The 112494-nt window shown below is 61.1% G+C and carries 112 protein-coding genes, 1 tRNA gene and 1 other RNA gene (2 of these 114 cut by a window edge); 43 read left to right on the forward strand and 71 right to left on the reverse strand.

Annotated features, from left to right (window positions below; genetic code table 11):
* The 6 genes from soxA to FP2506_RS11400 form a co-directional block, all read right to left on the reverse strand.
* Window positions 1-107, reverse strand: partial view of a sulfur oxidation c-type cytochrome SoxA gene (soxA, locus tag FP2506_RS11375; RefSeq protein WP_007067634.1) — the 5' end (the start) only. Its footprint begins 760 nt before the window's first position; the window shows 107 of its 867 coding nt (coding positions 1-107); the start codon lies at window positions 105-107; its stop codon lies beyond the left edge, outside the window.
* Window positions 108-183: 76 nt separating this feature from the next.
* Window positions 184-510, reverse strand: coding sequence for a thiosulfate oxidation carrier complex protein SoxZ (gene soxZ / locus FP2506_RS11380; protein ID WP_007067635.1), 327 nt, complete (start codon window positions 508-510; stop codon window positions 184-186).
* Window positions 511-600: 90 nt separating this feature from the next.
* Entirely contained in the window at window positions 601-1059 is a 459-nt protein-coding gene (gene soxY / locus FP2506_RS11385) for a thiosulfate oxidation carrier protein SoxY (RefSeq protein ID WP_007067636.1), read from the reverse strand.
* Window positions 1056-1520, reverse strand: coding sequence for a sulfur oxidation c-type cytochrome SoxX (gene soxX / locus FP2506_RS11390; RefSeq protein WP_007067637.1), 465 nt, complete (start codon window positions 1518-1520; stop codon window positions 1056-1058). Before soxX ends, soxY begins: the two co-directional genes overlap by 4 nt.
* A 163-nt stretch (window positions 1521-1683) precedes the next feature.
* Window positions 1684-2271 (reverse strand): thioredoxin family protein, encoded by a 588-nt coding sequence (locus FP2506_RS11395; RefSeq protein ID WP_007067638.1) that lies wholly within the window; start codon window positions 2269-2271, stop codon window positions 1684-1686.
* 34 nt (window positions 2272-2305) lie between these two features.
* On the reverse strand, window positions 2306-3040 hold the full coding sequence (locus FP2506_RS11400; protein ID WP_007067639.1) for a cytochrome c biogenesis CcdA family protein: 735 nt from the start codon (window positions 3038-3040) through the stop codon (window positions 2306-2308).
* 99 nt (window positions 3041-3139) lie between these two features.
* Here FP2506_RS11400 and FP2506_RS11405 point away from each other — a divergent pair, with 99 nt between their 5' ends.
* Together FP2506_RS11405 and FP2506_RS11410 are read left to right on the forward strand one after the other, a co-directional pair.
* A complete protein-coding gene (locus tag FP2506_RS11405; protein WP_007067640.1) occupies window positions 3140-3559 on the forward strand; it encodes a thioredoxin domain-containing protein in 420 nt (139 codons plus the stop codon).
* Window positions 3560-3573: 14 nt separating this feature from the next.
* Entirely contained in the window at window positions 3574-3927 is a 354-nt protein-coding gene (locus tag FP2506_RS11410) for an ArsR/SmtB family transcription factor (protein WP_040489795.1), read from the forward strand.
* 94 nt (window positions 3928-4021) lie between these two features.
* Here FP2506_RS11410 and FP2506_RS11415 read toward each other — a convergent pair whose 3' ends face one another.
* On the reverse strand, window positions 4022-4753 hold the full coding sequence (locus FP2506_RS11415; protein ID WP_007067642.1) for an outer membrane protein: 732 nt from the start codon (window positions 4751-4753) through the stop codon (window positions 4022-4024).
* A gap of 239 nt (window positions 4754-4992) precedes the next feature.
* Here FP2506_RS11415 and FP2506_RS11420 point away from each other — a divergent pair, with 239 nt between their 5' ends.
* Complete coding sequence (locus tag FP2506_RS11420; RefSeq protein ID WP_007067643.1) at window positions 4993-6078, forward strand: YeeE/YedE family protein; 1086 nt, start codon at window positions 4993-4995, stop codon at window positions 6076-6078.
* A 7-nt stretch (window positions 6079-6085) separates the two neighbouring features.
* Here the strand turns inward: FP2506_RS11420 and FP2506_RS11425 are convergent, their stop codons facing one another.
* Both FP2506_RS11425 and pcaD read right to left on the reverse strand, forming a co-directional pair.
* The gene (locus tag FP2506_RS11425; protein ID WP_148227550.1) at window positions 6086-6985 is read right to left on the reverse strand and encodes an MBL fold metallo-hydrolase; all 900 of its coding nucleotides are present in this window, start codon (window positions 6983-6985) and stop codon (window positions 6086-6088) included.
* 89 nt (window positions 6986-7074) lie between these two features.
* Complete coding sequence (pcaD, locus tag FP2506_RS11430) at window positions 7075-7869, reverse strand: 3-oxoadipate enol-lactonase (RefSeq protein WP_007067645.1); 795 nt, start codon at window positions 7867-7869, stop codon at window positions 7075-7077.
* 209 nt (window positions 7870-8078) lie between these two features.
* Here pcaD and tal point away from each other — a divergent pair, with 209 nt between their 5' ends.
* A complete protein-coding gene (gene tal / locus FP2506_RS11435) occupies window positions 8079-9023 on the forward strand; it encodes a transaldolase (protein WP_040489109.1) in 945 nt (314 codons plus the stop codon).
* Between the two features lie 6 nt (window positions 9024-9029).
* On the opposite strand, the gene FP2506_RS11440 is transcribed toward tal, so the two are convergent.
* From FP2506_RS11440 to FP2506_RS11450, 3 genes are all read right to left on the reverse strand, one after another.
* Complete coding sequence (locus tag FP2506_RS11440; RefSeq protein WP_244404169.1) at window positions 9030-9716, reverse strand: Crp/Fnr family transcriptional regulator; 687 nt, start codon at window positions 9714-9716, stop codon at window positions 9030-9032.
* A 437-nt stretch (window positions 9717-10153) separates the two neighbouring features.
* Window positions 10154-10975: a TIGR00282 family metallophosphoesterase gene (locus FP2506_RS11445; protein WP_007067648.1), complete on the reverse strand. Its 822-nt coding sequence runs from the start codon at window positions 10973-10975 to the stop codon at window positions 10154-10156.
* 90 nt (window positions 10976-11065) lie between these two features.
* Window positions 11066-11707: a glutathione S-transferase N-terminal domain-containing protein gene (locus FP2506_RS11450; RefSeq protein WP_007067649.1), complete on the reverse strand. Its 642-nt coding sequence runs from the start codon at window positions 11705-11707 to the stop codon at window positions 11066-11068.
* A gap of 109 nt (window positions 11708-11816) precedes the next feature.
* Here FP2506_RS11450 and FP2506_RS11455 point away from each other — a divergent pair, with 109 nt between their 5' ends.
* On the forward strand, window positions 11817-12335 hold the full coding sequence (locus FP2506_RS11455) for a CAP domain-containing protein (RefSeq protein ID WP_007067650.1): 519 nt from the start codon (window positions 11817-11819) through the stop codon (window positions 12333-12335).
* A 66-nt stretch (window positions 12336-12401) separates the two neighbouring features.
* Here FP2506_RS11455 and FP2506_RS11460 read toward each other — a convergent pair whose 3' ends face one another.
* Both FP2506_RS11460 and ssrS read right to left on the reverse strand, forming a co-directional pair.
* Window positions 12402-12989 carry a 5-formyltetrahydrofolate cyclo-ligase gene (locus tag FP2506_RS11460; protein ID WP_007067651.1) on the reverse strand — a complete coding sequence of 196 codons (588 nt, stop codon included), beginning with the start codon at window positions 12987-12989 and terminating at the stop codon, window positions 12402-12404.
* Window positions 12990-13063: 74 nt separating this feature from the next.
* Window positions 13064-13221, reverse strand: a non-coding RNA gene (gene ssrS / locus FP2506_RS18405) — 6S RNA.
* A 221-nt stretch (window positions 13222-13442) separates the two neighbouring features.
* Between ssrS and hslV the strand changes: the two genes are divergently transcribed.
* The gene (gene hslV, locus FP2506_RS11465; protein ID WP_040489797.1) at window positions 13443-13997 is read left to right on the forward strand and encodes an ATP-dependent protease subunit HslV; all 555 of its coding nucleotides are present in this window, start codon (window positions 13443-13445) and stop codon (window positions 13995-13997) included.
* A gap of 56 nt (window positions 13998-14053) precedes the next feature.
* Here the strand turns inward: hslV and FP2506_RS11470 are convergent, their stop codons facing one another.
* Together FP2506_RS11470 and FP2506_RS11475 are read right to left on the reverse strand one after the other, a co-directional pair.
* On the reverse strand, window positions 14054-14842 hold the full coding sequence (locus tag FP2506_RS11470; RefSeq protein ID WP_081448320.1) for a fatty acid desaturase: 789 nt from the start codon (window positions 14840-14842) through the stop codon (window positions 14054-14056).
* Window positions 14839-15870 (reverse strand): glycosyltransferase, encoded by a 1032-nt coding sequence (locus tag FP2506_RS11475; RefSeq protein WP_341871890.1) that lies wholly within the window; start codon window positions 15868-15870, stop codon window positions 14839-14841. Before FP2506_RS11475 ends, FP2506_RS11470 begins: the two co-directional genes overlap by 4 nt.
* Window positions 15871-16480: 610 nt before the next feature.
* On the opposite strand from FP2506_RS11475, the gene FP2506_RS11480 reads away from it, so the two are divergent.
* Both FP2506_RS11480 and FP2506_RS11485 read left to right on the forward strand, forming a co-directional pair.
* Entirely contained in the window at window positions 16481-16981 is a 501-nt protein-coding gene (locus FP2506_RS11480) for a DUF2585 family protein (protein WP_187289046.1), read from the forward strand.
* A gap of 113 nt (window positions 16982-17094) precedes the next feature.
* Window positions 17095-17634 carry a sterol desaturase family protein gene (locus tag FP2506_RS11485; RefSeq protein ID WP_007067657.1) on the forward strand — a complete coding sequence of 180 codons (540 nt, stop codon included), beginning with the start codon at window positions 17095-17097 and terminating at the stop codon, window positions 17632-17634.
* A gap of 191 nt (window positions 17635-17825) precedes the next feature.
* Here FP2506_RS11485 and rpmE read toward each other — a convergent pair whose 3' ends face one another.
* Complete coding sequence (rpmE, locus tag FP2506_RS11490; protein WP_007067658.1) at window positions 17826-18047, reverse strand: 50S ribosomal protein L31; 222 nt, start codon at window positions 18045-18047, stop codon at window positions 17826-17828.
* A 217-nt stretch (window positions 18048-18264) separates the two neighbouring features.
* On the opposite strand from rpmE, the gene FP2506_RS11495 reads away from it, so the two are divergent.
* A complete protein-coding gene (locus tag FP2506_RS11495; protein ID WP_007067659.1) occupies window positions 18265-20088 on the forward strand; it encodes an ABC transporter transmembrane domain-containing protein in 1824 nt (607 codons plus the stop codon).
* A gap of 131 nt (window positions 20089-20219) precedes the next feature.
* Window positions 20220-20636 carry a DUF7282 domain-containing protein gene (locus FP2506_RS11500; RefSeq protein WP_007067660.1) on the forward strand — a complete coding sequence of 139 codons (417 nt, stop codon included), beginning with the start codon at window positions 20220-20222 and terminating at the stop codon, window positions 20634-20636.
* 163 nt (window positions 20637-20799) lie between these two features.
* On the opposite strand, the gene FP2506_RS19075 is transcribed toward FP2506_RS11500, so the two are convergent.
* The 5 genes from FP2506_RS19075 to FP2506_RS11520 form a co-directional block, all read right to left on the reverse strand.
* Complete coding sequence (locus tag FP2506_RS19075) at window positions 20800-20967, reverse strand: hypothetical protein (protein WP_007067661.1); 168 nt, start codon at window positions 20965-20967, stop codon at window positions 20800-20802.
* Window positions 20964-21872 carry an MBL fold metallo-hydrolase gene (locus FP2506_RS11505; RefSeq protein ID WP_007067662.1) on the reverse strand — a complete coding sequence of 303 codons (909 nt, stop codon included), beginning with the start codon at window positions 21870-21872 and terminating at the stop codon, window positions 20964-20966. The genes FP2506_RS19075 and FP2506_RS11505 overlap by 4 nt, the downstream gene beginning before the upstream one ends.
* Before the next feature lie 92 nt (window positions 21873-21964).
* The gene (locus FP2506_RS11510) at window positions 21965-22300 is read right to left on the reverse strand and encodes a c-type cytochrome (RefSeq protein WP_007067663.1); all 336 of its coding nucleotides are present in this window, start codon (window positions 22298-22300) and stop codon (window positions 21965-21967) included.
* A gap of 155 nt (window positions 22301-22455) precedes the next feature.
* Complete coding sequence (locus FP2506_RS11515) at window positions 22456-23715, reverse strand: PQQ-dependent sugar dehydrogenase (RefSeq protein WP_007067664.1); 1260 nt, start codon at window positions 23713-23715, stop codon at window positions 22456-22458.
* 138 nt (window positions 23716-23853) lie between these two features.
* Complete coding sequence (locus FP2506_RS11520) at window positions 23854-24528, reverse strand: dimethylsulfonioproprionate lyase family protein (protein ID WP_007067665.1); 675 nt, start codon at window positions 24526-24528, stop codon at window positions 23854-23856.
* Window positions 24529-24737: 209 nt separating this feature from the next.
* Between FP2506_RS11520 and FP2506_RS11525 the strand changes: the two genes are divergently transcribed.
* The gene (locus FP2506_RS11525; protein WP_007067666.1) at window positions 24738-25850 is read left to right on the forward strand and encodes an acyltransferase family protein; all 1113 of its coding nucleotides are present in this window, start codon (window positions 24738-24740) and stop codon (window positions 25848-25850) included.
* 65 nt (window positions 25851-25915) lie between these two features.
* Here the strand turns inward: FP2506_RS11525 and FP2506_RS11530 are convergent, their stop codons facing one another.
* The 7 genes from FP2506_RS11530 to FP2506_RS11560 form a co-directional block, all read right to left on the reverse strand.
* Window positions 25916-26950: a peptidoglycan -binding protein gene (locus FP2506_RS11530; protein WP_007067667.1), complete on the reverse strand. Its 1035-nt coding sequence runs from the start codon at window positions 26948-26950 to the stop codon at window positions 25916-25918.
* Between the two features lie 3 nt (window positions 26951-26953).
* Window positions 26954-28000, reverse strand: a complete 1047-nt coding sequence (locus tag FP2506_RS11535; protein WP_007067668.1) for a DUF485 domain-containing protein — start codon at window positions 27998-28000, stop codon at window positions 26954-26956.
* A 170-nt stretch (window positions 28001-28170) separates the two neighbouring features.
* A complete protein-coding gene (locus FP2506_RS11540; RefSeq protein ID WP_007067669.1) occupies window positions 28171-29034 on the reverse strand; it encodes an inositol monophosphatase family protein in 864 nt (287 codons plus the stop codon).
* A 116-nt stretch (window positions 29035-29150) separates the two neighbouring features.
* Complete coding sequence (efp, locus tag FP2506_RS11545; RefSeq protein WP_007067670.1) at window positions 29151-29714, reverse strand: elongation factor P; 564 nt, start codon at window positions 29712-29714, stop codon at window positions 29151-29153.
* Between the two features lie 183 nt (window positions 29715-29897).
* Window positions 29898-30923, reverse strand: coding sequence for a tetratricopeptide repeat protein (locus FP2506_RS11550; protein WP_007067671.1), 1026 nt, complete (start codon window positions 30921-30923; stop codon window positions 29898-29900).
* Window positions 30920-31600, reverse strand: coding sequence for a thiamine phosphate synthase (locus FP2506_RS11555; protein WP_007067672.1), 681 nt, complete (start codon window positions 31598-31600; stop codon window positions 30920-30922). Before FP2506_RS11555 ends, FP2506_RS11550 begins: the two co-directional genes overlap by 4 nt.
* Before the next feature lie 104 nt (window positions 31601-31704).
* The gene (locus tag FP2506_RS11560; protein WP_007067673.1) at window positions 31705-32877 is read right to left on the reverse strand and encodes a hypothetical protein; all 1173 of its coding nucleotides are present in this window, start codon (window positions 32875-32877) and stop codon (window positions 31705-31707) included.
* A gap of 240 nt (window positions 32878-33117) precedes the next feature.
* On the opposite strand from FP2506_RS11560, the gene FP2506_RS11565 reads away from it, so the two are divergent.
* The 3 genes from FP2506_RS11565 (at window position 33118) to FP2506_RS11575 (ending at window position 35588) form a co-directional block, all read left to right on the forward strand.
* On the forward strand, window positions 33118-33693 hold the full coding sequence (locus FP2506_RS11565) for a nitroreductase family protein (protein ID WP_007067674.1): 576 nt from the start codon (window positions 33118-33120) through the stop codon (window positions 33691-33693).
* 2 nt (window positions 33694-33695) lie between these two features.
* The gene (locus FP2506_RS11570; RefSeq protein ID WP_007067675.1) at window positions 33696-34313 is read left to right on the forward strand and encodes a flavin reductase family protein; all 618 of its coding nucleotides are present in this window, start codon (window positions 33696-33698) and stop codon (window positions 34311-34313) included.
* A gap of 129 nt (window positions 34314-34442) precedes the next feature.
* Window positions 34443-35588: a DUF2336 domain-containing protein gene (locus FP2506_RS11575; RefSeq protein WP_187289047.1), complete on the forward strand. Its 1146-nt coding sequence runs from the start codon at window positions 34443-34445 to the stop codon at window positions 35586-35588.
* A 6-nt stretch (window positions 35589-35594) separates the two neighbouring features.
* Here FP2506_RS11575 and FP2506_RS11580 read toward each other — a convergent pair whose 3' ends face one another.
* Window positions 35595-36368 carry an NAD kinase gene (locus FP2506_RS11580; RefSeq protein ID WP_040489111.1) on the reverse strand — a complete coding sequence of 258 codons (774 nt, stop codon included), beginning with the start codon at window positions 36366-36368 and terminating at the stop codon, window positions 35595-35597.
* Between the two features lie 265 nt (window positions 36369-36633).
* Here FP2506_RS11580 and FP2506_RS11585 point away from each other — a divergent pair.
* Window positions 36634-36709, forward strand: a tRNA-Thr gene (locus tag FP2506_RS11585).
* 332 nt (window positions 36710-37041) lie between these two features.
* On the opposite strand, the gene fliP is transcribed toward FP2506_RS11585, so the two are convergent.
* From fliP to FP2506_RS11635, 9 genes are all read right to left on the reverse strand, one after another.
* The gene (fliP, locus tag FP2506_RS11590; protein ID WP_007067678.1) at window positions 37042-37836 is read right to left on the reverse strand and encodes a flagellar type III secretion system pore protein FliP; all 795 of its coding nucleotides are present in this window, start codon (window positions 37834-37836) and stop codon (window positions 37042-37044) included.
* Entirely contained in the window at window positions 37833-38414 is a 582-nt protein-coding gene (locus FP2506_RS11595) for a flagellar basal body-associated FliL family protein (RefSeq protein WP_007067679.1), read from the reverse strand. The genes fliP and FP2506_RS11595 overlap by 4 nt, the downstream gene beginning before the upstream one ends.
* A gap of 147 nt (window positions 38415-38561) precedes the next feature.
* Window positions 38562-38840: a flagellar biosynthesis protein FliQ gene (gene fliQ, locus FP2506_RS11605; RefSeq protein WP_007067680.1), complete on the reverse strand. Its 279-nt coding sequence runs from the start codon at window positions 38838-38840 to the stop codon at window positions 38562-38564.
* Window positions 38841-38948: 108 nt separating this feature from the next.
* A complete protein-coding gene (flgD, locus tag FP2506_RS11610) occupies window positions 38949-39359 on the reverse strand; it encodes a flagellar hook assembly protein FlgD (RefSeq protein WP_007067681.1) in 411 nt (136 codons plus the stop codon).
* A complete protein-coding gene (gene flbT / locus FP2506_RS11615; RefSeq protein ID WP_425277084.1) occupies window positions 39356-39835 on the reverse strand; it encodes a flagellar biosynthesis repressor FlbT in 480 nt (159 codons plus the stop codon). The genes flgD and flbT overlap by 4 nt, the downstream gene beginning before the upstream one ends.
* On the reverse strand, window positions 39832-40179 hold the full coding sequence (flaF, locus tag FP2506_RS11620; protein ID WP_007067683.1) for a flagellar biosynthesis regulator FlaF: 348 nt from the start codon (window positions 40177-40179) through the stop codon (window positions 39832-39834). Before flaF ends, flbT begins: the two co-directional genes overlap by 4 nt.
* 131 nt (window positions 40180-40310) lie before the next feature.
* Window positions 40311-41363 (reverse strand): flagellar hook-associated family protein, encoded by a 1053-nt coding sequence (locus tag FP2506_RS11625; RefSeq protein ID WP_007067684.1) that lies wholly within the window; start codon window positions 41361-41363, stop codon window positions 40311-40313.
* 18 nt (window positions 41364-41381) lie between these two features.
* Window positions 41382-42791: a flagellar hook-associated protein FlgK gene (gene flgK, locus FP2506_RS11630; protein ID WP_007067685.1), complete on the reverse strand. Its 1410-nt coding sequence runs from the start codon at window positions 42789-42791 to the stop codon at window positions 41382-41384.
* A 371-nt stretch (window positions 42792-43162) separates the two neighbouring features.
* On the reverse strand, window positions 43163-43834 hold the full coding sequence (locus FP2506_RS11635; RefSeq protein ID WP_007067687.1) for a response regulator transcription factor: 672 nt from the start codon (window positions 43832-43834) through the stop codon (window positions 43163-43165).
* Between the two features lie 374 nt (window positions 43835-44208).
* On the opposite strand from FP2506_RS11635, the gene FP2506_RS11640 reads away from it, so the two are divergent.
* Entirely contained in the window at window positions 44209-44604 is a 396-nt protein-coding gene (locus FP2506_RS11640) for an acyl-CoA thioesterase (RefSeq protein ID WP_007067688.1), read from the forward strand.
* Window positions 44605-44664: 60 nt separating this feature from the next.
* The gene (locus tag FP2506_RS11645) at window positions 44665-45912 is read left to right on the forward strand and encodes an MFS transporter (protein ID WP_007067689.1); all 1248 of its coding nucleotides are present in this window, start codon (window positions 44665-44667) and stop codon (window positions 45910-45912) included.
* Between the two features lie 29 nt (window positions 45913-45941).
* On the opposite strand, the gene FP2506_RS11650 is transcribed toward FP2506_RS11645, so the two are convergent.
* From FP2506_RS11650 to mnmA, 4 genes are all read right to left on the reverse strand, one after another.
* Window positions 45942-47081, reverse strand: coding sequence for an extensin-like domain-containing protein (locus tag FP2506_RS11650; protein WP_148227552.1), 1140 nt, complete (start codon window positions 47079-47081; stop codon window positions 45942-45944).
* Window positions 47082-47191: 110 nt separating this feature from the next.
* On the reverse strand, window positions 47192-47674 hold the full coding sequence (locus FP2506_RS11655) for a cupin domain-containing protein (protein ID WP_007067691.1): 483 nt from the start codon (window positions 47672-47674) through the stop codon (window positions 47192-47194).
* Between the two features lie 68 nt (window positions 47675-47742).
* Window positions 47743-48726 (reverse strand): DUF547 domain-containing protein, encoded by a 984-nt coding sequence (locus tag FP2506_RS11660; RefSeq protein ID WP_007067692.1) that lies wholly within the window; start codon window positions 48724-48726, stop codon window positions 47743-47745.
* A gap of 148 nt (window positions 48727-48874) precedes the next feature.
* Entirely contained in the window at window positions 48875-50059 is a 1185-nt protein-coding gene (gene mnmA, locus FP2506_RS11665) for a tRNA 2-thiouridine(34) synthase MnmA (RefSeq protein ID WP_007067693.1), read from the reverse strand.
* A gap of 285 nt (window positions 50060-50344) precedes the next feature.
* Between mnmA and sciP the strand changes: the two genes are divergently transcribed.
* Window positions 50345-50635 (forward strand): CtrA inhibitor SciP, encoded by a 291-nt coding sequence (gene sciP, locus FP2506_RS11670; protein WP_007067694.1) that lies wholly within the window; start codon window positions 50345-50347, stop codon window positions 50633-50635.
* 251 nt (window positions 50636-50886) lie between these two features.
* Here the strand turns inward: sciP and FP2506_RS11675 are convergent, their stop codons facing one another.
* The 9 genes from FP2506_RS11675 to FP2506_RS11715 all read right to left on the reverse strand — a co-directional run bounded on the left by FP2506_RS11675 (window position 50887) and on the right by FP2506_RS11715 (window position 62068).
* Window positions 50887-52578: a glycine/sarcosine N-methyltransferase gene (locus tag FP2506_RS11675; RefSeq protein WP_007067695.1), complete on the reverse strand. Its 1692-nt coding sequence runs from the start codon at window positions 52576-52578 to the stop codon at window positions 50887-50889.
* 565 nt (window positions 52579-53143) lie between these two features.
* Window positions 53144-54595: an aspartate aminotransferase family protein gene (locus tag FP2506_RS11680; protein ID WP_007067696.1), complete on the reverse strand. Its 1452-nt coding sequence runs from the start codon at window positions 54593-54595 to the stop codon at window positions 53144-53146.
* An 11-nt stretch (window positions 54596-54606) separates the two neighbouring features.
* On the reverse strand, window positions 54607-55620 hold the full coding sequence (locus tag FP2506_RS11685) for an NAD-dependent epimerase/dehydratase family protein (protein ID WP_007067697.1): 1014 nt from the start codon (window positions 55618-55620) through the stop codon (window positions 54607-54609).
* Window positions 55617-56057: an EamA family transporter gene (locus FP2506_RS11690; protein WP_007067698.1), complete on the reverse strand. Its 441-nt coding sequence runs from the start codon at window positions 56055-56057 to the stop codon at window positions 55617-55619. Before FP2506_RS11690 ends, FP2506_RS11685 begins: the two co-directional genes overlap by 4 nt.
* Before the next feature lie 70 nt (window positions 56058-56127).
* A complete protein-coding gene (locus FP2506_RS11695; RefSeq protein ID WP_007067699.1) occupies window positions 56128-57519 on the reverse strand; it encodes an FAD-binding oxidoreductase in 1392 nt (463 codons plus the stop codon).
* On the reverse strand, window positions 57512-58948 hold the full coding sequence (locus FP2506_RS11700; RefSeq protein ID WP_148227553.1) for a UbiA family prenyltransferase: 1437 nt from the start codon (window positions 58946-58948) through the stop codon (window positions 57512-57514). The genes FP2506_RS11695 and FP2506_RS11700 overlap by 8 nt, the downstream gene beginning before the upstream one ends.
* A 230-nt stretch (window positions 58949-59178) precedes the next feature.
* The gene (locus FP2506_RS11705) at window positions 59179-60345 is read right to left on the reverse strand and encodes an MFS transporter (protein ID WP_050765075.1); all 1167 of its coding nucleotides are present in this window, start codon (window positions 60343-60345) and stop codon (window positions 59179-59181) included.
* A gap of 139 nt (window positions 60346-60484) precedes the next feature.
* A complete protein-coding gene (locus tag FP2506_RS11710; protein WP_007067702.1) occupies window positions 60485-61306 on the reverse strand; it encodes a ferredoxin--NADP reductase in 822 nt (273 codons plus the stop codon).
* 255 nt (window positions 61307-61561) lie between these two features.
* Window positions 61562-62068: a DUF3429 domain-containing protein gene (locus tag FP2506_RS11715; RefSeq protein WP_007067703.1), complete on the reverse strand. Its 507-nt coding sequence runs from the start codon at window positions 62066-62068 to the stop codon at window positions 61562-61564.
* Between the two features lie 132 nt (window positions 62069-62200).
* Here FP2506_RS11715 and FP2506_RS11720 point away from each other — a divergent pair, with 132 nt between their 5' ends.
* Together FP2506_RS11720 and FP2506_RS11725 are read left to right on the forward strand one after the other, a co-directional pair.
* Complete coding sequence (locus FP2506_RS11720) at window positions 62201-63277, forward strand: branched-chain amino acid ABC transporter substrate-binding protein (RefSeq protein ID WP_040489114.1); 1077 nt, start codon at window positions 62201-62203, stop codon at window positions 63275-63277.
* Window positions 63274-64266 (forward strand): P1 family peptidase, encoded by a 993-nt coding sequence (locus FP2506_RS11725; protein ID WP_007067705.1) that lies wholly within the window; start codon window positions 63274-63276, stop codon window positions 64264-64266. The genes FP2506_RS11720 and FP2506_RS11725 overlap by 4 nt, the downstream gene beginning before the upstream one ends.
* Window positions 64267-64275: 9 nt before the next feature.
* Here the strand turns inward: FP2506_RS11725 and FP2506_RS11730 are convergent, their stop codons facing one another.
* Together FP2506_RS11730 and FP2506_RS11735 are read right to left on the reverse strand one after the other, a co-directional pair.
* A complete protein-coding gene (locus FP2506_RS11730) occupies window positions 64276-65091 on the reverse strand; it encodes an SDR family oxidoreductase (RefSeq protein WP_007067706.1) in 816 nt (271 codons plus the stop codon).
* The gene (locus FP2506_RS11735; RefSeq protein WP_244404174.1) at window positions 65078-66943 is read right to left on the reverse strand and encodes a glycoside hydrolase family 15 protein; all 1866 of its coding nucleotides are present in this window, start codon (window positions 66941-66943) and stop codon (window positions 65078-65080) included. Before FP2506_RS11735 ends, FP2506_RS11730 begins: the two co-directional genes overlap by 14 nt.
* A gap of 342 nt (window positions 66944-67285) precedes the next feature.
* On the opposite strand from FP2506_RS11735, the gene FP2506_RS11740 reads away from it, so the two are divergent.
* From FP2506_RS11740 to ilvA, 4 genes are all read left to right on the forward strand, one after another.
* A complete protein-coding gene (locus FP2506_RS11740) occupies window positions 67286-68716 on the forward strand; it encodes a hypothetical protein (RefSeq protein ID WP_007067708.1) in 1431 nt (476 codons plus the stop codon).
* A 229-nt stretch (window positions 68717-68945) separates the two neighbouring features.
* Window positions 68946-70874: a molecular chaperone DnaK gene (dnaK, locus tag FP2506_RS11745; protein ID WP_007067709.1), complete on the forward strand. Its 1929-nt coding sequence runs from the start codon at window positions 68946-68948 to the stop codon at window positions 70872-70874.
* Window positions 70875-71499: 625 nt separating this feature from the next.
* The gene (locus tag FP2506_RS11750; protein WP_040489115.1) at window positions 71500-71679 is read left to right on the forward strand and encodes a hypothetical protein; all 180 of its coding nucleotides are present in this window, start codon (window positions 71500-71502) and stop codon (window positions 71677-71679) included.
* A 215-nt stretch (window positions 71680-71894) separates the two neighbouring features.
* On the forward strand, window positions 71895-73154 hold the full coding sequence (ilvA, locus tag FP2506_RS11755; RefSeq protein ID WP_007067712.1) for a threonine ammonia-lyase IlvA: 1260 nt from the start codon (window positions 71895-71897) through the stop codon (window positions 73152-73154).
* A gap of 173 nt (window positions 73155-73327) precedes the next feature.
* Here the strand turns inward: ilvA and FP2506_RS11760 are convergent, their stop codons facing one another.
* The 3 genes from FP2506_RS11760 to rpsT all read right to left on the reverse strand — a co-directional run bounded on the left by FP2506_RS11760 (window position 73328) and on the right by rpsT (window position 75183).
* Window positions 73328-73885, reverse strand: a complete 558-nt coding sequence (locus tag FP2506_RS11760) for a GNAT family N-acetyltransferase (protein WP_007067713.1) — start codon at window positions 73883-73885, stop codon at window positions 73328-73330.
* Window positions 73885-74754 carry a 3-mercaptopyruvate sulfurtransferase gene (gene sseA / locus FP2506_RS11765; RefSeq protein ID WP_244404176.1) on the reverse strand — a complete coding sequence of 290 codons (870 nt, stop codon included), beginning with the start codon at window positions 74752-74754 and terminating at the stop codon, window positions 73885-73887. The genes FP2506_RS11760 and sseA overlap by 1 nt, the downstream gene beginning before the upstream one ends.
* A gap of 159 nt (window positions 74755-74913) precedes the next feature.
* Entirely contained in the window at window positions 74914-75183 is a 270-nt protein-coding gene (rpsT, locus tag FP2506_RS11770; protein WP_007067715.1) for a 30S ribosomal protein S20, read from the reverse strand.
* Window positions 75184-75491: 308 nt separating this feature from the next.
* On the opposite strand from rpsT, the gene FP2506_RS11775 reads away from it, so the two are divergent.
* Complete coding sequence (locus FP2506_RS11775; protein WP_007067717.1) at window positions 75492-75794, forward strand: YggT family protein; 303 nt, start codon at window positions 75492-75494, stop codon at window positions 75792-75794.
* A gap of 246 nt (window positions 75795-76040) precedes the next feature.
* On the opposite strand, the gene cls is transcribed toward FP2506_RS11775, so the two are convergent.
* On the reverse strand, window positions 76041-77492 hold the full coding sequence (cls, locus tag FP2506_RS11780; RefSeq protein WP_148227554.1) for a cardiolipin synthase: 1452 nt from the start codon (window positions 77490-77492) through the stop codon (window positions 76041-76043).
* Between the two features lie 189 nt (window positions 77493-77681).
* Between cls and FP2506_RS11785 the strand changes: the two genes are divergently transcribed.
* A complete protein-coding gene (locus tag FP2506_RS11785) occupies window positions 77682-78449 on the forward strand; it encodes an endonuclease/exonuclease/phosphatase family protein (protein ID WP_007067720.1) in 768 nt (255 codons plus the stop codon).
* Here the strand turns inward: FP2506_RS11785 and FP2506_RS11790 are convergent, their stop codons facing one another.
* The 4 genes from FP2506_RS11790 to FP2506_RS11805 form a co-directional block, all read right to left on the reverse strand.
* Complete coding sequence (locus FP2506_RS11790; RefSeq protein WP_148227555.1) at window positions 78450-79196, reverse strand: SDR family NAD(P)-dependent oxidoreductase; 747 nt, start codon at window positions 79194-79196, stop codon at window positions 78450-78452.
* A complete protein-coding gene (locus FP2506_RS11795; protein WP_148227556.1) occupies window positions 79193-79393 on the reverse strand; it encodes a hypothetical protein in 201 nt (66 codons plus the stop codon). The genes FP2506_RS11790 and FP2506_RS11795 overlap by 4 nt, the downstream gene beginning before the upstream one ends.
* Before the next feature lie 79 nt (window positions 79394-79472).
* On the reverse strand, window positions 79473-80795 hold the full coding sequence (gene purB / locus FP2506_RS11800) for an adenylosuccinate lyase (protein ID WP_007067723.1): 1323 nt from the start codon (window positions 80793-80795) through the stop codon (window positions 79473-79475).
* A 97-nt stretch (window positions 80796-80892) separates the two neighbouring features.
* Window positions 80893-81609, reverse strand: coding sequence for a DUF2259 domain-containing protein (locus FP2506_RS11805; RefSeq protein WP_007067724.1), 717 nt, complete (start codon window positions 81607-81609; stop codon window positions 80893-80895).
* Window positions 81610-81815: 206 nt separating this feature from the next.
* Here FP2506_RS11805 and FP2506_RS11810 point away from each other — a divergent pair, with 206 nt between their 5' ends.
* From FP2506_RS11810 to FP2506_RS11825, 4 genes are read left to right on the forward strand one after another with little or no spacing between them, the layout of a single operon-like run.
* Window positions 81816-82610 carry an SDR family NAD(P)-dependent oxidoreductase gene (locus tag FP2506_RS11810; protein WP_007067725.1) on the forward strand — a complete coding sequence of 265 codons (795 nt, stop codon included), beginning with the start codon at window positions 81816-81818 and terminating at the stop codon, window positions 82608-82610.
* Between the two features lie 45 nt (window positions 82611-82655).
* Window positions 82656-83840, forward strand: coding sequence for a pyridoxal phosphate-dependent aminotransferase (locus FP2506_RS11815; protein ID WP_007067726.1), 1185 nt, complete (start codon window positions 82656-82658; stop codon window positions 83838-83840).
* 15 nt (window positions 83841-83855) lie between these two features.
* The gene (locus FP2506_RS11820) at window positions 83856-85082 is read left to right on the forward strand and encodes a CaiB/BaiF CoA transferase family protein (protein ID WP_007067727.1); all 1227 of its coding nucleotides are present in this window, start codon (window positions 83856-83858) and stop codon (window positions 85080-85082) included.
* Complete coding sequence (locus tag FP2506_RS11825; protein WP_007067728.1) at window positions 85079-85810, forward strand: glutathione S-transferase family protein; 732 nt, start codon at window positions 85079-85081, stop codon at window positions 85808-85810. The genes FP2506_RS11820 and FP2506_RS11825 overlap by 4 nt, the downstream gene beginning before the upstream one ends.
* 34 nt (window positions 85811-85844) lie before the next feature.
* Here FP2506_RS11825 and FP2506_RS11830 read toward each other — a convergent pair whose 3' ends face one another.
* A complete protein-coding gene (locus tag FP2506_RS11830) occupies window positions 85845-86531 on the reverse strand; it encodes a D-lyxose/D-mannose family sugar isomerase (RefSeq protein ID WP_040489118.1) in 687 nt (228 codons plus the stop codon).
* A 179-nt stretch (window positions 86532-86710) separates the two neighbouring features.
* Here FP2506_RS11830 and FP2506_RS11835 point away from each other — a divergent pair, with 179 nt between their 5' ends.
* The 6 genes from FP2506_RS11835 to FP2506_RS11860 all read left to right on the forward strand — a co-directional run bounded on the left by FP2506_RS11835 (window position 86711) and on the right by FP2506_RS11860 (window position 95081).
* Window positions 86711-87535, forward strand: a complete 825-nt coding sequence (locus FP2506_RS11835) for a glycosyltransferase family 2 protein (protein ID WP_007067730.1) — start codon at window positions 86711-86713, stop codon at window positions 87533-87535.
* 37 nt (window positions 87536-87572) lie between these two features.
* Complete coding sequence (locus FP2506_RS11840) at window positions 87573-88490, forward strand: glycosyltransferase family 2 protein (protein WP_007067731.1); 918 nt, start codon at window positions 87573-87575, stop codon at window positions 88488-88490.
* Between the two features lie 300 nt (window positions 88491-88790).
* Window positions 88791-89960, forward strand: a complete 1170-nt coding sequence (locus FP2506_RS11845) for a nucleotide sugar dehydrogenase (RefSeq protein ID WP_007067732.1) — start codon at window positions 88791-88793, stop codon at window positions 89958-89960.
* Window positions 89961-90319: 359 nt separating this feature from the next.
* Window positions 90320-92146 carry a hypothetical protein gene (locus tag FP2506_RS11850; RefSeq protein ID WP_007067733.1) on the forward strand — a complete coding sequence of 609 codons (1827 nt, stop codon included), beginning with the start codon at window positions 90320-90322 and terminating at the stop codon, window positions 92144-92146.
* Window positions 92143-94422: an alginate lyase family protein gene (locus tag FP2506_RS11855; RefSeq protein WP_007067734.1), complete on the forward strand. Its 2280-nt coding sequence runs from the start codon at window positions 92143-92145 to the stop codon at window positions 94420-94422. The genes FP2506_RS11850 and FP2506_RS11855 overlap by 4 nt, the downstream gene beginning before the upstream one ends.
* Before the next feature lie 188 nt (window positions 94423-94610).
* Window positions 94611-95081, forward strand: coding sequence for a GreA/GreB family elongation factor (locus FP2506_RS11860; RefSeq protein WP_007067735.1), 471 nt, complete (start codon window positions 94611-94613; stop codon window positions 95079-95081).
* Window positions 95082-95102: 21 nt separating this feature from the next.
* On the opposite strand, the gene FP2506_RS11865 is transcribed toward FP2506_RS11860, so the two are convergent.
* Together FP2506_RS11865 and dapE are read right to left on the reverse strand one after the other, a co-directional pair.
* On the reverse strand, window positions 95103-95618 hold the full coding sequence (locus tag FP2506_RS11865) for a hypothetical protein (protein ID WP_244404179.1): 516 nt from the start codon (window positions 95616-95618) through the stop codon (window positions 95103-95105).
* A gap of 64 nt (window positions 95619-95682) precedes the next feature.
* Window positions 95683-96894 (reverse strand): succinyl-diaminopimelate desuccinylase, encoded by a 1212-nt coding sequence (gene dapE / locus FP2506_RS11870; protein WP_007067737.1) that lies wholly within the window; start codon window positions 96892-96894, stop codon window positions 95683-95685.
* 151 nt (window positions 96895-97045) lie between these two features.
* Between dapE and FP2506_RS18050 the strand changes: the two genes are divergently transcribed.
* Complete coding sequence (locus FP2506_RS18050) at window positions 97046-97768, forward strand: lytic transglycosylase domain-containing protein (protein ID WP_007067739.1); 723 nt, start codon at window positions 97046-97048, stop codon at window positions 97766-97768.
* Window positions 97769-97775: 7 nt separating this feature from the next.
* On the opposite strand, the gene FP2506_RS11880 is transcribed toward FP2506_RS18050, so the two are convergent.
* From FP2506_RS11880 to FP2506_RS11895, 4 genes are all read right to left on the reverse strand, one after another.
* The gene (locus FP2506_RS11880) at window positions 97776-98582 is read right to left on the reverse strand and encodes a phosphodiester glycosidase family protein (RefSeq protein ID WP_007067740.1); all 807 of its coding nucleotides are present in this window, start codon (window positions 98580-98582) and stop codon (window positions 97776-97778) included.
* A gap of 209 nt (window positions 98583-98791) precedes the next feature.
* On the reverse strand, window positions 98792-99646 hold the full coding sequence (gene dapD / locus FP2506_RS11885; RefSeq protein ID WP_007067741.1) for a 2,3,4,5-tetrahydropyridine-2,6-dicarboxylate N-succinyltransferase: 855 nt from the start codon (window positions 99644-99646) through the stop codon (window positions 98792-98794).
* 168 nt (window positions 99647-99814) lie between these two features.
* Window positions 99815-101203 (reverse strand): ChaN family lipoprotein, encoded by a 1389-nt coding sequence (locus FP2506_RS18055; RefSeq protein ID WP_007067742.1) that lies wholly within the window; start codon window positions 101201-101203, stop codon window positions 99815-99817.
* 134 nt (window positions 101204-101337) lie between these two features.
* Window positions 101338-102564: a lytic murein transglycosylase gene (locus FP2506_RS11895; RefSeq protein WP_007067743.1), complete on the reverse strand. Its 1227-nt coding sequence runs from the start codon at window positions 102562-102564 to the stop codon at window positions 101338-101340.
* Window positions 102565-102826: 262 nt separating this feature from the next.
* Here FP2506_RS11895 and FP2506_RS11900 point away from each other — a divergent pair, with 262 nt between their 5' ends.
* On the forward strand, window positions 102827-103780 hold the full coding sequence (locus FP2506_RS11900; RefSeq protein ID WP_007067744.1) for a formate/nitrite transporter family protein: 954 nt from the start codon (window positions 102827-102829) through the stop codon (window positions 103778-103780).
* A gap of 57 nt (window positions 103781-103837) precedes the next feature.
* Here FP2506_RS11900 and FP2506_RS11905 read toward each other — a convergent pair whose 3' ends face one another.
* The gene (locus tag FP2506_RS11905) at window positions 103838-104416 is read right to left on the reverse strand and encodes a hypothetical protein (protein WP_040489119.1); all 579 of its coding nucleotides are present in this window, start codon (window positions 104414-104416) and stop codon (window positions 103838-103840) included.
* Window positions 104417-104584: 168 nt separating this feature from the next.
* On the opposite strand from FP2506_RS11905, the gene thrC reads away from it, so the two are divergent.
* The 4 genes from thrC to FP2506_RS11925 are packed head-to-tail and all read left to right on the forward strand — an operon-like array spanning window position 104585 to window position 110910.
* Window positions 104585-105994, forward strand: a complete 1410-nt coding sequence (gene thrC, locus FP2506_RS11910) for a threonine synthase (protein ID WP_007067746.1) — start codon at window positions 104585-104587, stop codon at window positions 105992-105994.
* Window positions 105991-107301 (forward strand): M16 family metallopeptidase, encoded by a 1311-nt coding sequence (locus tag FP2506_RS11915; protein ID WP_007067747.1) that lies wholly within the window; start codon window positions 105991-105993, stop codon window positions 107299-107301. Before thrC ends, FP2506_RS11915 begins: the two co-directional genes overlap by 4 nt.
* Window positions 107302-107311: 10 nt before the next feature.
* Complete coding sequence (locus tag FP2506_RS11920; RefSeq protein WP_007067748.1) at window positions 107312-107974, forward strand: GNAT family N-acetyltransferase; 663 nt, start codon at window positions 107312-107314, stop codon at window positions 107972-107974.
* On the forward strand, window positions 107971-110910 hold the full coding sequence (locus FP2506_RS11925) for an EAL domain-containing protein (RefSeq protein ID WP_007067749.1): 2940 nt from the start codon (window positions 107971-107973) through the stop codon (window positions 110908-110910). The genes FP2506_RS11920 and FP2506_RS11925 overlap by 4 nt, the downstream gene beginning before the upstream one ends.
* A gap of 21 nt (window positions 110911-110931) precedes the next feature.
* On the opposite strand, the gene FP2506_RS11930 is transcribed toward FP2506_RS11925, so the two are convergent.
* On the reverse strand, window positions 110932-111534 hold the full coding sequence (locus FP2506_RS11930; RefSeq protein WP_007067750.1) for a YqgE/AlgH family protein: 603 nt from the start codon (window positions 111532-111534) through the stop codon (window positions 110932-110934).
* Window positions 111535-111729: 195 nt separating this feature from the next.
* Here FP2506_RS11930 and FP2506_RS18060 point away from each other — a divergent pair, with 195 nt between their 5' ends.
* Window positions 111730-112494 carry the 5' portion of a protein-disulfide reductase DsbD domain-containing protein gene (locus FP2506_RS18060; protein WP_007067751.1) on the forward strand. Its footprint extends 36 nt past the window's final position, so the window shows 765 of its 801 coding nt (coding positions 1-765); its start codon is at window positions 111730-111732; its stop codon lies beyond the right edge, outside the window.

Genomic DNA, 112494 nt, shown 5'->3' on the forward strand with positions numbered 1-112494 from the left:
CCGTCGATCGTCAGCGCTTCGTCCACCGGATCGGCCAGAACGCGCGGGGCCAATGCGAGGGTCGTCAGCGTCACCACACCGGTGAGCAGGATTGCAGTCTTCTTCATGGCGTCCTCCCGATAGGTATCATGCGCGGCGTTCAGTTCCTCCTGCCAAACGCCGCTGCATTGGTGCGAAGCTGGCTTAGCTGACCTCGATGTCCTTCTCTTCCGTGTAGGTCTCGCCGTTGTCATCCTGCCACGTGAACTTGAAGGTGCCACTTTCGGGAACCTTGGCATAGAACTCGAAATACGGATTGGACGAGATCGCCGGATCGAGTTGGCATTCGAAGACCTTCGTCCCGTTGAACTCGCAGGTGAAGTTGTTGATGATCTCGCGCGGGATGGTATTGCCATCCTTGTCTTTGCGCTGGCCGGATTCCATTTCGTGGCTGATCAGCGTCTTGATTGTGATGACCTCGCCGGCGGAGGCGGAACTCGGAACTTTGACGCGGATTCTTGGCGCTGCCATGTCGTTATCTCCTGGTGTGGTCGCTGCGAGCCGGCCATAAATTCGGCGAGCGATACGTCTGGTCTACTGAGGGTCGTCCGGATCGGGGCATCAGCCGCCGCAGCCACCGATGGTGACCTTGACTTCCTTGCGATCGGAGTAGACCGAACCGTCGCTCATCTTCGCGACCGCAACGACGTTCTGCGTTTTCGCTAGACGGATGCGCGTTGTCGCCTCGGCCCGACCGCTCAAGGGCGTGAAGAGGAAGGTCGCGACTTCTGGGTTCGGATTGCCCTCGGCCATTAGCGTGACGGACTCGACGAAGTCGTCGCCAGTCATCTCGCTTTCCACGGAAATCGATATCGGCACGGTGTTGCCGTTCTCGGCGATTTCAGGCGCAGTCAGGGTAATCTTGCCGGACTGTGGCTCCTTGCCGCCAGTGAATTCGCTGATCGCCTTCTGCGCCTCTTCCGGTGTCGCATTCGCCGTCCGCGGGAGGTTCGCCGCGACCGCGAGCGTTCCGGCGCCAGCGGCGAGCGTGAAGAGCTTGCGTCTAGTCAGATGCGTCACTGTGCTGACTCCTGTTCGAGCGTTGCGAGATAGGCGACGACGTCCTCGACCTGCTGAGCCGAGAGGATGGTCTCGCCCTTGCGGTCCTCGGCGACGTCGACGCCCACATCCAAAGTGTAGAAGCCCGGCATGATGGTGTCGGGTCCGAATATTTCTTTGGCGTTGACGATGATCGCGCGGAGCTGTCCTGGCTCCCAGCGGCTTGCGACACCATCCATCGAGGGGCCGACATTGCCCGGGAACTGCGCGTTCTCGATTTCCGAATTCTGGTGACAGGCGAGGCAGTTTCCAAGCCCCCTGTCGACGAAGACCTCGCGGCCCGCCTCGGGATCACCGGCCGATTTGGCGACGGGTTCACTGACGGCCATCCCGTCAAAGCTGACCTCGCCCGGCGCGACTTCGGCCGCCAAGGCCGCAGTTGGAAGCGCCAGAATGAATGCGAGCGCGCTCAAGCGTTTCATGAGTTCCCTTTCCTCCCTATGCCGACCTTGAGAAGCCGGTCTTTCTTGTCTTGGAACGAGTCTAGCTCACACCGCCGCGGATATGCAAGTATGCTATTTTTCGCATATATCATCCACGTCGACCAAATCCTGCATGGCGGCTGGCTTGACATGGCTATCGCGGTCACTGCGTCGGCGTGTCGATCGCACCGCTCTCTTCCAGTTTTCGCGCGTGATATTTCTGGAAGTGCTCGTCCGTTTCATAGCCCTTTTCGTTCACCCACTGAAACATGTGCAGAAAGGTTTGCTTGCCGAAGGCGCCGGGCATGGAGGCGACCGCAGCGTCGGCGACCGACCCGTCACCCTCTGGTGCTTCGTCCGGCATGAAGAGGATCGTCGGCGTGAAGACGACGCGCCATTTCCGGGCGGCTGTCTTCTCGGTCAGGGTTTCGCCGTCGAGATCGGTGACTTCCTCGTCGCCGAACATGTTGTACTGAACGACGGAAAAGTTCTCCTTCATGTAGCCCGCGATGTCCGGATCGGCGAGCAAGTCCTCGTGCATCTTCTTGCAGTAGATGCAGCCGCGCTGCTCGAAGACGATGGCAAGACGCTTGCCGTTCTCGGCCGCGGTCTCGATGTCCTCGGCGACGTCCTTGAAGGTCAAAGAGAACCAGTCCTGCTTGTGCAGGCCGTCGTCGCCAATTTTCGCGCCCAGCGCGTCGCCCGCGAGCGTCACCGCGACAAGCGCCGCGGACATGATGGTCTTGAGCATTCTACAATCCTCGCTTTTCCATAAGGGCCTCAACCTACCCGATCGTCGCGAAAACCGGGAATGTCTCCAGAAGCCAGTAGGAGATCGTGGACATCTGGCCGGTCGCGAAAAGCGCTCCCGTGAAGACGAGCGCGCCGCCCATCACCTTTTCAACGGTCGCCATATGGTTGCGGAACCGCGAGGCCCAGTCGAGAAAGCGGGTCGCGAAGACCGCCGCGAGCATGAAGGGTATGCCGATTCCGAGGGAATAGGTGGCGAGCAGACCGGCGCCCCGCATCGCTGTCTCCTGGCTTCCGGCAATGAAAAGGATCGCCGCCAGCACCGGCCCGACGCAGGGCGTCCAACCAAAGGCGAACGCAAGACCCATGATGTAGGCTCCTAGGGGCCCTGCCGGCTTCGCGCCAATATTGAACCGGGCTTCACGGTAAAGCAGCGAAAGCCGGAAGACGCCGAGGAAATGCAAGCCCATCACGATGATGAGGATGCCTGCGAGAACCGAAAGCGTATCGAACCATTCGGCAATGGCCTGTCCGATGACGCTTGCCGTCGCGCCAAGCGCGATGAAGACCGTCGTGAAACCGACGACGAAAGCAAAGGAGGACAAGACGATCCGCCGTGCGACCGCCGGATCAGCGCCCTGTTCGCGCACCTGGTCGAAGCTGATCCCGGCGAGATAGGCGAGATAGGGCGGCACGAGCGGCAGGACGCAGGGCGACACGAAGGACAACAGTCCGGCGAAAAACGCCGCGCCACATCCCACATCGAGCATACCTACCTGATCTCCCCCGGCGGGCCGTCCCCTTGTGCTATCAAAGGGGAAGCGCGATATCCCCTATCGGGCCCACCCGATATTGATATAAGAATGCATATGTTTCGATGCATTGTAAACGCGACCACGCGAGCAGGTGTCGTACGGCTCGCTCTGCTTCTCTGTCTCGCCTCTTTTCTGACGGCGCAACCCCGCGCGGCCGAACTCCTGATGCTCGAACAGCCCGGCTGTGTCTGGTGCCAGCGGTTCGACGAGGAGATCGCGCCTGGCTATGCCAAAACACCTGAAAGGAAGGCGGCAACGCTACGCCGCGTCGACATTACCGAAGATTGGCCTGAGGACCTTGCCGACATTCGCAAGGGGCGTTTGACGCCCACCTTCGTCCTCGTCGATAATGGCGAGGAAATCGACCGGCTCCGAGGCTATCCGGGAGACAATTTCTTCTACAGCCTGCTTGGTGAGATGCTGGCGAAGCTGCCGGACGACAAGAGGGCAAGCGACCGAGAGGCGGAACGTTGAGTCAGACTGCGAATCTGTCGCTTCCGAAATTCGACGAGACCGCATCGGAAGCCGAGGTGAAGGCCTTCTTCGATCAGGCGCGCAAGGCGAGCGACCTGTTGAAGGCGATGTCGCACGAGACCCGCCTCGTGATTCTGTGCCTGTTGTCCGAGAAGGAGCGGTCGGTCGGCGAGATCGAGACGATCCTCTCGATGCCCCAGGCGGCGATCTCACAGCAGCTCGCCCGCCTCCGCTTCGACCGGCTCGTCACGACACGCCGCGAAGGCCGCACGATCTACTATTCCCTCGCCAACGAAGAAGTCACGAGCCTGATCGGCACGCTCTATGATCTCTTCTGCGAACCTGTTCGGGGCGACAGCCGAACGTAAACTGGCCGCTACGCCTTTGCGTGCGAAACAGTCGAGAGAGCCGCAACTCTCGATGAAGCGCGGCTCTCTGCATCGGTTCTATCGTTCTGGATGTTCAGAACCGGAAGTTCACGCCCGCCTTGACCGCGTGGAACTGAAGGTCCTGATCGACACGACCATTGCTGTCGCTGTATAGGCGGTCCTTACCAAGATCGTGATAACCGTATTCCGTCTGAAGCGATACGTTGTCGGTCGCCTTATATTCGAGGCCGGCGCCGACCGCATAACCGTACTTGGTATCGCTCTTTCGCGATTCGGTCTGGGTGTTCGTGACCCCACCTCTGCGCTCGGATTCGCTGATCGTCGTATCCGTCCGGCCGTAGGCAAGACCGCCGTGACCATAGGCCAGCACACGATCGGACGCGGCATAGCCAGCGCGGGCTCGCACGGTGCCGAGATAGTCGAGTTCGGTGTTCGCCGAATTCGTCGTCTCGACGCCGCCGGCGCGCTCGCGTGTTGAAACGTCGGCGTCGATTCCGGTCAGTGAGATGTCGGCGACACCACCAAGGACAGCACGCCCCAGCTGGACGTCGTAGCCAGCCTGAACGCCGCCGAGACCCCCGCCAGCAGTGGTTTCGAAGCCAGTGCCGTCGGAAACAGAGTACTCGCTCTCGCCGGCTGCGAGACCACCGGTCACACCGACGTAGCCGCCCGTCCAGTCCGACGGCGTCTGGTCGTAGGCACCCGTATCAGAATAAGATGCCGAGGGATCGTCATAGAGATCTGCTGCCGAAGCGGCCGACAGGGATGACATCGTAAGCAGGAAGCCGAGCAGTAGTTCACGCATGGCGCAACACCAAATCCATCAAGTTCGATGGATCTTGTTTAGCGAACCTTCAGGACTCTCTCCATCGCGTTTTCAAGATAAGGAAAACAATGCGTTAAAGCGTATCGGGTGCCGTCATGATCTGGCGTTCCTTGGACCGCTCTCCGCAGCTTCTTGCGAGGTACTTGCCGTGCTCGCCAGCTGGGCGTAGCCTCTTTCCGGACAGCGCCGGAACCATGCGAAGCGCTGCGGGAGGCAGTATGATCATCGAGAGCGGTTACGCGCCGTTGCTCGCGGGCGGTCTGGCGGGTCTCATCATAGGCTACGCCGCGCGTCGGCATCATTTCTGTACCCTGTCGGCACTCGAACGGCGCTGGTACGCCGCCGATGACAGCGGCGTGCGCAGCTGGGGCCTTGCAATTCTGGTCGCGCTCGTCTTGACGCAACTTCTCGTCTGGACCGATCTCTTCGATCCCGCCACCAGCTTCTATTTCAACGCTTCTTTCGGCTGGAGCGGCGCGATCCTCGGCGGCGTCGCCTTCGGATTCGGCATGGCGCTTGTCGGGACTTGCGGGTTCGGAGCCCTCGTTCGGCTCGGCGGCGGCTCGCTCCGCGGTCTGGTCGTCGTCATCGTGCTCGGCATCTCAGCCCTCGCCACCCAACGAGGGTTTTTCGCGGCGACCCGTCAGTCGATCGTCGAGGGCAACGCGATCGAGTTCGGCCGGCTCGGTGCGCCCGATCAGTCGGTGGGCGCGCTGGCGTCTGCGATCGTGGGTTTCGACGTTTCCGTGTTCGTCACGGTCCTTGTCGCAGCGGCGCTAGCCGCTTGGATCTTCAAGGATCGCGCCCTCCTCGCGGATCGTGGTCGGATGATCGCCGGCACAGTGATCGGCGCGGTTGTCGCGTTCGGCTGGTTCGCGACCAGCTACATCAGCACTCATTCTTTCTGGCCGACCCAGATCGAGAGCGCGTCCTTCGTCATGCCGCCTGGCGACCTGATCCTCGGCATCGTCGCTGCGACCGGCGCCTATCCGGACTACGGCGTCGGCCTTGTGCTCGGCGTCGTCGGCGGCGCTGCGCTAGCCGCATGGCGACACGAGGACATCCGCTGGGAAGCCTGCGACGATGCCCGCGAACTCTCGCGCCACCTCGCCGGCGCCGTTCTGATGGGCGTCGGCGGCGTCTTTTCCCTTGGCTGCACCATCGGCCAGGGCATCTCGGCCGCCTCGCTCCTGACGATCTCGGCGCCCATCGTCCTTGCATCGATCGCGATCGGCGCGCGGCTCGGTCTCGCCTATATTCTCGAAGGCTCGATGCGCTACGCCTTCATGGCACGAGCACGCTGAAGCGCGATCAACTTCCGGCGACGAAACGGTAGGCCCCGCCCTTCCTCTCGACGTGGCCCATGCCGCCATCCGGCAGGTGGAAGCCGACGAACCGCATCCGCTCGCTCGCCAGCCGATCGAGGAGCCTCTTGCGGGTCTCCGCACCGGCATCCGGATCCATGTCGGCGCCCCAGGCGAGATCCGGCCTCAGGAAGGAGATCGGATTGTTGGAGATCGCATCGCCGACCACCATAGTCGGCTCATCGCCATGGACGACGAAAGCCGTGTGACCGGGCGTATGCCCTTTCGCGTCGACCGCCTCAATACCGGTGAGCACCTCGTCGCCCGGCTCAAAGAAGGCGATGCGATCGCCGATCGCATCGAACCGGTTCTGCGCGCCGACGACGAAGCTCTGCCGCTCCTCGCCCACCGTGCCAAGAGCCCCGTCCGAGTTCCAGAAATCCCACTCCGTCTGGGCGATGTGATAGTTCGCCTCCGGGAAAAGCAGTTCGTCGAAATCGTCGACGACACCCCAGAGATGATCCGGATGGGCGTGAGTGAAGATGACGTCCGTCACCTCCTCCGGATCAATGCCGGCCGCCGCAAAGTTCTGGTCAAGATCGCCCGCACTCGGCATGAAGTTCGGCCCCGCGCCGCAGTCGAAGACCACCACTCCGTTCGGGCGGCGGACGGCGGTCACGTTGCAGGAAACCTTGAACGTGCCTTCGGCGGCCACCTCTTCGAGGCTCATGCCGGGAATATTGTCTGGCAGACCGTTCGGCAGCAGGAAATTGGTGGGAAGCTCCAGAAAGCCGTCGCTGATGGTCTCGACCTTACCGCTTTCGGCTGCGAAGGCGCGCTTCTGGAAGACCATTGGTCCGATCAGTCCGAAGGCCGCTGTGCGCGTCACGAATTCACGCCGGTTCATGGCATTCCCTTCCATGGTCCTCTCTCGTCGAGGCCGAAACATACGGATCTCTCTAACTTTCCGCCAGCCATGAGGAGTTCAGCGGCCGCTTATCGAAGGCCGGCGATGAAGCCTTCGAGCCGGTCGGCATAGGCTTCCGGCTGCTCGACGCACGGAATATGGGCGGCATTCTCGATAACCTCGAACTGCGAGCCCGCGATCTTGTCGGACAGGGATTTCACCAGTTCGGCAGGCGTGGATCCGTCCTGATCGCCGGCTATGCAAAGAGCCGGCACGCTCAGATCGCCCACCGTGTCGCTATAGTCCGCCTTAGACAACGCGTGGCAGGTCGCGATATAGCCTTCGAGAGGAGCACGCAGGAACATGTTGCGATTGACCTGATACGCAGAATTGTCCGCGCGCCTGAAGCCCGGCGTGAACCACTTTTCCATCGTCGCTTCGGCGATGGCATCGAGCCCATCCGCCCTGATGGTGTCGATCCGCTGGTTCCAGGCCGCCGCGTCGCCGATCTTGTGCGCAGTGTTGGAGAGGACGAGTCCGCGCAAGAGGTCCGGCCGCGACAAAGCAAGATCCTGGGCGATCATGCCGCCGACCGAAAGTCCGACCACGACGGCGTCCGAAATGCCGAACGCGTCCATCAAAGCCGCGAGATCGGTCGAAAGGCCCGACATCGAATAGGGCGTCTCGCCGATATCGGTCAGGCCATGACCGCGGCTATCGTAGCGCAGAATCGTGTAGCGGCCGGCTAGCGCCGCGACGACATCGTCCCAGATCCTGAAATCCGTGCCGAGAGAATTGGAAAACACGATGGCCGGCGCCCCGGACCCGGCACCGACGGTGAGATCCACATGGACCGACAGGCCGTCGATCGTCGCGCTCTGCATGGCGCCCTCCGCAATTGGAAATCTGCTTACGGCCCCGCCGATCTCAGGCGACGCCTTCGCACGACGCCATCTGGAACGCTGCCGCCGAAATCCCAGCGGTCCTTTTCGCAACGCTGCCGCGACGCATGAAAGGAAGACAAGCGGAATTGCGGTTGTTATAGCGGGTCCAAGACCGCACCAACCGGTGACGAAGACGAGGAGGATGCTCGATGGCTAGCGCGCTCGACCAACTGAGAGACATGACGACGGTCGTCGCCGATACCGGCGACTACGAGGCGATCAAGGCGCTGAAGCCGATCGACTGCACGACCAATCCGAGTATTCTTCTGAAGGTCATCCAGTCTCCGACATCCGAGGAGATGGTCGCCCGTGAGATTGAAAGCGGAAGGGCCAACGGCAAGACGCCGCTTCAGATCGCCGATGCCCTCACCATCGCCGTCGGCACGGAACTGGCGAAGATCGTGCCGGGCCGCGTCTCCACCGAAGTCGACGCGGAGCTTTCCTTCGACAAGGAGCGCTCCCTCGAGAAGGCGCGCAATATCGTCGCCGCTTACGACCGCCAGGGTGTCTCGCGCGACCGCATTCTCATCAAGCTCGCCTCCACATGGGAGGGCATTCGCGCGGCCGAGGTGCTGGAGGGCGAAGGCATCCAGTGCAACCTCACCCTCCTCTTCTGCCTCGAACAGGCGGTCGCCTGCGCCGATGCCGGCGTATTTCTGATCTCGCCCTTCGTCGGCCGCATCACCGACTGGTATTCCAAACGCGAGGGCAAAAGCTTCGAAGCGGCCGAAGATCCGGGCGTGAAATCTGTGAAGCGCATCTACGACTACTACAAGAGCAATGGCGTCGAAACCGTCGTCATGGGCGCCTCCTTCCGCAATACCGGACAGATCAAGGCGCTCGCCGGCTGCGACCGGCTGACCATCTCGCCAAACCTCCTTCAGGAACTCAGCGAGGACGAGTCGAACCTGCCGCGACAGCTGTCGGAAGACCAGGCCAAGCCGATGGACAAGCTGCCGATGGGCGAGAGCGAATTCCGCTGGGGCGTCAACGGCGATCCGATGGCAACGGAGAAACTTGCAGAAGGCATCCGCAACTTCGATGCCGATCACAAGAAGCTTCTGAAGCTGATCGCCGACAAGCTCGCGGCATGAACGCCGTCAGGTCCTGAGCGGTCCCAGGATACGCTCGTATTCCTCTTCCGGCATGCCGTAGGAGCCGGCCGCCAACGCGGCCAATTCCTTGCGCTTCACTACGGTGATCCGGCCACGCTGGGCACGGATCAGACCGGCCCCCTCGAGATTGTGCGTCGCGAGCGTCACTGTCGAACGCCTGACCGAGAGCATCGTGCTCAGAAAGTCGTGCGTCAGCTCGATTTCGTTGCTACCGAGCCGATCCTGGCACATCAGAAGCCAGCGTGCGAGACGTTCCTCGACTGTGTAATGTGCGTTCGCGAGCGCCGTCTGGATTGCCTGCATCGCTAGAACGTGGCGGAAGCGAGCAATCATCAGGGCGATCGCTGGCCGCTTTTGCACGATTTCACAAAGTGTCTCGGCAGGAAGCTTCAGCGCTCGTCCAGCAACCTGCATGAAGCTCGAATGGGGAACGCTGTAAACGCCGATAATTGGCGATGCCCCGACCACGCCTTCGGGTCCCACTATGCCGATCTCCGCGACCCGATCATCGGGCGAGGTCAGCACCAGAGAACAAACACCACTCTCGATGAAGTAGGTCGTGTCGATCGTCTCCTCCGCAGGATTCAAGGTTCCACCGCGCCCGATGGATGTCTCGCTGAGGTGCGGGGCGAGTGCATTGAAATCCGCTTCGTCCAGTCTGCGAAGCAACAAGTTGAAGCAAGTCTTTTGAGTAATATCGGGCATTACCGCCGCCTTTTCTTATGCGAGGCGGAGTCCCCACCGTCCCGGCACCGGACGCCCGATATGTTCCCCGTTCTCAGTCGCGCCGTGTGTAGGCAGAGACACTGCGGAATCAAAGCAAAGGTTCGCTAGCCGACATTGCCAAAACCCCGCGCAAGCGCGGCCGCGGCAGACGGTTCTATTTTAAGCATCTTGTGTATCTGGTAAGAGAGATATCCTGTTTAAGAGTGCAAAGGCCGGTTTCAAACATTCATATTGGCGACAGATCATGTCTTTCTGCAAGAAATAGATCGGAAAAATGTTATCTGCCGCCCGCTAATCTACGTTCCACAGGGTTTCATTGTCGCTACGCAGCAGATTTTCGGTGCAAAAAGTGATTCTTGGCACCGAATGCTTGATGCTGTCGTTCACCAGAAATCTGGGAACGTTTCGCTTAGTCGCCCACCGATGCGAAGCGGCGCGACTTTTTCCGCAAGTCCTGTGCGATCGGAGATCTCGACCGCGAGCCCGCAGACTGTCGACGGCCCTTGTGCGGCTTCGAAACGTCCCTTTGCAATCTTCGTGACGAATCGGTTGAGAGGCTCTTCTTTGTCCATTCCAAGCGAAGAATCGTAGTCGCCGCACATGCCCGCATCAGATTGATAGGCGGTCCCGTTGGCTAGGATCTGATGATCGGCAGTCGGCACATGCGTATGCGTTCCGACGACGACACTCACCTGTCCATCGAGAAAATGAGCCATCGACTGCTTTTCGCTGGTGGCCTCGGCATGGAAGTCGAGGATGATCGCGTCGGCGCCTTCGCCGAGCGGGCATGAGGCAACAAGATCGGCGGCACAGGCGAATGGATCGTCGAGCTCAGGCGACATGAAGACCCGTCCCATGATGTTCGCCGCAAGCACCCGTGCACCGTTGCGCGCCTCGAAGATACCCGATCCCCGCCCGGGTGCTCCGCGAGGATAATTCAGCGGTCTGAGGAACTGTGGTTCGTCCGGCGCGAATTGCAGCGCTTCGCGCTGGTCCCAAACATGATTGCCCGTAGTGACGACGTTCGCGCCAGCATCGATCGTCTCGATAAAGATCTGCCGCGTGATCCCAAAGCCGCCAGCTGCGTTCTCACCGTTCACGACGACGAAATCGAGTGCAAGGTCCGATACGAGGCCCGGCAGCTTTTCGAACACGGCATTGCGACCGGACCGACCGACCATGTCGCCGAGGAAGAGAAACCGCATGCGATGTCCAGATTAGAGGTAAAGGCCGCCGGCCGCCGGCGGTCCGTCAAGTAGGAACCATCGGCGTAGCGCAGGCGTGATTGGTCGTGTCTAGCCCTTGCTGGACTTTGCGTCTTGCAGCTTGTCGAGGGCCCGCCGAACCGCCGGGCGCTCGCCGATCCGCTTCACCCAGTCGGCAAGTGCGTCGTATTTGCTCGCTCCATGGCTGGAGAGTTCGTCCATCCCCGCCCTCGCCCAGCTCCAGTTGATCATGTCCGCGATTGAATAGTCGCCCGCAAGCCAATGGTTTGTCCGAAGATGCTGGTCGAGAACGCCGAGCAAACGCACCGACTCATCTCGATAGCGCGTGACGGCGTAGTCGATCCTCTCGTCCGCGGCGTCGTTGAAGTGATGATACTGGCCGATCATCGGCCCGGTATTGCCAACTTGGAAGAAGGTCCAGGACAGGCACTTTGCGCGTTGGGGCGAGCTGCGCGGCAGGAATTGGCCCTTCAGCTCAGCGAGATAGACCATGATCGCGCCGGACTCGAAGACCGGTTCGGCATATCCGCCTCGCGAGCGCTCGACGAGCGCCGGTATTTTTGCGTTGGGATTGATCGCCGTGAACGTGTCGGAGAACTGCTCGTTCGCCCCGATATCGACCATGTGCAACTCGTAGTCCATGCCGCATTCTTCAAGCATGATGACCGGCTTTTCGCCGTTCGGCGTCGTCCACGTATACAGTTCGATCATAGATTTGCCCTTAAATTGCCGCGTGCAGATGTCTTCCAACCCAAAATACTAGGGCAGAGACGTCACAAGAGAAAAGGTCGAGGTTAGTCGACCCGATAGGAAAGAGACAATGGCGGCAATCTCGAAACTTATCCGATCCACCATCTTCGGCTGTGTCTGCGTGGCAGGGCTGGCACTCGCCGGCTGCGGCGGCACGCCCGGCTCCATCGACGTCTCTGGCACGCGCTCAATGCAGGTGGACCGCGGCTATGCCCTTTCGAGCGTAAATGCCCTGAGAGCGCGGAACGGTCTCGGGCCGCTGAGCTACTCTTCTACGCTCGACCGGGCGTCAGAGCGCCAGGCGAAGGCGATGGCCGCACGCAACCGGATGAGCCACTCGCTTGAGGGCAAGCTATCCTCTCGCGTGTCGCAATACGGCTACCGCTGGGGCTCGATTGCCGAAAATATCGGCTACGGCTACCGCGACACCCGGTCCGCAATGCAAGGCTGGATCGATTCATCCGGACACAAGAAGAACATCCTCAATCCTCGTGTCACCGAAATGGGTTTCGGCATGGCGATGGGCCCGAACAACATTCCGTACTGGGCGATGATCTTCGGCACAGAGAACAAGATTCGGATACGCTGATCAGGCCCACAGCCTGATCAGCGCCGGGTAGTCGATAAACCGGTTCCCGCTTCTTAGCCCGACCCGCTATGTACCGCGGGAAGGCTCGATGACGCCCTCCTCCGTGACGATTGCATCGAGATAGCGATCGTGTTCGGCCATCGGTGCTTCGTCGACCTCCTGGATCGAGAAACCCGTGCCCACGAGATGCGGCGTGACCCCGGTGTCGATGAGCCGCTGGATCGCCCTGTCATAGAAACCGCCGCCATAGCCGATCCGCCCCCCGCGCCGGTCGAAGGCCGACAGCGGCACGAGCATCACGAGCGGATTCAGAACCGCTGCATCCTCGCCCGGGGAAACAGTGCCGAAACCCTGTTCCACAAGTTCAGCACCGCGCTTCAACTCGCGGAACTGCAGATTGTTCTCGACTATCGCAGGAACGCAGAGCGTTGCGCCGCGATCGGCGAGATGGGTCATCAGAGGACGGAGGTCGACTTCGGATCGGATGGGCAAGAAACCCGAAACAATTGTCCCTGGCTCGACGTCGGCAAGGAAGCGGTCGCCATGTTCAGCGACCATCAGCGAAGCCTCGATCCGATCGCTCTCGTCCATGGCGTCACGGCGTGCGAGCGCCGCCTTGCGCAGTTCGCGTTTGCGTTCCCTTAGTTCGGACATCGTCTCTCCCACTCGGCCGACACCATTCGAGCCGTGCCCTAACACGAATTGCGATCCGATGTGGTGGGAGGTTTTGGCGAGCCAGCCGGCCGATGGTCGAAGTCGATCCCGGGAACCTACAAAGTAGGTGGGCGCCGTGTGCCCGAGCCCACGGGCAAGGGCAGGGACAGCTCCCTGTGGAATGACTAAGGCCCCGGGGAATAGTTACGCCTGTCGAACCGGCCAGCCCGCCGTCCCCAGATATAAGCCGAAGACGCATCCGGCGAAAGAGCAACAACGGGCGAATTCGAACGCACCGCTTTTGCCGCTCACCCGTCGTCGATGCACAAAGCTCACCGTTCATCGGACGCCGCGACTTCATAAACACCACCCTCCTCCCCACATGGGCCGAGACATCAGGGCGCGCGGCAGATGGGTCCCGCTCGGACGGACAGAACGGAACGACGGAACATGATGGACAGTCACAAGCCGGATCAGATGTACGGAACGACGATCGTCACGGTTCGCAAGAACGGATCGGTGGTGGTCGCCGGTGACGGGCAGGTTTCACTCGGCAACACGATGATCAAGGGCAATGCCCGGAAGGTGCGCCGGATCGGCAAACAGGGTCAGGTCATTGCCGGCTTTGCGGGTGCGACTGCCGACGCATTTACCCTGCTCGAACGACTTGAAGGCAAACTCGAACAGTATCCCGATCAACTGATGCGTGCTTGCGTCGAACTCGCCAAAGATTGGCGCACTGATCGCTATTTGCGTCGGCTTGAAGCCATGATGATCGTCGCCGATAAAACCGTTACTCTGACGCTGACCGGCAATGGAGACGTCTTGGAGCCGGAAGAAGGCGTCATGGCAATCGGCTCGGGCGGCAATTATGCGCTTGCCGCTGCCAAGGCTCTCGCGGAAACTGAGTATTCAGCAGAAGAGATTGCCCGTCGAGCCATGAAGATTGCGTCGGAAATCTGCATTTATACAAACGATAGCATCATCGTCGAGAAGATCGAGCGCTGACGAGCGGTCCCTCAGGAGAGTTCTGGCGGGTTATGCCAAAAGCGATCTCGAGGCCTTTAGGACTGGCGAGTATGCGGCAGAGCCCACCAAGGCGTCCATGGCGCCAAATGGTGCTCATGGTGGTAGCCAAAATGGAAGCAGGAGAATAGCGAGGCCACGTAACCGAATTCGCTCGAACGTGTGTTATGCGCGTCGGCAAAGGTGCCCGATTCTTCGTGTCGATGCGGGCGGTAGGTTCCGAAGTAGAAGAGCTGCAATGACGAAAGCAGTGACGGCAAGCCGTAAAATAGAACCACGTTCGTCACAGATGCATCCAGTATGACGAGATAAAACGTCACGACGGTCGAGACGAATGCGACCGATCTCCATCCGAAATAACGTGAGAAGAAGGTGCCGAACCAAGGCCAGAAATTCTCCGGATCATCTGCGTAGAAATCCGGGTCGGCCGGTGTACCGGGTGCGTCGTGGTGTGCGAAGTGAGCATCTCTGATCTTTTTCCACGCAAATCCCGCGTAGACGAACAGGATGAACCCGCCGATTACGGCATTCAAACGCGTTCGACCCGGCGCCAGCGAACCATGCATGGCGTCGTGAGCCAGGATGAAAAGCCCCACCGTCAACCAGCACTGGAACACCGTGATCAATGGTGCGAGAGGCAACGTGCTGAAATTGATGTCGAGGAAGAATATCGCTGAGACGTGTATTGCGAACCACGATGCCAGCAGCACGGCACAGAGCGTCAGGCCAATCGTCGTTTGGTAGGGTCTGATTTTGGGTGAGTCGGCGGGTGTGGATCGCGGTAACGCACTTGCCGGGATCAGGCGTGAGGTTGGGCTGAGGGTCATGACCTCGCAAATAAGCCGAACCGTCCGGGTGCAAAATCGTTTGCCGCCTCGTTTGGCGCGGCATAACGTCGTCCATCCTCGCTCTGTGCGCTCGCGAGAACACGATCGACGGCTTCTGCAGCAGCACGCGCACCGCCTGCGTTGGCGATTTCCGCCTGGATCGGAGCGATCCGGTTCACGAAGGCTGCTCGGTTTGCAATCAAATCGGAAAGTGCATTCGCAATGGTTCGCGGCTTGGCCCGCTTGGCGGCGATAGCCTTACCCACGCCGTGATGGAGTATACGGGCACCGACACCCGGCTGATCGTAGCCAATTGGCAGCGCCAACATAGGCGTACCGACCGCCAGACAGTCGAGAACGGTGTTGAGCCCCCCGTGAGTCACGCAGACATCTGCGCGTGCGAGCATCGCGCGTTGATCGACGAAACTGACTACCCACTTGGCCGGAAGCCTCGAAGCTTGTCGTGGCGAGAGCCCCCCGCAATGCGCGATCATCAATTGCACATCGAGCGTCTCGCAGGCGGATGCGATCTTTTTGAATAAACTGTAACGATGACCTTGCACCGTGCCGAGAGACGCGAACACGAAGGGGCGCGTCGGGTCGATCGTGAGACATGTTTCCTTCGTCAGTCTTGCGACTGAGGCACTGCGGATGGGTCCAACCGGCTTCAGTTTCGTCCCCCTCGGTCTCGGAAAGTCGAAAACGCTGACGGTCTGCGACAAACGCAACACTGGCGAGAGACAGGCAACGTCGTCCTCCCGCGGCCCCAGTCCGAAGCGCGTCGCCCAGGCTTGGATCACCTTCCGTTGCTTGCGCATGAAGAATTTGCCGACACGCTCCCCGCCGCGATTGCGAGCAAGTCCCTCTTCGGTGGGATCGTAGGGCCAATCGAGAAACGGCAGAGGCATCGCCACATCCCGTTCGATTGGTAGGGCCGACGCCAAGGAGATGTGTGGCAGGCCGAGATAAGCTGCGACCAGACCGGCGCCTGGCTCGAATTCATCTGCGATGATTGCATCGATTTGCATCGAACGCATGATGTCCGGAGCGATGCGACAAAACTGATCTGTTTCTCTTGCTCGATCGGCAACTGCCCGCAAGATACCGAGAATCCCGGCGCCGCCGCCGTCACGCCGACGATGCCGAACACCAGACATGATTGAAGCAGAAGCCGCTAGCGTAACAATCTCGATGTCAGACTGGCAGACCATCGTCTCCGCCTCTTTCGGCAGTATGAAGACGACGTCGTGGCCGCGAACCTTGAGCGCTTGCCCCAGAACTTCGAACGCCTTGATATGGCTGTAGAACGCCGGACAGACCAAAGCTATGCGTGCCAATTACATCAATCCCTCAGCCGAAACGAATCGACGCAGACAAGCACCGCCCTATCGATAGCAACCGACCTTAACATAGTTCCGGGTGACGATAGTCGAGGTAGGGTATGATCAGGACATTCCTGAACGGCGATGGAAGCGTTCGGGTCGATCGAGAAACGGCTTTTAACGTGACGAAAGAGGATTGATGTCGGCCGCGCGCGGTTCATGCTCCCTAAGCGAGATCGCTAGCCGCTCGGCTCGGTTGCGCCGACCTCGCTCGATCGCGAAAGTCTGGCCCGTCGCTTCGACACTTGCATGCCTGTTGCTGACAAACGGCCTCGTCGTACTCTACCTCTGGGCGATCGGTAGACCGTTCATCGCGCCGACCGAACCTCTCAAGCTGTTTAGCGACAACCTCGCCGCTGCGAATTCGCTTTATCTCTCCGATCCCTACTCGCTTCTGCACGTCATCTTCGGAATCGGTCTCTTCCTGTATCTCGACTGGATGAAACCTTTCTGGCCGACGAGGGAAAAACTGATTGTCGCGGTCTTGGGGAGCGCAATCTGGGAAGTCGTCGAGAACACGCCATATGTTGTGGGTCTGTTCAACGACACGAGTGACACGGCAGCTTACAACGGGGACAGTGTCGCGAATTCGATTGGCGATACGATCTCTGCGGTAATTGGTTTTTTGTTCGCGAATCGGACAGGGCGCCGAGTTTCCCTGTTCGTTGCATTCGCGCTTGAATCAATCGTTACAGTATGGATTGGCGATGGAATCGTTATTGGCACGCTCAGACTTCTGGGTCTGTACCCGATCTGATCGACGCGACTCTTGCGCCCATCGTCACGGCCATGTGTGTGTGCCAAGATCGAGTTATATATGTACCTCGGCCTGAACGACTGAACCAAAACTAGAAACGTCGATAAGAAACGATGACGATCTGGACTCTCTACTACGTCTGTCTCACCCTCGTCACGATCGGTTTGATGGAGGTTTATGCATGGTGGGCGCACAAGTTCATCATGCATGGCAAATTCGGTTGGGGCTGGCATAAGTCCCACCACGAGGAAACCGAAGGGTGGTTCGAGAAGAACGATCTCTACGCTGTCGTTTTCGCCGGCTTCGCGATAGCGCTGTTCATGGTCGGACATTTCCTTTCTCCGACCCTGCTCGCCATCGCCTGGGGCATCACGCTTTACGGATTACTCTACTTCGTTGCCCATGATGGACTTGTCCATCAGCGCTGGCCGTTCAACTACGTGCCGCATCGAGGTTATGCAAAACGCCTGGTTCAAGCTCATCGTCTGCACCATGCGGTGGAAGGCCGCGAGCACTGCGTCTCGTTCGGCTTTCTCTATGCGCCGCCGATTGAAAAGCTGAAGCGCGATTTGCGTGAGTCCGGAATTCTCGAACGGGAGCGCATCGAGCGGTCTCTGGACCAGCAAGGCTCCGCCCACGCGCCGGTTCGGTGACTGCCATTTCGAGGCACGAGCGATAGCAGGCGAAGAGCATAGGCCGCCGCGGGCCGTTTAATCAGGCCGCTGTTGTCGAGAAAGCGTAGCTTCGTTCGAGGAGCGGAAATGCTAAAAGCCCGACAGGCGCTTAACCTGCCGGGCGAAAAGCAATCCGATGAATGGCGCGGGGTGAAGCGCCGATAAGGCTCTCAGATGCCGAGACCTTCGTAGCGCTTCTTGAAGCGCGAGACACGCCCGCCGCGGTCCATCAGCTGCTGATTGCCGCCGGTCCACGCTGGATGCGTCGTCGGGTCGATGTCGAGGTTCATCTTGTCGCCTTCCGACCCCCAGGTCGAACGCGTCTGATATTCGGTGCCGTTCGTCATGACCACGGTGATCATGTGGTAGTCGGGATGCAGATCTTGTTTCATCACTCTCGTCCTTGGCTTCGACAGTCACCAACGACACTGCCACTCCAGCCTGAAGCTGGCCACAGGCTAATAATGTCTCAGGGACTAGAAGCCGATCAAAGCTTTCAAATTCAGGGGAGAGGCATTACACAAGCCGCGCACTGACCGCAAGGCCATACGTCGCGCGATGTTGCACCGAACTTGATTTGCCCAAGAGAAGGGTGAAAATGAAACCCCGATGGGGAAGGCGTACCGCTTGAGTTTCACAAGCAGCAAGAAGCTTGAAGGTTCGAAGAAGCAGCGCAATCTGCGCCCGCTCGGCCGGCTGGTTCCCTATGTGAGGCGCCACATGGGACTTGCCATTGGTGCCACGATTTTCCTGACAATTGCTGCTCTTGTAACACTTTCTCTGCCGCTCGCAGTGCGTCGACTGATCGACGAAGGTTTTACGTCTTCCAGCGCGTATATGATCAACGGCTTTTTCGGCCTGCTCTTCGTGCTGGCCGGACTTCTCGCGGTGTCCAGCGCCTGCCGGTACTTTTTCGTCGTCACGTTGGGAGAAAGGGTCGTTGCGGAACTGCGCAAGGATGTCTTTGCGCATGTGACGAAACTTTCGCCCGCTTTTTTCGATCGCGCGCTTTCGGGCGAAATCGTTTCGCGGCTTTCCGCCGACACCACCCAGATCAAGTCCGCCGTCGGCTCGACTGCCTCTGTCTTCCTGCGCAATGCGATCCTTTTCATCGGTGCGCTCGGCATGATGATCGTGACGAGCCCCAGCCTTTCGCTGATCGTGATCGCAGCGATCCCGCTGATCGTTCTGCCGCTCGTCGCTTTCGGACGGGGCGTGCGACGGCGCTCCCGCGAAGCGCAGGATACGCTCGCCGACGCAACGGCCTATGCCTCCGAAGCGATCGGCGCCATGCGCACGGTCCAGGCCTTCACCAGCGAGGGCACGGTCTCGAAACGCTACAGTGACGCTGTCGACAAGGCCTTCGGCGCGGCCCGCGCCTCGATCAAGGCCCGCGCTATGCTGACGGCCGTCGCGATCTTCCTGATCTTCTCTTCGATCGTCGCGGTGTTGTGGATCGGCGCGAGCCGTGTGGCACTCGACATGTTGTCGCCTGGCACGCTTGGCCAGTTTGTCCTCTATGCCGTCTTTGCCGCTGGAGCGCTCGGCCAGCTCTCGGAGGTTTGGGGAGAATTGGCGCTTGCCGCCGGCGCCGCAGAGCGCCTCAGCGAACTGCTCACCGAGGAACCGCAGGTTAGGGCGCCTGCCGAGCCGCTTGCCCTCCCCTCGCCTGCGGCAGGCCGGATCGTTTTCGATCACGTCACCTTCGCCTACCCAAGCCGGCCTGACCTGCCGACGATCGAGGACCTCAGCTTCACCATCGCGCCCGGCGAGACGGTCGCCATCGTAGGCGCGTCAGGTGCGGGCAAATCGACGATCTTCGGCCTGATCGAACGGTTCTACGACCCGGTCGCCGGCACGATCACCATCGATGGCATTAACATTGCCAAGACCGATCCTGCCGATCTTCGCACCCGCATCGCTTTCGTGCCACAGGATACGACGATCTTCGCCGTTTCGGCATTCGAGAACATTGCCTTCGGTCAGCCCGGCGCGAGCCGAGCCGAGGTGCGCTCGGCGGCAGGTTCCGCCCTCGCTTCGAACTTTATCGATGCCCTCGACCGGGATTACGACACTCTCCTCGGCGAGCGCGGAGTTACGCTGTCCGGTGGCCAACGTCAGCGCATCGCAATCGCCCGCGCGCTTTTGCGTAACGCGCCCATTCTCCTTCTCGACGAAGCGACCTCTGCACTCGACGCCGAAAGTGAGATTCTCGTCCAGAAGGCGCTCGACGAACTGATGGTGGGCCGCACAACGCTCGTCATTGCGCACCGCCTTGCAACGGTGCTCAAGGCGGACCGCATTCTCGTTCTCGAAGGCGGCCAGATCGTCGAGGAAGGCACTCATCAGACCCTTATAGAAAAAGACGGCGTGTACGCGCGCCTCGCCCGGTTGCAGTTCGAAGCCGGTCAACTGAGGCAGGCCGCAGAATAAGCGCCACTGACGTTAGCGTGATGATCGCTGCTCGTTCGATAACGAAAGAAGGAAATCGAAACCATTCTCTCGCTGATCCGTATCTTCCTCAACCACCCACCACAGGGTGTGTAATCGAATGGAGGATATTCATGACCCGCACGATGATCGCACTTCTCGCGTCCGCCGGCTTCGCTACAGCAGCTTTCGCCCAGTCCGACGACATGACGCCCGGCGTCGTGGCCTCCGATCAGGACGTGTCCGGCGGCAGCGTGATGGCTGAGTCCGTGACCGCACCCGAGGCGGGCTGGCTTGTCGTACACCGCACCGATGCCGACATGAAGCCCGGCCCGGTCGTCGGCCATGCAGCACTCGAGGAAGGCATGAACGAAGGTGTCACCGCTGAGCTCGACGAGGAAGTCGCAAGCGGCGACATGCTGATGCTGATGGTCCACTCTGAGGCCGGCGGCGCTGAGGAAGGCGTATTCGAATACACGCTCGGCGCCACCGAAGACGGCCCGATCAAGGTCGATGGCGAACTGGTCCAGACCACGGTCACCGCACAGTAACACCGAACATTCGCCGGAAGTTTCCCGGCTTGACGAGAAAGGGGCCCGCGCGGCCCCTTTCTTTTTGCCACCGCTTCCCGCTTTGATGCAGCTGCGCATCCGATCCTATCCTACGAAAAATTCCTTGTCGGGTAAGCTTCGAGGGCGCGCTCATTCAGGCCGCTCATTCGCAACCATCCGTGCAGGCGCCTTCGCTGTCGAAGATCATCGTCCGGCCGCTGAGGGGAAGATAGGCGTTGGCCTCGACCGCATCCATGAAGGCCTCGGTCTTTGAGCCCGCGACGATCTCGCCGTTTTCGGTCGCCTTCTCATTGGCATGGGACGGGATCACACTCGCCGGCTGGATGAGGTCGTCGATGACAAAGGCGGCTTCCGGGGGCCGGTCGTATACGTATCGCCGATATTGATGACTGCGAGCTGCACGCCGTATTGCTGCCCGACGACGGTCTCTTGCTCGGCGGTGACGCCGGTATCGCCCGATAGATAGACCGATAGTCCATTGGAGAATGTAAGCACATAGCCGGTCGGCTGGCCGACATAGGCGTTGAGGCCGGCCGTCTTCAGGTGCTCGCCGAGCGGACCGTCGATGAAGTCGCCGGACAGCCCGTTGGAGTGGACGGCAGGAACCGTCGTGATCGCGACGCCGCCGACATCCACCGAGGCGCCGAAGCGCACAAGCTGAGAAGCCTTCGGGTCGCCCCCGGCCGCTTCCATCTTCTTGCCGAGGAAGGAAGCCATCTCCGAGCCGGTCACCATCTGCGCATCTTTGCCGACGGCGATCTCGACGCTGTTCGAGTTCGGCGTCGTAGAGACGTTCGTTTCCGGCGCGTCGCAGGTGCCGGCGTTGACGCTCTCGATCCGCTGGTCGCCGAGATGGTCGCCGTGGACATGGCTGACCAGCACAACGTCGATCTCGCCAAGCCGCTCGTCGTTCGCGCCCGCGACGGTTCGGCCCGCGTCGTAGAGGATGCGCGTGCCGTTTGGATCTTCGAAGACCATCGCGCGGTCGCGCGCGCAGAACTCACCGTCATGGCTCCCGAGTGCGGTCACTTTCACGCCGACACTCGACGAAGTCCCGGATGCGGTGGTCCCAGCCTCCGCAGCATCCTCGGATGCGCCATCTGGAGACGCGCTTTCGCTCCTCGGCTGTTCTGCGGCCGGTGCTTCAGTGTCGCTCTGCGCAGCGGCAGGTGCTGCGAACACGGTGACCGCAAGGGCCGCAAGCAGGCGTTTCATGGCTGTTTCCTCTAGAAGTCCGGCGCCTTCGTCTGCCTGAAGACGCTACCTCCGGAAGCACATAGGCCGGACACCGCTCGAACAAAGCGCAACTATTCGGCCGGCAGCGTCGCGGTCACTTCGATCGCGGCATACCAGGCGGCGAGATCGGCAATATCCTCTTCGCTGAGGGATTGAGCGATGATCGACATCTGCTGATGCTGACGCTCGCCTGCCTTGAACGCTTTCAATTGGGCTTCTGTGTAAATCGAGCTCATACCGGCGAGGTTGGGCGCATCCGGCGTCGTCGCGATCCCGTCCTTACCGTGGCAGGTCGCGCACTGGCCAGCCTTCTCTCGGCCCGCGGCCGGATCCGCCGCCTTCGCCGGCATCGAGAGGAAGGCACAGACCGCGAGCGTCGAGAAGGCGCAGCGAAGAGAAGCGCTCATGTCATGATCCTCGTTGTTAGGAAAATCCCCGGTCGCGACCGGAGAGAGAGAGAGAGAGAGAGAGAGAGAGAGAGACGGCGCGCGGGTGGTCCGCGCGCCGCTAGGACAATCCCGCTCTGCCAGGTCTGCCGGCGAAGCGTGGAACTACGAGACGGTCAGTTCTCGTAGGAAATGCGGTACAGGGCACCCGCCAGATCATCGGAGACGAGCAAAGAGCCATCCTTCATGACCGCGACGTCGACGGGCCGACCGATATATTCGCCGCTATCGGTCAACCACCCTTCCGCGAAGGGTTCAGGCTCACCTGCTGTCCCGTCCTCGTTGAGCGGAGTAAACATGATGCGGGCGCCGACAGGATCCGTGCGGTTCCATGACCCGTGCTGAGCCGAGAAGATACCGCCGCGATATTTCTGCGGGAAGCTGGTACCGTTGTAGAAATCAAGGCCAAGATCGGCGGCGTGGGCGGTCATCTCCGCCTGCGGGATCACGACGTCTGCCGGAATTTCCTCGCCCTTGTATTCCTCGGTGCGGACGCTGCCGCCGCCATACCAGGGGAACCCGAAATTCTGGCCCTTCTGGCTCGCCATGTTGATCTCACCCGGCGGGATATCGTCACCCATGCCGTCGACCTGGTTGTCGGTGAACCACAGATTACCGCTGTTCGGATCGAAATCGATGCCGACCGAATTGCGCACGCCGGTCGCATAGACTTCACGGCCTGAGCCGTCGCGGTTCATGGAGATTATGCCGCCGATGCCTACTTCGGCATAGAGGTCTTCCTTCTCCTTCGGCGGCACGTTGTAGGGCTGGCCGAGGGAGATGTAGAGGCGGTCATCGGGTCCGATCCTGCAGACGCGAGCTGTGTGGTTGAAGCTTTCCTCGGATTCCGGAACGAGTTCGCCTTGCGGCGTCACGACGCCGACCGCGACATCGGGGCTCTCGTAGAAGAATTCCGCTGCTGGCAGCACAAGGACGCGGTTCTGCTCTGCGATGTACAGAAAACCGTCGTCGGAAAAGCAGACGCCGTTCGGAATCGTGAAATTGATCGAGGGCGCGAATTCCTTGACCTCGTCGGCAACACGGTTCTTGTCGCGGTCGGTCACCACCCAGACGTTCTGTTTGCGCGTGCCGACGAAGGTCGCGACGCCCTGAGGCCCGTTTGCGATGTGCCGCGCGTCCGGCACGACGGCGTAGAGTTCGATCTTGAAGCCGTTCGGCAGCTCGACCTGTTCAAGGTTCCGCTTCAGCTGATCGGCATATTCGCCACTCTGCTCGATGGTCTGGAAATCCATCGACGTACCCGTGGACTGCATGCCCTGCAGCTTTTCCATATTGTCGGGGATGTCCTGCGTCTGCGCGCTGGACGCCATCGTCAGAGCAAGCGTCGCCGCCGAGGCCAAAAGCCAAGTCTTCATTATTCCTCCCTTGCCGCTTCTCGCGGCGCTGAAAAGCGGTCCTCCACCGCTCGGCGGCGATGCTGTATCGTGTCCTGCAAAAGGTCAATCGGCAGACGGGCCGCGGCTCCGACTGTCCAGCTCAAACCACTGATTTGATTAGACGGGATGCGACGTGTTTTTTCGTCGCGGAGCGGAAAACTTCATGCCGGGCGCTGTGAGTCGCGCCGGCGGCCCGATCCAGGCGTAGATGAGAAGACATGGATCGACCGCACCGGTGGTGATGCGATGCTGTTCGCCTGATTTGTTGAGGATGAGCGAACCGGGCGCATAGACCGCAGCATCGTTTTCCGACCAAGCACCAGAGATCGAGACATAGCTTTCCTCAATGTCCGGATGGCTGTGTTGAGGATACGTCGTGCTCGGCGCGAAGAGCACTGCGCCAAGAATAAGCCGATCGGTCGGGATCGGGCCACGCGGGCCGAGAAATTCTGTGTAAGCGAAGCGTTTTGCCAGCCCCTTAGGGACGCTCTCGTAGCCGTATTCCCAGGTTAATAAAGGCGCGATGCGCGTGAGGATACGAGCAAAACCGTGCATTGGGCCGTAGGCGCCGAGATCGATTGCGCGTGCGAGATGATCGACGACCGGCTTCTCCTCCGGGTCCCGAACGAGCATTTCGGGATCCTCATCGACTATAGATGACAGGAGATCGCGCACCCGCCGCCTATGGCCACGTATCACCTTGCTGCCACCGGCGGAGCCGTAACGGTAGACAGTATCGAACTCCTGGCAGAGATAGGTCCAGTCGGCGGAGTCGCTCAGGCGAGGCGTCATGTCAGGCGAATTAGGCGGCCAGCGAAGGCCGACCAGATTCAACCTGTTGAAATCAACCTCGCACTTCGCATGCACACTGACTAACAAGCTGCGACGACACTAAAAGGCACGTTTTTATTCAAGATCTAGGAGTTAATCAAAAATTCACAAAGAAATTTAAGGCCTTTCTCAAGATATGAGGATGCTTCATCCTGATCTCGATCGCGCCGATGCTCGGCGTACTCTGGATCGGATCGGAGATGCTCAATAACGTCCAATATTTACGTGGGATCGCCGCAGTCATGGTGGTGGCGTTTCACGTATTGGCTCCGACCGCACGTCTCGATGGGCAAACTGCGATACCGCAATTCTACGCCGGTCAAGGCGGAGTCGACCTGTTTTTCGTCATATCGGGGTTCATCATCTGGTTCACGACTCGCAAAGGAGAGCAAGATCCTTGGCGCTTCCTCGTTCGGCGGCTGAAACGCATCATCCCACTTTATTGGGTGCTGACTATTCTTATGGCCGCGATCGCGTTTGTTCTGCCCGGCGTGATGCTGACGACCGTCTTCGACCTGCAGCATCTCGTCGCATCTTTGCTCTTCGTCCCTTGGCCGCATCCACATGTCAGCGACCTGATCCCCGTCCTCTTTGTCGGGTGGTCGCTCAACTACGAGATGGCCTTCTATCTCGTCTTCGCGCTGACAATTCCCTTTGTACCTTTAGCGCGCGGCGGCATCGCCGTTGTCGTCGGGCTCGCCTTCGTCGGTCTTGGCCTCGCGATCGACGACACCGGGTTATGGGATTTCTACACTGAGCCGATCATCATCGAATTCCTGTTCGGAATCATGATCGCCATCGCCTTCGCCTCCTCGCTCCGGCTGCCGCTTCCACTGAGCATGGGCCTCGTCCTTGGCGGATTCATTGCGATGGTTTTCCTAGCCGGGCCCGAGCTCGATCGTCTGTATTGGGCAGGCCTGCCATCGCTCATGATCGTGACCGGTGTCGTCTTCTGGGAGAAGCAGCGGCGGACCCGCCCAGCGGTCTTTCCGATGCTCCTGGGCGCAGCCTCATACGCGATCTACCTTAGCCACGTCTTTGTGTTGCCTGCCAGCCAGACACTCTGGACTTATGCCCTGCCGCAGATTGCCGGCGGATGGGTTCTAATCTACGGCGTGAGCGTCGGGGCGGCATGCCTTTTCGTCGGGGTCGCGACTTATCTCATGCTTGAGATCCCGCTCTCCACGCGGTGGACGCTCTCGAGAGAGCTTGCCCTCGATCCCGGCCGCAGACGACCGCCAAAGCTCTTGGCGACGCGCTATCTGCAGGTGCTCAGACCGTAATTCCAAGAAATGCCGGCACAACGGCATCGGAAATCGACCGACCATTACGGTTCCCAGCCGACCCCCTAGCGCTCGGTCAGCTTGAATTCGATGCGGCGATTGCGTCGTCGGACTTCGGGTGTGCTCCCCTCCTCGATCGGCTGGAATTCGCCGAAGCCAGTCGCTGCCAAATGTTCGGCCTGTACGCCCTGACTGATCAGATATTTCACCACCGAGCTCGCACGGGCCACGGAAAGTTCCCAGTTGTCATCGAACTGCCCAGTGCCCGATAGAGGCACATTGTCGGTGTGGCCATCCACACGGACGATCCAGTTGATATCGGATGGAATCTCGCGGGCAAGATCGCGGATGGCGCTTGCCATCTGATCGAGCTCATCCGTTCCGGCGGTCTGTAGATCGGCGCTACCGGACGGAAACAGCACTTCTGATTGGAAGACGAAGCGGTCGCCGACTATTCGAATGTTCTCACGGTCGGCGAGAATTTCCCGCAAGCGGCCGAAGAAGTCGGAACGATAGCGGTTCAGCTCCTGAACTCGTTGGGCCAAGGCGACGTTGAGCCGCCGTCCTAGATCGGCGATCTTTGTCTGACTCTCCTGATCGCGCTCTTCGGACGCCTCGAGCGCCGATTCGAGCGCCCCGATCTGCTGGCGGAGAGCCGAAAGCTGCTGGTTGAGAAGCTCGACCTGCGAGCGCGCACGCTGAGAGATCGACTCTTCCTCTTCGAGATTGTCCTGCAGGGCACTGATCGTCGCGTTCGCAGCGGCGGCCGAACCACTTCCGGAATCCAACGCCGACTGAAGCCGCGAGCGCTCGTCCTCCAGTTGACCGAGAGAAGCGCGCAGCGAGGCGATCTCGTCCTCGCTGTCTTGGGCGTTCGAGCGTTCGAGCGCCAAGAGCTGGGTAAGTTCGGCGATCTGACCGTTCAGACGGTCTAGCGCCTCGTCTTGACCGGAGATCTCGCGGCTGAGGATGAACTGCGCCAGCACGAAGACCGATAGCAGGAACATGATGGCAAGGAGGAGCGTCGACAGGGCGTCCACAAAACCAGGCCAGTACTCAGCACTTCCGCCTGCGCTCCGTCTGTTGCGGGCGAGCGCCATCGATCAATCTCCCCTGCCATTGGGGCTGTTGGAACGTGACAACCGGTCGAGAACATGTCGCAATTCGCGCTGTTCGTCAGCCTGCTTCTCCACAAAATCACGCATGATCTGCTGCTCTGACCGCATGTGCTGGACGAGGCCCTGAATGCTCTCGGCGAGGTTGGCCATAGCCGCGCTGGTCTTCGGATAGGCGGACTGGTCCTGCACGAGCCGATCTAACCTTTCCGTGAGCCGTTTGAACTCTTCGTTCCCGTCCGCTGCGACAGAGCCGGGCTGATGCGGCGGCAGAACCATGTCGGAGCCGACATCGGTGACCGAGGAGAGCCAGTTCTCGAGTTCGGTGTAGAAACGGTTCTGCGCCCGGCCGATCTGGAGATCGAGAAAGCCGAGAACCAGCGAGCCGGACAAACCGAAGAGTGATGACGAGAATGCCGTGCCCATGCCCGCGAGCGGTGCGGCGAGACCGGCCTTCAGTGCGTCGAGCACACTTGCGGTATCGCCGCCAGTCGGATCGAGCCCCTGGATGGTCGTGCCGATCGAACCGATGGTGCGCAAGAGGCCCCAGAAGGTTCCAAGCAGGCCGAGAAAGACGAGAAGTCCGATCAGATAGCGGGCGATGTCGCGTGTCTCGTCCAGGCGGGTAGCGATCGAATCGAGGATCGATCGCATCGAAGTGGTCGACAGCGAGATCGCGCGGCGGCTGCCGATGAGTGCGCGCATCGGCGCGAGCAGCACAGGATCCTTCATCTTGCCGAAGTTCTTGTCGCCGTCGCGATAGGCATTGACCCAGCGGACCTCACGGGACAGGCGCCAGACCTGCAAGAGCGCCAGCACGATGCCGACGGAAAGCACACCGACAATCAGGCCGTTGAGACCAGGATTGGTCGCGAACGCCTGGCTTACCTGACGACCGAGTATCAGAACGACAAATCCGACGAGCGCCAGGAAGATCAGCATCAACCAAAGGAACCACATCGGGCTCGATAGCCGCGTCGGATCGTATTCCCGCGGCCTCGCGTCCGCCTCGGTCTTCGAACTGAAGAGCTTCATTCTGCCCCGCTGTCTTGCCGGCTGTGCCGCATTATCGAGCGACAGTCGAACGAATGGCCCGGGCGCGCGACGCCGCGGCCCAGACAATAGGGAATTGCAGCGACATTTGAAACACGGGGGGCCTTTCCGGGGCCTTGCACCGCAAAATAATGGTCAGGTTCGAAACGGCTTCAAGCGGGAGCGTTGGGATCGACTTCCCCGGTTTCGCGGGACTCACCTGCCCGGCGTGCCGCCCGGCGTTTGGTCGAAGCCTGTTTCAACTGTCCGATCAACGCCTTGTGGATGAATTCGTTGCCGCAGGCGATATCGCCTCGGATATGGTCGAAGCTCTCCCCCTCGAGACCAGTGACGATGCCACCGGCTTCCTTGATCAAGAGGACGCCGGCTGCGATGTCCCAAGGGTTGAGCGCGCGTTCCCAGAAGCCGTCGAGCCTTCCGGCTGCGACGAAGGCGAGATCGAGCGAAGCCGCTCCGTAGCGTCGCACGCCCGCAGTTTCTCCCATGATCTGTCGCAGTTCGTAGAGGAAGCCGGCATGGTCACCCATGCCAAGGAACGGAATGCCCGTGCCGAACAGTGCCTCGGGGAGGGTTTTGCGGGAGGCGACACGGATGCGCCGGTCGTTGAGGTAGGCGCCACCCCCCTTTTCGGCGGTGTACATCTCGTCCATCGCGGGATTGAAGACCACTGCCGCGACGATCTCGCCATCACGCTCCAGCGCGATCGAAACCGAGAACATCGGCAGGCCATGGAGGAAGTTGGTGGTGCCATCGAGCGGATCGACGATCCATCGGTGCTGCGGATCCCTGCCTTCGATCGCGCCGCGCTCTTCCATCAGGAAGCCCCAGTCAGGACGCACTCGCGAGAGTTCCTTAAAGACGACCTCTTCGGCCTTCCGGTCGGCCGAAGATACGAAGTCCGCCGGTCCCTTCATGGAAACCTGCAGGTGCTGCACCTCGCCGAAGTCGCGCGCCAGCACGCGCCCTGCCTTGGTCGCGGCCTGAGTCATGACTTGGAGGAGCGCGGAACGTGCCATAAAGGTCCTGTCTGGGTGAAATGCTTCGAAGCGCCGCGCGCATCACGCTGGTGTTTCGGAAATGCGAGCCTTCTGGCGAAACTGCAGTGCGCGACGGCGAGAGAGTGGCGCGAACCTTATTCAGCCCGCTTCAGGTAGGTGATTTCGTTGGTGTCGACCAAGATCTTTTCGCCGGCCGAGATGAAGGGTGGAACCATCACCCGAATCCCGTTCTCCATCAACGCAGGCTTGTAGGACGATGACACGGTCTGGCCTTTGACCACGGGATCGGCTTCGGTGATCTGTAGGACGACCTGATCGGGCAACTGCACGCCGATCGCCTTTTCTTCGTAGAGCTCGACGGTGACGGTCATACCGTCCTGGAGGAATGCCGCGCGGTCACCGACGAAGTCCTTCATCAGTTCCAGTTGCTCAAAGGTTTCCGCATCCATGAAAACCAGCATCTCGCCCTCGGCGTAAAGATACTGGTATTCCTTCTGCTCGAGTCGTACGCGTTCGACGGTCTCGGCAGCGCGGAATCGCTCGTTAAGCTTTGTGCCGTCGATCAGGTTCTTCAGCTCTACCTGGGCGAAGGCGCCGCCTTTGCCTGGCTTTACGTGCTGGGTCTTTACAGCGGCCCATAACCCGCCCTTGTGCTCGATGACGTTGCCGGCGCGAATTTCGTTTCCGTTGATCTTCATGTGTGTCTCGAAACCATTTCGTTTGATCGTCTAGTGGCGCGCGATCGGACCATCGCAGCTCGAACCGGCTGGGCGTCGCGGCAGTTGCAGTTGCAATGCGCGCCGCGAGCGCTGCTCAACACCACAAATCGGGTTCTCCTTCAAGCGCCGTCACAGGAAGTCGCAGGTTTTGGCCTGATGATTTCAGCCTGTGGTGAAGCGGTTGGCCTCTTCGAGCGCCGCCTTGCGTGCCTCGTCGCTGAGCCCGTTGAAGAAATCGTCGAGGACAGGATCGCTGTTGTCGAGCCGCTTCGCGATGACCGCCCATTTAGCGGCCTCTTCGGTATCGGGCTCGGTTCCTAGACCGTCCTTGTAGAGATGCGCGACACGATTGACGGCAATCGGATTACCACGCAGGGCCGCCGAACGCAGAAACTCAAAACCGTCCTTCGGCCGCGCATCACCGCCACGGCCGTTGATCAGCCAGATGCCATATTCGATCTGAGCGATGCTGAAGCCGTTGATCGCCGCGCGGCGAAGCCATTTGCGGGCCGCCACCTCGTCTTTCTCGATGCCCTGTCCGGCAGCAAGAAGCTGGGACATGACATATTGCGCGTCGGCGATTCCGGCGTCGGCTGCGGAGCGGAAGTAGGGAAGCGCGTCGGCAAAACCACTCGTCGGCGAGGTGCGCAGGAGGAGCTGGGCGTAGTTGAACTCAGCAAGCGGAAGTTTTGCGTCCGCGGCTTCCTTCAATAGGTTCAGCGCCCGGGTCTCGTCGCGCGCGATCCCAGTTCCAGCCAGAAGCAGCATGGCAAATTCGAACTGCGCGGCACGATCGCCGCCCTTCGCGGCCGCTTCGAACCAGCGAGCCGCTTCGTCGACATCGACCGGAACGCCGAGGCCCTGGCTGTAGATTTCGCCGAGCAATGCCTGCGCCTTGACGTCGCCGAGTTTGGCGAGGGGTTCGGCGATCGCCTTGGCCGTCAGGTAATTCCCGATCTGGAATTCCGCGTACGCGCGCACGCTCGAAGGTGCACCCCGTGAGCCCCGGCCGGTTCCTGCCGCAACGGGTGCGATCGATGGACGAAGGTTAGGTGATGGCAGGAGTTCGCTCTCGTCGGCCTGCCCGGGCGTTGCAGGCAAATCCTGCGCGGCCGCGCCATGGGCAAAGCCGACGGCAATGCCGAATGCAATAAAAAGCGCCGCGGACTGGCAAGAGAAGCGCGTCAAGCGTCTGCCCTTTCCTCGGCTAGCGCCTTTTCTCGCGCGTACCTCTCGTTAAGCAGCCGATTGGCTTCGGCAACCCGCTCCGCTTCCTCACCAGACCTGTCGAAAACGAAAGATGCCAAACCAATGAACTCCGCGCCGGTCTCGGCTACGGTGTCGATGCTCTCTGGCGTTCGCGCACCGAGCGCGATGCAGGGCAGTTCGACCATCGCCGCCCACCATTCGGCCATTGTCAGCGTCTTTGGATGGGGCGTATCCGAGACATCCTGGCCGAGTCTACCGAACAGGAGATAGTCGGGCATCGCCTCGCCGGCTTCCAGCGCCGCATGGCGGGTCTCGAAACCCGAGCCGCCTACAATCATCTTGGGCGCGTGCGCTTCAATTGCATCTCGAAGCGCCTCGACGTCGCCGGCTGTCAGATGGAGGCCGTCGGCGCGCGCGCGCCCGGCTACGCGGGTATCGTCGATCACGATTGCCGCGGCGCCGGCATTCTGCACGAGCGGCACCAGCCGTTCGGCGAAGGCCTGGAATTCTCCATGCTCGCGGCCGGCCGGATCAATCAGAACGGATGCGACATCACCCCCGGAAAGGGCGCGACCTAAGGCCGCCTCGGCATCTCCATCCGAGAGCGGCGTCGTCAGTAGTACGATCCGCTGGCGATAGGGATCATCGGAAGTCATCGAAACTTTTAGGTCCTGGCATGAGTCAGCTTGCGGCTGCTTTCACCATCACACTGTGGCGAAAATCACTTGGGCTTCAAGCCGGAATGCGTTCCCTGCCCTCGTCAGTCCTCGGAACTTGTCTCGATGAGATCGCTCAACAGGATCTCGACATCGGCGTCCTCGCCGGCTTTGACACTGAAGCTGCGCTGGTAGGTGGTTTCTCGGTTGCGGGCGACAGCCATATAGTCGCCCTCGGCGAGAACCATGGAAGCGAACGCGCCAGCGCTCTTGCGCAGGATGTCGCCCGACATGCTCGTCACGGTCCAAGCGGTGCCCGCAATAGCCTCACCGCCATGTTCGCGTACTAACTTCAGCGTCTGCTGCGCGGCGCGATGCTGAAGCGTGGCCTCAGTCAGCTTGCCGGCCTCGACCCGAATATCAGCCTGGGTCCGCGCGTTGATCGAGCCATATGTCGAGACGACGTGATAGAGCCCGGCATTGAGCCGCACCACCTCACCAGGCGCGACCCCGCTGGCGATCAGTTCGCGCTCGCTGTCCCGCTCGGCATCGGCGAAGATGTCGAATTTGAGCCGCGATTCCGTCGCAGCTTGACCCTCGCTAGAAACTGTCGCGTCGAGCTTAAGGCCACCCGCCCCAAGAACGACGACTTCCTTCACATTTACACCGTTGAAGTCGATCCGCTTGACGATGCCCGCCCGCCCGAAAGTCGCGTGGACGATGTAAGCGCCCGGCGGCACGTTGAAGCTCGGCTTGGCCTCCTTCGAGGTCGCGATCAGGGTCGAACGTCCCTGCAATTGCGGAACAGCCGAGAACAGCCGCCAGACGATGCCGCCCGGTACGATCTCCCCCTCCTCCGATAGCCGAGCCTCGAGCACCAGTTCCGCATTCGGTCGGAACGCTTTCTTGTCCATGTTGAGCTGTGGTGCGTAGGCGGGAAGATTGGGCATATCGAGCGCCGACATGCCCGGCGCGACGGTGGAGTCCGGCAGCGCGATCGGATCGAAGGTCCGCAACGACTTCATTTGCGGTACGCCGACATCGGCCGAATTAGGCAGGAGTTCATTCGCAGAGGGCGAGGCGTAGACATTCGGCCCTTTGTCCGAGCCGCCGCTCAGAAACCCCTCGATGCCCCGATCGATAAAATCGGGAAGCGGGCTCGATTGGGAAAAGGACGGGCCCGCCCCTGCAAGAACGAGCGCGAACGCAACAGCAATGACTCGGACGGTCTCGGCGATGGAAATGCAGGCACGCATTACGAAACTCAAGATCTCCATTCGTCCTCATGGGCGACCGACACGACTCTTGTTAGACGCGTCGTATCGAGGGCTATTCCTTCGAAGGACGCCCCTCAGTCCCTATCCTTGAAGCCCGATCATGGCGAAGTCGCGCCGGAACAAGAGGCGTGTCGCCTTGAATCCGTGATGGGACACCTTATAGCCAGAACCGTGTCTACCGGAACACACGGTGCGCCTCAAACGCGGCACACGCCCCAATTTCTCGCGAAAGCCTCCCTCTTGCCAGATCTCCTCGACCACCTCTCCTCGCGCCGTTCGCTGCCTCTGCCGGCGCTGTCCGAGCCGGGTCCATCGCCCGACGAGCTCGCCGCGATCCTCACCATGGCCGTGCGCGTACCCGATCACGGCAAGCTCGCGCCTTGGCGCTTCGTCGTCTTTCGCGGCATGGGCGCGGAAGCTGCCGGTGCGGCGCTTGCGGGACTGATCGAGAAGCGCGAAGGCGCACTCAGCGAGGTTCGCGACAGGGCGGAGAGGACGCGGTTCACGCGCGCTCCCCTTGTCGTCGCGGTCATCTCGACGGCGGCCCAGCATGTGAAGATTCCGATCTGGGAACAGCAGATGTCGGCAGGCGCCGTCTGCATGAACCTGATTCACGCAGCAAACGGCAAGGGCTTCGCGGCGACATGGCTCACCGAATGGCCGGCATATGACAACGAGGCGAAGCGGTTCCTCGGCATCGCCCCCGAGGAAAACGTCGCGGGCTTCATCCATATCGGCACGCCCGGCGAGGCGCCGTCCGAACGGCCGCGCCCGGTACTGTCAGACATCGTCACGACATTCGAGGGCCCGGCATAGCCATGTTCTACGCGACCGACACCAATGATCACGGCCTGCCGCACGATCCGTTCAAGGCGATCGTATCGCCGCGGCCGATCGGCTGGATCTCGACGCTCGATGCGAACGGCATCGCCAATCTCTCGCCCTACAGCTTCTTCAACGCGATCAGCGACTCCCCGAAGCTCGTCATGGTCTCCTCGGCGGGTGTCAAGGACATGGTCCGCACAGCCATCGAGACCGGCGAGTTCGTTTGCAATCTCGCGACCGGTGACCTTGCTCGGCAGGTCGTCAAGACCTCGGCCGCCGCGCCGCCGGAAATCGACGAATTCGAGATCGCTGGGCTTACGAAGGCGCCGTCAAGGCTCGTCAAGCCTCCTCGGGTCGCCGAGAGTCCGGCCGCGCTGGAATGCGTCGTGACCGAAAGCTTCCGACCCAAGGGGCGAAATGGCGCGTCTGGGAATACCGTCGTCATTGGCGAGGTGGTAGGCATCCATATCGATGAGCGCATCCTTAGCGAGGGGCGGATCGACATGGCACTTGCCGCGCCACTCGCTCGGCTCGGCTATCTGGACTATGCGGTTGCAAGCGAGGTCTTTGCCATGAAGCGCCCGCTAAAGCCGGACGGCAGCGACGTTTGAGGGTCGGCGGCAACGGCCCTGCGTCGGCTGATGGAGCCCATGAACATTTTATCGGTATGGTGAACCGAAGCTTAAGTCTTTTCGCCGAGACTGCGAAACCATGTTGGTTATTCGCGTCCGGAAATGAAGATGATGGCTCCCGATACGTCCGCCACCTGGTGCGAGCCCGCAGCGCCGAGCCAGCGCGCTGAATGGGCTGAACTTCTCGCCCGGGCCCATCTCGACGGCTTCACGCCCGAAGCCGAGCGTGCCGAGATCGACGATATCCTGTTCGGTATAGCCGCCGACCCAGCCGTTTCCGTTCGTCGCGCGCTCGCTGAAGCAGTCGCCGGCGCACAGAATATTTCCCCGGCGCTGATCAGGCAATTGGCACGCGATGCAGACAGCGTCGCCGCATCCGTAATCCAATCCTCACCACACATGTCGGAAGACGAACTCGTCGAGATCTACGTGGCCGGGCGGCCGAAGCTCCGGGAGGCGGTGCTTGGCCGTGCCCAGCTGTCCGAATCTTTGACGGCCACGATCGCGCGTTTCGCAGACGCCGAGGACGCGCTGCGCCTGCTTAATCACCCGGACGCCTCGCTCGCAACGGAGACGCTGCGCTTCATCGCCGAAACTTTTGGCGAGGAGGCAAGCATTCGCGGAGCACTGGTCGATCGGCCGGATCTTTCCGCCGACATCCGACAGTTCCTGATGCGCAAGACCAGCGAAGCGGTCGCCGCATCGCCTCTCGTCAGCCTCGCACTCGGCGAAAGCACCGGCAGGAGCATCGGAGAAGGAGCCTGCCAAGCCGGTACAGCTACGATTCTCGGCGGTGCGCGAAAGAGCGAGCTCGTAAAGCTGGTCGAGCGCCTTGCTGCGAGCGAACAGCTCTCGCCCGCGGTGCTCTTGCGGCTTGCGTGCTCGGGGTCGCTGGAAGGCTTGAGCGAAGCGCTCGCGCAGCTTGCCGGCGTACAGGCTGTTCGGGTGCGCTCCATCCTGGTCGAGGGCCGCAACAAGCCGTTCGCCGCGCTATGCCAGCGAGCCGGATTGCCGCAGGCGTCCATCGCGATCCTCTTTCATGCGGTCGACGTCTGGCGCCACGCCGACGAAGATGGAGAAATGCTCACCGACGGCGAGGTCGCCGCCCGCATCATGCAGAACCTGGCAGCCGACCTCGCCAGCACGAAGGCCGGTACGATGGCACCCGCCCTCGCCTTCCTGCGCGGGATCGCACGCGAGGCCGACAGCCGACGCGCGACCCAGGTCTCATCCGCTGCAATCGCCGCCGCCTGAAGCTGCTCAATACCGGAACTGCTCGGCAAGGATACGCTCGTCCCACGAATGGGTCTCGTCGAAGAGGATAAGGCACCTGTCCTTGCCGCTCTCGCGGATCGTCACCTTGCGTACCGATTTCACCTCCTGCGCATCGGCGACGGCGTTGACCGGCCGCTTGCCTGACTCGAGGACTGTGATCTCGACAGTCTGGTGATTGGCGAGCAGCGCGCCACGCCAGCGTCTCGGCCGGAAGGGGCTCACCGGCGTCAACGCCAGAAGTGGCGCCTCGATCGGAATGATCGGCCCCTGGGCCGACAGATTGTAGGCGGTCGAGCCTGTCGGCGTCGCCACCATCACGCCGTCGCAGACCAGTTCGTCGAGACGCACCGTGCCGCCGACAGCGATCCGCAACCGCGCGGCCTGATAGGACTGTCGAAAGATCGACACCTCGTTGATGGCGAGTTCCTCACGCACTTCGCCGGCCTCGTCCTCGGCGGTCATCGACAGCGGATGGATCCAGTTCTCGACCGCAGCTTCGAGCCGTTCACGCAGGTTTTCCTCGCGGTATTCGTTCATGAGAAAGCCGATCGTGCCGCGATTCATGCCGTAGATCGGACGCCCGGTGTTCATGAAACGGTGGAGCGTCTGCAGCATGAAGCCGTCGCCGCCGAGGGTGACGATCACGTCGGCATGGGCCGGATCGTCATTCCCGTAGATCGCTTTCAACCGATTGGCTGCCTCCAACGCCCCCGGCGCTTCGCTCGCCATGAAACTGATCGACATGCTTTTGGTGGACATTCAGGATCGGCTCGCGGACTGCTGGGCGTTCGGAACTCGTGCGGTCCAGACTTCGCCGGTTTCTGTCCGAGACACAAGGCACGCGTTGTGCCGAAAGCAACAACACCGCATTCGAGGTTGCTTCACAGGAGCATGTCGCCGACATTGAGGGGAGGCGAAACATACCATTAGCAGGCCGAGCGGCGATCATCGTGATCCGCAGCGTTGCAGTGGGCACCGAAGGCGTTGCGAGGTCGCAAGCCGTGATGTAGAGACAGGCGCGGAAGCCGGCTTAGCTCAGTTGGTAGAGCAATGGTTTTGTAAACCGGAGGTCGGGGGTTCGAGTCCCTCAGCCGGCACCATATATCCTACAAGGTCCACACCTTCGAGCCTTCGCGAGAACTCGCATTCATTTCGGGACATGTACAGGTAGTCGCGACGACTTTCGCTCCGCAGGAAGCATGATGGTTTGAAGCGATCTGGACACTGAAACCGCAAATACGGCGAGAGCGCCTAAGCGTGACCGACGATCGTATCGCAGGCATTTTATTGGGCCATGCAAGAACGACCGCTTCAGTCAAATTCTTGAGTGACGTGTACGTGCCGCTGTCGCAGAGATTGCGGTGCCGGTTTCGAACCGTTTTGTTGCCGACGCAGAACGGCAAAAGGCCGGCTCGGAGCCGAGGACAACGCGTCAGAAAAAGCTTCGCACCAGCGAGCCTACGAGCAGGTTCCAGCCGTCGATCAGCACGAAGAACAGGATCTTGAACGGCAGGGAGATGATGGTCGGCGGCAGCATCATCATGCCCATGGACATCGTCAGCGTCGCGACGATCATGTCAATGACGAGGAAGGGCAGCACGATCAGGAAGCCGATCTCGAAGCCACGGCGGAGTTCGGAGATCATGAAGGCGGGGATCAGAACGCGAAGCTCGATGTCGCGCTCGTCTGCGGCGCCCTGCTCTTCCGGCTGCACCCGGTCGCGGTCCGTCACCGAGGCGATGTCGCCGAAAAGCTGAAGGTCCGACGGCCGCACCTGGGTCAGCATGAACTCCTTGAACGGATCGGCGATCCGGTAGAACGCCTCCTCCTCGTCGATCTCGTTTTCCAGAAGCGGCTGAAGGCCGTCGTTCCAGGCCCGGTCGAAGGTGGGCGACATGACGAAGAAGGTCATGAAGAGCGCGAGCGAGATGATGATGAGGTTCGCCGGCGTCGTCTGAAGCCCGAGACCCGTGCGCATGATCGAGAGCGCGATGACGATGCGCGTGAAGGCCGTCACCATCACGAGCAGGCCCGGCGCGATCGAGAGCACCGTGACGATGCCGAAAAGCTGGATGATGCGGCCGGAGATCGTGCCGTCGCCCTGGGGAATGAGGTCCGCCAGGCTGGACGGATCGGCGATCTGGGCTTGCGCCACCGTGCCGAGGCCGAAAAGCGCCAGAAGAACGAGCGTGAGCCTGAGGAGCGCGCGAGAAAGGGTGGGCGTCATTCGACGACCATCGCTTGGATGAGATAGTCGACCACGGCGGGCGAGCGCAGCTTGGCCCGTTCGCGCAGATCGTCGCGCAGATGCAGAAGTCCCCGCGTGCCCTCGATCTGAGCGATCTGCAGCGAGCGGGCGAAGGCAAGGGTATCGGCCTCGATTTCCGCCGCCAGGATGTCGGGATCGGTCTCGGCGTCATCCTTCACGATCACCGAGGCCTCGATCCGAATCCAGGATGTCGAGGGATTGGAGAGATTGGTGAGTACCGGTTTCAGCGCAACGACGCGCAGCGGTTTCTCTTCCTCCTCGGCGATCTCGGCGATGCTGTCCTCGCCGCCTTCGCCGAGGCCGGCTTCGGCAGTGTCGTGTTCGCCGCCCGTTTCGGCCTTCGTGTCGTCGGACGCGGTCTCGGCCTTGTCGGTGGCTTCTTCGCCGCTCAATCCGCCGCCAAGCATGACGCCCATCGCGGCGCCGCCTCCACCACCAATCAGGGTGACAAGCACAAGGGCGGCGATCAGCGGCATCATGCCACCGCCCTTCTTCTTCGTCCCGTCCTCGATCTGCAATTCGTTGGTCTCGGCCATTCGAGAGCCCTTCCGAAACGATGCTCGAACATCCGTGTGCCGCCGTCATGGCCGCTTCGGAGAATCGTTAACGACGTCTTAAGGGGGGAGACTGATGTCAGCCTGACTGGAGGCCGATGGCTGATGGCCGACGGGCGAACACGGCCCTTAGGGGGTCACGTCGAAGCCGGTCTCGATCCGGCCATACGCTTCCTGTGTGAAGGCGTAGACCTGCGCGCCGGTGAACGAGGCGGTGATCGCGATCACCACGAAGATCGCGAGGATCTTCGGCACGAAGGTCAACGTCATCTCCTGAATCTGGGTGAGGGCCTGAAAGAGCGCGATGACGATGCCGACGATCATCGCGGCCGCGACAGCCGGAGCGCAGGCCGTGATGATGGTCCAGATGGCTTCCTGGACAATGTCGATCGCGTCGGCCTGATTCATGGGGTTCAGCCTTCATAGCCTTGAGGCGGATGCCGGTCTCCGCCAAATTCAATGTCAATTGCGACCGGTCAACGAGCCTGAGACTGCCCTAGCGAATTTTAGGATCGGTCAGGCAACCGAGACGCCGTCTCCCAGCATGATCGTCTCGCCACCCTCGATCGTCGCCTGTATACCGCCGTCGACGGCTCTTATGCTCGTCACGGTCCCGCGGGTCGCGCCGTCGAGCGAAGTCAGTGTCCGCCCGATCAACGCATCTGCCTGGGTCAGGGCCGAGACCGTCATCATGCTCTCGAGTCGAGTGTTCGTCTGGATCGACTGCTCGACATTGGCGAACGTTGCGAACTGGGCGATATATTCCGTAGACTCCGCCGGGTTGAGCGGGTCCTGATTCTTCATCTGAGCGACCAGGAGCTGCAGGAAAGCGTCATAGTCCATCTCCGGCGCGCCACCTTTAGTGATCCCATTCTGGGCGGCCGCACCCTGAGCCTGTGTCACGGCGCCAACGGATGAAACGGTCATGACATGCCTCCTGCTGCAAGACGGAGTTTTGGCTGCTCGGTCGGCATGGCTCGCTGGGAGACCGGACGGACGACGCCGGTTTCCGGTTGGCCGAGAATCTCGTCCTCGAGCGGGATCAGGGTTCGCAAGCGCTTCAGAGCCTCGAAAGCACGTCCGCGCTCGACCATCTCCTCGATCTCCAGAAGGCCATTGAGGATGTCGCCATTCGAGTAGGTCTTGAGCATTCTGGCGAGGCTTTCTCCGAACAGCGTCTTCGGCTCGTCCAGATTGGCCGGATCCATCAGCATCATCTGCACCACGAAGTAGATCTGGCGCAACGGAGTCTTGGCATCCTCGGCCTGCATGACATGGCTCTCCAAGAGAAAGGTCACGTCGTTCAGGAATTCGAGCGTCGTCTTGCGATCGACCTTCATCACTGCGCCGTTCACGAAGATGCGCTCGCCGGCACGCAAGGAGATCCGAAGCGTCGACATCAATTCAGCCCATCGCGGATAAGGCGGGTGATCTCGACGATCCCCTTGAAATTCGTCGACTTGCCGACCCGGATCGCCTCGGCTTCCGACATGATCCACAAGCCGATGGAGATGAGCTCGGCGCGAAGTTCTTCTGGAAGTCCGTTATCCGCACTGCCGAGGTCCTCCACGAGGATCGACCAGAGGCTACGCGTTATATAAATCGCCTCGATCGCATCTCGCGAGCGCGGCCCGCTTTTCTCGGCCTTTTCGAGAAGCGCGATCGAATGGTCAAAGGCTTGGCGTTCGCGCTCACGCGCATCGACCGCCGTATCCTGAGCCACTTCCGCGTAAGAAAACTGATACATCGAAACCCCTTGGTATGCGGTTCCGCACCTCGTAGAAGGTCGCGGACAGTCGTGTTTGTGTTCTCTGGCGACCGGTCGACATCGAAGATGGGTCAGCCACCGTCATCGGCAGGATCATTCCCGCCGACGGATTAAAGGAAATTGAGGAGGCTGAGCCGCGAGACCCGCGCAGTCAGCGCATAAGACATCTCGAGCGTGTTCATGAGGCTGTCGATCCGTGTCTTGGCCTCGTAGATGTCAATCTCCTCCTCCTCCCCAATTCCAATCTTGAGGATCGCGGTCTGGACCTTCAGACCCTCGTTCGCACGTTCGATCCGTTCTTCGCCCAACCCGATGTCCGAGCGCAGATCGGTCAACTGCGAGAGCCCCTTGGAGAGAGTTTCGATGGAGCTGCTTGCGAGAACCTGACGGGTCTCGTCTGCTAATGATTCGCCGCTGAAATTCGAAAGCATGACGTAAGATTTCATGATGTTGCGAAAGCTCTGATCGTTCGCCGATGCGGAGCTCCTCATCATGTCGTTCTCGCCGATCCGGCTCACTGTCTGGTTGTCGGAGGCATCGGACCAGTTCGCTGCCCAATTGGCGTCGTCGAATACTGCCTCGAACTCGTTTGCGAGGAAGCTCTCCATCTGTGCCGCGGTTATCTGAGCAGGATCACCGCCGGCATTGGCCGTCACGTAGGCTTGCCAGGCTGCATCGACCGACGCGAAGGCTGCCGACGTTCCGTAGTCTGCGGCGAGGTCGGCCTTGATCGGCGGCGTGTCAGTCTTCGCGCCAGAGAAGATGTAGCGAGAGCCGAAGGAGCCACTCAGTGCGCCGACGAGTTGGCCGATGTTCGCGGTGGCACTGCGCTGGTTTATGTCGAAGCCGACGCTGGTTCCGGAACCGGATATCAGCGACGAAAGGAGGCTTTCGCCTGTTTCGGCCACCGAACCAAGAGCGGCCTGCATGGTCTCGAACCGTTGACCGATCGCCGTATTCGCGGTTGTCAGCTTTTCCAGATTGGAGAGTTCCGCTCGCATCGAGATCGTGCGCGCTACCGATGTGCCCAAGCTTTTGCCTACATCGGCGTAGCGGCCAGTCGACACCTCTTTCTGGGCGATCACAAGTTCCTGCTGGACCCGAGAAACCGAAGCTCTCGGCGCGCCCGTCAGAGACATGCTTGAGACGAGAAAATTCGTCATGGGATCAGCCTTTCGGGATCATCGGATGGCCAGGAGGCGGTCGAGAAGTTCCCCCACCGTCTGAACGAGCTTGGTCGAGGCCTGATATGTCCGCTCAAGTTCGAGGAGATGGCTCATCTCATCGTCGAGATTGATGCCAGTCTTGTTGGAGAGCGTGTCGCGGGCTCGCGTCACCATGATCGACTGATAGGAGGCGTCCTTGCTCGCCGTGGCGCGGCGCCCTTCGAACCAGGCCATGGAGCTCGCTGTGAAATCCCCAAGTGTCCCGAGTTCACCGTTCGCAAACGTGTGCTGGTCGCTGAAACGGGCGACGAGCGCGTTCAGCCGATCGGCGAAGCCGGACTCGCCCGCGGTGTTAAAGGTCGGGCTGCCATTGATCCCGCCGTCGCGTATAAGCGCAGGATTGCCGCCGATGCGGTAATCGACGCTCGCCGCGATCGCGATCGTCGCGGGACCGGTCCGCTCATAGAGGCCCGGGGCGCCGTTTTCGGCGAAGGTCTCATTGACGAGCGTATCGCCGGTCTGGTCGAGACGGTTTTGAAATTCGACGCCGACCTCGTCGCGCAGCTTCAGAGCCGCGACGAGCGACCCGTCCCGCACGGCCATGGAACTGGTCCCGCCTATGCTCACCCCATCGATCTTGAATTCGCCCGGGCGATTGGCGGCCACGGCACTGTCAAGACGGATAGACGGATCGAAACTCTGGGTCCGAGTGAATTCGACGCTTCTCGCACGGGTCTCGAACATCACGATGCCGGAGTCGGTCGAGAGAACCAAGTCATTGTTCGCGCGCAGGCGAACCGAGACGCCGACATAGCTGGAAATTTCCGACACGATCCGGTCGCGCTGGTCCACCTCGTCGGTCACGTCCGCCCCAGTTGCCGTACCGGCGACGACCTTCGAATTGAGCGTTTCCAGCTGGCTGAGAAGCTCGTTGAGCCGTTTCGCGCCCTCGTCCAGTTCGCGGTCGGCGTCCGCCCGCATGGTCTGAACAGACATCGTCGCATTGTTGAGATTCGTCGCGAGACTGCGCGCCGCATCGACCGCCGTCCGCTGAAGCTGCGAATTTTCCGGCGAAGCGGCGAGGTCGGTCAGCGCGTCCTTCAAGGCGGCGATCGAGGCCGAGGGCGAGGTCGAGGCGTCGACGTCTCCAATCACATCGCGGACCCGATCGAGCGCCTCGGCTAGCGTCTCGTTCGTTCCAAGGCTTGCCTGTGCGCTGATAAGGCTACGATAGAGCGCCGGATCGCTCGACTGGGAGATCGCACGAATGTCGACCGCACCGAGCCGTTCGGAGACCTGACTGGCATATTTGCGTGTCGCCGTCGGGTCGTCCGCATTAGCGACGTTGCGGGCAACGAGCGCCGACTGCTGGCTCGTGACCGACAGCGAGGACCGCGCATTGTTGAAGACGGAGAGAAGCGACATCGCGCGGGTTCTTCTATGTTTCGGAGGCGGCGCGCCGCGCCATGTAGCGAACCGCTCGGCAGGATGCGCGATCGCCGATGATCGCCGATTTCGGGCGACGCCGGATGCGGGCCTGGACGGCAATACTTATTGAGAACAGGATAAACCGATCGAGGTCACTTCCATCACTCGCTTCGTCCCGCTTCATGGCCCGCCCCTGGCATTTCCCGTTCGACCGAGTCCTAGTGGGCGAAGCTTGTGCTGGCCTGAGAGTCCTCCGTCGGCTGAGCTCAGAGCTCAGCCGACGGAGGACGGCAAATTCCACGCGAAAAGGCCGCCGCGGGGCGCCGCGACGGCCTCTTAGAGGGTCAAGCCGACTGTAAGCGTAGGCGTTACTCGACGCCGATACCGTAGCCGAGATAGCGCTTGGAAGAGACCGGGTCGTAGCCGAGACGCATCTTCAGCTTCTTGCGCAGCTTGGAGATGTGGCTTTCGATGACGTTCTCCTCGACGTTCTCGTCGAAGATGCCGTAGATCGCGGAGAACAACTGCTGCTTGGAGACGCGGCGGCCCTTGTTGGCGACCAGATATTCGAGAATGCGGCGCTCGCGGCGCGGCAGAGCGAGCGGCTTGCCAGCGACTTCGGCGTCGCGGCCGTCCTGATAGATCGCGATCTCGCCAGTGACCGTTTTGGCGGCTTCGCTCGACTCGCGGCGGCGAATGGCGCCAACCCGGGCAAGGATTTCCTTCACATGCACCGGCTTGGCGACGACGTCGTCGATACCGGCGGCGAAGAGATCAAGAGTGTTGTCGAGATTCCGGCTCTCGGAGAGCGCAATCATCGGGGCCTTGGAGCGCGAGCGGATCGTGCGGGTCGACGAAGCGCGCTCGTCGAAATCGCCCAACAGGAACCCTTCGACCGCTGAGAGGTCCGCCTCGGGTGCGGTCGAGATCCAGTCCTGGAACTCTTCTGCGCTGAATCCAGCTGCAGACACGCCCTCACGTGCAAAGAGAGACTGATAGCCGTCAGTGACGAGTTCACGGTTGTCTACGATCACGATCATGGTCTTGTTCCCCTTCCGGCCCCCGCCGCGTTAACCAGTGAGTAAGGAGTAACCTGACCTCGAACTTGCTCCTATCCTCAAATTTAGTGGTGGATAACTTTTTCACACCAGTTTCGAGATAAATTATTGAAATGAATGCGTAATTTTTTTGCCATTTTTTACTTTTCGTTCATTTCCCACTGATTCGGCATTGGCAGACGCGCCCTAGCACTAAGCGGATGGGCTCCCCGCCTCTCCAAGCTCGAGAGCCCTTTCCATCACTGTGGAATATGGAAGGAGATCTGCTCGCTTGCATCGCAACCGAGCGCTTGCGCTCGTGCACCAAACGCCCGTACAGCCTTCGTTAAACCGCGACCGAAGAAAGGGGCGCCGAGATGGACCAGAGCGACGAGATTCCGAGCGGCGAACTGACAGTGCGGATTCCTGCAATGCCCGGCGATGCGAACGCGAACGGCGACATCTTCGGCGGATGGGTCGTCGCGCATATGGACATGGCGGCAGGCATTCGCGCCGCCGAACGTGCCCGCGGACGGGTCGCGACTGTCGCCATCAATACTCTCACCTTCAAGAAGCCGGTCAAGATCGGCGACACGCTCTGCGTCTATACCTCGATCGAGAGGGTCGGCCGGACCTCGATTACCCTTTCGATCGAGGCCTGGACACGCCGGCGTACCGGGCCAGAGAAGACGAAGGTGACCGAAGGCATCTTCGTCATGGTCTCCATCGACGAGAACGGCCACGCGACGCCGCTGCCGCCGGAAACCCCTTGATGCGCGGAAGGCGATGCGCCTGACCGCACTTCGATCCCCGAACTAGATCTACGAACCCGCATGACCGCTTCCATACCCGCCGAAACGAGGACCGGCTTCGTATGGACGGTGGCGCTCCTTTCGGTCTCGGTCACCCTGTTCTGGGCCGCGATCTACTACGCTTTCGCCACCATGCTGCCGCTCTGGGAGGCCGAAGAGGGCTGGGATCGTACAACGCTGACCGCACTCTTTGCAGCCAGCGTCCTGGTTTCCGGGGTCGCCGCGCCGCGGATCGGCCGACTGATCGATGCCGGCCACGGCCCTGTCCTCATCGCGTCCGGATCAGCCTGGGGCGTTCTCGTCCTCACCCTCGCACCCTTCGCGCCGAGTTTAACGATCTTCGCGGTCCTCTGGATCTCGCTCGGCCTTTCCATGGCGACGACGCTCTACGAGCCGGTCTTCGCCATGGTCACGCGCGCATACGACGAACGGGCGCGGCGGGTCATTACGATCGTCACCCTGGTCGGAGCGCTGGCGGGGACCCTCGCCTTTCCGCTGGTGCACGTCCTCGGTGAGATCGGCGGATGGCGACTCGCCTCCTGGGTGCTAGCGGGCATGCTCGCAGGCCTTGCCGCGCCGCTGCACTTCTTCGTCGCGCGGCGCCTGGAACGCCTGGCCGTTCGCCGGAACAACGGGCGGAGGGCGTCGCAGATGGATGCGAGCCCGAAGCCCGGCTCCGCGTCCACCTCCAAGTCCATCGATGGGCGCCGCAACCTAATCCTGCTGACGACCGCCTTCGCGCTTGCCGGTGGATCGCACGGCCTCATCGTCAACCACATCCTGCCGATCATGGCGAGCTTGCGCTTCTCCGAGGAAACGGCGGTGCTCGCCGCATCTGTGATCGGCCCGATGCAGCTCTTGGCGCGACTGACGGTTCTCGGCACGGAGGAACGACTGCCAGCCCGGTTCATCGCGGTTACGAGCTTTGCGGCGCTTGCGGTCTCGGCGCTCTGCCTGATCGGATCGGCCGCCCTGCCGCTGCTCTTGCTCGGTTTCGGTCTGCTGCAGGGATACGGCTACGGCTCGATCTCAATCATGCGGCCCGTTCTTCTGCGTGAGAGCACAGGCATGGCCGCCTTCGGGGAGCGCAGCGGGCAGATGGCGCGCGCCTATATAGCCGCCGTTGCGCTCGCACCCTTCACCGGTTCGCTGCTCTGGCAAATCGGTGGATACGAGCTTGCCCTTTCAGTCTGCGTCATGGCCTGCGCGCTGGCTTCCGTTCTGACATCGCGCCTAGACCGCCATCCAACTCGCCGAGAACCTTCATAAGACGGATGAGAAGCGGTGCAGGCGACAGTCTATTTGCAGTAGGTCTTCTTCCGCTCCCGGGCGTCGAGATGGAAGTGGTTGCGATGGAGATAGTCGTAGCCAGGTCCCAGCACCGTTCCGAACCAGCGGCAGGCGGAACCGCGCACATCGTTCTGGAACGCCTTTTCCCGCGGCGAGAAGAAGCCCTTCTTTTCCACGTCGATCTCGTTGCCGTCCGCCATCACGAAGGCCGCGACGTCGAGGGCGTTGCCGCTCGCATGCTGGGAAATGCCGCCGCTGCCGGCGACGCGCGAGCATCGATATGAGGAGGAGTTCTTGATCGCGGCGACGCGGGTGCCGAGGGTTGAGTGGGCCGCGCGCTTGACCTCCTTGTCGACCCAACGGGAAATCCGGAAGGCGGCATCGCAATTGAGCGTCGCGGCCGGTGACATCGCCACCCCTTTCGCAATTCGCGTCACCTTCACCGGGTAGGGCACGCTGCAGGACTTGCTCGCCCGGATCGGCGAGGGTTCGGTGAACTCGACGCCGAGCTGAACGAGGGCGGCCCGGCAGAGTGCTTCCTTGTGGGGCAGGTTGCGCCAGCCGGACGGGGTCTTGTGAACCAGCGGTGCACGGCGCTTCACCGGCTCCTCGATCTTCGGTTCGGGGCGTTTCTCGAGGGCCGCGTATGTGTTTGCACGGGATGGTGTATTTTCCTGAATGCGGCGGCGGTCCGCATCGGTCAGAGCACCGGGGGTCACAGATTTCATCGCGGCCCAGGGGTCCTGGCGCGGCTGCTCCGGCAGCATGCTGCCGCCGAACACGCTATCGGCGTCTCGCATTGGCGTCGGAGCTGGCGACGCAGCGAAGGCCGCGGAGGGTTGGGCGGTCGGCAGAAGCGCGTTCGGCGTTGGCGCTGGCACGTTACGTGGCATGAGATCGTTCGCGAGGCTGTCGACCGTGGAACGCTGAGGCGAAAGCTCGGGGTTCGGTGCTGGGGCAACGGCAGCTGTGCCGAACATGTCAACCGCCGAAGGGCTTGGCCGGTAGGCCTGATCCGGCGTCGGAACGGTTCCGCCCCAAACGAGATTGCCGTTGGCCTGTGCCATGGAGGGCGCACTCAGGCCCGCGAGAACGGCCAGAGCCGCCACGCGCCACGATACGCCCCCAACGCGAATACGCAAAACCATGCGTCGGGTCCTCTAAACACCCGATACCGGGCTCCGAGCGACCGTGTTTAAAGGAACGCGGTTAGCGAAGACTGAATGGGGCCGACCCGTCGCGAAAATCACGCACAAAATCAGTAGGGCGTCCCGTCCTTGCGCGCAAAAGCCCATACGCCGCCTTTCGACACCGCGGCGAGATCGTCCTCTGGATAGTCGACGACGTCCCCAGCACTGCGATCACCGACTTCCAGATAGACAGCGGGGCTATCGGAGCGGTTCACGAGGTGATGCGCGCGGCACCCCGCGGGGAATCCGGCACACATGCCCGATCGCAATTCGATCTCTCCGTCGTCGGTCATAAGCGTCGCCGAGCCGTCGACCATGTAGACGAACTCGTCCTGCTTCGAATGGCGGTGCAGCAGTGCCGAGACGGAGCCTGGCTCCAGGGTTGTCAGGTTCACGCCGAAATTCGCAATCCCGAAAAGATCAGCGAGGGGGCGTTTCGTGCGCCCCGCCATGCGGCTTCTGAAAGGCTCCGGATAGTTGCTGGGTCTCACCCACGGCGGGGCATTGGAGGCCATGATCGCGAGCGGCGGTTCGGCGTTTCCTCGATCCATTCACCTGATCTCCCGGCCGATTGTCCTGAGGCTCGAAGCTATCCGAGACAGGTTCGGCGGGGAAGCAGTCAGTTCGACGGCGCGCTCGTCGCGGGGGCGGCGTCGTTCAGGTCCCAGTCGTATCGGTAGCCGACGATCTTCGCATCAGATGCGGCAAGCCAGTCGGCACGCTCGCCGTCCGCGTAGGGCTGCAGGTAGGCGATGACGGCATCCGCGCCGCCAAAGTCGCCCGCGTACCAGTCGAAGATCTTTGAAGCGAGGAGCTTGCCAGTGGTCGACTGGCGAAGACCTCGATCGGAATTCACGTAGGCTCGCGCAGCGGCATCGAGATCAGCTTCCAGGGTCTCCGCAGTCCAAGGCGTTGGCTTCAGGTCGGGACACCCGATCGAGGCACAATTGACGGAATAATGCACTCGCTCGTCGCCCATCGGGCGCAGGATCGAATGCTCGATCTCGTCAAGCGAGAGCGCGGTGCCGTCGATGGTGACGAGATCGGCCGACCAGGGGCCAATGTCGAAAGCGCCGGCCAGCGAGGCAAAGAGCCCTTGGTCTTCCTTCTCGATCTTGATATCGCGGATCGACTCGACAGGATAATGATCGAGCACCACGTCGAGCGTCAGCGCGTTATAAAGATTGGTGTAGAACGCGAATTTCTGAGACGCCGTCAGGGCCTCTACATCGAGCATCGTCCAGCCGGTGATCATGTCCTTCAACGCCTGATGGTCAGCATCTGAGACCGCGCCATACTGGAACCGGTTGAGCCCGTCCGGATCGTCTTCGACATAGTCAGACAGGAACTCTGCGTAGGGCTGCCAATCGATGTCGATCGTCTGTTCATCGGCATGGCCTGCAAACGCCTCCGCCACCGCCTTGTCGGCGCGATCGTTAAGCGCTGCAGCATCGAACGGCTTGGCTTCAAAAGCTTGAGCGACTGTAGCAGATGAGAAGACCATGCCGGCGAGAGCAACGGTCAGGACGCTTTTCAGGGTGCGGCAAGACTTGGCACTTACCGTTCTAAAAGAAGGTTCGCTCGATACACTCTTGAACCTCATTGCGCATCTCCCAAGATCGGTCCGAATTCTGTTCGGCTCTAGTGGCAAGCCGCTCCATCCGATTTTCGGAAACTCAACAAGGAATGTTACTGCTGCCCGCGTTGAAGGCTTTTAGGCGCCATAAGGCAGTCCCTTCGATCGAGCCGCCTTACTCCGCAGCCGTCAATTCTATTCCAGGCGCGTTCTCACGGCCCTGAATCGACCCGTCGATGATACCGCCGCCCAACACTTCCGCGCCCGCACCCTCGGCACCGTAGAAGACGCAAGCTTGGCCCTTCGCGACACCATATTCGGCGGCGAGAAGTTCGACCATCCAGCCGCCCTCCCCGTCCGCAGCCAGACGAGCCGGGCTCGGCGGGCGCGTCGAGCGCAGCTTCACGAAGATTTCGCGAGTCTCAGTGGCGTAAACTTCGGCGCTTTCCTCGGCAAGCCAGTTTACCTCGCGAAGCCTTACTGCGCGGGTAGCGAGAGCCTCACGCGGCCCGACGACCACGCGGCGCGTCGCCGGATCGAGCTTCACGACATAAAGCGGCTCGCCCGCGGCAACGCCGAGGCCGCGCCGCTGGCCAACGGTGTAATTGATGATCCCTTCGTGCTCGCCGAGCACCCGTCCGTCGATATGGACAATCTCCCCCGGGTCGCCGGCCTCGGGCCGCAGCCTGCGGACGAGGTCGGAGTACCTGCCTGTCGGGACGAAGCAGATGTCCTGGCTGTCCGGCTTCGAAGCGATCGCGAGACCGTGCTTCGCGGCGATTTCGCGCGTTTCGTCCTTGGTCAGCGACGCGAGCGGAAAGCGCAGAAAATCCACCTGCTTCTGGGTGGTCCCGTAGAGGAAATAGCTCTGGTCCCGGTCGAGATCGAAGGGCCGGTGAAGGCTGCGATGATTGCCCCGCTTGCGGCTCTCGATGTAATGCCCTGTCGCCAGCGCATCGCCGCCGAGGTCCATTGCGGTCTTCAGAAGGTCGCGGAACTTGACGGTCTGGTTGCACGACACACAAGGGATCGGGGTCTCACCGGCCACATAGGCGTCCGCGAATGGGTCGATGACCGCTTCGCGGAAATTTTCCTCATAGTCCAGCACATAATGTGGAATTCCCAGAAGATCGCAGACCCGGCGGGCGTCGCGAATGTCCTGCCCCGCGCAGCAGGCACCCGCTTTCGCCGGTGTATCGCCCGCATCGTAAAGCTGAAGCGTGATACCGACGACGTCGTAGCCCTCGTCCTTGAGGATAGCCGCGGTAACCGAGGAGTCGACACCGCCGGACATAGCAACGATCACGCGCGTATCTTCCGGCGCCTTCGGAATATCGAGGCTGTTGAGGTGGGTCGTCATTTTCGCTGGCGCTCCAACGGGCATTCGCATTGGTATCAGGATGAGCCCTACTTAGGACCTTTGGTTCTTCCGCGCAAAAGCCGGCCGAATTCGTCTGGCCATAGGTCCGCAGCAAAGGTAATGCGCGCGTTCAACGCTGACCTCACGGGTAGCAGGAAGGCGGAAGAAGGACTTCGTTTACCAAGGCCACCTCTGAACGAAAGCTTACATGTGGCTTGACGGATTCTTAGGATGGACTGACTAACTTCGAACCCGATTAGGTCGCTGTGTAGAGTAGAGAGTCCAATGGCCGATCAGGTGAGATCAAGAATAAAATACGTCATCGGGCCCGACGGGTCTCCGCTGACGCTGGCTGACCTGCCGCCGTGCAATACAAGGCGCTGGGTCATCCGCCGTAAGGCGGAAGTCGTCGCAGCCGTGCGGGGTGGTCTGCTCAGTCTCGAAGAGGCCTGCAGCAAATACACGCTCACGGTTGAGGAATTCCTGTCCTGGCAGCTGTCCATTGATCAGCACGGCCTAGCGGGATTGCGCACGACGCAGATCCAAGAATATCGCGGCAAAGGCGAATTCCACTAACGCACTCAGGAGACTTGTCTTCTGTATGAAAAAGGCCGGCCCGCGCCGGCCTTTTTTCGTTGCATCATCTGACCGTGCGAACGGCGCGACAATGAATGGGTCCGACCGGGTATCGCTGCCGGTTTCAGACGAGGAACCACTCTAAAGTTGGTCGTCAGTAAGGCGAGTGGATCGTGTCATTTCCCGATTGAAGACGCCGGGACCGAGGATCGGCCCCAGCGTTGTCATTGGGGATGCGCAGACCTGCCGGATCAGGCAGGCTTCTTCAGAACATGGATTGCCCAGGCGAGATTGCCCTTGTCGGCCGCGTCGACCCAGTGCTGGAGGCCAGTCGCCATGTTCTCGATGTATTCGACCGAGACCCCGCTGTCGCGGAGCTTGGTCGAGTTCGCCAAAAGCTCCTCGCGAATGCGGGCATAGTGGCTACGCAACTGGTGTAGCATCTCCTCCTGCTCGACCACTTCGAACCCGACAGCCTGCGCGGCCTCGCGGTAGAAGCGGTGCGAACCGAGATCCTGCAGTCCGATTCGGTTGTAGACCGGTTGCAGTTCGGTGGAGTCCGCGTCATCCGCTTGAGCCGGATCGGTGAAGACCATCGTCCCGCCCGGCTTGAGGACACGGTAAGCTTCCGAGAGCACCTTCTGACGGTCGTTCGAGTGAAGGATCGAGTCCTGGCTCCAGACAACGTCGAAACTTTCATTCTCTGCTGGAACGTCCTCGAAAACGCCGTGCTCAACCGTGATCTTGTCGCGCAGGCCCGCCTGACGGACGAGATAGCGGTTACGGTCGTTCTGCGCTGCGGAAATATTGAGACAGACCGCCTCGCAGCCGTACTTCTTGACGAGACGACGCATCGAACCGCCATAACCGGCGCCGAAGTCGATGACACGCGCATCCGAACCGAGTTCCGGCAACTTGTCGATCATCCGGTCGACGGTCTTGTCGGAGGCTTCGCGCACATCCTTCGTTTCGTCGTAGAGACCGATGTGAAGATCCTCGCCGCCCCAGATCGTCGAGTAGAAGGTGTCGGCGTCGTCGGAGTCGTAATAGTCTTCGGTCGCCGCGCGGGAATCGGTCTCGCCGTCCTTCAGCGAACCGCCCCATTTCGACATGCGCAACGCCGACTTCTCGGCGACGTGGATGAAGAAGTCAGGATCGTCGTCGTGATAGGTTTCCTGAAAATCTCCATAGGTGCGGACCCGTTGGAAACCCGCCTCATGGAGCAGCCGTCTTACGTAATTCTTGCGGATGGGACAGAGATTTAGCGTATAATCAGAGCCGTCCGGGAACGAGTATTTCATTCGCACGAGGCCGTCGTCGATATGCTCCGGTTCCGCGGACACCTTGTCTCCGGCATAATAGTATTTGTGCTTCGACGAGAAGCCGTGATCGAGCATAGCGTCGTAATTGCGCTGGTCGAGTATCAGGACCCCGTCATGCTTGAGCGCGGCGTAAAATTCGGCGAGCGCCCGCCGGCGGTCGGCTTCTTCGTAAAGGTGGGTGAAGGAGTTGCCGAGACATATGATGGCGTCGAACTTGCCCTGGATATCCCGGTTGAGCCAACGCCAATCGGCCTGGACCGTCTTAAGGATATGACCGCGGCTGGTTGCATTGGAGAAAGCCTTGGCCAGCATCGCAGCGGAACCGTCCGCGGATGTCACCTGAAAGCCGGACTCGGTGAGGCTGACCGAGTGGAATCCGGTACCGGTCGCAACGTCGAGTACGTTCTCCTTACCGCGCGCTCTCAGGATATCGACGAAGAACTGGCCTTCGCTCGCAGAGCGAGCATCCCAGTCGATGAGTTCGTCCCATTTATCGACAAACGCCATGATGTATTCACGGCGGTAATGATCTGATTCACGTGTTTCCAGCGGATCGTCACTATAAACCTGGTCTTCGAGTACGAGGTCTGGGTTGACGGATGCATCAAGCGATTGCGCCATGAAAGAGCTTTCCTTTATCTTGCCCGAAGGAGCGCCATACACCCAAGCCGGCGTACGGGACTTCCTCTCAGATGTTTCCGCGCGCCATCACACAGCATTCCCAATGGTTTGCGGGCGCCTGGATGGCCGGATGCGATTACCCGGCAACGCGGCATTTTCGATGCGGCTAGCACCGCCGGGTCGCGTTACTAGGCACGCTCTGGCGTGCGAACGCAGTTACGCGGCCGACCCGATCCAAACGTGATAAGAGGTCGGCGCGGGCGGTGAGCGGCGCTCGGTCGAAGAGCGCCGGCGCGTTCGAATTTTTCGGTGCCTGGTCGCGGCTTATAAAGGTATCGGATGAGCGTTCAACAAAGCGCTCCCACGAAACCGGTTTTCGTCAAAGGGCCGCATTTTTTCCAGGCTGCAAAGCTGCAATCGAAACATGTCCTTAGCGAAACTGGCCGGCGAGTTGGGGTGCCCAAACTTTATTTTTTCCCGACATCCCTTGACATAGAGAGGGCCGGACGTTTCCGCCCGGCCCCTCTTCCACCTTCCCTGTCGAAGGATGGCAGTTCGTCCCCTTTCAGCTTACCTGAGACTGAACGAAATTCTTGACGATTGAAACGATGCCCTTGCCTAGGAGATCGTCTAGCGCGTCGCAGAACGTATCGACATGGCTCTCGTCGCAGATCAGTGGCGGCTCCAGGCGGATGACGTTGCGATTGTATTCGGTGAACGCGACGAGAATACCGTAGTCGCGCAGCAGCGCGGCGCCGATGAAGCCTGAGAGCGAGCCCTTCAGCTTGTCGTCGAGCAGCGCCACCATCGGGCGGAGCGCGAAGGGCAGCGTCTGGGAAAAGTCCTGGAATTCGAGGCCGATCATCAGGCCCTGACCGCGGACCTCCTTGATGATCTTCGGGTATTTCGCCTGAATGTCCTCGAGACGCTTCTTCAGGTAAGCGCCCGTTTCCGCCGAATTGCCGATCAGATCCTCGTCATAGAGGACGTTGAGGCCTTCGATCGCCGTCACACAGGCTTCGCCGATGCCGCCGAAGGTCGCCTGGGCATGGATCATCGCCGTCTTCGGCGTGCCATAGGCCTTCATATAGACCTCGCGCTTGGCAATCATCGCGCCGACCGGGGCCTTGCCGGCACCAAGTGACTTGGCGAGCGCCGTCACGTCCGGCACCACGCCATGATGCTCGAAGGCGTAGAACTTGCCGGTCCGGCCATAGCCGCACTGCACCTCGTCGGCGACCCAGAGCACGTTGTGCTTGTCGCAAAGCGCGCGCACGCCCTGCCAATAGGTCGTCGGCGCAGTGACGATGCCGCCGCCGCCCTGCACGGTTTCGAGGACGACGACACCGATGTCGCTGTCGTTCTCGATGACGCGCTTCAGGGCTCCGAGGTCGGCGAACGGCACCTTGTAGGTATTCCCCGTCAGCTTGAACTCACCCTGATAGAGCGGTGAATCCGTGATCGACAGAACGCCCTTCGACTTGCCGTGGAAGGAGTTCTCGGCATGGACGATCTTGCAGTTCTTGCGGCCCGAGGCGCGCTCGGCGACCTTCACGGCCGCTTCCATCGCTTCCGAGCCGGTCGAGCCGAGGAAGACCATATCGAGGTCGCCCGGCGAGCAGGCGGCGAGGTTCTTCGCCAGCGCCGAGGCGTATTGCGACATGAAGGCGATCGCGATCTCGTGCCGGTTCTCGTCCTGGAACCGCTGGCGCGCCGCGATAACGCGCGGATGGTTATGCCCCTGCGCCAGCGAGCCGAAGCCGCCGAAGAAGTCGAGGATCTTCCGGCCGTTCTGGTCGGTGTAGTACATCCCCTCGGCGGTTTCGACCTTCACCTTGTGAAAGCCGAGCAGCTTCATGAAATGGTACTGGCCGGGATTGATGTGATCCTTGAAGAGATCGGCCATGGTCTTCACGTCGAGCGCCTTGGCGTCCTCGACGGTGAGAAGGTCCGGCTTTTTCGGTCCGGTCCGGTTTATGTCGAGGCTCGGGGCCTCGACCGTTGCACGATCGAGCATAGAAAGCCTCCTTATTCGGCCGGTTGCATGGTGGCGACGGGCTTGCCCGCCTTGCCGGTGAGCTTGGCGCGGTATTCGCTATAGGCCGCGATCAGCATGTCCTCGTCGCGGTACTGCGGCACCCATCCGAGCTGTTCCTTGCCTTTGGTCACGTCGAGCACGCAGTTCTCGTCGGCGATGAGATACTGCTCGGGGTCCATCAGCGGCTTGTTCATCCAGTCGAGCGCATCGAGCGTCTTCTTGACCGCCCAGCCCGGTGTCGGGATCAGGATCGAACGCGACTCGGCATGGCGGATGAGATCGCCGAGAAGCTTTCTTACCGGCGGCGGGTTGAGCGAGCCCAGATTGTAGGCCTCGTTCGGAACGCCGGCCTTCCAGGCGAGACGAGCGGCCTCGGCGCAGTCGAACACCGAAATGAACTGATAGGGGTTTTTGCCGGAGCCGATCATCGGAACCGGAAGATTGTTGTCGATCAGCTTGAATAGCTTTTCGAGGATGCCGAGACGGCCCGGGCCGATGATGAGGCGCGGGCGGAAGAGCGAAATGTCCATTCCCTTCTCGCGCCACTCATGCGCCAGAAACTCGGTGTCGAGCTTCGACTGGCCGTATTCGCCGAGGGGTGCGACCGGGTGCTCCTCGGTCATCGGATGGGTGACCGTGTGGCCGTAGATCATGTCAGTCGTGAAGTGGACGAGCTTCGAAGCGCCGGCTTTATCCATCGCCTCGATGATGTTCTTCGTGCCGTCGTAGTTCACCGGATAGAAGAACTCGCGGCGCTTGGCGCGCACCTGCAGCGGCGACAGCATCTTGGCCGACAGGTTGTAGACAATGTCGTCGGCTTCGAGACCGACCTTGGCGATCGAGGCCGGATCGGTGACGTCGCAGTGGATGTGGCGGACACTGGCATAGTGGGCAAACTCGCCCTTTGCGATATCGGCGACGATCGCCTCCTCGCCGTCCTGGTTGAGCTTCTTGGCAAGATGCCGGCCAACGAAGCCGTCACCTCCGAACAGGATGTGTCTCATTGGGAAACCTCGTGGGCAGCGGTCTGGGTGAGTTCGACGGCGGTTTCTGCTTCCTCGCTGACGGCAGAGCCGCCCTGGGCGATGAAGTACGTTCCGACGCAGATGAGGGCGATGCCGCCGATCCGGTACGCGTTGAGGTCTTCGGAGAAGACGAAGTACGCAAAGACCGCAACCGCGACATAGGCAAGCGAGAGGAAGGGGTACGCGTAGGAGAGTTCCACCTTCGACAGGACGTAGAGGTGTGAAGCCATCGAAATGACGAAAGTACAGAGCCCGAGGAAGACAAAGGGACTGAAGACGATCGACAGGAGCTTTAGAATCGGATTGACGCCGGCGAAGCTGAGCGTGCCGAGCTGCATCATGCCGTATTTCAGCATGACCTGCGCGGCCGCGTTGGTGAACACCGTGAAGAGAATGAAGGGAAGATATTTCGACATTGGGCTCTTGAGCTCCGTTCCGGCCAACCTCTCGTAGCGTCGGTTCTAAGGGCGAGGATCGTCGGATCCGTTAAAATCTGCCGCTTTGAGCGAAAGCGGGCGAAGGAACCTTGGGGACGGTAAATGCATGGTGTTCGGCAGTGCGTTTCTCCGCTGTCGTGGTCGAGTTGGACGCGCCGCCAACGGTGCGCAACCAAAAATCCGACATCATCGCGGGATCACGGAGCGCGTCGAGTTCGGCAAAGCGCGGATAGCTCGTGGCGAATGTCTCAGGGCTCATGCGGTGCTGCTTGTAGGGGTTCACTGCGCCGCCTGCCTCGATCGTGATCCGGTCGAGTTCGGCGAGCAGTTTCAGTGTCTTCTCGCCCCGATCCGGGAAATCGAGGGTGAGCGTGTAGCCCGGCCGGGGGAACGAGGTGAGACCGGGACTCTCGACCGCACCGAAACGCTTCAGCACCGTCAGGAACGAGCCCTGTCCGTGGGCATGGGCGCATTCGATCAACGCGCGAACGCCATCTCGGCCTGCATTATCCGGCAGGACGCCCTGATGCTGGCAGAGCCCCCGCGGGCCGTAGAGCCGATTCCATCTCCCAACCCTGTCGAGCGGGAAGAAGAAGCCGTCGAAGGGAACCGTGCGCGTCGTCGTACCGGGCTTTGCCTTGCGATAATAGGTTTCGTTGAATGCTTTAAGCGCCGGTCCCATCAGCGGGCTAATCGGCGGTGTGAACGGCACGCTCGTGATCGGCGGACGACTTTTGCCGGACTTCGAGCCGACATTGGCGTGATCACCGCAAATCAGGTGCCCCCGGCCGAAATGCCGGCCCGTCGCCAGCGAGTCGATCCACGCAACGGCGTATTCGTGCTGCGCGTCCGCCTCTTCGGCGCAGTCGAAATAATCCTCCAGCCGGTGAAAGCGGGTGGTGGTCTCGACGATGTCCGAAAAAACGGCCGGCATCAGCCGAAGCGTCACCTTCTCGATGAGGCCCGTGAGCCCCATGCCGGAGATCGTCGCGGCGAAGAGGTCCACGTTTTCGCTGCGCGAGCAGACGAGCCGTCCGCGGTCGGAACGCTTCAGGACGATCTCCTCCACATGGCACCCGAAGGTGCCGCGTCGGTGATGGTTCTTGCCGTGTATATCGTTGGCGATGGCGCCCCCGACGGTCACGAACTGGGTGCCCGGCAGGACCGGCGGAAACCAACCCGTGGGCGCCGCATGCGCGATCACGTCGGACAGCAGCGCCCCCGCTTCGCAGCGCAGAATGCCTGTCTCTCGGTCGAAAGAGAGGATGCGATCGGCGCGGCGGCTCTCGATCATCGCACCGTTGGAATGCAGACAGCTATCGCCGTATGAGCAGCCATTGCCGAACGGCAGCGCAGTTCCACCGGTCGGAAACTCGTCCGGCCCGATCGCCACCGTGTTCCGCGCCGTCGCGCCGCCCCAGCTGCGGAACCGCTCAGACATAGACGGCGCCGAGGAACATCAAACCGCCGAGGCCCATCACCATCTGCGAGCGCCAGTCCTGAAGGATGAAGACAACAGGGTCCTCGTGCATCTGGTCACGACGAGCGAGCACCCAGATGCGCGAAATGATGTAAAGCACCATCGGACAGAGCGGCCACACGAGATACGGGATCGCGTAGTGCACCGCGACCTCCGGGCTGTTGATGTAGAGCGCGAGAACGAGGACTGCCGCGAAGCCTGAGGACATCCCCATCTGGCCGATCGTCTCGAGATCCGCGTCCACGTAGCCTCGACCCGTCGTCGAGCGGTCGGCGCCGGTGCCATGGTCCTGCAACTCGGTGTAGCGTTTGACCAGCGCGAGGGAGAGAAAGAAGAATATCGAGAAGGAGAGGAGCCAGAACGACGTCCCTACCCCGGTCGCTTCGGCACCGGCGATAATGCGCGTGGTGTAGAGGAAGGCGAGCGTCATCACGTCGATCAGAAGCATTCGCTTCAAAGCGAAGGAATACGCTGTCGTGGCGATCATGTACCCGGCGAGGACGATCGCGTAGCCAACTGGAAGTAGGACGGCCGTGGCGCAAGCGAGCGCCATCAGCCCGAACGCCATCTTCAGCCCGGTCGGAATGCTGAGCCTGCCGCTTGCGAAGGGTCGATACCGCTTGGTCTTGTGGCGGCGGTCAGCTTCAAGGTCGAGCAGGTCGTTGACGATATAGACCGAGGAGGCCGCCGCCGAGAAGCTGACGAAGGCGAGCAACGCACTGAGGACCATCTCGAGGTTGAGGAATTCATGAGTCAGAATCATCGGCACGAAGACGAGAACGTTCTTCGTCCACTGATGCGGTCTGAATGACTTGATAGCGGCTTTCAGACGACCTTTCTCATGACCGATGAGATGAGAGCCGGTCCGTCGCTGCCACCGTCCGGCAGAGCGATCGGGCGCAACGACGGTCGCCTCGGCGGCGTTCTCGAGCAGGCAGATGTCTTCGTGGGAATTGCCGTAGTAGTCGTATCCATCGACACCCGCCTCTGCCTCGATACGCGCAAGCTTTCGCGTGGAGGTAAGATTGACCTCGTCGTTTGAGGCCAGGACCGCGTCGAAGAGACCGAGATGAACCGCGACGGCGTGGGCGAGCCGCTCGTTGGAGCCAGTCGCAAGCACGATGCGCCGACCCTGAGCCTTCAGCGCCCGCAACTCGTCGATAACCTCTTGGCGATACGGCAAGGCGCTCGCGTCGAAGCTGACGTTTCGGGCGAGTTCCGCCTTGAGCCGCGCTTTTCCCTGGCTGAGCCAAAATGGAAGTTTGACGAGGAGCCTCGGGCATTGCCGGGCTGCGAGAAAAAGGGTCTCCCACAGAAGGTCGCTATGAATCAGGGTTCCGTCTAGATCGACGTAAACCGTGCGCTCTTTCAAAGATACTCTTGCGTCCACGTCCAAAGCCTCCGCCTCGGCATGCCTGCCGGTTCGATGGCCTGTTTTAGGAAAGTGCTGTTTTCAAAGCTTTACGTTACGACGCGATAGAGTGGGTTTTCCGGGCTGACGGTTAATGGGATGCGACCGAGACCTGCCGCAATAGAGCCTAAGTAAGAGGGCGCGTATATCCGTTTGGCCGACAAGTTTTCCGCTTTACGAGGTAATGCGTACAGGTGCCCTATTCGGCCTCAAACATTTTTGACACCACGTATCAACGGTAAGGAGAGGAACGACAAAGCGCCAAAAACGGCAAGTGTCGGGCCGAGGCCAAGCATATTGCTTGCAAGCCCAGCCAATGGAGGTGCGATCATATTGCCGATCGCGTAGATCATTACCACGGCCGTGAAGCTTGCCGACGGTATTTTCGGAAACAGGCGTTCGCTCCAAAACGAATAGACCGAACTCAACGCCATCAGGCAGATGCCCTGTAAAGCAGCGGAGACCACCGTCGCCGTCCAGTTGCCCGGTAGCAGCGCAAGGAGCAGAAGCGAAACGCCGGACGCGCTGAATAAGGTCACGAGCAGGGTGCGAAGGCCAATCTTGTCTTCGATGTCACCTGTCAGAAGTCCGAGACATCCTGCAAGGCCGAACACGCAGAGCAGAACGGGGCCGATCAGTTCAGGTGCAAGGCCGGTCAACCCCCCGGCACTGGCGATGTGTTCGATCCAGTAGGACAGATAGATTCCGTTCGTCGCACCGAACGACAGGGCGAAGCCGTAGAGTGGAACAGCATTCTTCGCCTTCAGCTGGCTCTTGAGAAAGCGCCAGTCGAGCCTCATTCGTTGGCCGGAAATGGCCTTTTGCGGCAATAGGACGAGCGGTACGAAGACGACGAGAAAAGCACACGCCGCAAAGCTCCACCACGCGATCCGCCAGGTCTGCTCGGCGAATACGAGCCCCGCAGCGAACAGCCCGGCTCCCATGATCCCAAACGTCGTTCCGGTGCTGACGATCGAAAGCGTGCGTTTCTGAAAACGGTCTTCGACGGCGTGTTCGACCATGCTGTTGAAGGGTGCCCAGGCAAACCCGGCACTCGCCGACGCAAACGCCACCCCGAGGCTCATGAGAAAGATACCTGGTGCCGAGGCCGTCAATGCAAATCCCGCTATCGCGAAGACGCCGCCGATGAGCACGGGAAGTCTCGGACCAAAACGAGCAGTGGCCCAGCCAGTGAAGAAAAGCGCGAGAAAGAAGGCTGCAAAAGCAAGGCCGGCTATGGTGCCGGCGGTGCCGGTTCCGAAACCGAACGCTTCCCGAAGCTGAGGAAGAAACATGCCATAGGCCATTCGACCTGGGCCGAAGGTGATCGCCGTCGCCACAAAGCCAACGGTCGCGATACGCCTACGAACAATCACGGCCTACCTTTCGGTCTGTCGGCTCGTGCGGAAGTGACCGGTGTCGCAACGGCTTTCGCATCAGCACTGAACTTCGGTCAGTCGCCCGACTTGCGCATCCCTAGGTGTTGACCGTCCGGTGTTTCGTTCGGATACAGTGTCAGTCCACGAACGCCCGTTCGACGACATAGGTCCCGGGCGCATTGTTCGCGCCTTCCTCGAACCCACGTTCCTGAAGAAGCTTCTCAGTATCCTTCAGCATCGCCATCGAGCCGCATATCATGGCGCGATCGTTCGCCGGATCGAGCGGCGCGATAGCGAGATCAATGAAGAGCTTGCCGTTCTCGATCAACTTCGTAACGCGGTCGCCGGTCACCTCGCCCTTTTGGGTGGCGGTGGCGTGGAAGAGCAGTTCTTTCTCGCCGACGACCTCTTGCATCAATTCGTCGGTCTTCATGTGATCGACGAGTTGACGCCCATATTCGAGTTCGGAGTCCTCACGGCACGTCTGCGTCAGGATCACCTGATCGAACTTCTCGTAAGTCTCGGGATCGCGAATGACCGAGGCGAAGGGCGCAATGCCGGTGCCGGTCGAGAACAGAAAGAGCCGCTTGCCGGGGATCAGCGCATCGTGGACGAGCGTGCCCGTCGGCTTCTTACGCATGAGGACGGTGTCGCCCTCCTGGATCTTCTGGAGATGCTCGGTCAGCGGACCGCCGGGCACTTTGATCGAAAAGAACTCGATTTCCTCGTCCCAGGCCGGCGACGCGATCGAATAGGCCCGATAGACTGGCTTCTCCGCGTTCGGCAGGCCGATCATCACGAATTCTCCCGAGCGAAAGCGAAAGCTCTGTGGTCGGGTCATGCGGAAGGCGAATAGCCGGTCCGTATAATGCGTGACGGAAGTGACGGTTTCGGCGAAGACGTTCGCGGGGATCGGGAAGCTTTCGGTCTCGGCGGTCTTTTCGGCGACGGAACTCATTCGCGGTCCTTCTCGGCAGTCTGCGGACAAAAGCGGGAACCGGCTGCATCGGACGGCAGCGCTCCTCGCTCAATTCTCCGCGGGTATCACGGGTTGCGCTCGATCTCGATTCCGATCGAGGTCGGCGTATTAGGTTTTGGTGGAACATAGGGACAAATCTCGCTTTTCGCAGCCGCAAGACGTCCTATTGTTTCGCCGAAGCCCAAACGAATTTTTCCCAAATCGTACAAATCGGAGGTCCGGGCGGTCCCGCGCTCAAAAGAATGGGCTCGTCGAGACCCAGTAGCCGACCACCGCCAGCGAGAGGATCGGCAGCAGCATCTGCACCGGGCGGAGCTTGGCGAAATAAAGCGGGGCTCGCCCCTTCTTGGCGCTGATTGGATCGAGGACGGCAAGTGCCACGTAGCCGATCAGTTCTAGGCCGACCGCATAGAGCGGGAACGCCCAGACCACCGAGAGAATCGCAGCAAAGCCGGTAACGAAGAGAAGCAACATCATCGCGATCTGGGTAGCCTTTGGTCCGCCCGGCTGGCGGAAACTGACCCCGCGGCGCACGCCGGAGAGAAAGGTCAGAATGGCCGCTCCCCAAAGCAGCGTGAAGTTCAGCGTCAGGAAGGCCCAGTTGTCCGGCAGGACGAACAGCCCGACGGCGCCCGCGACGATCGGCAGCATCGCCAAATAGGCGAAGAAAAGTCCATCGGCGGGAATATCAGCCGGTTCCTCGGTCACTATCCTGCGGTTGTCGGAGTCAGACTGCGTCATTTGCCTTTGCCTTCGATGTCCTGAACGGTACTACCGGTACCTTGAACGCGCCCGACCCGCCGATGTTCGCTGGGCGGACTCATTCCGAAGACGACCGTTTCCCGACGCTCTTCCAAAGTCTATGGTCCCGCCATGCCTATGCCCGTGCTTCGCATCGCCGCTCTTTTTGGTTACGCGCTTCTCTTGTCAGCGCCGGCGTTTGCTCAGGAACAACCGGTCATCGGCGTCTCCGCGCCTCTCTCCGGATCGAGTGCTCTTCTCGGTCAGCAAATCGTCAACGGAGCCCAGGAGGCCGGAAGCGGCGTGGCTACGATCGCGCCGGCCGACACCGAATGCACACCGGAAGGCGGAGAGGTGGCCGCACGGAGCTATGTCGAGGAAGAGGCACGGATTGTTGTCGGTTTTCTCTGCACGGAGTCTCTGCTCGCCGCCCTCCCTATCCTGACCGAAGCCGGCATACCGGTGATCGACGTCGGCGTGCGCGCAAACCGCGTAACCGACGACCGTGAGGATACGGGTCATCTCGTCTGGCGCCTCGCACCGCGTTCGGACGCCGAGGCTCGCGCCATCGCAGAAACCATCTCGAAGCGCTGGCGCAATGAGCCCTTTGGCCTGATCGAGGACGGTTCGATTGCCAATCGCGGGCTGGTCGACACGGTTCGCCGCCTCGTCGCAGAAGAGGGACTGGAGCCCGCCGCGACCGACAACTACAGGCCCGCCGAGGAAAAGCAGTTCGGCCTCGTCCGCCGCCTCGCCCGCACCGGGGTCACCCGCTTTTTCATCGCCGGCGACCGGCCGGACATCGCGGTGATCGCGAGGGATGCGGCCGAACTCGATCTCGATCTCCAAATCATCGGCGGCGAAAGCCTGCTCGACGAGACGAGTGTGGATCAGCCGCTGCCAGAAGGGATCGTCGCCCTCGCACCGCCTTACAGCTACGCCCCGCCCGAAGCGGACGGAGTAGAGGATATCGCGCTCTCCGGCTATGGCGGCGTCGCCCATGCGGCGGTCGAGATCGCCGTGAGGGCTCTCGAATTGGCCGAGGGGTCAACTCGGTCACTGGCGGAGATCTTGAACGAGGAAAGTTTCGAGACGCTCCTAGGCACCGTCGCTTTCGACGAAAAGGGCGACGCGCGGGCCGTTGCCTACCGCCCACTGCGATGGTCCGGCAGCGAATTTATCTTCGATGCCGAAGCAGCTGGTCAATGACCGTCTGGAAAGCCGGTGCCCGGAACGACATCACCGATGTCTCAGGGCTGGGTGTCGGCCAGTCCGAGGACGCACGTCTCGCCAGCGGCACCTCCGTGGTGGTTTTCGACGAACCAGCAATTGCGTCCGTCTCGATCCTCGGCGGCGCACCGGGGACGAGGGAGACAAACCTGCTCGACCCGGAAAATCTTGTTGGCGGCGTCGATGCGCTGGTGCTCTCCGGCGGATCTGCCTTCGGGCTCGACGCGGCGAGCGGCGTACAGGCCTGCCTTCGTGAACAGGGGCGTGGTTTCGCGGTGGGCCCGGCGCGCGTTCCCATCGTGCCGGCCGCAATCCTGTTCGATCTTCTGAACGAGGGCGACAAGGACTGGGGTCGTTTTCCGCCATACCGCGACCTCGGATACGAGGCTGCGACAAATGCCGGCCGCGATCGGGTCACGCTTGGTCGCCACGGCGCGGGCTTCGGCGCGAGAACGGCCCGGATGCGCGGCGGCACCGGCAGCGCCTCCTGCGTCCTACCCTCCGGTATCACCATCGGTGCAATCGTCGCCGTCAACGCGGTCGGCTCGCCGACCATCGGAACGGGCCGGCATTTCTGGGCTTCGCCCTTTGAGATCGATCGTGAATTCGGCGGTTATGGACTTCCGTCACCAATGCCGAATGATGCGGTCGACCCGTTCTCGAAATTGCATGCGGCCGAAGGCGCGAACACGACGATCGGCATCGTCGTCACTGATGCAAGGCTCGACAAGGCGAGCTGCAAGCGGCTTGCAATCGCCGGGCAGGACGGTTTCGCGCGGGCCATCTGGCCCTCTCACACGGATTTCGATGGCGATCTTGTCTTTTCGGCTTCGACGGGCCGGCACGATGGCCCGCAGACGAGTGCCGAGCGCATTGAACTGATGGCTGCCGCGACCGCCGTCATGGCGCGCGCAGTCGCACGTGGCGTCTACCAGGCCAATCGCGAGACGCTTGCCGACGAATCCTGAAGCGCACAGTCAGCCGTTGCCCTTGAAGCCTGGGTAAAGCGCCATGCCGCCGTCGACGAAGATAGTCTGTCCAGTGATGTAGTCAGCCGCATCCGAGGCGAGCCACGCCACCACGCGCCCGATATCCTCCGGATCGCCTATCCTGCCATAAGGTATCAGATCGAGGATCGCCTTGCGGTCTTCCTCAGTCTTCCGGGCGTCGGCGTTGATAGCTGTTGCGATGGCGCCGGGGGCGACGGCGTTGACGCGGATCTTCTCCGAAGCGGTCTCCTGCGCCAGCGATTCCATCAGAAGCTTCAACCCGCCCTTGGCAGAAGCGTAATTGGCGTGAAAGGCCCAAGGTATCCGCTGGTGCACCGACGAATCGAAGACAAGCTTCCCTAGAGCATGCGAGACGTCCTCTCGCATGCCCTTCTTTCGAAAACGCTTGATGGCTTCGCGTCCGACGAGGAAACCACCGTCTAGAATGACAGAGCTGGTCTTTCGCCAATCCTCGAAAGTCATGTCGCCAATCGCGGCATCGGCCTGAAGGCCAGCGTTGGAAAACACGATGTCGATGGGCCCGAGCGCCTCCTCCGCGCTATCGAACATTGCGACGACTTCGTCTTCTTTCGAGACGTCGGCTTGGACGTCCATGGCCTCGCCGCCGGCTGCGCGGACTTGGTCGCGCAGCTTCCTCGCCGCGTCCTCGCTGCCGCGATAGTTGATGACGACGTTCGCGCCGGCCTCGCTCAGAACCCTGACGGTCGCGGCGCCGATGCCGGACGAGCCGCCGGTCACGAGCGCCGTCTGGCCTTTGAGGGAGAAGAGATCAAAATAGCCCATCGGGATCTTCCAGCATGCTGAATTCAAAATGGTGCGGGTCCTGGCGGTCGCCGTTCAGCGCCCGGTCGAGCCAGATCGCCGCCGAGATCAGGGACAAATGCGTAAGCGCCTGTGGGAAGTTCCCGAGGTGGTCGCCAGCGGAGGACAATTCCTCCGAATACAGTCCAAGATGGTTGGCATAGGTATGCAACTTCTCGAACAGTAGGCGCGCTTCAGCAACGTATCCGGTTCTCGCGAGCGCCTCGACATACCAGAACGAGCATATCGTGAATGCGCCTTCCTCCCCGTCCAGCCCATCGTCGTTTTCGTCGGAATTCTTGTAGCGATAAACCAAACAGTCGTGGACGAGTTCACGCCGCACGGCCTTCAAAGTGGACGTCCACATCGGGTCACGCGGATTGATGAACTTGACCAGCGGCATGAGAAGAACGACCGCGTCGAGGGTGTTAGACCCCTTGAACTGGGTGAAGGCGCCAATCTCCGGATCCCAGAACTCCTCGAGGATACTCTTCTGAATGGTGTCTCGTTCGCGGCGCCACTCTTCGATATTGGCTGGCAGGGACTCATCGAATGCCATCCTGAGGGCCCGGTCGAGCGCCACCCAGCACATCAGCCGCGAGGAGAGATACTCCTTCGGTTCGCCCCGGCTCTCCCAGATGCCCTTGTCTTTCCGGCGCCAGTTGTCGCAAACCCAGTCCATCATCCGCGCGAGCTTGATCCAGACCGAATAGGCCGGTTTTCCCCGCGCCTTAGTCGAAATATAGACCGCGTCCATGAACTCGCCGTAGATGTCGAGCTGTAGCTGGGAATAGGCCTCATTTCCGATGCGAACCGGGGATGCACCTGTGTAACCGGAAAGGTGTTCGAGCTCGGTTTCCGTCAGTTCGGTCCGCCCATCCATGCCGTACATGATCTGGAGCCCCTGAGCCCCGTCCTCGACAGCACGCTCCATCAGGAAGTGGATGAAGTTCTCGGCCTCGTCGTAATAGCCGAGGCGCGACAGGCTATAGAGGGTGAAGGCGGCGTCCCGCACCCAGCAATAGCGATAGTCCCAGTTCCGCTCTCCGCCGGGAACCTCGGGGAGGCCGAAGGTAGCGGCAGCGGCGATCGAGCCGTGATCGTAAGAGGTGAGGAGCTTGAGAGTCAGCGCGGAGCGCACCACCAGTTCGCGCCAGGACGAGGGATAGTTCCCGCGATTGACCCATTTATGCCAGTAGTCGCGCGTGTCTCTGAATTCACGGGCGACATAGCCGCTGTCCACCGGCGGACTGTCCTCGCGGTTTGGACAAAGTACGATATAAGCGCCCTCCCCCTCGTTCAGAGTGATGCGGGCTTCTAGCCGCCCATTGCTGATCTCTATCGGAAAAGACGCATAGACGGAGATCGGATCGACCTCGTCGTTCCAGCGAATGGAGACACCGCCTTCGATCGGCTCGATGATTGGATCGACCCGGCCATAGTCCGGCCGTGGAGTCATATCGAGTTCGAAATCGACATGATCCGTAATCGCCTTGGCGCGGCGAACGATGCGGCCCGTGCCGTCCACCGGCATGAAATCGCAGACCTCGCCGATGCCGCTCTCGTCCAGGAAGCGGGTAATCAGAATATTCGTGTCAGGCAGATACATCTGCCTTGTGTTCGGTTCGCCTTCGTCTGCGACAGCCGCGAAGCGAAAGGAACCCCCGCTCGCCTCGTCTAGGATCGAGGCGAAGAGCGTCGGCGAGTCGATCTCGGGATGACAAAAGAAGGTGATCGTCCCGTCATCGGCTACCAGCGCGGCCGTGCGCATATCCCCGATGACGCCGTGATGCGAGATGGGATGCCGGATATGCATGTTTGAGGCTCTGACCATGATGTCCCTTGGCTTCGGTAGGTGCGAGAACAGCGCAAGATGCGTTCATCTAGGGTTCAACCCGCTTACTCAATCTGCGACCGATCGCACCGCGAACAAGCAAAGCCGAGCGGTCTTGGCGTTCTCATGGATGGGAGTGACTGAGGATCATCGAACCGCGTGGCGCTTCGCAAGCTGTCTAGCCACTTTGGAATTTGACAGCTTTTGGGAGAGAACGGGCAGAATTGCACCTTCCCGCGAGCTTCCTTAGAGTTGCACCCCGCTAGGCGATCGACCGAACCGGAGCCCCGATGAAAGCCAGATTGTTCGTCTGGACGACGCTTTGAAGGGAACTTTTGACACGTGACGAGGTCGATCGAAACGAGCATCAGGCGGGCACTGGAAGCCGGAGCCGCAGCAAGTCCTACGTTTCGGCAAGGCGTCTACTGGGCTGCGGAACGAGCCATCGAACGCGTTCTGGCGACCGATACCGACGACAAGCGTGCCAGAGCCAAGCGCAAGGAACTGAGCGAGGCGATCCAAGCGGTTGAGGCCGACTATGCGATAAGCGGCGAAGACTCTGCCTTCGTGCAAACCCCCGATGCATCTCGGCAACCACGCGAGACGACCGAAAACTCTACTCTTTCCTCGGTTCCAGCGTCGGAAGCAAATGGGCATTCGGATACGAGATACCGAAAGAGCGACGCGTTTAAGAATGGCGCGCCCAAACTGGACCCCGAGTTCGTCCCCCATTCCGAAACCCGCGCAGCACAAGCAGCAGACGCGGCACCTATCGTCGAGCCGGATCGCGGTCTCGATGCAGTAGCCAAAGGAGTTCCTTCGCCAAAGGTCGAAGCGGCACGAGCTTCGAGAAGTGGACCGCCTGTTCCGAGTGTCCCCGAAATCGAGGAACGCGAGCCTGCACCGCGACCACCCAGAGCCTTCGCGCCACCTCCCCCGAAAGGCGAGGAACCCTTCGAAGACGCTTTCGAGCTCGGCGCCGTCACCCCGAGCCGTGAGCCAGCCGCCGGTGACACGACGAGCGGCGGTGCAGGCATCATCGGCGCACTGAAGCGCCGCGACGACGGTCTCGGCGAAACGCCTCGGGCCAGCGCTAGCACGTCGAATGATTTCGAAACCTGGCGTCCGGGCTCCAAGCACCGCGACAGTAGAGCGAGACGCAGAACGAGCGGTTTCCTCGTCTCCACCATTATCGTGCTCCTCTTTGGATTCCTGATCGTAGCGGGAGCGTACCTCGCCCTGCCATACATCGTGACGACCGCGAGCAACGATGCCCCACTCAGCGCAGCTGAGGGCGAGGCTATGGCGGACGCAGAGATCGAAACCCAGAACTGGATCACCGTCTTCTCGGGCCGCGAGATTAGTCAGATTACGACTCCGAATGGTGGACGCGTGACGACCGAGGAGGCGCCGGATGGCTCGCCGACGGTGCGTATCACCGGCCCTCTCGACGAGGGAGATGGAGAGATCGGCTTCGTCGTCGGGCCAGGGGCCGTATCCGGTCTTGCCGGAAGCGGCGTAAGGGCCGAACTGACCGTAGGATCTCTCGGCGGAGCCGAACGCTCGTTCACGGTGCGATGCCTTTTCGATGGAGAGACCCGCTGCGGCCGGCAACGTTTCACCACCCGGCTTGCGCGCGAGCCCTTCATCTTCGCCGTCGATCTGACGGGCGTCGGCGACAGCGGGGGAGAAATCGCGATCGATCCCGCGATCGGCGAAGGCAACGATCTTCTCGTCTACGAACTGAGACTGACGCCAGCCGAGGGAAGCTAAGCACCCGAAGCGATAGGGCAGCGGGAAAATTACGGCACGTCACGGTTTCGCGAGCCGCCCGCCTTGCGGGCCGAAAAACCGCTTCATATATACCCCGCAACGCCGCAGGAGCCGGGCGGCATTCACGTTTTAACGGTTCACGAATATTCCGAAAAGACGAGGGGCCGTCCTCCAGAACGCCTCGCACGAGGGTCGCCGGACGGCTCGCTAAAGAAGGAGAATGAGGAACATGGCGAAGGTCATTGGTATCGACCTCGGGACCACCAATTCCTGTGTCGCCGTTATGGACGGCAAGAATTCCAAGGTGATCGAGAACGCTGAGGGCGCGCGGACCACGCCGTCCATGGTCGCATTCACGGACGACGGAGAACGTCTCGTCGGCCAGCCGGCGAAGCGCCAAGCGGTCACCAATCCCGAGAACACGATGTTCGCGGTCAAGCGTCTGATCGGCCGCCGCTATGACGATCCAACCGCCCAGAAGGACAAGGAACTCGTTCCCTACAAGATCGTGAAGGGCGACAACGGCGATGCCTGGGTCGAGGCTGACGGCGAGAAATATTCTCCGTCACAGATCTCAGCGATGATCCTTCAGAAGATGAAGGAAACAGCCGAAGGCTATCTTGGCGAAAAGGTCGAAAAGGCCGTCATTACGGTCCCGGCCTATTTCAACGACGCCCAGCGCCAGGCGACCAAGGATGCCGGCAAGATCGCGGGCCTTGAAGTTCTGCGCATCATCAACGAGCCGACGGCGGCCGCGCTCGCCTATGGCCTCGATAAGACCGACGGCAAGACGATCGCCGTCTATGACCTTGGCGGCGGCACGTTCGACGTCTCGATCCTCGAAATCGGCGATGGCGTCTTCGAGGTGAAGTCGACCAACGGCGACACCTTCCTCGGTGGCGAAGACTTCGACATGCGCCTCGTCGACTACTTTGCGGCGGAGTTCAAGAAGGATCAGGGCATCGACCTGAAGGGCGACAAGCTCGCACTTCAGCGCCTCAAGGAAGCGGCCGAGAAGGCGAAGATCGAGCTGTCTTCAGCCTCGCAGACCGAAATCAACCTGCCCTTCATCACGGCCGACCAGTCCGGCCCGAAGCACCTCACGATGAAGCTGTCGCGTTCGAAGTTCGAAAGCCTCGTCGACGATCTCGTGCAACGCACCGTGGGTCCGATGAAGGCGGCGCTGAAGGATGCCTCGATGTCGGCGAACGATATCGACGAAGTCGTTCTCGTCGGTGGCATGACCCGCATGCCAAAGGTGCAGGAGACGGTGAAGTCGTTCTTCGGCAAGGATCCGCACAAGGGCGTCAATCCGGACGAAGTGGTAGCCATGGGTGCTGCCATTCAGGCCGGCGTTCTGCAGGGCGACGTGAAGGACGTTCTCCTTCTCGACGTGACCCCGCTCTCGCTCGGCATTGAGACGCTCGGCGGCGTGTTCACCCGTCTCATCGATCGGAACACGACCATTCCGACCAAGAAGTCGCAGACCTTCTCGACGGCGGAGGACAACCAGAACGCCGTCACCATCCAGGTCTTCCAGGGCGAACGCGAGATGGCCGCCGACAACAAATCTCTCGGCCGGTTCAATCTTGAGGGGATTCCGCCTGCACCGCGCGGCGTGCCGCAGATCGAGGTCACCTTCGACATCGACGCCAACGGCATCGTCAACGTGTCTGCCAAGGACAAGGGTACCAACAAGGAGCAACGGATCACGATCCAGGCCTCCGGTGGTCTCTCCGACGCCGATATCGAGCAGATGGTGAAGGATGCCGAGGCGAATGCCGAGGCCGACAAGAAGCGGCGCGCCACGGTCGAAGCCAAGAACCAGGGCGAAGCGCTGGTCCATTCGGCCGAGAAGAGCCTCGAAGAGTATGGCGACAAGGTCTCCGAGGACGATCGGAATGAGATCCGCTCGGCAATCGACGATCTCAAGGCCGAACTGGAGAAGGAAGACGCGGACGCCGAGTCCATCAAGGCCAAGAGCGACACGCTCGGCCAGGCTTCCATGAAGCTGGGCCAAGCCATGTACGAGGCCTCGCAGGCTGAACAGGCCGAGACCGACGCGGCGGCTGATGCTGCGAAGGACGCTTCGAACGACGACGTGGTCGACGCCGACTACGAAGAGGTCGACGACGAAGACAAGCGCAAGAGCGCATAAGGCCTTGCGGGTGGCGTCATAGCGCCCCCGTTTCGGAGGATGGTCAGCCCCGGTGGAGTGATCCGCCGGGGCTTTTTCTTACCAAGCGATCTGAGCGGTCCGAATACTCTGCCGAACTGACGAATGCTGGATGTGGATCTGCGAAAACGGAAGCGAATAACAGAAAGCCGACGATTGCCTGGGCGCCGAGAGAACCAGTGCAAAACGCTCGAGCGATACCAGATACGTTCGCTCTCGAAGTTAAGCATAACGCGCCGTTGACACCACATCACCGTGGTTTCGCCCTTCCCCTTTTGAACTGCTGGATCCCGACGCTCACTGAGGCAAGCTCTCGCCCGTTCGATGGGCGGTCGGGCAAGCGGCATAAGGGACTTCTATACCTTTCGTCGATCACGCAGGTCTGGTGCAACTTCGCAAGAGGTGCCGAAGGTCTAGAGTTGGAATCACCACTGAAGAGATCAGGGTACCGTTTTCACATCGTGTTCCTGATCAATCTCGCAGCCTGCGAAGCGGCAGTCGCAAAGATCGTGTTGGGCCAAGCAGCTAACGTGCTTCCTGTGCGACCATACCTTGAGAGTGTCTTTTGCCTTTTCGAACACTTGGTGCCAGAACGACGGTCTAATGATTGAGATCGCGGGTGCAGGCTGAGACTCAACGCCTTTACAAGTCCTCGCCGATCGCCCAAAAGCCCGATGTTGCAAACGGCAAACAGGGAGCGCTCACGATGATGATCATTCGTTCGACCGGCCGGACCTCCCTGTCGATTATGGGCGCCGGCGTCTTCACCGGGCAGCGGGGCGCATAAGGCTCTGCATCTACCCGGCGATCGCGACCGGCGGATCGAGCGAGGTGGCCTGACCACCGATCGTCGCCGAAGCCAATTGCTCGAACCTCACCGATAAAACTTCGACCATCTGGCATTTTCGCAACGGCGAAACTGCGAGACAGCACGCGCCGAGACATTTAGAGAGCGAACAGTACGGCTCGCGCGCACTGTCGAAAGACCAAGAAGACGATCCCATGACCGATACCGAATTCTCCGCTGCCGTGCGCGAAGCCGAGACCGCGCTTCGCGATCTTTTTCCCGAGACGCCGCTCCAGTTCAACGAGCATCTCTCCGCCAAGTACAAGGCTCGCATCTATCTCAAACGCGAGGACCTGACGCCGGTCCGCTCCTATAAGATTCGCGGCGCGTTCAACTTCATGCGCAAGCGGATGGCAAATGGCGGCAACGGCGCGAAATTCTGTTGCGCCTCAGCTGGCAACCACGCGCAGGGTTTTGCGTTCGCCTGCCGCCATTTCGGCGTGAAGGGCCGCATCTATATGCCGGTAACGACACCGCAGCAGAAGATCGCCAAGACGCGAACCTTCGGCGAGGACACAATCGAGATCGAGCTGATCGGTGACTTCTTCGACGACTGTTACAAGGCCGCCAAGGCCTATGCCGAAGCCGAGGGCGCGGAGCTCGTGCCACCTTTCGATCATACCGACATCGTTGAAGGCCAGGCGAGCGTCGCGCTCGAAATGCTGGGCCAACTCGGCGAGGAGAAGGCCGATATCGTCATCATGCCTGTGGGCGGCGGTGGGCTCGCGTCGGGCATGACACGTTTGTTCCACGGCACGGAGGGCGCGCCGAACACCCTGCGCTTCGTCGAGCCGCTCGGTGCGCCGAGCCTCAAGTCCAGCCTAGACAGCGGCATCCTCACGAAGATGTCGAAGATCGATGGCTTCGTAGACGGGGCCTCGGTAGCCGAGATCGGACAGATCCCGTTCGACATCCTCAAGCGTTTTGACAGCAGTGTTGTCCACCTTGCGCCGGAAGGCCGGCTTTGCGGCACGATGCTGGAAATGCTGAATGTCGAGGGTATTGTGCTCGAACCCGCTGGAGCGCTGACCATCGATGCGCTGAAGGGTTTCGGCACCGAGATCCAGGGGAAGACTATCGTCTGCGTCGTTTCGGGCGGCAATTTCGATTTCGAACGCCTGCCAGACGTCAAGGAGCGCGCGCTTCGCTTTGAAGGAAAGAAGAAATACTTCATCCTGCGTCTGGCCCAGCGCCCGGGGGCGCTAAAGGATTTCCTCAATCTGCTTGGCCCGGACGACGATATTTCGCGCTTTGAATATCTCAAGAAATCGGCTCGTGAATTCGGCTCGATCCTGCTCGGCATCGAAACAAAGGACCGGGCCAATTTCGACACGCTGCTCGCCCGCTTCGACGCGGACGGCATCCGCTATCAGGACATCACGAATGATCCGATCGTCGCGGATCTACTTATCTAGCGGGAGGCTGCCAAGGTTGCCCGGCTTTGGAGGTTGAGAGGTCCGCCTAGCGATTAGGGTCCGGGCATATTGGCGCTCGGGGACACACGAATGCACTGGGACGAACGGAAACCGTTCGCGACCGTGTTACGTCGTATGTGTGTCTTTCCGTTCCGACACGGAGAGCGCCGGCGTTACTCCGCCGCCGTTTGCGCCTCGGCGAGCGAGGCCCAGGTCGGCGTCTTCACCTCGCGGGTCGCATACGGCACGAATCCGTGCCTGCGGTAAAGCCGAAGGGCGGCTGGATGATCGAGCGTGTTGGTCTCTATCGTCAGGCGTTCAGGACCCTCGGCAAAGCCCGCCGCGATCGCTTCTTCCAGAAGCGGTCCGGCGAGTCCCCGCCCACGGAAGGGCGGGAGAATTCCAAAATGGACGATCCGCGCCTGACGGACGTTGCGCTTCACCTCTATCTCAAACCAACCGACAGTCTCATGACCGGTCTGAGCGAGGTAGATGCGCGTGCGTGGATTGTAGATTTCCTCGGCGAGCGCCTTGTCCGGAAGGAGGCGCGATGTCCAATGATGGGCCGCGCCGACGCTGGCATAGAGATCGCGATAACGCTGCAGAGGCAGTCGTGGGACTTCGACGATCCGCATGGCGGGCGAGCTACCGGAGGCTCGTCGGCGGATCCTACGGACGTCCGCCGTCATCTCCAGACTCGTGACACGCGTCGTCAGCAGCTCGATGGCCATCAGGATTGCGTCTCGACCGGCGTATCGGTCTGGGAGCCCCATTCGCTCCATGAACCGTCGTAAAGCTTGACATCGAAGTTGCCGAGGCTTGCGAAGGCGAGGTTGGCGATGGCCGCCGTGACGCCAGACCCACAGCTGGTTACGGCCGATCCATCGGGATCGACGCCAGCCGCCTGCATCTCGCTGCGAAGAGCGTCCGGCCTCTTGAGCCGCCCCTCACTTTGGAGGTTCAGAAACGGCAGGCTATCGGCACCCGGCATATGGCCAGAGCGGACACCCTCACGCGGCTCGGGCGAGGAACCGGCAAAACGGTCCGCCGGGCGCACGTCGACGATTTGGCGCTCGCCCTGCCCCGCCGAAATCGTCCGCATCTCGTCCAGAGACGCGATAGCACTGCGATCGAAGTCCGGCGTAAACGTCGTGGGCTCGATCGCCGGCTGTCCCATCTCGCGCGGCAAGCCCTCCTCAAACCATGCCGGAAAGCCGCCGTCGAGCACCCGTACATCCTTTGCCCCAAAAGTACGGAACATCCACCAGACGCGTGGTGCGGAAAACAGGCCCATGCCGTCGTAGACGATGATCGTGTCGGTCTCGGAAATCCCCAAGGCGCCCACCCTTGTGGCGAAATCCTCGGGCGAAGGCAGCGTATGTGGCAACGTCGAATCCGGATCGACGATTTCGTCTTGATCGAAAAACACCGCGCCGGGCACGTGCCCGGCCTCGTATTCCGATCTCGCGAAACGGCCCATCGCCGGCAGATACCAGGAGGCATCGACGATCGACAGTCCGGACCGCCCCAGCGTCTCGGCGAGATCAGCCGACGAGATAAGGAAGGGATTCTGGCTCATGCGGCTAGAGTGTGGAAGCATGAGCGCTTCGGCAAGAGGCTGGATCAACCGAAAGCTTGGTCAGCGCGAGATTTTCTCAAGCGATACGCAACCTTGAGTCGCAATCATAAAGCCAAAAGGCCCGGATTTCCCCGAGCCTTTGGAAAGTTCTCACAACGCCGGTAGATCCGGCGGCCTGCCTCACGCGTCGGCGAGCTTGTTTACACGCTGCGCGAGACGGGAAATCTTCCGCGACGCGGTGTTCTTGTGGAACACCCCCTTGGAGGAGGCGCGCATCATCTCGGGCTCAGCCTGTCGGAAGGCTTCGGTCGCGGCATTCTTGTCGCCGGAGGCGATGGCCTCTTCAACGCGGCGCAGGAAGGTGCGAACACGCGAGCGGCGAGCGGTGTTGACTGCAGTGCGGCGGGCGATCTTACGCGCCGCCTTTTTGGCCGAGGGAGTGTTGGCCATCGGGCGTCTCTTTCCTGTCTGTCCTGATCGTCGTCAGATGCTTGTCGTTTCGCCTCAGCGATCGTCGGGCGAAAACCTTTCGACCGCCCAAAGGCGAAAAGCGCCCGCAGGGGCGCTCTCGAAACTCTCGTCGGCGTCTATAAGCGCCGCGACCGAATGCGTCAAGCTTCGGAAGGGTCACGTTTGAGCAAGGTCGATGCTTCAAACAACGATCTACCATGAGGCGTACCCCGACGTTTGCTTGCGGGCAACGCCAGCCATCGCTACATCGCCCCGAGACGAAACGCCAAGAGGAAGTCACCCCTACCATGCTCGCCGTTCTCAGTGTCGTGATGCTCGCCCTCAATATCTACTGGTGGATCATCATCGCCTCGGCGATTCTTTCCTGGCTCTTCGCCTTCAATATCGTCAACTCGGGCAATCCCTTCGTCGATTCGATCGCGACCTTCCTCTACAAAGCGACCGAGCCGCTCTATCGGCGGATCCGCCGTTTCATGCCCGATCTCGGCGGCATCGATTTGTCTCCGCTTGTGGCTCTTCTCGGCATTTTCTTCCTGCAGCAGGTCATCATCATCTATCTCTATCCGGCGGTTGCGAGCGCCGGTATCTGATCAAGCCGTAAATGACGGTCAGGCAGCCCGCGAAGTTTTGCGTGACTTCCTCGACTACCGGGCCCTCCAATCTGATTTCACGAGTACGATCTACGTGGCCTCGTGGCGTTCGGCGCTTTCAAGACCTTCTTCGAGACTTTCAGCATGATCGACTTCGGCGACATCCACACCCGCCTGTAGAACGAATGCCACGCCACATACTGGTGCGATCAACCGTTCGCGTATTGGCGCAGCCGCCGTCTATCACTAAAGCAGGGGGCTGATTAGCCGCGTGATGTTTTCGGCAAGCTGTTTGAAAAAGCCTCGTTCGCGCCACTCTTCCAGTTCGAGCCGCTTCGATTTTGCCTGGTAGTCGTGCTCGATCTTCTCCAGTTGGCTAGCGAGCTTGTGGTCGTAGGCAATTAGCGTCACCTCCGAATTGAGCTCGAACGATCGCAGGTCCATGTTGGACGAACCGATGATCGCTATATCCTCATCGATCGATAGGTGTTTCGCGTGGAGGAACCGCTCCCGGTAGAGATAGACCTCGACGCCGGCACTGAGGAGTTCCTCGAAATAGGAGCCCTGAGCAAGATCGATCAGGATGCTGTTTGTCGTTGCCGTGATATAGATCTCGACCTTCACACCCTTTCGCACCGCGGTCGAGATCGCGTTCAGAAGCTCGTCGTTGGGCACGAAATAGGGTGTTGCGAGCGCGATGCGCCGGCGAGCATTGTGGATGATGTCAGTGAAAAGTACGCCGACGCCGGCCTCAGGGAAGTCCGGGCCTGTCGGCATCACCTGCAGCAGCGAGCCGGACCCGATCTCGGCGCGATCCAGCGCCTCCGGCGGCAGCAGTTCCTCTGTCGCGATGTCCTCTTCTGTCTCGAGATACCAGTCGCCGACGAAGATGGTCTGGAGTTCGAGGACGACGGGCCCGGTCACCCGCGCCATGAGCTCGCGGTAGAAGGTCTTCGGCTCGTACTCGATCCGATGCATGTTTTGGGAGCCGACCCAACCCACAATACCGTCGATGACAACGATCTTTCGGTGGTTGCGCAGATCGAGGCGCGTCGCCTGGCTCCAGAAGCGCAGAGGCAGGATCAGATGCATCTCGACGCCCGAGCCCTTCAGCCGACGTGCGATCCGACGGCGATCGGCAGATGAGCCGACCGCATCGATGAGCAATCGGCAGGTCACACCCCGCGCCGCTGCTCGCTCCAACGCGCTCAGGACACGATTTCCGGCCTCGTCGTCCTGTAGAATGTAAAAGCAGAGATGGGCGTGGTGCCGTGCAGCATCGATATCCGCCGCGATACGGTCGACCACTCGGTTGTAGTCGCCGTCAAACTCCACCTCGTTGCCGTGAACCGGCGGCAGGCGTCCAATATGCTCGACCAGCTGTGCGGTGATCCGATGGCGGGTCTTGAGGGCGTCGATGCTGGTCGGCGAGCGCTCGCCTATGCGCCGGATGATCGGCTCCAGAACGCCCGGAAGCTCCTGCAGCCGCATCCGACGCCATTTCGGATGGAGCGCATTTCCGAGGAAAAAGTAGATCGGCAGGGCGATCCACGGCAAGAATACAAAGAGGAGAAGCCAGGCCTGTGCGGCAGCGGGTGAACGCTTGAACGGAATATAGACGAGAGCTCCGAAAACGATCGTCCAGCCTGCGATCTGCAGGAGCGTCGTCAGAACGTCGATCGTGATCGCCTCGAAGATGGCGTTGCCTTTGAGTTTTCCGCAATGAGACGATCAGCCGGATCCCATCGTTGGCACCCGCCATGCTGCAAAGTTTATGGCAGCAATCCCAATCTGGAAGCCCGCGTCCTGCGAAGCCCTCATTTGCATCGTCGGTGGAGGCTTCTATCTGCTACCTGAGACCGCCACGAGCCGAGAAGCCATTCCTCTTTGACACGCATTGTCTACGCCAATCTCGGTTACCTTCGTGGGATAGACGGTTCGATCCGGCAGCACGTCGGACGGTTCTGGCGCCACGTCTACACGCCACTTGCCGCCCAAACCGAAAGCATTGCCCAGCTGACTGCGAAAATTAAAGAGTTTTCGCCGGACCTGTGCTGCCTCGTAGAACTCGACCGCGGCTCGATCACCAACCGCTTCTTCGACCAGCTTCCCACCATCGGCAGCGAACTGATGCCGGTCTCGGTTGCACATGGCAAATACGGCATGCGCCGTCCGCTTTCTCCCTTCCACGTGTCTTACGGCAAATCGAACGCATTCCTCGCCAAGAGACCAGTTACGGCGACCGATCGCTACCTGAGGGACGGCAGGAAGAAACTGGTCTACGACATCCGCCTCCAGACCGAGACGCTCGCCGTCCGCGTTCTTGTCGTCCACCTCTCCCTCGTCGAGAACGAACGAGCCCGGCAGATCAGGGAACTGTCGCACTGGGTGGCAGAGGACCATACATCGACGATCGTCGTCGGAGACTTCAATGCCTTTCGGGGCGAGAGCGAGCTGCGGCCGCTGCTCGCGTCGGGCCATCTTTATCACGCCAACAAAGGCATGGAGCCGACATTCCGATTCGGCCCCTGGCGCGCCGCCCTCGACACCTGCCTCATTTCAGAAGATCTGCGGAACCATGCCAAAATCACGATCGTCGATCAGCCCTATTCGGATCATCAGATGCTCGTGATGGACGTGGGCGGATCGCACTGATCACTTCGCCAGTTTCTTCACCACCCAACGGGCGACGCCCGGTGCGATGGCACTGACGCCGCGCAGTACAGCGGCCGCGCCGACCCAGATCTCGTCCTCACCCTTCTCGAGGCCCTTCACGATGCGTTGCGTCGCTTTTTCGACCGACGCCTTGCGCGTCTTGTACTGGGTTGTCATCGGCGTTGCGACAACGGGAAGGAGAATCTCTACGATCTTCAGATTGGGCGCATGACTTTCTGCCTGATACCGCATCGACAGCGTGAAGGAGCGAAGGCCAGCCTTGGTCGCGCAATAGATCGGGTTGTTGGCGGTCGGCGCCACAGCAAGCCCGCTCGTATTGTTGACGATCATCGCGGAAGGCTTTTCGGCGAGCGGCTTGAAGAGCCGGTTCGCGATGTGGATTGGCGCGGTGAGGTTGACGGCGATCTGCGTGTCCGCGCGCTCGTCGAGTTCCTTCGGGTCGGTCGTCAGGAATCGGCCTTGCTCGCCCGTGCCGGAATTGTTGATGATGACGGAAAGATCGGGATGGTTCGCGGTCAGCTGGTCGAGAGCGGCATCGAGGGCGACCGTGTCCGCGAGATCGACCGCCTCATGCTCGACGAGGTCGCTCACGATTGTAGGCGGACGCCGCGACCAGACGATGACCCGACAACGCCGTGCGACGAGCGCCTTCAAAAGCTCCGCTCCGATGCCGGAGGATCCCCCGGTGAGAAGCACCGTCCGGTTCGCAAGCCCAAATCGGCTCACTGCTCGCCCTGTCCGTCCTCTGTCTCGCCGCCATCACCTTGGGTCGCCGGCTGAAGCGGTTCGTCGCTCGGTGTCTGATCGCCAGGCGAGTCGACAAAAAGAAAGTAGATTGCGATCGCGGCGATCACAACGACGAGGGGCCAGATGATGGCGCGCCTGCGCCCCTTCTCGAAGCTTGGTCCCATTCGCGGTGCCATTGCACGTCCTCCAAACCCTTGATCCTGAAAGACGACTTAGAGCTTGGAGCGGCCGAACAAAGCGCTTCGAGGGCCTGTCCTATCCGAACACACGCTTGAAGATCGTGTCGGCATGCTTGGTGTGATAGCCGAGATCGAAGCGCGAGCGGATTTCCTCTTCCGAGAGCGCGGCCCGCACTTCCTCGTCGGCGAGGAGCTGTTCGAGGAAATCGACCTTCGCATCGCCCGAGACGTGATAGCTCTCCCAGACCTTCATCGCATTGCGCTGGACCAGCCGGTAAGCGTCCTCACGGGAGACGCCGACCTGCGTCAGCGCCAGCAGAATGCGCTGGGAGTGAACGAGGCCACCGAGCCGGTCCATGTTGGACTGCATGCGCTCGGGATAGACCAAAAGGTTCTCGATCACATTGGTGAGGCGATGCAGCGCAAAATCGAGGGTAATCGTTGCGTCCGGTCCGATGTAGCGCTCGACGGAGGAGTGCGAGATGTCCCTCTCATGCCAGAGCGCGACGTTCTCCATTGCTGGCATGGCATAGGAGCGCACCATGCGGGCAAGGCCGGTGAGATTCTCGGTCAGCACCGGATTGCGCTTGTGGGGCATCGCCGAAGAGCCCTTCTGGCCCTTGGAGAAGAACTCCTCGGCTTCCAATACTTCAGTACGTTGAAGGTGACGAATTTCCGTCGCGAGGCGCTCGACCGACGAGGCGATCACGGCGAGCGTCGCGAAATACATCGCGTGGCGGTCGCGCGGGATCACCTGCGTCGAGACCGGCTCGGCCTTCAACCCCATGGCCTCCGCGATATGCTCCTCGACACGTGGGTCGATATTCGCAAAAGTGCCGACCGCGCCGGAAATCGCACAGGTCGCGATCTCCTCGCGCGCCGCCACCAAGCGATCCCGGCAGCGCTGGAACTCCACATAAGCCTGGGCGAGCTTGACGCCGAAGGTCGTCGGCTCGGCATGGATGCCATGTGAGCGGCCGATCGTGATGGTGTCTTTGTGCTCGAACGCCCGCTTTTTGAGTGCGTCGAGGAGGCGATCGAGATCGGCGAGAAGGATATCGCTCGCCTTGGTCAGTTGCACGTTGAGGCAGGTGTCAAGCACATCGGACGATGTCATACCCTGATGGACGAAGCGCGCATCCGGCCCGACGATCTCGCTGAGATGCGTCAGGAAGGCGATGACGTCATGTTTGGTCTCGCGCTCGATCGCATCGATCCGCTCGATGTCGAAAGTCGCCGCCCCACCCTTCTCCCAAATCGTCTTCGCCGCGTCCTTCGGGATGACGTCGAGTTCGGCCAGCGCGTCGCAAGCATGGGCCTCGATCTCGAACCAGATGCGAAATTTGGTCTCGGGCGACCAGACGGCGACCATATCCGGCCGGGCGTAGCGGGGAATCATGGGGCGGCAAGCTTTCGATGATGGACAGGCGAGAAGGGGTTCGAAGAGCGCTCTATCAGAGGCTTGTAGAACCCTCAATGAAGCGCCGTGCTTGTCCTCAGTCCATCGGCACGGGCACGGCGATATGGCGCGTGTCCGGGCCCTCGAAACCATAGCTCTCGACCGCGATGATCGCGACGCCCGAATAGCCGCCGGAAGCCTTCATGTAGAGGCGCACCTGACGGATTTCGTAGTCTGTCGGGCACCCGCGCGAGAACGGAATGCCGGTATCCTCGTGAAGGGTGAGCGCTTTTTCACCCTCGGCCAACGCGATCCTATTCAATTTGAATCCCGCTGTGTCGGTTATCCCTTCGCAGAGTTCGGGCCCTGCCATCGGAAAGGTCGACAACCGCAATTCTGTCGCAGCATCGATCGGCGGCACGAACAGGCGGGGCACGAACCGCACGACCTTACCGTCCGTTGAAAGATCCGTGGGCAGGTTCTCGATGACGGCAAGCCCAGGCCGTGGTTCGGGCATAAGATCCGACAGTAGGATGGACGCCTGGCTTCGTGCCTCGTTCATGGCATCCGCTACGGTCGAGGTCTCGTCGCTCAGCGTAACGCGGATCGGCGATGGTCTGATGAACCGGTCCTTGTCCAGATCGAGAACGAAGATATTCGCATAAGGAAAACCGGAGCCATCCTGGATACCGGACTCCTGATAGGCGAAGACCGCGCCATCGTCGGAAAACCCGATTGGTTCGAGCTTTGCAAGGTCTCCGGCATGGGCTGGCACAATCATCGGATAGGCTGTCAGAAAGAGGACGCTGGCCACGGCCCTGATGCATGCTCTACCTATATCGCAGAAGACCATCCATAATCCTTCGTCTCGCCGACTCGCGGCGGAGTTTAGCCACCGACCGCTTGCGCGCAAGTCGCGGAGGCGCCCAAGACACCCCCGACTGTGAATCAGAGCCCGAGGCCCGGGCTCGTCGGACAAGAAATCGCGGCGAAGGACAATCGCCTGAAGGAGCGTGATCAATGGCACTCGATGGACGCGTAGCTGTCGTCACGGGCGGCGCGAAGGGAATCGGCTATGCAGTCGCACGGCGCTTCCTGCATGAGGGCGCGAAGGTCGTCATCGCCGACGTAAACGAGCGTGCGGGACAGGAGGCGGCGGACGATCTCTCCGAATATGGCGAAGTCCACTTCGTGGCGACCAATGTCGCCGAGAAACTCGACGTGCATAACCTGATCGCATCTTCGCTCGACGCCTTCGCCGATATCGATATTCTCGTGAACAACGCCGGCATGGTGCAGAAGGCCGGTTTCCTCGATCTCGACGTCGCCGACTTTCAGAAGGTACTCGACGTCAATCTCAAGGGTGCGTTCCTGTGCGGTCAGGCGATCGCCCAGCACATGGTCGAAAAGGTCAAGCAGGGCGGCAGCGCCGGCACGATCGTCAACATGTCCTCGATCAATGCCGAGTTCGCGCTGGCCGATCAGGTCGGCTATTCGGTCTCGAAGGGCGGCCTGAAGTCGCTGACAAAGGTTATGGCTCTCGCGCTTGCGCCGCACGGCATACGCGTGAACGCGATCGGTCCGGGCTCGATCATGACGGAACTCCTGAACTCCGTCGCCAACGATCCCGCAGCCAAACGAACGATTCTGTCACGCACTCCCCTAGGGCGCATCGGCGACCCGAAGGAAATCGCCGCGATCGCCGCCTTCCTCGCCTCGGACGATGCGAGCTACATCACTGGCCATACCATTTATGCCGATGGCGGCCGCCTTGCCCTGAACTATCTCGTCCCAGTCAAGGACGACGAGGACTGACCGGTCCCCCAAAGTCTCCAATAAAAAGGATACGAAAGCGAATCCATGCTGCAGACCATCTCCGCCTTCGACCGGATCGGCGAGGAAAACGCCTTTGCGGTTCTCGCCCGTGCGAACACACTCTCTGGCGAAGGCCACGACGTCGTCAATCTCGGCATTGGTCAGCCGGATTTCCTGACGCCGCCGCACATCGTCGAAGCCGCCGTCAAGGCGCTGCAGGATGGTCATCACGGATACACGCCCGCGACCGGTCTGCCCGCCACTCGTGAAGCGGTGGCGCGACGGACGTTTTCGCTGACGGGTGTCGAGATATCTCCAGATAGCGTAATGATCATGCCGGGCGGCAAGCCGACCATGTTCGCCGCTATCCTGATGTTTGGCGAACCGGGGGCGGAAATCCTCTATCCCGATCCCGGCTTCCCGATCTATCGCTCGATGATCGAGTTCACAGGTGCGAAGCCGGTCCCGGTTCCTATCCGCGAGGAAAACGGATTCGCCTTCTCTGCGGAAGAGACGCTATCACTCATCACCGACAAAACCCGGCTTCTAATCCTCAACTCGCCTGCCAACCCAACCGGCGGGGTTACGCCGAAGCAAGAGATCGACAAGCTCGTGGCCGGGCTTGAGAATTTCCCCGACGTCGCGATCCTGTCCGACGAGATCTACGACGTCATGACCTATGACGGCGAGGTCCACACCTCGCTGCTCACCTATCCCGAAATCCGCGACCGCCTCATCGTCCTCAATGGCTGGTCCAAGACATGGGCGATGACCGGCTGGCGCATGGGCTGGTCGATCTGGCCGGAAAAGCTCTACGGCATGGTTCGCAAGCTTGCCGTCAACTGCTGGTCCTGCGTCAACGCGCCGAGCCAGATCGCTGGCATCGCGGCGATCGATGGGCCGCAGGAAGACGTCAAGCGCATGATGGAAGCCTTCGACCGGCGCCGCAAGCTCGTGGTCGAGCGCGCCAACGCCCTGCCCGGCGTCACCTGCGCGACACCGAAGGGCGCGTTCTACGCCTTCCCGAACATCTCCCAGACGGGGTGGAAATCGAAGAAGCTTTCCTCGGCGCTCCTTGAAAAAGCCCATGTCGCTTTGGTCGGTGGACCCGATTTCGGCATTCTCGGCGAAGGCTATATCCGCATCTCCTATGCCAATTCGGAGATGAACATTGCACGTGCGATGGATCGTGTCGCCAAATTCCTTGAAGAGACCGAACCGCAAACCTGAGGGAGGTCGACGAATATGGCTGGACCCCTCTCTGGCGTACGCATCGTCGATTTTACGACCATGATCGCGGGGCCGCTCGCAACCATGACGCTCGCAGACCAGGGCGCCGAGGTGATCAAGATTGAGCGGCCCGATGGCGGCGACCTTTCCCGCCAGGTGGCCGAGCAGCGCAACGGATTCTCAGCTTCATTCCTGCAGAACAATCGCGGCAAACGCTCGGTCGCTCTCGATCTCAAGACGCCAGCAGGGCTGAAGGCAGCCCTGAAAATCGCCGAGACGGCCGATGTGGTCGTAGAAAACTTTCGGCCTGGCGTCGCCGAGCGGATCGGCATCGGCTACGAGGTTGTCCGTCAGCGCAACCCACGCGTGATCTACGCCTCGATCGCCGGCTTCGGCGTTACCGGCGATTGGGCACAACGCCCGGTCTACGACCCGCTGATCCAGGCGCTTTCGGGTCTTGCGAGCGTCCAGGGCGGCGATGGACCGCGGCCCCGCCTCGTCCGAACGATCGTGCCGGACAAGGTCACCGCGATCCAGACCGCCCAGGCAATTACCGCGGCACTTTTTGCCCGCGAGCGCAGCGGCGAGGGCAATCGTCTGACGATCTCGATGCTCGACACGATCGTCGCCTTTCTCTTCTCCTCCGATATGAGCGGCCACACCTTTATCGGCGCGGAAACCGAGGAGCACGAGCCGGACGATCGCGATCCGGACGAAGCCCAGAGCTTTGTCGAACTCATCTACCAGACGGCCAATGGCTGGATGGCGGTCTCGGCCCATACGGACAAGACCTGGAAGGGTCTCTCCGCCGCCGTCGGCAGGCCGGAATGGCTGAGAGACGAGCGCTTCGCGACGGTCTCGGCGCGCGAAATCAACAAGCGCGCCCGTCTGGAGCTGACGCAGGCCGCTCTCATCGAGGATACGACCGAACACTGGATGCGGCGGCTCACCGAACACGACGTGCCATGCGCCCCGGTCCTCAAGCGTGGCGAGATGATCTACCATCCGCAGATCGAGGCGAACGGCACGGTGGTCGAGCTCACGCATCCGCAGGCAGGTCCGATCCGGCAGGCCCGCAGCCCCGCTCGCTTCTCGGAAACGCCTCTCGATGCTCCCTCCCCGGCTCGCGCACTGGGTGCGGACACACGATCCGTCCTCGCGGAGGCCGGCTACGACGACGCGGCGATCGCCGACTTGTTCGCATCGGGTGCCGCAGCCGAACCCGACGGAGACATGGGATGATCGACTTCTACTACGCGCCGACGCCGAACGGCTGGAAGGTCGCGATCATGTTGGAGGAATGCGGCCTCGACTACGAATTGAAGCTGATGGATCTTCATTCCGGCGAACAATTCGAGCCGGAATTCCTGAAGATCAGCCCGAACGCCAAGATGCCGGCGATCGTCGATCACGACCCGCCGGACGGTTACGGCGACGAGCCCGTACCAGTTTTCGAGTCGGCTGCGATCCTGTTCTACCTAGCGGACAAAATAGGCCGTTTCGCTCCAGAGAGGTCAGACCGACGCGCCATGAAGGAACTCGACGAGTGGCTGTTCTGGCAGACGGGCAGCCAGGGCCCGATGGCCGGACAGCTGAGCCATTTCAAGAACTACGCGCCGGACAACGAGCGCGACTACGGCTTCAAACGCTATCTCGGTGAATTCGACCGCAATCTCGGCGTTCTGGAAAACCGACTTGCGGACCGCTCCTACATCATGGGCGAAGACTATTCGATCGCCGACATACAGGCTTTTCCTTGGGCCTTTATCGCCAAGCCACTCGGTGCCTCGCTCGACGACTTCCCGCGCGTTGCCGACTGGCGCGGCCGGATCAAGCAGAGGCCCGCGGTCCAACGCGCCATTGATCTCGCGAAGGACAAACAGAACCGCGGCAGGCACCGGGTCGACAACAACGACATCATATTCAATCAGAGCTCGAAATCGCTCAAGCCGAAGCAGGCCGAAAACTGAGCGTCAGACACCCTGTCGTCACCGGCGAAGGCGCTCAGGCGAGCCAAGTCGCGTAATCGCTCACGAGCAGCCGGTGGGGCGGTTCGTCCTCCTCGATCGTCGCAAACCGGCCGATCGGCTCGCGGAAGATGTTGTCCGTCTCGTCGTCGTTGACCGTCGAGACCTCACCGATAAGGACATTGCCGCCCTCGCCCCAGAAAGCGTGCCAGTCGCCCGGCCGCAAGGTGACGCTCGCGCCGGGCGACAGCGAGAGTCGCTCGCCGGGAGCGTAGTTGCGCCAAAGCCCGTCGCACATCACGCGCCCGCCAGCCGTTTCGCTGAACTTGCCGTCTCCGTCCGAGCCGAAAAGCTCGACGACCAGCGTCGCACCTCCACGATTGATGATGTCCTCGGCCTTGATGACATGGGTGTGCATCGGGCTGAGCTGTTTCTCGCGCGAAATCAGCAGCTTCTCGGCGTAGCACATACCGCGACCCGCGGTGAGGTCAGAGAGTCGGCCGTTCCTGAGCGTGAAGAGAAAGAGGCCCATCTCGTCATACCGGCCGCCGCCGTAATCGGTGATGTCCCACCCGCAGCGGCTGTCGATGACATGGCGGGCTTCGTCCTTCCGCGCCTTGAATTCCTCGGGCGTCCAGTTGGCGAAAGGCGGCAGAATAAAGCCATAGCGGGCAATCATCTCGGCGGCGTCCGCCATGATGCGGTTGATGTCGGAACGCTTCATGCGGAAGTCACCTTTCATCTTGGATTGAGACCGGAGTTGGTGCGTGACACGGCCTCACTGCGTATTCATTTGCCCGGGTCGGGCTGCTCGCGCGCAATTCTCAGCGGAACCGCGCTCCTTGGATATTAGCGACGGAAGTCCGCTTCCGTAAAAACAGGGCTTGCAGTTAAACGCAGGAAGTGGCCATCAGAACCCAGAAAATCATCGGGGGAAAAATCATAGCCACCGTTTCGGTCATTACGCCGGCCTTCAACAGCGCCGAGACCCTTGCCGCTTGTCTTGCTTCGGTGCGCGAGCAGGACTTTGCCGACTGGGAGCACGTCGTCGCCGACGACGGCTCGACGGACGGTACGCATGAAGTTCTCGAACGCCATCGGCGGATCGATCCGCGCCTCAAGGCGATTCATCTCGATACCCAATCGGGAGCGGCGGGCGCGCGAAACGCTGCGCTTGCATCGGCGAGCGGCCGCTATGTCGCGTTTCTCGATGCCGACGATCTCTGGCTGCCGCAAAAGCTTCAGAGCCAACTCGACATGATGCGCTCGACCGGAGCGGCTTTCAGCTATGGCGCCTATTTCGTGAGGACCGACGGCGCGCGCGGACCGGGTCTTTGCTTCGAACCACCCACCGAACTCGCCTATGCCGATCTGCTTAAGGGTTGTCCGATCGGATGTTCCACCGTGATGATCGACCGAGAACAGGCCGGCGATATCCGGATGCCGGCGATCAGGCGGGGACAGGACTGGGCGCTTTGGCTTGAAATCACACGGGAAGGCAGGAGCGCGCACGCCTTCGAGGGCGTCCAGACGGTATACAATCGGCGAAGCGGATCGCTCTCCTCCCGGAAGGTCCGAAAGCTCCTCGACGTCTGGGACGTCTATCACCGATGCGAAGGTCTCGGCCCTCTGGCTTCGAGCTTTTATTCGATGCGGCACGCCTATTACGTGGCGGTCGAAAAGCGTCGGTTCTATCGCAATCTGCAGACCGCCGGACGCGACCGATGACAAAGCACTGCGCCTTCTCGACGCGAGGCAGCGCCTGATGAAACCCGTGCGGAACCAGCAAGACGGGCCGCTTGCAAGCAAAGACCGACCGGTCTTTTCGGTGATCGTGCCGGTCTTCGAGCAGTGGCATCTAGCGAAGAAGCTCCTTGACTGCCTCGACCGGCAGACGATCGAAGCGAGCGCCTTCGAAATCCTTCTCGTCAACGATGAGCCGCCTGACACTTCACCGCCGGACCTTCGCCATGAGAAGGCGCGCCTCCTGCAAGGGTCGAACCGGGGCTCCTACACGGCGCGAAATCTCGGCGCAGCACGGGCAAACGGCCGCTATTTCGTCTTCACCGATGCCGACTGCTTGCCCGACCCCGACTGGCTCAAGGCGATTGCATCGGCTTTCGAAGCCTCGGCGCAGGAACCGACGATCCTCATCGGCAATGTCGAAATGATCGCCCGCACGGATCGAGCGAACGCCTATGAAATGTATGATATCGTCAAAGGCATCCCGCAGGCCCGTTACGTGCGCCGAGGCTACGGAGCGACCGCCAATCTCGCCGTTTCGCGCGCCGTGTTCGAGCGTGTCGGCGGGTTTGACACCAATCGCCTTTCTGGCGGGGATGCGGAATTCTGCCGAAGGGCGACCGCCCGGACCGGCGCTTCCGTCACTTTCCTTCCGGACGCGACCGTGCACCATCCGGCGCGGCACGACTGGCGTTCGATCGCCACCAAGGCGCGTCGGGTGAAGGGCGGACAGGTCAGGTCCGGTACGGCGAAGCAGAAGATCGTGTGGACGGCGCGTACCTTCGCGCCGCCTGTGCGAGGGCTTTGGATGTTCCTCCGCGCCGGCAGACATCCGTTACGCTACCGCCTCTGGGCTTGCCTCGTCCAGCTTCGTGTTTGGCTTCTCGAGATGGCGGAAACCGTACGCCTGCTCTTGAGTGGGACTCCAGAGCGGCGCTGACGGAAGTCAGAGCACAGGATTGGCGGCGGCGCGACCAAGTCGGCTCAAAAGGAGCCGCGAATACGCGAAGGCTGAGCGTTCGCGCAGAGCAGCAAACCACTCTTCCGCGAATACAGCGCATATGACCTTCGGTTTTGGCGCCTAAGTACCGGCCGATCCCTCCTAGTCAAATTTGTTACGATTGGCTAAGGACCCGACCGATCCGGCGGCTTGGACCAGTGGGATCGATCGAACGTACCAGCGCGAGCAACGCCGGTGGGTCGCCGGAGTTCTTGCTGAGTCAATCCTGTCAGGGCAGTCATGAAGATAGCAGTCGCAGGCCTCGGATACGTCGGACTCTCGAACAGCGTCCTCCTCGCCCAGCACAACGAGGTCGTCGCGATCGACGTCGCGGAAGACCGGGTGGAGATGGTCAATCGCGGCGTGTCGCCTATCATCGACGATCACCTCCAGGCCTTTCTCAATACCGAGAGACTCGCGCTAATGGCAACCACCGATCCAGTCCGTGCTTACAAGGGCGCGGAGTTCGTCCTGATCGCGACGCCAACCAATTACGACCCCCAGACAGGTGCCTTCGACACCACCTCCATCGAAACCGTGATCGACGAAGTCCTGAATATCAATCCCGACGTCACCATCATCGTCAAGTCGACGATTCCGGTCGGCTATACCGCCAATCTCCGCACGCGACCTGGATGCGGCAATGTGATCTTCTCGCCGGAATTCCTGCGCGAGGGCAAGGCGCTCTACGACAACCTCTATCCGTCGCGCATCATCGTTGGCGAACGATCCGACCGCGGACGGAAATTTGCAGATCTGATGAAGCAGGGTGCACGGAAGGAGGACATTGAGGTCCTCCTGACCGACTCGACGGAAGCAGAGGCGATCAAGCTCTTCGCCAACACTTTCCTCGCGATGCGCGTCGCCTTCTTCAACGAACTCGACACCTATGCGGCCTCACACGGCCTCGATACGCGGCAGATCATCGAAGGCGTCTGCCTCGATCCCCGGGTCGGCGGCCACTACAACAATCCATCCTTCGGCTATGGCGGCTACTGCCTTCCGAAGGATACCAAGCAGCTGCTTTCGAACTATCAGGACGTTCCCCAGAACCTGATCCGCGCGATTATTGATTCGAATTCAACCCGCAAGGATTTTATCGCCAATCAGATCATCGACATGGCCCCCTCGCGCGTCGGCATTTATCGTCTCGTGATGAAGGCGGAATCCGACAACTATCGCGCTTCGAGCATCCAGGGGATCATGAAACGCGTAAAGGCGAAGGGCATAGAGGTTGTCGTGTACGAGCCGATCCTTGAGGACGTAGATGACTTTTTCCATTCCCGGATCGAACGGAACCTCCAGCGGTTTAAGTCCGAGTGCGACGTGATCGTTGCCAACCGTATGGTCGATGAACTCGCTGACGTGGCTGAGAAGGTCTATACGCGAGACCTTTTCGGGAACAACTGACAAATACCGCCCGCAAATTCTGCGCTTTGGCTCGCTACCGGTCGATACCGAGGACGAAAGTAGGTAGATCCACGCTGCATCGGGGCTATTCGCTAGCCATTACCGAATGCTAAAGGGTTTACGGAGAACTTTTCACGAGATTACCCGGACGAGAATTCGAGGGAGATTCGCAGTCGAAGTGCAACTTCGAGCAGCGGAGACAGGATGACCGGTATCGAATGAGGCGTCATGAAGCCGACGCGATTCAGCCTTAGCCCCACACTTTGGGTCTGCGCAGAACGTGAAGGGGTTCGGGCTTCTTCTTCTACGCGACAAGAAGCCGGCTCTTGTCACTTGGAAACTATGAACGGTCAGAACGCATGATGCAGGCGATCAGCTGGCTTCAGGAGATTCGATCTCTTGTTTCTTGGGAAGCGCGGAAGGTCGCGAAGCTGATCCATCGGCAACCTGTCATGATGCTTTTTGCCATCTTCCTGGTTCTGACGGGCGGGATCGCGCACGTTCTCGCATTTCTCCTTCCGCTCAAGGTCATCCTTCTGGCCGGCTCGACGGGCATACCGAGCTATTTCACGCCGATCGTGTCGTCGCCCGAGTACAAGACCGAATTGATCGTGGCGCTCTCGTTCGCTGCGGTCATATGCTACGTGCTTGGATTGACCGCGGAAGCCGGAGCGAAAAAGCAGAGCCAGAAGGTTGGAGCTCATATCGGATCTGTGCGCAACGACGAGCCCGATGATTCCGAACTGGACGAGGTCTCCGACTTGGTCCACCAGTTCGTTTCCTTAACAGCAGATATTCTCTTCACCCTTTTGGCGCTCGCAGCGTTCGCCCTGATGAATCCGCCGCTCGGCGCTTATATCGTAGCTGTGGCAACAGGAGGTGTCCTGATATTCGGGGCGCTGAGAACACGGGTGACAGTCGGTGGAGAAACGCTCGGAGAGCGGGCGCTTCGCGATACTTCGAATATCATCAAACTTTGCGCTTCGATCATCTTTTTCGGTGGCTTTTTTGCAATCCTCTTGCCTCTCTTCTTCACCGAGAACCCGAACATCCTCATTGCGATCATAAGTTTCGTGGTGTTTCGCCGAGCGCTCAGCGCGCTATCCTCGGTGGTTCGCCAGACGGTCAAATTCGGGACCAACCGGGCATCGATCGACGAGACGATTGTCTACGAGGACGAACAGAAGGAGGCGATGCCGAGCAGCACGCTGAGCGTGATATTCTCCAAGGATGCACGCGAACTCCGGATCAGGGAATTGCTGTCCGACTCTCTGGACCCCGATGACCACATCGATGTTCACTGGACGGATACCGGACCTCGAGATGTCAGCTTGTTCGAAATTGCGATCCAGAGGCCGAGCGAGAATGAGCCATCCACGCTCTATATCCAGGCGGTGATTCCGCGCGGTCCGAAGAATTTGCTCGATAGAGAACGTGAACTGTTCAAGGAACTTGAGCATGAAAAGCTCTGCGCTCCCGCTTTCGTAGCGGAATTTCAGGAGGGCGATTTCGACTGCCGGATCATGAGGGTCGGCGAATCGGTCAGAGCCTCGAGGGAGCAGAGGCGGGACGCTTTCAATCGAATTTTCACCCGAATATGGAGTGTCGAGCCGCCGCGATCACTTCAAGCAGATCCGGAGTTCGCGCGACCCCGGATCGTGCGTGTCCTCAAGGACTCGTTCTGCCGGAACGCAGCTTTGGCCGCCGAAAGCGATAGCGATCGCCACGCACTCGCAAACTTTCTCCGCCTGCGCCCGAGTATTTTAGAAGTGGTGGAGCAAGCACCTTGCTACATCCACAATCCCGACATGAATGCCAATACGATCTATCCGTTGGCGGACGGAGAAGCGATCCAGCCAATCTGGTCGCGGTGGTCGATCGAGCCGATGGGCACGACCCTGCCGACACCGCTCAGCGTGAGCGAGATCGAGGCATCGCTCGAGCTCGTTCGTGAAAATCGCCCATCTATACCGTCGGACTTTACGACAAACCACCTTCTTCTGATCGATTCGATGACCAGGCTCATGCAGCTCTTGAGCGCACGCAGATACCGAGCGTCGATCGACCTGATGAAGAGGGTGATCGAGAATCCTGTTGTGATTGCACTGAGCAATCCCGAACAAACCTCTCTCAACGGCCGATCGAGCCGACCTGTCCAGGCCGAAACAAGCACATCCTCAGCATGAACGGAAAGCTCAAGAAGGCAATCGCGCTTATTCCCGGCGCCCGAACGACGAAGCAATTTCTCGAAAGCAGGGGGCTCAATCTAGGATCTTCGGCGGTATCTGAACTTCCTATCAAACGCCCTTCGGAGCGCGGGGTCCCTCCCGCTCTCGACGAGGATGCGTTGCGGGCGGCCTACGCGGCGTCACCCCTCTCAAGCGAGCCGGACACTTTCGTGCTCTACCGCATCATCGGCAACGACCTTGTGCCGCGGCATGCAAAGGGGCAGTCCCGCGCCAATTTGCGCTTCATCCTCGAAAACGAACCGGCTCTCGAGGCCTGCGAAAAACGCTTCGTCGTCAACAAGATCGTCGATACCGAGGAAGAGGCGTTCATCATCGAGCTACTCGAGGTGCACGGGTACCCCTATCTCCATCTCCCTTTCGATCACGAGGCCTATCGGGCGGTCGAGTGGGACATCGAAGGCGTACCGCCGCAATTTGCGCCCTTCTCCAAGTCCTACGGCATGCTGCGACAGGTCGAACAGGACCGTGTGGTTACACGGCTCTACCGCGACAAGAACAACGCGGTCATGCACAACAACGGTGCTCGGAATGCCGCCTTCGAAGACGGACGCGCGCGGGCGAAATGGGTGCTGCCGTTCGACGGCAACTGCTTTCTGACCGAAAAGGCCTGGACCGCCATTCGGGAGGGCGTCCGTGCGGCACCGCATGTTCCGTATCACATCGTTCCGATGGCCCGGATCCTCGACAATGCGGAACTCCTCGACCCAGCGTCTGAGCCGCCCGCCGAGGAAGAGCCGCAGATCCTCTTCAGGCGTGATGCCACCGAGCGATTCGACGAGGTTCATCCGTATGGGCGTCGCCCAAAGGTAGAATTGCTTTGGCGCCTCGGCGTGCCCGGCAACTGGGACCGCTGGCCGATCGAGCCGTGGGACAGCCCCTACCCGGGCTATGCCGCCGATGCCGGTCAATTCCGCACCACGGGTTGGGTGGCGCGCCTGTTCTCCGGGCAGGGCCATCTGGAAGACAAGACGGCCTCGAACACGCTGGTGACACGCGGCGAGGCGCGCTCGGAAGCGATCGTCACGCTGATCGACGCCCTCGACATGCGCTTCAGGCCGTCCTGCCGCCGCATGCTCGTCCTGGAAGATCGCGAAACCTCCGGGGCAATCGGTTCGGAAGCGGTCGAAGCGCCATTGCAGGAGGCGCTCAGGACCGCCGCCGACGCCGCGCTCGGCAGGGGACCCTTCTCGGTCACCGACAAGACGTCGATGCCGCCGAGCGGCATTCTGCACGATTACTGGCATCCGGCGCCCTATTACTGGCCCCATCCCCTGAAGCTGCCGGGACTAGCCTATGTCCGAAAGGACGGCGTCCGCGTTCCAGGGACACGCCTCTACGAGCCTCTGAGCGACAAGTTCGACCGCACGCGTCTGCAGCGGCTCTTCGACGACACCTTCGTCCTCGCTCTCGCCCATCGCGAGTTCCAGGACACGCGCTATGCCGAGCATGCCGCTCGGCACGTTCGCACCTGGTTTGTCGACGAAACGACCCGCATGAACCCATCTTTGAACTACGCCCAAGTTCGGCGCGGCCACGACGGCAATCGCGGCTCCAGCAGCGGCATCATCGAGATGAAGGATCTCTACTTCTTCCTCGACGCCGTAAAGCTTCTCAGGCACGCCGGCGCATTCGACGAGAAGGACAACGAGGCGTTCGAGACGTGGCTCGGGACCTATCTCGCCTGGCTCCAGACCTCGCGCCAGGGCGTCGGCGAACGGGCTTCGCGGAATAACCATGGCACCTATTTCGATCTGCAAGTCGGTGCGATCGCGCTTTACCTGCGAAACGATCGTCTGGTCCGCCATACGCTTCGCGACAGCCGCAGTCGAATTCTGGCGCAGTTCGCGGGCGACGGTCGCCAGCCGGAGGAGATGACCCGCACGACGACGGCGCACTACTGCGCCTTCAACCTTCAGGGCTGGCTCAATCTTGCCTCGCTGGCCGATGCCGCCGGTGAAGACCTGTGGGCTTTCGAAGGCTCCGAAGGCCAGAGCATTGGGCGCGCGTGTGAATGGCTGCTCGCCCATATCGGCAAGGAATGGCCGTATCAACAGATCGACGCATTCGATACCGATCGTCTTTACCCGATCTACCACGCTTATGCCGAGCGCTTCTCGGCGGCGGACATCGAGGCGCCGCTTCCGGACGCAACCGCGATCAAGCCGATCTTCGATCCGCACGATGGCATCCGCCCATTCTGGCAGATCCGGTAGAAGCGGCCCGTCGAGTTGAATTGGGCAAAGCTTCCTTTTGTTCGCCAACGAACACGGCACCTACAGACCTGTCGAACCTTTAACCTTTGGTCATGAAGGAATAGGCTGGATCGGTGGGCAAGGCCGCTGCCTGGGGCCGTGCCTCCCGTTTCGGCATGACATCGCCGGGATCCGGCGGGAGGTTTTCTATGAGCGTCGCCTTCGTCAAAGAACCGAACGAAGATCAGGTCGAAGTGCTGCCCGACCGCGATCTCGGAAGCGATCCGAACATCGTCACGCCGCGCGGTCTGAAAATGATCGATGACGAACTCGAAGCGCTGAATGCTCAGCGTGCCACCGCGCGCGAGGCGAAAGACAAGGTCGCGCTAGCGACGATACATCGCGACATGCGCTACTGGAACGCCCGCCGTGCGACCGCTAAACTCGTTAAACCCGACCAGAATCCGCAAACGGTCCAGTTCGGAACTCGCGTTACGATCGAGCGCGACGACGGCCAGAAGCAGAGTTTCACAATTGTCGGCATCGACGAGGCCGATCCGCGCGACGGCTATCTTTCCTATCTTTCGCCGCTAGCCAGAAATCTGGTCGGCAAGAACGTAGGCGAAGAGGTCAAGGTCGGCGCGAGCAATGCGGAAATCGTTTCAATTGCTGTCGGTTGAAGGGACGCGAGAAGCGCTCGGTCAGATAAGCGGCACACCCGTGAGATCCATCACGACGCCATAGCTCAATAGGCCTGTCGCGAGCAATGCGGCGGTCAGGAAGATCGCCGTCGGCCAGTCGTCGAGAATGGTGCGGCAAAGACGGGCCGTAAGCACGAGCGACCCGATCGACAGCAGTGCGCCGACCAGCGCGAGGTTCGGCCCCATCCCGATGAGAAGGACGAGTGCGAGGTAGGGGGCGAACAGCCAAGTGACCAAGGCGGCGCCCCAGTTCGTCGCGACGACCAGCGGCGAGACCTTGCGGCTCCATCCGATGCGCTTGGCGACGAGCAGAAGGATGATAACCGGAAGAAGCCAGGCGAGCAGATCGGCGAAAAGGTGCGCACCAAAGGCCTGCGCCGTACCGATATGCTCCGCTTGGTCACTCCGGTCGCCTGCTTCGAACTCGATCCAAGAAAGGGTCAAGGCAGGCAGGGCAACGAGAATGGCAGAAAAAGAGCGATAGAAGCCATCGGCGGAGACATCCAGTCGGGACATCCCATCCTTGCGTCCCATCATCAACGCCCAGACGCCAGAGAAGTTGTTGAGCACTTCGCTCAAATCAGACGCGGGACGCGGGGTTTGCGGCGAACCAGCGGGATATGAATCGGTCATAGATCTCGGTCAAAGCTTCCAAGTCGGCCAAGGCCACATGCTCATCAATCATATGCATAGTTTGACCTACTAGACCGAACTCCACAACCGGGCAGAAGTCCTTGATAAAGCGAGCATCCGAGGTGCCGCCGGTAGTCGAGAGCCGGGGCGCTTTACCAGTGACCGCCGCAACCGCACCGGATAGCGCCGAAATCAGGTCCTCAGAGCGCGTCAGAAAGGCTTCCGAGGGCCGGCCCCGCCAAGCGAACGAAACTTCCGCAGGTTCTTTGCCGGCGCGATATTTCGATCCGTTTCGGGCTGTTTCGACGCGAGCTAAAAGCTCCGCCTTTAAACTGTCCGGGGTCCACAGGTCGCAGAAGCGGACGTTGAAGGAGAGCCTCGCTCGACCCGGAATGACGTTGGTGGCGTCATTTCCCGTGTCGATCGATGTGATCTCCAGGTTGGTCGGCGGAAACGCCTCCGTACCCTTGTCGAACGGCTTGGCCTGTAGGGCCTCCGCGATGGCGGTGATCGTGCGCAGCGGGTTGTCGGCAAGATGCGGATAGGCGACATGACCCTGCCTGCCCGTCACCGTGACATGGGCCGAGAGCGAACCACGCCTGCCGATCTTCACCATATCGCCCAGCGTCTCGGGATTAGTCGGCTCGCCGACAAGACAAGCATCGAGCCGCTCACCCCGTGCCGCAATCCAGTCGAGCAGCTTGATCGTGCCATTAATTGCCGGGCCTTCCTCATCGCCGGTAATCAGCAGGGAGACGCGACCGTCTGACCTCTCGCCACGCGTCCTTCGCCGCGCGAGGGCCGCGACGAAGGCTGCTATCCCACCCTTCATGTCGACGGCCCCGCGGCCGTAGAGCTCGCCGTCACGGATTTCGGCTGAAAAGGGCGGCAGGCTCCATTCGCTTTCGTCGCCGACGGGCACGACGTCCGTATGCCCGGCAAAGCAGAGATGAGGACCGGCACCCCGCGCTGCAAAGAGGTTCTCGACGTCCGGCGTATCCTTATCGGAGAAGACCGGCCGCATGACATCGAAACCGAGTTCGTTGAGCATCCTGCCGAGAGCGCTCAGCGCGCCGCCTTCGGCCGGCGTCACCGAAGGACAGCGGATCAGCTCTGCCAGGACGGCGGCGGGATCGGTCAGATCGCGGACGGATGCCATGGGCGGGATGGTCCCTGTTCTTCTCAGACAGTCTCGAAGATGCGTCTCTGCCACAGCCAGCCGACGATTGCGACCGCGCCCGAAACCGCCACCGATTTGCCGCGATCGGAGCCGAGCGGTTCACCGAAAGTCAAACAATCGGACTCATCCCATGCTCCGCTCGCCCCGCGCATGCCTTGTCGCCCTCGCTATCGCCGCCTTGCCGCTTTCAGCCTGCGTACCAAACGCCGCCTCCGTGTTGGAAACTGCGACGCCCACGGCAACCGCTCGCCCTGCCGACGCCCCGAGCCAGGCTGCCATCGCCGCGATCGCCGACCAGAAGGTCTACCAGCGCGACCGCGAGATTGCGGCGCGCGAAGTCGCCCAGGCGGCTGAGAAAGGCACGGTCTCGGGCAGTGCGGCGATCGACGCGCTGATCGAAAAGCATGCCCGGGCGAACGATCTGCCTGTCGAGATGGCCTACGGCTTTGTGCGGGTCGAAAGCCGCTACAATCCGAGGGCCAAGGGCGCTGGCGTCTACGGTCTTTCGCAGATCAAGCCGGCGACTGCGCGCTCGATGGGCTTTTCCGGTTCAGCCAGCGACCTCTTCGATGCCGACACCAATCTGCGCTACGGCATGAAATATCTGAAGGGCGCCTGGGACAAGGCAGATCAGGACGTCTGCCGCACGGCGATGAAATATAAGGGCGGCCACCGGGCCACTCGCATGACCCGCTCGGCCTCCAGCTATTGCTCCAAGGTGAAGGCCCACATGGCCGAGATCGCCAAGCGCAAGGCCGCGACACCGGCGACGACCGCCGCCGAAGACGCAAGGCCGGCGACCGACGTCTCAAGTCGAAGCATCGACACTCCGGCGACCTCGACCGGATCGTGATACGTCGTCAGTCCTTCTTCGTGACGAGAAGCATCGGTCCGAGCCGATCCCGGCGATAGGCGATATTCGCCGCCCGGTAGGAGAGGCTCGAGACCTGGCCGTCGAAGAAGAGTGCGTCCTTCACACCGACCGTATCGCGGAAGAACAGCGCGAAGTCGTAGAAATTGATCGGCTTGCGCGTGAGCGCCAGAAAGACGGTGCGCCCATCCTCGCTGACCCCGACGCCGTTGCGGACGTAGAGACTGTCCGAAGTTGGAATGAAACGCGGATGGACCTTGCCTCCGATCAGCAGCATCGGACCGGACTGGGTGGCGAGCACCGGATCATGGCTCTCGCCGAGATAGCGCTCGGTCTCGCGCACGAAGGCGCGACCGTCCTCGAGATAGAATATGCCGTTCGGCCGCAGCGAGAAATTGCCCGACCCCGTTCCGAGGACGGCCTTCTTCACTATCCGGCCGTCCTGGACAGTCAAGCCGACGGGCCGGCGGTCCTCGTGATACATTCCGGCATTCATGGCGAGCACGACTTCGCCGGACAGGCTCGCCGCCGCCTTCTCGAATGTTTCGTAAGGTCTGCCTGCGTCGTCGAGAGCCCTCAGGTGAAGGTCGAAGGACGATAGCGGCACTTCGCAGAGGATCGTCTCGACCGATCCCGCCATCGCAATCCGGCAGATGCCCTCGTGGCCGGCCGGGAGATCCGGCACGGGGACGAGCCAGCTGAGGAAGCCAGTGGCGAGAACCGCGGGGAAAGAGAGCGAGAACAGCTTTTTCAAATTCGGCTCCGCGAGATCGATGCCAGAGAGGGAAGACCACACCCTCCTCCGTCATTCCCGGCCGCCGTGGCGGGAATCCAGTCTTGTGACCCCTGTCCCGGTTCGACGAGACACGGCTCCGCCAACAATAGCAGGCCGCCACCGCTCTGGATTCTCGGGACGGAGCCCGAGAATGACGACGCGGCGAATGCCGGCACCTCATCGAGGGACCTCAATCCTGATCACCCGCACTCGAAAAGTGCGCCTAGAAATCAGTTACGCAGCAGATCGTTGATCGAAGTCTTGGAGCGGGTCTGCTCGTCGACGCGCTTGACGATGACCGCGCAGTAGAGGTTCGGTCCCGGCGCGCCGTTCGCCATCGGCTTGCCGGGCATCGATCCGGCGACGACGACCGAATAGGGTGGAATCTCGCCGTAGCTGACTTCGCCTGTCGTCCGGTCGACGATCTTGGTCGACTTGCCGATATAAACGCCCATGCCGAGCACCGAGCCCTCGCGGACGATGCAGCCTTCGACGACCTCAGAACGGGCGCCGATGAAGCAGCCGTCCTCGATGATAGTCGGACCGGCCTGAAGCGGCTCAAGTACGCCGCCGATGCCGACGCCGCCGGACAGATGCACGTGCTTGCCGATCTGCGCACAGGAGCCGACCGTCGCCCAGCCGTCGACCATCGAACCCTCGTCCACATAGGCCCCGAGATTGACGAAGGACGGCATCAGGACGACGTCCCTGGCGATGAAAGAGCCGCGCCGAACGATCGAGCCTGGCACCGCGCGGAAACCAGACTCGCGGAAGCGATCTTCGCCCCAGCCGGCGAACTTGGACGGCACCTTGTCCCACCAGACGGAGCCGCCATTGCCGCCTTCGATCACTTCCATGTCGTTGAGGCGGAAAGAGAGAAGCACGGCCTTCTTCAGCCATTGATGGACGGTCCACTGCCCATCCTCGCCGCGGGAGGCAACACGGGCAGTGCCACTGTCGAGCATTTCGAGCGCCGCCTCGACGGCTTCGCGAACCTCTCCCGTGGTCGAGGTGGAGATCGAAGCGCGGTCCTCGAAAGCCTGTTCGATAGTGGCTTCGAGGGCGCTGTGGTCCGTGGCGCTCATCGCGTCGTCCTTACCTGATCGATGTGTGGAAAGGCGAACCGAAGTCCGCCGAGAATCGGCGCGGACCCTAGTTCAAGGCCGGCGGCTAATCAATCACGGTATGATAGAGTGGCGATCTACGACGGTGGCCGAAAATTCAATGCGTGAAGCGAGTTCGGACACGGACCGTCAGTCAGCCGCGCCATCGGTCGAAGAGGAAGCCTCGGCGGCACCTTTCAATTGCGCGGCGAGTTTGGCGCAGTGATCGGTCTCGTTCGCTTTCGGCGTGAAGATCGTGAAATCGAACGGTGCGGGGGTCTCGTCGGAGAGACCGTATTCCGATGCCTTGTCGGCGTCGACCCCGGCGATCTCGACCATCTGCACCGCGACTGATTCGGACTTGCCAGTCAGGCCTTCGATGACGGACGGGACGCCGCGATCCTTGCGCACATGGCCCGATCCAGCGATCAGCACCGCCGATCCGTTCTCCTCTGCCGCGTCGATCATGGCGGCGGCCATGGCGCCGTCGCGCAGGCGCTGGGCGAGTTCCATCGGCTTCAGCGCCGCTTCCGGCAGAAGGTCACAATGGGCCGCCTTGAGTTCGGCCGTCAGGTCCTGTGCAAGAGCGGGATCGACCGGCAGGTCGAGCCCCAGCCGCTTGCGGTCGGCGGCAGGAATGTTCGCGCCTTTGTCGGAGGAAAGGTCGCGCACCGTTTCCCGGTCGAGATTACCGGCGACGATCGGCAGGCCGCTGTCGAGCGCGGCCTGGAAGACTGGCGCATAAATCGAGAAGTCCGGCCATCCCCGGTCGTTCCAGGAAAGTTTCTTTGCAAGGTCCGACAGGTCGACCGGTGTCGTGTCGTCGATGTTCTTAAGGACGTCCGAGAAGGTCTCGGGGATCATTTCGAAGACGATGGCCGGGCTGCGGTCCCCGCCCGCGACGCCGCGAATGATTCCGGCCTGGAGCCGATGATGGTCCGGGTTATCGTGAATTTCACCAAGCAGCACGTAGCGCGCGCCCTTGACCGCCTTCACTAGACTTTCTGTGTCACTGGGAGAGCCATTGGAAGAGACAATGGAGCCGACCAGCGGACTGTCCGCATAGATCGTTGATCGCCAGGCCCTGTCGTCCTCGTCGAACAACTTCGTCGCTTGCGAGCGCGGCGTGTCCTTATTTTCCTCGGTCCCGACGCGGCTGGTCGACCCGACCGTGGTCAACAATGGAGACCCACTGTCTCGATAGGCCATGGCGCCTGAAACCTCGTTACGAGGTTCCGGAGACTTAAGGGCGATGCCCGGATTGCGCTCCGCGATCGCTTCCAAGGCTTTGACTGCACCCGAGGCCGACGCGGTCTCACCGCCGAAAGGCGTTGCCGTTGCTATTGAGATTGTCGCATCACGGCCACGAGCTTCGAAAGGAGAGTTGAGCATCTGTTCGGTGTCGGGCACCGTAAAGCTGCTCTCAGCGCTCTGCATCGGAAGATTGTCGATCAGTGCCGAAATACGATCGGCGAAAGCGAGACTCGATACGCCGACGACGCCCACGGTGAGCGAGACGATCAGAACCCGGCGCGTCACGAGTAATTCCCCACAGCATCCCCAATGCTTAAATTTCGCGCACTCCCCAGCACGCATCGACCATACATAATCCAAGATGTGGCGAAAATATTACAATACCGTTGGCATCATGACCGCAGCCCAAAGAATAACATTCAATCGAGCGCTTCCACCAACCGACGGGACGGCCAACAGGTTTCAGCGAGCCCGAATTCGCGCTCGACCTTTCCGATTGAACGACGGGTCTTGAAGCCGGCGAGACCGTCGACGCCGCCGACATCGTGCCCTAGCGCAACGAGCTTTGACTGCAATTTGGCAACATCGCCGCGCGTCAAACTGTCGGGCTCCTTCCAACCAGTAGAGAAGGTACCTGACCCCAACATCCGGTCGGCGGCATGCCCGACGAAGAGGGCATAGAGATCCGAGTTGTTGTAGGCCTTGAGAACGTAGAAGTTCGGAGTCGCAAGGAACATCGGCCCCATGCGCCCCGCCGGCATCATCACATGTCCCGTTTCGCCGATTTCGCGATCCGGAAAAGGTCGACCCGAAACGCGCGAGACCCCGTCCGTGACGAAGGTTGAGATCGGCCGGCCCTGATCCGGTCCTTCGGTGGTGCAGGAGACGCTCATCGGAATTTCCGCTTCAAATCCCCAGTCGCGTCCGGTCTGCCAACCGTGCTCCTTCAGATAATTGGCGATCGAGGCGAGCGTGTCCGGCACCGAGTTCCAGATGTCGCGTTTGCCGTCGCCGTCGAAGTCGACGGCATATTGCAGGAATTTTGATGGCATGAACTGCGGCTGGCCAAGCGCTCCTGCCCAGGAAGAGCGCATCACATTCACCGGGCGATCACCGTTTTCGGCAATTTCCAGTGCCGCCAGCAGTTCGGTGCGGAACATTTGCTTGCGACGCGAAAGCCAGGCCTTCGTGCCCAGCACTTCGAACGCGTTGTGCGGGATCGCGGCATTGCCAAAGGCCGATTCGCGGCCCCAGATCGCGATGATGATCGGTGCGGGAACGCCGTAGCGCTCTTCGATTCGTTCAAGAAGAGCGGCATGGCGGGCGAGGAGTTCGCGGCCGGTGCGCACCGTCGTGCCGAGTGCGCGCTTGGAAAGATAGTCCGAGCCGTTCTTGAACTCGGCCTGGAAGTTGATCTGCTCGACGGTTTCGCTCGCCCCGGGCAATTGCAGGTCGGGAAGCTCCAAATTCGGCGCAACGCCCTGGAATGCCCGATCGAAGACCGTCCTTGAGACGCCCCGCGCTTCTGCCTCCGGCCAGATCTCCGTTTGAAGAAAGCTGCGGAAGCCCGCATCAATGGATGGATCAGCGTGGGCCGGAACGAGTAAGACGAGGAGCGAAGCGAAGAACGCCGGAAGTAAGCGCATGAATCCGTCCTATTGTTTGAAATATTGAGCGATCCGTACGACACCAGATTAGGACGCCGAACTTGCCTCAAGCGCCTACATTCTTGGTCTTATCGAACAATTGACCGAATGGATCAGGGTCCAGTGCCTCACCGTTCACCGCGTATATCAACCCCGCGGGTTAGAACATCACGCGTGAAGGACTAACTGCTGTAGAGAGCAGGAACCTTGCTACACCCTCGGCAGACCGTTTCCTATCCTGTTTCGCGAACATGGCGAGTGAATGACCGATAAGACCCACGAAACCGGGACGCCGATCCAAGAAGATGAAGATCTCAACAAGGAGGCGATCCAGCAGTTCGCGAAAGGCGGACAACGCCATGCCAGTGAGGTGACAGAGCATCGGCTCGAGCATGAAGGCTCTTCGCTGACCCAGGGCGAACTGGAAGAGGTCGACCACCGGATGAAACTGCGCCCGCTGGCGGTCTACGAGATCGTGCGCCAGGAGGGCGAGGACGAGCTGACCCGGCCCTATCGCTCGCTCTGGTGGTCGGGCCTTGCCGCCGGTCTGTCGATCGGATTTTCCGTCTACACGCAGGCGGCCATGCGCTCCTATCTGCCCGACGCGGACTGGACGCCCCTTCTGGAATGCATCGGCTATTCCGTCGGCTTTCTCATCGTCATCCTCGGCCGCCAGCAGCTCTTTACCGAGATCACGCTCACAGCCGTGCTGCCACTCCTCGCAAGGCCAACGCCCCGCGGTTTTTTCGCGGTCGCTCGGCTTTGGACGATCGTACTCGTGGCGAACATGGTCGGCACGGCGGTCTTTGCCCTCGGCATCGCGGTCGACATTCTGGATACGCCCGAGATCGTCGCTGCGGCGATCGAAATTTCCCGTGAAGCGACGTCGGGGACGTTCCACCATCTGCTCTTACGGGGGATTGCCGCCGGCTGGCTGATGGCGACCGTCGTCTGGCTCATGCCTTCGGCGAAAGGTTCGGGCTTCATCGTGATCGCGTTGATCACCTCGCTGATCGCGCTCTTCCATCTGGCCCACGTGGTCGCTGGATCGGTAGAGGCGTTCACCTTGGTTTTCATTGGCGAGCGCGGCCTGATCGACGCGCTTGTCGGCTTTCACTTGCCGGCACTGATTGGGAACGTTCTCGGCGGCTCAGCGCTGTTTGCGCTGATCAGCTACGGCCAGGTCGCAGACGAACTCGACGAACGCGGCAACTGAAGCTGCGTTCATTCCAGCGCAAGATGGAGTGCGAAGCATTCGACCTTGCGCTTGGGCTTATCCCGGAGGTCCTTCATCGAAGCCCGTGAACACCTTGATGTTTTGTTCCTTCGGCTCGGCGAAGACGATCCTATCGTCGGTATAGGTGAAGTTCTGCGCCTCGCCGCCTGCGTTGGCCGACGTCGGAACCCGACCGAGTTCGGAATAGATTACGTCGTCGCCGCGCAGGACCGCGATCCGCAGCGGAAGCTGGACTGCGCCAGGAGCTGCAGGCCCTGGCGCGATTCGACCCCCGACGTCCACTTTCATGCGCAATTGGCCGTCAACGATGCGGCAGGTACTCTGGGCGCCAATGATGTTGGCGCTGTAGGCGAGTTCGGTGCCCTCGTCCTTGTCGAGAATTCCGGTGCCCTGTCGCACCTCGACGGCAGGGCAATAGGACGCGGCCGTGCCTTGCGTGGCAAATCCCGTCGGTTGGCCGTTCGGAACCGGCGGCGCACCGACACTCGCAGCAGTCTCGCCGAGTCCCTCTCCGGTATCAGTAGAGGAACAGGCGGCAAGAAACATCCCTGCAACGGCTGCGACAAACGATAGATGTGAGCCTCGAAGCGAACGGCGCGGCTTACCCTGGATCATCGATCGGTTCTTCCCTTTCCCTTGTACGAGGGTCTATATCAGGCGGCAATGCCGGACGCGACCTACCGGTATCCAACGCGGGTCGAGCCTTTAAGGGGCAAGATGACATTGCCAAGGCAGACCGCGTCTTTATGAGGCGATCCAGGGACGCCGGCACTGGGAGACGACGTGGAATACGTAAGCACAAGGGGGGAGGCACCCCGCCTCGGTTTCGCTGATACACTGCTGGCGGGGCTTGCCGGTGACGGCGGGCTCTATGTTCCGAACGCCTGGCCCCAGCTGTCGCAGGAGACGATCCGCTCGTTTCGCGGACGACCCTACAGCGAGATCGCCTACGAGGTGATGGCGCCTTTCGTCGGCGAGGACATCGCGGCAGACGACCTGAAGAGCATGATCGACGACGCCTATGCGACCTTCCCGCACCCGGCCGTCGCGCCGCTGGTGCAGATCGGCGCGAATCACTTCCTGCTCGAACTTTTCCATGGTCCGACGCTCGCCTTCAAGGACGTCGCCATGCAGCTCCTCGCGCGGCTGATGGACCATGTCCTCGCCGAGCGCGGTCAGCGTGCGACCATCGTCGGCGCGACCTCGGGCGACACCGGCGGCGCGGCGATCGCGGCCTTCGCGGGCAGCGAACGCGCCGACATCTTCATTCTTTTCCCCAATGGACGGGTCTCGCCCGTCCAGCAGCGCCAGATGACGACAAGCGGCTCGGCGAACGTCCATGCCGTCTCGCTCGACGGAACCTTCGACGACTGCCAGGCGCTCGTGAAGGCGATGTTTAACGACAGGCGCTTCCGCGCCGATGTCGGCCTTTCCGGCGTCAACTCGATCAACTGGGGCCGGATCATGGCCCAGATCGTCTACTATTTCACCGCCGCCGCCTCTCTCGGCGCACCCGACCGGCAGGTATCCTTCACGGTGCCGACCGGCAATTTCGGAGACATCTTCGCCGGCTTCGCCGCCAAGCGCATGGGCCTGCCGATCGACCGGCTGATCGTTGCGACCAATGCCAACGACATTCTCGATCGCACGCTGAAGACCGGCCGCTACGAGACCGACGGCGTTGAAGCCACGATGTCGCCCTCGATGGACATCCAGGTCTCCTCGAATTTCGAGCGTCTGATCTTCGAGGCAAGCGGCCGCGACGCCGATCTCGTGCGCGGGTTGATGCAGCAGCTGTCGCAGTCCGGTGCCTTCACCCTGCCGAACACCGTTATCGAAACGATCCGCAACGAATTCGATGCGGGGCGCACCGATGAGGCCGAGACAGCGAGAACCATCAAGAATGTCCTCACTCGGCAGGCCTATCTTCTCGATCCGCACACCGCCGTCGCAGTCAACGTCGCGGAGGCGCTTCTCGGCGAAGCGCCGATGGTTACGCTCTCGACGGCCCATCCCGCGAAATTCCCGGACGCCGTGACGCAGGCCTGCGGAAGGACGCCAGATCTACCGCCCAGTCATGCGGACCTCATGCAGAAGCGCGAGCGCTTCGACACGATCGCCAACGATCTCGACGCCTTGCAGCAATTCATCAGAGAGCGCTCACGCGCCGGCAACGGCGCGGAGGCCGCATGACCCAGCAGATCACGCGGCTTGACAACGGCCTGACGGTGGTCTCCGACAGGATGGACAATCTCGAGAGTGCCGCTCTCGGCTTCTGGGTGAAAACCGGAGCCCGCGACGAGCACGAGGGCGAGCACGGCATCGCCCACCTCCTCGAGCATATGGCCTTCAAGGGTACCGCACGGCGTAGCGCGCGAGATATCGCGGAAGAGATTGAGAATGTCGGCGGCGAACTCAATGCAGGAACGAGCGTCGAGTCGACCTCCTACTACGCCCGTGTCCTGAAGGATGACGTGCCGCTGGCGCTCGACATTCTCTCCGACATTCTCCTCAACTCACGCTTCGATCCGGTCGAACTCGAACGCGAGCAGCACGTGATTCTGCAGGAGATCGGTGCCGCCGAGGACACGCCCGACGACATCGTCTTTGACCATTTCCAGGAGACTGCATTCACCGACCAGATCGTCGGCCGGCCGATCCTTGGAACGCGTGACAGTGTGAGAAGCTTTTCACCCAGCGATCTGCGCGCGTATCTCGACCGGCAGTACGGACCGGATCGAATCGTCGTCTCGGCAGCCGGTGCCGTTGAACACGACGCGATCGTTGCCCAGGTTTCAAGTCTCTTCGAACATCGTAGAAGTCCTATCCTCGAACCAGCCAACGTTAAGCGTAGCGCCGCACGCTACACCGGCGGAGAATATCGCGAGAGGCGCGATCTTGCCGACGCCCAGCTGCTGATCGGCTTCGAAGGTCGTCCATATTATCAGCGGGACTTCTATTCCTCCCAGGTCCTATCCATGGTGCTTGGCGGAGGAATGTCCTCACGGCTTTTTCAGGAGATCCGTGAGCGGCGAGGACTTTGCTACTCGATCTACGCTTTCCACTGGAGCTTTTCCGACTCCGGGCTGTTCGGCATCCACGCTGCGACCGGGGAGGAAGAACTACAGGAGCTCGGCGAGACCATCGTCGAGGAACTCGTCAAGGCAAGCGAGGAGATCAGTGATACCGAGGTCGTCCGGGCCCGGGCGCAAATGCGCTCCAGCCTGATGATGGGCCAGGAAAGCCCCGCCGTCAGGGCCGGGCAGATGGCGCGCCAGCTGATGTTCAACGGAGCGATCATCTCCAGCGAGGAGTTGTTCGACCGTCTGGCTGCGATCGACGCCGCTCGTCTCAAAGATCTCGCCGGCCGCCTCTTCATCGACGGCGCGCCGACCCTTGCCGCGATCGGAAAGCTTGAGCGTCTCGCCTCCGTCGATGCTCTCGCCATGCCGCTGAAAGCGGGCCAGACCCGCCCCCGAAGCGCCGCAGGCATGGCTTGACAAACGCGTGATGCACCTGCTCGACGCCATCTTGAGACCGCATTGCCCGGTCTTGAGGGGCGAGCGGGTTCTGTTGCGGTTGCCAAAGCGCAGCGACTACGTGAAGTGGGCCGCGCTTCGCGGCGAAAGCGCTCCCTTCTTGAGACCCTGGGAGCCGGAGTGGAGCCGCGACGAGCTCTCGGTTCACGCGTTCCGCTCAAGGCTCAGACGCTATTACAGCGAGGCGCATTCCCACAGCAGTTTCACCTTCTTCATCTTCGATATGAATGAGGATGTTCTGATGGGCGGGTTGACGCTCAGCCACATCCGGCGTGGGGTAGCCCAAGTCGCGACGCTCGGCTACTGGATGGGAGAACGGTTCGCAGGCCAAGGATTGATGCGCGAAGCGGTACGAGAGGTCACGCGCTTCGCCTTCGATGTCGAGAACCTTCACAGGGTCGAGGCGGCCTGTCTGCCGGCCAACGAGCGGTCTATCGGTCTCTTGACGCGGTGTGGCTTCACCCACGAAGGTCTGCTCCGGCGGTATCTTAGGATCGCTGGAGAATGGGAAGACCATAGCCTCTATTCGCTGCTTGCCGAAGAATGGCCGCGATCGGGCGCGATGGACGGACGAAGAGAGCACGGGTTGGGAGTACAGAGTACGTCGTGTTGCTTTCACGAGCCCGATCGATGACCGGCGGTGAATACCGACGGCGATTCCTGCGGCACACACGTGAAAACGTGCGAGCCTTTCTGAGCTCGTGCCTCGTTCTCTTCGCAGCCCTAGCAAGTCTCGCCGCCCTTACGCTTCCAGCCCACGCGCTCGACGTGGTCGCAGTTTCGCCCAACGAGAGCGTCATTGACCTACGCCCGGCGATAGAAGTCTATCGCAATGCCGGGCGCAGTTTTCAGGTCTCCGCGGTGCCGGGCCCTGAAGGCATCGTGCGCCGCATCGAGATCGACGCGACGACCCAGCAGGCGAACGGGGATTGGGCCGTCTTCGCACTCACCAATGAGAGCGACGAGCAGATCGACCGGCTTATCGTCGCTCCGCATTTTACGCCGGCAGGTTCCGGTGTGCTGAATCCCGACCTCGGCTCCCAGCGCATCGCCGCGATCACGCCCAGCCAGGGTTTCGCGCTCGAGAGGCAGGTCTCCAGCGAAGCCGACGAATTTCTCGTGACACTCGATCCCGGCGCCATCGTCACCTTCGTTGCCGAGCTTACCGCCGAGCGCCTGCCGGACGTGCGCCTATGGGAGCCCGGAACCTATCGGGAGAACGTCAACGCCTTCACGCTCTATCGCGGCATCGTACTCGGCATCGCCGGGCTTCTCGCAGTGTTCCTGACGATCCTTTTCGTCGTGAAGGGCTCGGCGATGTTTCCGGCCGCCGCTGCTCTTTCCTGGTCGGTGCTTGCCTACATCTGCATCGATTTTCAGTTCTGGGAAAAGCTGATGCCCTTTGCGCCGGGCCAGGAGCCCCTTTGGCGCGCTGGCGTCGAGGTCGCCTTTCTCTTTACGCTGATCCTCTTCCTGTTCGCCTATCTCAGTCTAAACCGCTGGCACGGCTATCTCACGATCGTCTCCGGCGTCGTGCTGGCGGCTGTCGGCGCAATTGGCGCCTATACGCTGGTCGATCCGGTCTCAGCCGCCGGCATTACTCGCGTCAGCCTCGCGTTCACGGCCGCGCTCGGTCTCGCCGCCATCATCTCGCTCAGCATTCAGCGCTTCGACCGCGCCGTCATGCTGCTCCCGACGTGGCTTCTCCTCATCGTCTGGATCTGGGCAGCCTGGATGACCGTAACGGGTCGGATCTCGAACGACATCATTCAGCCGGCTCTCGGCGGAAGCCTCGTACTGATCGTGCTCCTCATCGGCTTCACGGTGATGCAGCACGGCTTCGCCGGCGGAACCCTCGCGCAAGGCCTGGTCTCGGACCTCGAACGCCGCTCTCTGGCCCTTGCCGGCTCAGGAGACGCCGTTTTCGATTGGGACGTGATCCGCGATCGCATCTTTATCGATTCGGAGAGCGCCATGCTCTCTGCCCTCCCCGTCGACGCCATGAACGGGCCTGCACGCAACTGGCTTCCGGTCCTCCATCCGGACGACCGCGATCGCTTCAAGCTCACCCTCGACACGATCATCGAACATCGGCGCGGCCGCATGCACCAGGATTTTCGGGTGCGAGACGGCGACGGCCATTATCACTGGCTCGCACTCCGCGCCCGCCCGATGCTGGGTACAGATGGCGAAGTTATGCGATGCGTCGGCACGCTGAAAGACATCACCTCTGCCAAAAAGGCCGAAGACCGCCTGCTTCAGGACGCCATGGTCGACCAACTCACCGGGCTTCCAAACCGTGAAGTCTTCATGGACCGGCTGGAGGCAATCAACACGCTGGCCGCCCACAGCGAGGGGATCTCGCCAACAGTCTTCGTCATCGATATCGACCGCTTCAAACAGGTCAACGACGATTACGGCCTCGCCACCGGAGACACGATCCTCCTGACGATCGGCCGCCGCCTGAAACGTACTCTAAAGCCCCAGGATACGCTCGCCCGGCTCTCCGGCGATCAGTTCGGCGCGATCCTCGTCTCCGAAACCAGTTCGGATGCGGTCGCGAGCTTCGCCGAGCACATGCGCGAGGCGATCCGCGCGCCGATTGCCTTTGCCGAGCGCGATATCGTTCTGACAGCCTCGATCGGCCTCACCGGTTGGTCTTCCGACCAGACCCCGCCAGAGGCGCTTACGGAAGCCGATCTCGCGATGCATCAGGCCAAACGCATGGGTGGCGACCGGATCGAGCCCTTCCGTCCCGCCTACAAGGCGATCGGCTCGAACCGAGTAGCCCTCGAAACGGACCTACGGCGCGCGTTCGAAAGGCACGAACTGGCGCTTGCCTTCCAGCCCATCGTTGCCTTGGAAGACGAAACGATCGCCGGCTTCGAAGCCCTCCTCCGCTGGGATCATCCGCGTCGCGGCAAAATCTCGCCGGCCGAATTCGTGCCGCTCGCCGAGCGCTCGGGACTCATCGTCCAGCTCGGCCAGTTCGCGCTGGAGGAAGCCGCGAAACGCCTTAGCGACTGGCACCGCGCGACCGGCGACACGAAGCTCTTCATGTCGGTGAACGTCTCCAGCCGGCAGCTGATCACTCAAGACCTCATCGCCGATGTGGACACCGTTCTCCAGCGTTACCGCCTGCCGGCATCGGCCCTAAAGCTCGAAATGACTGAGTCTTTGGTGATGGACAATCCGGAGCGCTCGGCCCAGCTTCTGGACCGCATTGTCGAGCGCGGCGTCGGGCTTTCGCTCGACGATTTCGGCACGGGCTATTCCTCGCTCGCCTATCTGATGCGTTTCCCATTCGACACGCTGAAGATCGATCAGTCGTTCCTCAAGCACAACTCCCAGCCGCAGCGTCCGGTAATCCTGAAGAGCATCGTCACCATGGCGCACGATCTCGGTCTCAAGATCGTCGCCGAGGGCGTCGAGACCGAGGCCGACGTCGCGACCCTGCGCCAGATGAAGTGCGAATACGCCCAGAGTTTCCTCTACGCGAAACCGCTCAACCAGGAAGAGGCGCGACGCATGCTGGTCGCCAAGGAACCGGGCCTGCGCCGTACAGCCTGAAGCCGGCGACCGAATAGGATATCAGGCGTGACCGGCTTCCGCGTTCAGGAACGCCTGCTGGATGCCCAGCAAGGCAAGCGCCTGATCGTATTTGTTTTCCAGCGCGTTAGAGAAAATGATCGAGAGGTCCGCCTTGCAGGTGAGCCAGCCGTTCTGGGCGATCTCCTGCTCAAGCTGGCCCGGCGCCCAACCGGAATAGCCGAGTGCCATGATCGCCGTCTTTGGGCCGATGCCTTGAGACATCGCGCGAAGGATATCCGTTGTGGGAGTCAGGGCGATCTCATCGTCCACGGTCACCGTCGATTCAGAGTCGTAGTCGGCCGAATGGAGGACGAAGCCGCGGCTTTGCTCAACCGGACCGCCGCGGCAAACGGAGACTTCCATGCTGCCCTCTGGGCGACGGATATCGTCTTCGCTCTCGACAATGCCGAGCTGGGTCAGGAGTTCGGGGAAGCTCGTCGACTGCGGCTTGTTGATGATGAAGCCCATCGCACCGCTCGCAGAATGGGCACAGAGATAGATCACCGTGCGCTCGAACGGTTCACCCTCGATGCCGGGCATGGCGATCAGAAAATGCCCCTCAAGCGACGTCGTCGTTTCGTCAGCCACCTCGTCGATGCGCACGGGTCGAACTCCGTTAGCGTGTGATCAAACTTCAAGGTGACATCGAATGATGCCAATTGCCAGCCTGTATGTTGAAGTCCGGCACGCGGCCCGCGTACGCGCACACGAAGACATGAGTGGCGCGCGACATTGCTGCCGTGCAAGACACTCTGCCCAAACGGGTTTTCCGACCCCGCGATTGAAAGGCGAGCCTTCATGAAACGATCCGTCGCGACCTTTACCCGCATCGCGGCCATCGCGACGAGTATTACCGTTGTCGGGACGCACAGCTCCGCGGTCTCGGCCGAGAGATCGTCCAGCCCGGTTGCCAGGACGGAGTTCGCCACACTCACGCTCCTCGCCGAAACGCCGACCGCGCATGGCTTGGTACGGGGGGCGCTGAAGATCGAACTCGAGCCTGGCTGGAAGACCTATTGGCTGGATCCCGGGCCGTCGGGGATTCCGCCGCAGATCGATTTCTCGCGCACAGAAGGGGTCGGCGAAAGTGCCATCCTAGCGCCTCTACCCGAACGCTTCGGGGAGGATCTCGCCCGCGCAAACGGATACAAGTCGGATCTCTCTCTTCCCTTTCTCCTGACTCCCGGCGAAAACGAGACAATCAGCGGGGCGATCTTCGCGAATGTCTTTCTTGGTGTTTGCGAGTCCATTTGCGTTCCGGTGCAGGCGGAACTCTCCGCCACATTTGATCGGGCGGGCGATGTCCAGGCCGCATTCAGCAACCTTCCGACCCAGGTCAAACCCACAGATCTGACTGCCTCGATCGACGGAGACGCGCTGATATTGGGACTGCGAGCCGGATCCGATGTCGCCGATGCCTTCGTGCTGGGGCCGGACGGCTGGTATTTCGGCGAGGCTGAGCTTTCGGAGTACGGGGAAGGCACCACCACGTTCCGCATTCCTATAGACGAAAGACCGAAGGATGCCGAAACCCCGGTGCTGACCGCGGTCTTCGACGACGGC

The organism is Fulvimarina pelagi HTCC2506 (genome assembly GCF_000153705.1).
In the GTDB taxonomy this organism is placed as follows: domain Bacteria; phylum Pseudomonadota; class Alphaproteobacteria; order Rhizobiales; family Rhizobiaceae; genus Fulvimarina; species Fulvimarina pelagi.

Excerpts from the sequence above, each read along its gene's own strand:
- soxZ (WP_007067635.1), bottom strand. The coding sequence starts at position 510 with ATGGCAGCGCCAAGAATCCGCGTCAAAGTTCCGAGTTCCGCCTCCGCC.
- soxX (WP_007067637.1), bottom strand. The coding sequence starts at position 1,520 with ATGAAACGCTTGAGCGCGCTCGCATTCATTCTGGCGCTTCCAACTGCG.
- FP2506_RS11395 (WP_007067638.1), bottom strand. The coding sequence starts at position 2,271 with ATGCTCAAGACCATCATGTCCGCGGCGCTTGTCGCGGTGACGCTCGCG.
- FP2506_RS11400 (WP_007067639.1), bottom strand. The coding sequence starts at position 3,040 with ATGCTCGATGTGGGATGTGGCGCGGCGTTTTTCGCCGGACTGTTGTCC.
- FP2506_RS11405 (WP_007067640.1), top strand. The coding sequence starts at position 3,140 with ATGTTTCGATGCATTGTAAACGCGACCACGCGAGCAGGTGTCGTACGG.
- FP2506_RS11415 (WP_007067642.1), bottom strand. The coding sequence starts at position 4,753 with ATGCGTGAACTACTGCTCGGCTTCCTGCTTACGATGTCATCCCTGTCG.
- FP2506_RS11420 (WP_007067643.1), top strand. The coding sequence starts at position 4,993 with ATGATCATCGAGAGCGGTTACGCGCCGTTGCTCGCGGGCGGTCTGGCG.
- FP2506_RS11425 (WP_148227550.1), bottom strand. The coding sequence starts at position 6,985 with ATGAACCGGCGTGAATTCGTGACGCGCACAGCGGCCTTCGGACTGATC.
- pcaD (WP_007067645.1), bottom strand. The coding sequence starts at position 7,869 with ATGCAGAGCGCGACGATCGACGGCCTGTCGGTCCATGTGGATCTCACC.
- tal (WP_040489109.1), top strand. The coding sequence starts at position 8,079 with ATGGCTAGCGCGCTCGACCAACTGAGAGACATGACGACGGTCGTCGCC.
- FP2506_RS11445 (WP_007067648.1), bottom strand. The coding sequence starts at position 10,975 with ATGCGGTTTCTCTTCCTCGGCGACATGGTCGGTCGGTCCGGTCGCAAT.
- FP2506_RS11450 (WP_007067649.1), bottom strand. The coding sequence starts at position 11,707 with ATGATCGAACTGTATACGTGGACGACGCCGAACGGCGAAAAGCCGGTC.
- FP2506_RS11455 (WP_007067650.1), top strand. The coding sequence starts at position 11,817 with ATGGCGGCAATCTCGAAACTTATCCGATCCACCATCTTCGGCTGTGTC.
- FP2506_RS11460 (WP_007067651.1), bottom strand. The coding sequence starts at position 12,989 with ATGTCCGAACTAAGGGAACGCAAACGCGAACTGCGCAAGGCGGCGCTC.
- hslV (WP_040489797.1), top strand. The coding sequence starts at position 13,443 with ATGGACAGTCACAAGCCGGATCAGATGTACGGAACGACGATCGTCACG.
- FP2506_RS11470 (WP_081448320.1), bottom strand. The coding sequence starts at position 14,842 with ATGACCCTCAGCCCAACCTCACGCCTGATCCCGGCAAGTGCGTTACCG.
- FP2506_RS11475 (WP_341871890.1), bottom strand. The coding sequence starts at position 15,870 with ATGCAAATCGATGCAATCATCGCAGATGAATTCGAGCCAGGCGCCGGT.
- FP2506_RS11485 (WP_007067657.1), top strand. The coding sequence starts at position 17,095 with ATGACGATCTGGACTCTCTACTACGTCTGTCTCACCCTCGTCACGATC.
- rpmE (WP_007067658.1), bottom strand. The coding sequence starts at position 18,047 with ATGAAACAAGATCTGCATCCCGACTACCACATGATCACCGTGGTCATG.
- FP2506_RS11495 (WP_007067659.1), top strand. The coding sequence starts at position 18,265 with ATGGGGAAGGCGTACCGCTTGAGTTTCACAAGCAGCAAGAAGCTTGAA.
- FP2506_RS11500 (WP_007067660.1), top strand. The coding sequence starts at position 20,220 with ATGACCCGCACGATGATCGCACTTCTCGCGTCCGCCGGCTTCGCTACA.
- FP2506_RS11505 (WP_007067662.1), bottom strand. The coding sequence starts at position 21,872 with ATGAAACGCCTGCTTGCGGCCCTTGCGGTCACCGTGTTCGCAGCACCT.
- FP2506_RS11510 (WP_007067663.1), bottom strand. The coding sequence starts at position 22,300 with ATGAGCGCTTCTCTTCGCTGCGCCTTCTCGACGCTCGCGGTCTGTGCC.
- FP2506_RS11515 (WP_007067664.1), bottom strand. The coding sequence starts at position 23,715 with ATGAAGACTTGGCTTTTGGCCTCGGCGGCGACGCTTGCTCTGACGATG.
- FP2506_RS11520 (WP_007067665.1), bottom strand. The coding sequence starts at position 24,528 with ATGACGCCTCGCCTGAGCGACTCCGCCGACTGGACCTATCTCTGCCAG.
- FP2506_RS11525 (WP_007067666.1), top strand. The coding sequence starts at position 24,738 with ATGCTCGGCGTACTCTGGATCGGATCGGAGATGCTCAATAACGTCCAA.
- FP2506_RS11530 (WP_007067667.1), bottom strand. The coding sequence starts at position 26,950 with ATGGCGCTCGCCCGCAACAGACGGAGCGCAGGCGGAAGTGCTGAGTAC.
- FP2506_RS11535 (WP_007067668.1), bottom strand. The coding sequence starts at position 28,000 with ATGAAGCTCTTCAGTTCGAAGACCGAGGCGGACGCGAGGCCGCGGGAA.
- FP2506_RS11540 (WP_007067669.1), bottom strand. The coding sequence starts at position 29,034 with ATGGCACGTTCCGCGCTCCTCCAAGTCATGACTCAGGCCGCGACCAAG.
- efp (WP_007067670.1), bottom strand. The coding sequence starts at position 29,714 with ATGAAGATCAACGGAAACGAAATTCGCGCCGGCAACGTCATCGAGCAC.
- FP2506_RS11555 (WP_007067672.1), bottom strand. The coding sequence starts at position 31,600 with ATGACTTCCGATGATCCCTATCGCCAGCGGATCGTACTACTGACGACG.
- FP2506_RS11560 (WP_007067673.1), bottom strand. The coding sequence starts at position 32,877 with ATGGAGATCTTGAGTTTCGTAATGCGTGCCTGCATTTCCATCGCCGAG.
- FP2506_RS11570 (WP_007067675.1), top strand. The coding sequence starts at position 33,696 with ATGTTCTACGCGACCGACACCAATGATCACGGCCTGCCGCACGATCCG.
- FP2506_RS11575 (WP_187289047.1), top strand. The coding sequence starts at position 34,443 with ATGATGGCTCCCGATACGTCCGCCACCTGGTGCGAGCCCGCAGCGCCG.
- FP2506_RS11580 (WP_040489111.1), bottom strand. The coding sequence starts at position 36,368 with ATGTCCACCAAAAGCATGTCGATCAGTTTCATGGCGAGCGAAGCGCCG.
- fliP (WP_007067678.1), bottom strand. The coding sequence starts at position 37,836 with ATGACGCCCACCCTTTCTCGCGCGCTCCTCAGGCTCACGCTCGTTCTT.
- FP2506_RS11595 (WP_007067679.1), bottom strand. The coding sequence starts at position 38,414 with ATGGCCGAGACCAACGAATTGCAGATCGAGGACGGGACGAAGAAGAAG.
- fliQ (WP_007067680.1), bottom strand. The coding sequence starts at position 38,840 with ATGAATCAGGCCGACGCGATCGACATTGTCCAGGAAGCCATCTGGACC.
- flgD (WP_007067681.1), bottom strand. The coding sequence starts at position 39,359 with ATGACCGTTTCATCCGTTGGCGCCGTGACACAGGCTCAGGGTGCGGCC.
- flaF (WP_007067683.1), bottom strand. The coding sequence starts at position 40,179 with ATGTATCAGTTTTCTTACGCGGAAGTGGCTCAGGATACGGCGGTCGAT.
- FP2506_RS11625 (WP_007067684.1), bottom strand. The coding sequence starts at position 41,363 with ATGACGAATTTTCTCGTCTCAAGCATGTCTCTGACGGGCGCGCCGAGA.
- flgK (WP_007067685.1), bottom strand. The coding sequence starts at position 42,791 with ATGTCGCTTCTCTCCGTCTTCAACAATGCGCGGTCCTCGCTGTCGGTC.
- FP2506_RS11635 (WP_007067687.1), bottom strand. The coding sequence starts at position 43,834 with ATGATCGTGATCGTAGACAACCGTGAACTCGTCACTGACGGCTATCAG.
- FP2506_RS11640 (WP_007067688.1), top strand. The coding sequence starts at position 44,209 with ATGGACCAGAGCGACGAGATTCCGAGCGGCGAACTGACAGTGCGGATT.
- FP2506_RS11645 (WP_007067689.1), top strand. The coding sequence starts at position 44,665 with ATGACCGCTTCCATACCCGCCGAAACGAGGACCGGCTTCGTATGGACG.
- FP2506_RS11650 (WP_148227552.1), bottom strand. The coding sequence starts at position 47,081 with ATGGTTTTGCGTATTCGCGTTGGGGGCGTATCGTGGCGCGTGGCGGCT.
- FP2506_RS11655 (WP_007067691.1), bottom strand. The coding sequence starts at position 47,674 with ATGGATCGAGGAAACGCCGAACCGCCGCTCGCGATCATGGCCTCCAAT.
- FP2506_RS11660 (WP_007067692.1), bottom strand. The coding sequence starts at position 48,726 with ATGAGGTTCAAGAGTGTATCGAGCGAACCTTCTTTTAGAACGGTAAGT.
- mnmA (WP_007067693.1), bottom strand. The coding sequence starts at position 50,059 with ATGACGACCCACCTCAACAGCCTCGATATTCCGAAGGCGCCGGAAGAT.
- sciP (WP_007067694.1), top strand. The coding sequence starts at position 50,345 with ATGGCCGATCAGGTGAGATCAAGAATAAAATACGTCATCGGGCCCGAC.
- FP2506_RS11675 (WP_007067695.1), bottom strand. The coding sequence starts at position 52,578 with ATGGCGCAATCGCTTGATGCATCCGTCAACCCAGACCTCGTACTCGAA.
- FP2506_RS11680 (WP_007067696.1), bottom strand. The coding sequence starts at position 54,595 with ATGCTCGATCGTGCAACGGTCGAGGCCCCGAGCCTCGACATAAACCGG.
- FP2506_RS11685 (WP_007067697.1), bottom strand. The coding sequence starts at position 55,620 with ATGAGACACATCCTGTTCGGAGGTGACGGCTTCGTTGGCCGGCATCTT.
- FP2506_RS11690 (WP_007067698.1), bottom strand. The coding sequence starts at position 56,057 with ATGTCGAAATATCTTCCCTTCATTCTCTTCACGGTGTTCACCAACGCG.
- FP2506_RS11695 (WP_007067699.1), bottom strand. The coding sequence starts at position 57,519 with ATGTCTGAGCGGTTCCGCAGCTGGGGCGGCGCGACGGCGCGGAACACG.
- FP2506_RS11710 (WP_007067702.1), bottom strand. The coding sequence starts at position 61,306 with ATGAGTTCCGTCGCCGAAAAGACCGCCGAGACCGAAAGCTTCCCGATC.
- FP2506_RS11715 (WP_007067703.1), bottom strand. The coding sequence starts at position 62,068 with ATGACGCAGTCTGACTCCGACAACCGCAGGATAGTGACCGAGGAACCG.
- FP2506_RS11720 (WP_040489114.1), top strand. The coding sequence starts at position 62,201 with ATGCCTATGCCCGTGCTTCGCATCGCCGCTCTTTTTGGTTACGCGCTT.
- FP2506_RS11725 (WP_007067705.1), top strand. The coding sequence starts at position 63,274 with ATGACCGTCTGGAAAGCCGGTGCCCGGAACGACATCACCGATGTCTCA.
- FP2506_RS11730 (WP_007067706.1), bottom strand. The coding sequence starts at position 65,091 with ATGGGCTATTTTGATCTCTTCTCCCTCAAAGGCCAGACGGCGCTCGTG.
- FP2506_RS11735 (WP_244404174.1), bottom strand. The coding sequence starts at position 66,943 with ATGGTCAGAGCCTCAAACATGCATATCCGGCATCCCATCTCGCATCAC.
- dnaK (WP_007067709.1), top strand. The coding sequence starts at position 68,946 with ATGGCGAAGGTCATTGGTATCGACCTCGGGACCACCAATTCCTGTGTC.
- ilvA (WP_007067712.1), top strand. The coding sequence starts at position 71,895 with ATGACCGATACCGAATTCTCCGCTGCCGTGCGCGAAGCCGAGACCGCG.
- FP2506_RS11760 (WP_007067713.1), bottom strand. The coding sequence starts at position 73,885 with ATGGCCATCGAGCTGCTGACGACGCGTGTCACGAGTCTGGAGATGACG.
- sseA (WP_244404176.1), bottom strand. The coding sequence starts at position 74,754 with ATGCTTCCACACTCTAGCCGCATGAGCCAGAATCCCTTCCTTATCTCG.
- rpsT (WP_007067715.1), bottom strand. The coding sequence starts at position 75,183 with ATGGCCAACACTCCCTCGGCCAAAAAGGCGGCGCGTAAGATCGCCCGC.
- FP2506_RS11775 (WP_007067717.1), top strand. The coding sequence starts at position 75,492 with ATGCTCGCCGTTCTCAGTGTCGTGATGCTCGCCCTCAATATCTACTGG.
- FP2506_RS11795 (WP_148227556.1), bottom strand. The coding sequence starts at position 79,393 with ATGGCACCGCGAATGGGACCAAGCTTCGAGAAGGGGCGCAGGCGCGCC.
- purB (WP_007067723.1), bottom strand. The coding sequence starts at position 80,795 with ATGATTCCCCGCTACGCCCGGCCGGATATGGTCGCCGTCTGGTCGCCC.
- FP2506_RS11810 (WP_007067725.1), top strand. The coding sequence starts at position 81,816 with ATGGCACTCGATGGACGCGTAGCTGTCGTCACGGGCGGCGCGAAGGGA.
- FP2506_RS11815 (WP_007067726.1), top strand. The coding sequence starts at position 82,656 with ATGCTGCAGACCATCTCCGCCTTCGACCGGATCGGCGAGGAAAACGCC.
- FP2506_RS11820 (WP_007067727.1), top strand. The coding sequence starts at position 83,856 with ATGGCTGGACCCCTCTCTGGCGTACGCATCGTCGATTTTACGACCATG.
- FP2506_RS11825 (WP_007067728.1), top strand. The coding sequence starts at position 85,079 with ATGATCGACTTCTACTACGCGCCGACGCCGAACGGCTGGAAGGTCGCG.
- FP2506_RS11830 (WP_040489118.1), bottom strand. The coding sequence starts at position 86,531 with ATGAAGCGTTCCGACATCAACCGCATCATGGCGGACGCCGCCGAGATG.
- FP2506_RS11840 (WP_007067731.1), top strand. The coding sequence starts at position 87,573 with ATGAAACCCGTGCGGAACCAGCAAGACGGGCCGCTTGCAAGCAAAGAC.
- FP2506_RS11845 (WP_007067732.1), top strand. The coding sequence starts at position 88,791 with ATGAAGATAGCAGTCGCAGGCCTCGGATACGTCGGACTCTCGAACAGC.
- FP2506_RS11850 (WP_007067733.1), top strand. The coding sequence starts at position 90,320 with ATGATGCAGGCGATCAGCTGGCTTCAGGAGATTCGATCTCTTGTTTCT.
- FP2506_RS11855 (WP_007067734.1), top strand. The coding sequence starts at position 92,143 with ATGAACGGAAAGCTCAAGAAGGCAATCGCGCTTATTCCCGGCGCCCGA.
- FP2506_RS11860 (WP_007067735.1), top strand. The coding sequence starts at position 94,611 with ATGAGCGTCGCCTTCGTCAAAGAACCGAACGAAGATCAGGTCGAAGTG.
- FP2506_RS11865 (WP_244404179.1), bottom strand. The coding sequence starts at position 95,618 with ATGTCCCGACTGGATGTCTCCGCCGATGGCTTCTATCGCTCTTTTTCT.
- dapE (WP_007067737.1), bottom strand. The coding sequence starts at position 96,894 with ATGGCATCCGTCCGCGATCTGACCGATCCCGCCGCCGTCCTGGCAGAG.
- FP2506_RS18050 (WP_007067739.1), top strand. The coding sequence starts at position 97,046 with ATGCTCCGCTCGCCCCGCGCATGCCTTGTCGCCCTCGCTATCGCCGCC.
- dapD (WP_007067741.1), bottom strand. The coding sequence starts at position 99,646 with ATGAGCGCCACGGACCACAGCGCCCTCGAAGCCACTATCGAACAGGCT.
- FP2506_RS11895 (WP_007067743.1), bottom strand. The coding sequence starts at position 102,564 with ATGCGCTTACTTCCGGCGTTCTTCGCTTCGCTCCTCGTCTTACTCGTT.
- FP2506_RS11900 (WP_007067744.1), top strand. The coding sequence starts at position 102,827 with ATGACCGATAAGACCCACGAAACCGGGACGCCGATCCAAGAAGATGAA.
- FP2506_RS11905 (WP_040489119.1), bottom strand. The coding sequence starts at position 104,416 with ATGATCCAGGGTAAGCCGCGCCGTTCGCTTCGAGGCTCACATCTATCG.
- FP2506_RS11915 (WP_007067747.1), top strand. The coding sequence starts at position 105,991 with ATGACCCAGCAGATCACGCGGCTTGACAACGGCCTGACGGTGGTCTCC.
- FP2506_RS11920 (WP_007067748.1), top strand. The coding sequence starts at position 107,312 with ATGCACCTGCTCGACGCCATCTTGAGACCGCATTGCCCGGTCTTGAGG.
- FP2506_RS11925 (WP_007067749.1), top strand. The coding sequence starts at position 107,971 with ATGACCGGCGGTGAATACCGACGGCGATTCCTGCGGCACACACGTGAA.